The organism is Rhizobium sp. H4, from assembly GCF_003013335.1.
Classification (GTDB): domain Bacteria; phylum Pseudomonadota; class Alphaproteobacteria; order Rhizobiales; family Rhizobiaceae; genus Rhizobium; species Rhizobium sophoriradicis.
Genome location: NZ_PSOW01000013.1, coordinates 1 through 115,010 on the forward strand (window position 1 = coordinate 1; position 115,010 = coordinate 115,010).

The following is a 115,010-nucleotide window of genomic DNA, read 5'->3' on the forward strand; positions in this document are numbered from 1 at the left end:
CCATGGCGCCAATGATGCGCCGGTGCTGGCGGTGCAGACAGCGACCCAGAATGCCACGGTCGGCTCCGCCTTCTCCTTCACCCTGCCGACGACGACCTTCACCGATGTCGACAGCGGCGAGACGCTGACCTATTCGGCAACCGCCGCCGATGGCACGGCGCTGCCGTCATGGCTGAGCTTCAACGCCTCGACACGCACCTTCTCCGGCACGCCGACGACGTCAGGCACCTATGGCGTCAGGGTGACGGCGACCGATCTCGGCGGCCTTGCGGCCAACGAGACCTTCAACATCGCCGCATCGGCGGCGGCGACGACCTACAGCCTGTTCTCCGCCTCCAGCACGCCGGCCCAGACCAACCTCAACGATGGTCAGCAGCTCGAGCTCGGCGTCAAGTTCACGTCGAACGTTGCCGGGGATGTCACCGGCATCAGGTTCTATCGCAGCGCCAACGACAACGGTCAGAACGTCGTCGACCTGTGGACCTCCACAGGCACCAAACTTGCAACCGCCAACTTCACCAACACCACCGCAAGCGGCTGGCAGACGGTGAACTTCGCAACACCGGTCACAATCACCGCCAATACGACCTATGTCGCCTCCTATCACACGACGGGCGCATACGTCGCGACCAATAATTTCTTTACGACTGCCGTCACCAATGGTCCGCTGACGGCGCCGTCAAGTGCGGTCGCTGGCGGCAACGGCGTCTACGCTTATGGCGGGTCGGCGACCACGGGGCTCTTCCCGAATGCTACCTTCAATTCAGCCAATTACTATGCCGATGTGATCTTCCGCCCGCAGCTTGCCGCATGACGCATCGGGAAGAGGAGTATGAACGGAATCGATGAGGCTCATAGGACGCAAATGCCGACCGCTCCGAGTACGCACTTCATGGCATGCCGATGAACAGGATCGAACGGCTCCCGGTAACCGTGCTGGCCGGCTTCCTCGGGGCCGGCAAGACGACGCTCCTCAGCCACGTGCTGAATAACCGCCAGGGCCTGCGGGTCGCGGTCATTGTCAATGATATGAGCGAAGTGAATATAGACGCCAGTCTCATTCGCGACGGAGGCTGCAACCTGTCGCACACGACGGAGACATTGATCGAGCTCAGCAATGGCTGCATCTGCTGTACCTTGCGCAACGATCTTCTGAAGGAAGTGCGGCGGCTGGCCGAAGAGGGGCGATACGACTATCTGTTGATCGAAGGAACGGGCATTGCCGAGCCGCGCCCTATCGCGGCAACTTTTTCCTTCCGCGACGAGAACGGCGTTTCCCTCTCCGATTTTGCCAGACTCGACACGATGGTCACTGTGGTCGATGCTGCAAACCTGCTAGCCGACTACAATAGCGCCGATCTGCTTGCCGACCGTGGCCTGCAGCGGGACCCTGAGGATCGGCGCACACTGATCGACCTGCTGGTGGATCAGATCGAGTTTGCCGATGTCGTCGTGATTAACAAGATTTCGGACGCGACAGAAGAGATCCGCTCGGAAGTCCGCAAGACGGTGGCGGCACTCAACCCGGATGCTCACCAGATGGAGACGGATTTCGGCAGGATATCTCTCAATACCGTTCTCGATACGGGCCTCTTTGATGAAGCAAAAGCCGCCGCCCATCCCCTGTGGCACAAGGAATTGTACAGTCCAGGGGAGCATATTCCGGAGACGGAGGAATACGGCGTATCAAGTTTTGTCTATCGCACAAGGCGTCCCTTCGACCCGATGCGGTTTCGGGCATTCCTCGACGAGCCTTGGCCCGGAGTGTTGCGCGCCAAGGGCCATTTCTGGCTTGCCACGCGCCCACGTCATGTGGGTCTGATGTCGGCTGCCGGGATTCAGCGGCGCTGCGAGCCAATGGGACTCTGGTGGGCAGCCGTACCCCGGCAGGACTGGCCGGACCATCAGCAGTTTCATCGGCACCTGCAGAGCCGATGGGACAAGGCTTGGGGCGATCGCCGGCAGGAACTGGTCTTCATCGGCGTCGACATGGACGAGACGGGTGTGCGGACCGCACTTGACGGATGCCTCGCCAGCGCCGATCCGCGCGACTGGGCGACTCTCGAAGATCCGTTTCCGGCCTGGTAGCGCGGGCGGTGTAGTACAACTCGCGCGTTAACCGGCTCGACCAGCCGGAAAGCGGTTAAGATCATCATATCGACGTATGGGGGTACCACCCATCTACCCCGGATTGCTGTCGTCCGTTCCCTTACGAAAGCTGGCAGGATGCAATCTTGTAGTGTCGATCGACGGAATGGGGACGCCGCTGATGCGGAGAATTCATGTCAGTAATCGTGAGTATCTGAGTACAATTGGTGGAGCGTTGTGTATCAGTCGTGCGCCGCCTGCCTGGAGTGCAACCCTTGGATCCGCGACGGTCGTGTCCTCGACGAGCACAGACGGTTCCGCCAGCTTTGCCAGTCAGGGTAGCGCAACCGTCCAATCCTCCTTCACCGGCACGGTCACATCGTCCCTGATATCGCCAGGCGACATGCAACCCTCCCCGGCATCGTCGACGGCGATACCGGCGCCTGCGCCTGCGGCCGATGGCGGCGTTCTGGACACATCCACGAAGACGGCTTCGGCCGCGACGGTCTTCGACACGTCGTCCTCGACATCGCAGCGCACCGTGCTTGGCCCGGATCCGTACGAGGAGGCTGCGACGCTGCCCGCTGCTCCTGTGCTGACCGGTGTTGGCAGCGGTACCGATACCGGCAGCGGTGAAACGGTGGCGCCCGCTCCTTCGTCCAACAGTGTCGCCACGGCTTCGCTGCGCCTCCAGGCCTCGGTTGCATCCATCTCACTCGAGTCGAGCCAGGACTCTTCTGCTGAGACGACAGCGGCCCCGACAGCATTGTCGGGACCGGTGACGGTGCCTTTGCCAGTGGCGACGCCCAACAAGATCGCGCTCGAAAACCTGAAGCAGGGCAACCCCATCAGCGAATGGGGCCTGGAGGGCGATGGCAAGGGCACCATCCAGGGTTTTGCCACCGAAATCAGCACGAATATCGGCCAGACGGTCGATTTCAAGATCGCCACCGACTCCACGCACTACCGCATCGACATCTACCGCATGGGCTATTATGGCGGGCTCGGTGCACGCAAGGTCGACTCGATCGAGCAATCGCTGACTACGGCGCAGATCCAGCCGCATCCGATCGTCGACCTGTCGCTCGGTCTCATCGATTGCGGCAACTGGTCGGTTTCGGCCAGCTGGCAGATCCCCGACGATGCGGTATCCGGCGTCTATTTCGCCAAGCTGGTGCGCGAGGACGGCACCGAGGATGCCAGCATCATCCCCTTCGTCGTACGCGACGATGCGTCCACCAGCAATATCGTCTTCCAAACCTCGGATACGACATGGCAGGCCTATAATGCCTGGGGCGGCGCCAGCCTCTATTATGGCCAAGTGCCCGTCGATCCCGCCAACATGATCGGCTACCTGCCGCCGAACTGCAGCTGCGGCCTGACCGCGATCGGCCGCGCCTCGGCGGTCAGTTATAACCGCCCGATCATCACCAATACCAGCCCGATCGGCGGCTCGCATGATTATATCTTCGGCGTCGAATCCTCCGCCATCTCATGGTTGGAGCAGAATGGCTACGACGTGTCCTATATCTCGGGCGTCGACGCCACGCGTAATGGCGCGCTGCTGCTCAACCACGATGCCTATTTGTCCGTCGGGCACGACGAATACTGGTCAGCCGAACAGCGCGCCAACGTCGAAGCGGCACGCGACGCCGGCGTCAACCTCGCCTTCTGGAGCGGCAACGAATGCTATTGGAAGGTGCGCTGGGAAAGCAGCATCGACGGCAGCGGCCAGGCTTACCGCACCATGGTCTGTTACAAGGAGACCTGGGGCACGAGCACGGATCCGAGCAATGTCGGCACCGGCACCTGGCGCGATCCGCGTTATGCCGATCCGGGCCAGGAGCCGGAGAATTCGCTGACCGGCACGATGTTCCAGGTGGACAGCTACCGCCAGGATACGATCTCCATCCCCTACGACTACTCGAACCTGCGCTTCTGGCGCAACACCGACGTTTCCGAGCTTCAGGAGGGCGGGACCTATAATCTGGTGCAGAACCTGCTCGGCTACGAATGGGATTCCGATGTCGAGAACGGCTTCCGGCCGGATGGGCTTATCAATCTGTCGCTCTCCTCGGTTTCGGTGAGCACCTACCTGCGCGACTATGGCACGTCGATCGGTTCGGCCGTCGCCACCCACAGCCTCACCATGTATCGGGCCGAGAGCGGTGCGCTGGTCTTCGGCGCCGGCACGGTCTTCTGGTCCTGGGGTCTCAGCGACAACCATCAGGGCCCGACAACGCCGACCGACCGCAACGTGCAGCAGGCGATGGTCAATATGTTCGCGGACATGGGCATCCAGCCGACGACGCTTGATGCGAGCTTGATCCTCGCGACGAAATCGACCGACACGCTGAAGCCCACCTCGTCGGTCACGTCGCCGATCGTCGGCGCAAGCTTCCTCGAAGGCCAGCGTGTGACGATTACGGGCACGGCGCAGGATTTCGGCGGCGGCATCATTGCCGGCGTCGAAGTCTCTACCGATGGCGGCCAGCATTGGTTCAAGGCCACCGGCCGCGAGAGCTGGAGCTATAACTGGGTCGTGCAGGCGAGCGGCAACTATACCATCATGTCGCGCGCCGTCGACGACAGCGTCAATATGGAGGCGCCGTCGGTTGGCAAGCAGGTGACCGTCACCCTGCCGGCAACGCAGGGCCTTTGGACGCTGGCGGACAAGCCCGCTGTCGAAACGGCGATCGATCGCGATTCCATCGAGCTCGGCCTGCGCTTCCAGGCGACGACGGCGGGCTCGGTGCAGGGCATCCGCTTCTACAAGGGCTTCTACAATACCGGCGACCATGTCGTCAGCCTCTGGACCGCCGACGGGACGCTGCTGGCGACCGGCGTATCGACAGGTGAATCGCTCTCCGGCTGGCAGACGGTGATGTTCTCCAGCCCGATCCAGATCGCGGCCGGCACGACCTATGTGGCATCCTATCACAGCAATGGATTCTACTCCCTCACCGGAAATTATTTCAGCGATCCCTATGGCAGCGGTGCGCTGAAGGCCGTCGATGGCGGCGGCGTCTTCGCCTACGGCACTACTGTCGGCACGTTCCCCGGCCAAAGCCCAGGCACCGGCACGAATTACTGGGTTGACGTGGTCTTTGATGCCGGCCCGAACAGCGCGCCGGTCGCGACCGATGATACCGGGCTAGTCATCACCAGCAACAATACCGTCGTCATCTCGATCGCATCGCTTGTCGGAAACGATACGGATCCCAATGCCGACGCACTGGCGATTTCGGCCGTTGGCAACGCCGTCAACGGTACGGTGACGCTCAACAAGCAGAACCGCACCGTCATCTTCACGCCGACCAACAATTATTCGGGGCCGGCAAGCTTCACCTATACGCTGTCCGACGGGCGCGGCGGCACGGATCAAGGCAGCGTCAGCCTCACCGTGAACCCAGGCCCTGCCGGGGAAACGCTGTTTACATCAAGCGAAGGACCGACGAGCGCAAGCTTCAACGACGGGCAGCCGATGGAACTCGGCATGAAGTTCGTCGCTTCCTCCAGCGGATTGATTACCGGCATCCGCTATTACAAGGCGGCCGGTGATACCGGAGCCCATACCGGCTCTCTGTGGACGGCCGACGGAACGCGGATCGCGACCGTCACCTTCGCCGCTAGCGGACCGGTGAACGGCTGGCAGACCGCGACCTTCGCCAATGCGGTGCATATATCTGCCGGCACAACCTATGTCGCCTCCTACAGCACGACAGGCTCCTACGTGGCCACGGCGAACTATTTCACGTCAGCCCATACCAATGGCTCGCTGACGGCGCTTGCCGGCAGCAATGGCGTCTACACGGTTGGGAGCTCGGCATTCCCGACCTCCAGCTACCAGTCTTCGAATTACTGGGTGGATGTCGTCTACAACCAGTCGACGGGCAATACGGCGCCGGTCGCCGCCAACGACAATGGCTACACGACCTACTCCAACACGTCGCTGTCGATTGCTGCAGCGAGCCTGCTAGCAAACGACACCGATGGCGATGGGGACTCGCTCAGCATCACCGGCGTCAATGGTGCGGTCCACGGAACGGTGAGCTTCAACAGCCAGACCAAGACCGTCATTTTCACGCCGACGGCGGGTTATACGGGCGCGGCGAGCTTCTCCTATACTGTTTCGGACGGGTTTGGCGGCACGGCGTCGGCCACGGTCAGCCTCACTGTCAACGCGCCGCCGGCCGGGGGCGCGACGTCGAGCCTGTTCACCGGCGCCGACACGTCGGGAATTGCTGCCGCCAACGACGCCAACTCGGTCGAACTCGGCGTCAAGTTCATCGCTTCCGCCAACGGCCAGATTACCGGGCTCACTTATTACAGGAGCGCCCAGGATACCGGCACGCATGTGGGCTCGCTGTGGACGGCGAGCGGCCAGCTGCTGGCCCAGGCGACCTTCATCAATGAAACGGCGAGCGGCTGGCAGACGGTTTCCTTCGCCCAGCCGATCAATGTTTCGGCCGGCACCACCTATGTGGCGAGCTACCATTCGAACGGCTTCTATTCGGCAACGGCGAACTACTTCACGACGGATTATACGAGCGGCGCGCTGACGGCGCCGGCAAGTTCGCTCAGCGGCGGCAACGGCGTCTACGCCTATGGCACGGGCAGCCTGTTCCCATCCGCCTCCTACAATGCCACGAATTACTGGGTGGACGTTCTCTATCGGCAGGGCAGCGGGCAGAATACGGTTCCGGTCGCTGCCAACGACAGCGGCTTCTCGACCAACACAGGCACGCCGATCACCATCCAGGCTTCGGCGCTCATTTCAAACGATACCGATGGCGATGGCGATCCGCTCACGATCACCGGCGTCAGCGGCGCGGTCAACGGCTCGGTCGCCTGGAATGCCCAGGCCCAGACGGTGACCTTCACGCCGACGGCAGGCTATTCGGGACCGGCGAGCTTCAGCTACGCGATCTCGGACGGCAAGGGCGGCACGGCCTCGGCACAGGTGGCGCTCACCATCAGCAACGGGGCCGCGGGTCCGGAACAGAACCTCTTTGCCGCCAACGCGACGCCCTCGGTCGTCTCGGTCAACGACAACCAGCAGGTCAATCTCGGCATGAAGTTCCAGGCCGATGCCGCCGGCTGGATCACCGCCATCCGCTTCTACAAGGGCGCCGACAATACCGGCCCGCACAACGGCTATCTGTGGACCGCATCCGGCACCTTGCTCGGCAGCGTCACCTTCAACAACGAGACGGCAAGCGGCTGGCAGACCGCGCAACTCAGCCAGCAGATCGCCATCCAGGCAGATACGACCTACGTCGTCTCCTACTCGAGCAACGGCAATTATTCGGCGACCGGCAATTACTTCGGCAGCGATGTGACGAATGGGGACCTGAAGGCGCCTGCCGGCAATAACGGCGTCTATGCCTATGGATCGGGCGGGCTGTTCCCGACCGCCAGCTATAACAGCACCAACTACTACGTGGACGTGGCATTCAAACCGCAGCTCGCGGCCTGACGCCCACGCGGAAGCAAGACCAAGCATGCCATGAAGTGTGAGAGTATCGATGATGCGTACAGATATCAGATTGCCGGTTACGGTTCTCGCCGGGTTTCTCGGCGCCGGGAAGACGACTGTCCTCAATCATGTCCTGAGTAATCGGGAGGGTCGCCGGGTTGCTGTCATCGTCAATGATATGAGCGAGGTCAACATCGATGCGGATCTTGTGCGCGAGGGCGGGGCAGATCTATCGCGTACCGACGAGACGCTGGTAGAGCTCACCAACGGATGCATCTGCTGCACGCTGCGCGACGATCTCCTGAGCGAGGTGCGGCGATTGGCAGCCGCCGGCCGTTTCGACTATCTGTTGATCGAGGGCACCGGCATTGCCGAGCCGTTGCCGGTCGCAGCCACGTTCTCCTTCCGCGACGAAAGCGGGGCAGCCCTTTGCGACGTCGCCCGACTCGACACGATGGTCTGCGTCGTCGATGCGGTCAACCTGCTTGCCGATTACCAGAGTGCCGAATTCCTTGCCGATCGCGGCGAAAGGCGTGACGGGGACGATGAGCGCAAGCTCGTGGAACTGCTCGTCGAACAGATCGAATTTTCCGACGTCGTCATCATCAACAAGGCAGGCGACGTGCCGTGTGCCGATCTTGCCGAGGTTCGCCGGGTCGTCGCGGCGCTTAATCCGGATGCCCAGGTCGTCGAAGCAGTTTTCGGCCAGGTGCCACTGAGCACAATTCTGGACACCGGTCTCTTCAGCGAGGCGAAGGCTGCCCGCAATCCGCTCTGGCACAAGGAACTCTTCGGCTGGGGTGACCATGTGCCGGAGACCGAGGAATATGGCATCAAAAGCTTCGTCTATCGCAGCCGCCGGCCATTTGATCCCTCGAGGCTGCAGGATTTCCTCGGCAGGAAATGGCGGGGCCTCATTCGCGCAAAAGGGCATTTCTGGCTCGCGACAAGGCCTGACGAGATCGGTCTGCTGTCGATTGCTGGCACCCAGTGCCGCATCGATACCAGGGGTTTCTGGTGGGCCTCCGTTCCAAAGGTGCAGTGGCCACGCTTTCCGCAGTTCCGTCAGCTCATCGACCGGCATTGGGACGAGGTGTGGGGCGACCGCCGCCAGGAACTCGTCTTCATCGGCGCCGGCTTCGACGAAGGAGCAATCAGGGCGGCACTCGATGACTGCCTGACCGGTGAGGAGACAGGCTTCGATCCGCAGATCGCTATCGGGCTCCGGGACCCGTTTCCTGCGTGGCCGCACGGGCATGTGCATGCACATTCAAACAGTTAGAGCGTCCTCATGGACGTAAAGGCGCCCTAAGGTGAAGACGTTTTGATTATCAACCAGAGGAGAGAACAATGAGCAATGAACTTTACGCAGATGGCATCGGCGAAATCACCATTACCGGAACGATCGTGCGCATCGACCTGATGTCGCTTTCGGCCACCGATCGTGACGCCAACAACAACCCGAAGCCGGTCTTCCGCCAGCGCATCATCATGCCTGTCGATGCCTTCGCCAATGCGGTCGATCTCATGCAGAAGGCGCTTGGCGGGTTGGTCGAGGCGGGTGCGGTGCGTCGCGTTGGCGATATGTCAGCTGCGGCGGCTGCCGATATCCAATCGGGGCCGGCCGGCGCTTCGAACGCTTCGCCGAACTTCAACTGATAATACAAAGATCGCCTCAGTTTCGTAATGGGTTTCGGGTGGGCCATGAGTGGTTTTCTGCATACCAACCTGCACTGTCTGGCGCTCGTCGCGCGTCATCACGGCGTCGATCTGGCTCCTGAGCGCTTGCAGCACGATTATGCCGTCGGCAACGATCCCGTTGCCGTGCGGCAGCTGCTGCGCATGGCCAAGGATTCCGGCCTCAGAGCCCGGCATCTGACACTCGACTGGCGATCGCTGTTTCAGCTCGGCGAGGCCTTTCCGGTACTCGCGGAACTGACGAACGGCAATTGGGTGGTGATCGCCGACGCTGTCGGAAGCGGCGAGGAGGAGAGAATTCGCGTTCTCGACCCGCTCGCGTCACGCGCCGAAGCGATGATGCTCAGTGAAGAGCAATTCGCCAAGGCCTGGCTCGGATCGGTGGTTCTGCTGAAACGCAATTATCGCATGTCCGATGAGGACCGGCCTTTCGGCTTCCGCTGGTTCGTGCCTGAAATCATCAGGCAGCGCAGCTTCTTCCGTGATGTCGCGCTGGCAGCCTTCGTCCTCTACGGCCTCGGACTGACGACCCCGATGTTCTTTCAGCTCGTGATCGACAAGGTGCTCGTCCATCAGAGCTATGCGACACTTACGGTTCTGACGGTCGGTATCGCCGTGGCGCTCATCTTCGACGCGACCTTCAGTTTCCTGCGCCGCTATCTGCTGCTCTACGCCACCAACAGGATCGACATACGGGTGGCGACCCGCACCTTCGGCCATCTGCTCAATCTGCCGATCGCGCTCTTCGAGCAGGCTTCGGCCGGCGTTCTCGTCAAGCATATGCAGCAGACGGGGCGTATCCGCGAATTCCTGACCGGCCGGCTGTTCCTGACGCTTCTCGACGGCGTGTCCCTCTTCGTCTTCGTGCCGATCCTGCTTCTCTACAGCGTCAAGCTGACGCTCGTGGTCCTGGGCTTCGCAGCGCTTGTCGGCCTAGTGGTGATGCTGCTGGTCGGGCCGTTCCAGCGCCGTCTGCAGGCGCTCTACCAGGCGGAAGGCGACAGGCAGGCCCTGCTGGTGGAAACAGTGCACGGCATGCGCACCGTCAAATCGCTGGCGCTGGAACCGCGCCAGCGCAAGGTGTGGGACGATTATTCGGCCCAGTCGATCTCGGTGCGCTTCCGGGTCGAGAAGATTTCGACCATCGCCCAATCGATGACCGGCCTTCTGGAAAAGCTGATGAGCGTGGCGATCATCGGCCTCGGCGCGCTCGATGTCTTCAACGGCGCGATGACGATCGGCGCGCTTGTCGCCTTCAACATGCTCGCCGGCCGCGTCTCCGGCCCGCTGGTGCAGATCGTCACCATGGTGCATGAATATCAGGAAGTGGCGCTGTCCGTGCGCATGCTCGGCGAGATCATGAACCAGCGGCCGGAGCAGGCGGGCCGGGGGCGGGGTGTTCGCCCGCGTCTGCAGGGCCGCATCGAGTTCGACCGGGTCACCTTCCGCTACGCTGCCGACAGCGCGCCGGCGCTCGATAATGTCTCCTTCGCCATTCCGGCGGGCTCGGTGTTCGGCGTGGTCGGCAAGAGCGGTTCGGGCAAGACGACGATCACCCGGCTCATCCAGGGGCTCTATCAGAGCCAGGAAGGGCTGGTGCGCATGGATGGTTATGACAGCCGCGAGATCGACCTAGTGCACCTTCGAACCAGCATCGGCGTCGTGCTGCAGGACAATTTCCTGTTCCGCGGCTCGGTCCGCGACAATATCGCCGCCGCCAAACCCGATGCCAGCATCGAGGAGATCATGGAAGTCGCCCGCATCGCCGGCGCCGAGGAGTTCATCGAGCGCCTGCCGCGCGGCTTCGACACGCTGCTGGAGGAAAACGCCGCCAACCTGTCGGGCGGCCAGAAACAGCGGCTGGCGATTGCCCGCGCGCTGATCACCGATCCGAAGCTGTTGATTTTCGATGAGGCGACGAGCGCGCTCGACCCCGACAGCGAGGCGATCATCCGCGACAATCTCAGCCGCATCGCGGCCGGCCGCACCGTCATCATCGTCTCGCACCGGCTTTCGACGCTTGTCAACGCCGATGCCATTCTCGTTGTCGAGCGTGGCAAGGTCGCCGATATCGGCCGGCACGATCAGCTGGTGTCGCGCTGCATGACCTATCGCCACCTTTGGTCCCAGCAGATGAGGCAGGTCGCATGAGCGCGCACGCGAGAAAGCCCAACGAGAACCTGCCCGCCCCACTGGACGAAGGCCGCTCGGACGAGAAACCCTCAGGCAAGGGGAGGGAGCTCATCGCTCGCCCGCCGCTGCCGCCCGCAATTGCAGAATTCCAGTCCGATGCCGTCGAGCTCGAGGAACGGGCGCCGCCGCGGGTTGCCCGTATGACGCTCTACTGCGTGACGGCGCTGATTGCTTCGGCGATCATCTGGGCTTCGGTCTCGTCGGTCGACGAGGTGGTGATCGCCCCCGGCAAGCTCGTCACCACCCAGCCGACCATCGTCGTCCAGCCGCTCGAAACCTCGATCATCCGCACGATCGAGGTCAAGGCCGGGGAGGTGGTGCATGCCGGCCAGACGCTGGCGACGCTCGACGCCACCTTCAGCCAGGCCGATGTCGGGCAGCTGAGGGCGAAGCTTGCCGCTCTTGACGCCCAGGTGAAGCGGCTGGAGGCCGAGCTTACCGGCAAGGACTATTCGGAGATCGCCGGCAACACGCCGGATGAGCAACTGCAGCTGCAGCTGTTCGGCCAGCGGCGCGCCTTCTACATGGCGCAACTGCAGAATTTCGAGCAGCAGATCGCCGGCCAGTCTTCCGTTCTAAAGGCAAACCGCAATCAGGAGGCCGTGCTGAACGACCGGCGCGACAACCTTTCGCAGATCGAGGCGACGCGAAAGAAGCTCTATGACACTGAAAGCGGCTCGCTGCTTACCATGCTCGGCTCGCGCGACGCACGTCTCGATGTCGAGGCTGATATCACCGCCGTGCGCGGCAAGGCCGACGAGGCGGCTCATACCTATGCCAAGCTGCTCGCCGACCGCCAGGCTTTCATCGAGGATTTCCGCCGCGCCGCGATGGAGCAGCTGGTGGAGCTGCGCAGCCAGCGCGACATGGCGGGCGAAGAGCTGAAGAAACTGGAGCTGCGCCGCAACATGGTGGCGCTGACGGCACCGGCCGATGCCGTCGTGCTCGATCTGGCGCAACGTTCGGTCGGTTCGGTGGTGCGCGAGGCCGAACCGGTTGTCACGCTGGTGCCGATCAACGTGCCGCTCGAAGCGGAAGTGTCGATCAATACGCGCGATATCGGCCGGGTGGCCGTCGGCAAGGAAGCGCGTATCAAGCTCGATGCCTATCCCTTCCAGAAATATGGCACCGCCTCGGGTGAAGTGAGAACCATCAGCCAGGACACCTTTCTAACCGGCCAGCAAGAGCAGACAGCCACCCCCAGCCAGCCGGCCGCCCCCTTCTTCAAGGCGCGGATCTTGCTTGCCGATGCCCGGTTGAATGCTGCGGATGTGCCGGTGCGACTGCTTCCTGGCATGACCGTATCGACGGAAATCAAGGTCGGCAACCGCACGGTGATCTCTTATTTCCTGTATCCGTTGCTGCGCGGACTCGATAACGCAATACGTGAACCGTAGGCTGACGGATCGGTTGGGTGAAAACCAGTTCCGACTGAGCTTTGAGGCAGATGTCGCGTCTGATCGCCTGCATTTTAGGCCGCCTGGATGTTCGAAGTCGGTCGCCGCTTGACGCTATATGCGCCTAACCTCACACTCGCAGTGTCGGTTGGTCGCAAAGAGAATCGAGGTCGATGGGCTTCGAACTCGCACCGGCCCCTATTATGTTTGTGAGGCCGCGCCATGGATAAGGTGTTATCAGCCGTCGATCCTCCTGGCGGCGGCCCAGGTTCACACTGGAATTTCCCATGGCGGACCGTCCCCCGCTGGCTGCTTTGGCCGGTGCTTTTGATAGGCCTGTTGCTCGTAGCGGGCATCGTCGTTTTTTTCGGCGGAAGCGACCGCCTCGAAGACCCGGCTGCGCGCGTTGAAGATCGAGCTCTCAATAAGGCTGCCCCGTCGCCGGAAATCGCCGCCCGCCGTGATGATGAGGCTGCTTCTCCTCGCCGGCCGCTGTCGATATCGCCGCAACTGATCGAGGTCCCGAAGCCCGAGCTGGCAGGTCAGTTTCTGCGGATGTGGCGCGTCTCGGGGTCGAACATTTGCGCGGCTCTCCGAGAGGCCGGTATCGCGATGAGCGAGTGGAAAGCCGCATCGATGCGCAATCGCAATTATGAATGCTATTTTCAGCGCGTTTATCAACGGGACGAGGCGCGTCCCCTCAGTTCCACCTTCCTCAAGGTTCGTGGAAACGAAGCGGGCGAGATTGTCGAGATCCGCGCCAGGATCATCGGGCCGACGACAGATGCGCAGGGGCGTCTCGCCCCGGCCGTCCTGCGCATGTTCGAGATCATTGTGAAGCAGGCGTGTTGGAGTGATTTCGAGGATAGTCTCACGTCTATCCAGAACCTGCGAAATGTCGAATACGATCGATTCGGCGCCTATCTCAGTTTCACGCGCGAAGCGGACGGCGGAAGCAATTTTGATTTTGTTCTCGGTCTTAAGGCGACTTCAGCTTCGCAGGTGAGGACCAAGACGTATTTTTCGCCAGAGCGCTGGCTGACCGGAACCGATCGCCGCACCGTTTCGGGGAACGTGATCCTCACGGACCGCTCGGGCACCATGTCAGCCAATTGTGCAAGTTGACCGCGTAGCCGGAGGGGCGGCGCCAGGTGATGATAGCTGGGCGGGGCTAGGAACCACTGCAGACCGGGCAGGCTTGGTTTCCGACCATGTTGGTGAAGGAGCCACGCGTTATTAAGGCAGCCTCATAGTAATTGCAGCATTGTTGCAAATGCTGTATATAACAGCAAATACAGCAAGGGAGAACGCCATGCCGAGGTCAAGCGGTTCCTATTCTACCAGTGATCTCTCCCGGAAATCCGGAGACATCATCGCCGAAGCGCTTCGTCATCCGGTCACCATCACCCAGCGCAACAAGCCGCGTCTCGTTCTGCTCAACATTGACGACTATCAGCGGCTGATGAAACAGTCCGACCGCCGATCCGCCGGCACGATCGAAACCATGTCGGATGAACTCTTCGCTGAATTCGAGAACGCCGTCGAGACCTATGCCGGCGAGGATGAGGCAGGTCGGTAGTGAGCTACGACCTGATCCAGACCGCAAGCGTCATACGCTATCCTTACCTGTGGGCGCGGGAGGCTGAACGTGGAGAGACGGAAGGACGCAAGGAGCGGCCGGTCGCCGTGGGCGTGAGAATGCCGCGGCCGGACGGTGATCTGGTCCTGTTCTTTCCCATCACCACCAAACAGCCGGAGGCAGCGCGGTTTGCCGTGGAGGTGCCTGTGATTGAAAAGCGCCGCGCCGGCCTTGATGCCGATCGCCGGCTTTGGATCATCTTCGATGAGTTCAACACCGACACCGTCGGCAATTCATTCTATCTCGAGCCGGAGCCGCCGACAGGCCGCTTCAGCAAGGCCTTCTTTCTGCCGTTGCTGCGCGACTTCATCAGCCGCCGCAGGTCGGCGACGGAAGTCAGCCGGTTCCGCTGACCGCCACGGCGAGAGTACGGCGACGCATTGACCGTCATGAAGTGGATTTGACGAAGCAGTTTGCCTCCGCCGCCGCATCCATATCCTTGCGACGGAAGTAGATCGCCCGTCCGCAGCTGTGGCGCTGCACGATGATGATCTGTTCGTCCGTGGCATCGCTATCAATCCCATCTGCAATCTCCCACGTCAGCAAATGCGGGGAGTGTGACATTCCAACTTTGCAGAAACAGGACACTTCAACTTTGCGGCTACAGGCGAATCTGGCGTAATCAACATTATGGAACTCGCCATGGAGCGAACGCGAAACGGCAGGGGCAGTGCCGGTCGCGCTGAAGCCAATGCCACCGGGATATCAATGCCGAGCCACCCTGGCGGGCATCGAGCGACGCGACGGCCGGTTGGTTGCGCGGGAGATGGTCCTCTCTAATCGCCTTTGATGATGGCTTCCGCCGCCTTCTCAGCAATCATGATCACCGGCGAGTTCGTGTTGCCGGAGACGATCGCCGGCATGATGGAAGCGTCGACGACCCGAAGCTTCGCTACGCCGTGCACGTGCAGCTGCGCATCCACGACCGCCATGGGATCGCTGCCCATCTTGCAGGTGCCGACGGGGTGGAAGATCGTCGTGGCGATGTCGCCGGCGCGGCGGATCAGGTCCTCGTCGCTCTCATATTCCTGGCCCGGCAGCATTTCCTGCGGATTGAAGCGGGCGATGGCCCTTGTCCCCATCAGTCTACGGGCGTGGCGGATGGATTTTGCCGCGAGCAGCCGGTCGCCGACCGTCGACAGATAGTTCGGGCGGATTTCCGGCGGCTGGCTGGCGTCGCTTGTCGTGACATGCACGGTTCCACGGCTTTCCGGCCGGAGATTGCAGACGGAAACCGTGACTGCGGGATAGCGGTGCAACGGTTCGCCGAGTCGGTCCGTGCTGAGCGGCTGGACATGATATTCGAGGTCCGCCGTGGCGACGGCGGGATCGCTTTTGGCGAAGATACCGAGCTGACTCGGCGCCATGGAAAGAGGGCCCGACCGGTTGATGGCATATTGAAGGCCCATTCCGGCGCGGCTGAAGAGGTTGTGGTAAAGCTGATTGAGCGTGCGCGCGCCTTCGATCCTGAAGACCGTGCGGATCTGCAGGTGATCCTGGAGATTTTCGCCAACGCCCTTCAGGGGGTGGCGAACCTGAATATCAAGGGCCGAAAGAACCTCCGGCCGGCCGATGCCGGAGAGTTCCAAGACTTTGGGCGAGTTGATGGCACCCGCCGACAACACGACCTCGCGGGCGGCACGGGCGATGCAGGACCGGCCGCCAAGCCGGAAGCGCACTCCGGAAACCGCCTTGCCGTCGAACTCCAGCCGTTCCGTCTCCGCCCCCGTCAGAACGCGAAGATTCCCACGCTTCATCGCCGGCCGCAGGAAGGCTTTCGTCGTGTTCCAGCGCAGTCCGCCCTTCTGGTTCACTTCGAAATAGCCCGAGCCTTCATTGTCGCCATCGTTGAAATCATCAGTCTTCGGAATGCCGAGTTCTTCCGCCGCATCGCGGAAGGCATCGAGGATCGGCCAGGAAAGGCGCTGTCGCTCGACGCGCCATTCGCCACCGGCGCCATGCATGGCGGATTTGCCGCGGTAATTATCTTCCGACTTCAGGAAATAGGGCAGAACATCGTCCCAGCCCCAGCCGGCGTTGCCGGCCTGCCGCCATCCGTCATAATCGGCCGCCTGGCCGCGCATGTAGATCATGCCGTTGATCGACGAACAGCCGCCGAGAAGTTTTCCGCGCGGATAGTTCAGTGCGCGGCCATTGAGGCCGGCCTCGGCGGCCGTCTTCATCATCCAGTCGGTGCGCGGATTGCCCATACAGTAGAGATAGCCGATCGGCACATGGACCCAGTGATAACGGTCCGTGCCTCCGGCCTCGAGCAGCAGCACCCGGGTTTTCGGATCGGCCGAGAGTCTGTTTGCCAGAACACAGCCGGCGGAGCCGGCGCCGACGATGATGAAGTCGTAGCTTCCCTCGTCTACCGGCGGTTCATTGCCTTGCATCGTCACGCAGCAGCTCCCGTCGCCGTAGGTGCGGCTGCCGAAAGCCGCCGCCAGAGCGGAGCCATGGCTTCCGCTATGTCATTGTAGAGCGCGTAGCGCCGGTCGTAATGCCCGGCGAGCGCGGCATTCGGCCGATAGTGCCGGTCGATACGCACCATGGCATCCGCGCCTTCCGTGAAATCGGCAAACAACCCCACTCCGGTTCCCGCCGCAATCGCCGCACCGAGAGCCCCGGTTTCCCTGGAGATGGCGACCGAAACCGGCACGCCGAGCACATCGGCAAAGATCTGCGGCCAGAGGCGACTGCGCGATCCGCCGCCCGACAGCACCGCCTGGTCCAAGGTCGCCCCCGCTCCGCGGAGCGTCTCGACGTGTTGGCGGTGGCCGAAGGCAACACCTTCAAGCAGGGCGCGTATCATGTGTCCCTTGGTGTGCCAGCCGGCAATGCCATAGAAGCCGGCCCGTGCATGGCCGTCCTGCTGGGCGCCGTAGAGATAGGGATGATAGAGCGGATCGTCGGCAGCCGGCTGGATTTCCGCCGCCAGTGCGCAGCAGGCATCGAAGGGCGAGGCGCCCTCCGCGTGCTCGCCGTAAAAGAATTCCCGCACCAGCCATTCGAGATTGGCAGCCGAAGTGGCGCTGTTTTCCATCGCCATGTAGCGCCTGCGATCGAAGGTCGAGGACATGAAGACGGGTCCGCCGAGATCAGGCCCGTCGATGATGACCTGGTTGATGCTCCAGGTGCCGGCGATGATCGAGGCGCTGCCGGTGCGCGAGACGCCCGAGCCGAGGGCCGAGGCGACGACGTCGAAGAGACCTGCGACCACCGGCGTGCCGGCGGCAAGGCCGGTCTCCGCGGCAACCCCTTCCGTCACCTTGCCGGCAATGTCAGCGCTTTCGATCAGCTGCGGCAGCAGGTCCATGCAGTCCCCGAGGCCGTAAGCTTCCATCAGCGTGCGGTCGTAACGGCGGGCGGCGAGATCGAGCAGCCCTGCCCCCGACATATCCGACATTTCGCTGACCCGCTCGCCAGTCAGCCGGTTGACGACGAGATCCTTGGAGCAGAACACCGTGCCGATGCGCTGGAAAACCTCCGGCCGATACCGTTTCAGCCAGGCGAGCAGGGTTGGCGTCTGCGAGGGCCAGGGCCGTTGGCGGGCGATCGGATAGGTGCGATCGCCGACAGCCTCGGCCGCCCATTCCTCGACGAGCCCGGTCGCCCGCGTATCGAGCGACTGGATGCCGAGGATGGGTTCGCCATTTCGATCCAGCACATACAGCCCGTTGCCGTGACCGGCGCAGCCGATTGCGGCGATATCGACCGCAGCAATGCCTGCCCGGTCGAGGCAGGTGCGGATGACGCGTTTGGCGTTGGCCCAAAGCTCGCCGAGATCCCGCTCGACATGGCCCGGACATGGCATGCGGCTATGCCCCTCCTCTCCCGCATAGGCCACTTCCCGGCCGGCACGGTCGAAGATCACCGCCTTGATGACGGTGTTGCCAGCGTCGAGCCCCAACAGATATTCTCCCATTGCGAACCCCTCCCAAGGTTCTGTCATTGCCTGCGCAATTCCAAAGATAAACCGCTTCACGCTTTTCCGGGAATTGCTCCAGCGCCTCAGCCTTGGCGATAGATCGCAACGGCTTCTTCGCCGCTCGCATCCTGGTGGATGATCGCCATCAGGCCGCGCACGACGGCGCTCGGATTGGCATGCTGATAGATGTTGCGGCCATAAACCATGCCCATCGCACCCTGCCGCATCAAGGCCGCGGATTTGGCGAAGACGGCGCCGAGATCCTCCTTGCCGCCGCCGCGCACCAGCACCGGGCATCGCGCCGCCTCGACCACGCGGTGGAAATCCTCCGCATTCGTCGTCGGATCGGCCTTGACGATGTCGGCGCCCATTTCGCGGGCGAGCCGCGTCAAGGTGACGATCTTGTCGGCATCGCCGTCGACCATGTAGCCGCCGCGCTCGGTGACCGGCTGCATGACGAGCGGTTCGATCATCAGCGGCATGCCGTATTTCTCGCAGTCCGCCCGGACGCGCGAAATGTTCTTCACGCACTGGCGGAAGAGATCGGGCTCATCCGGCAGCATGAACAGGTTGACGACCACGCAGGCGGCATCCATCTGCAAGGCGCCGACCAGCGGCTCCGCTTCGTTCTGCAGCACTGCCCACATGTCGCGGTGGCGGATGCGGTTATAGGGATTGCCCAGGTCGATGCGCATGACGAGCGCCGGCTTGTCCTTGCCGGGCAGATCCTGCAAGAGATCGGCCTGGCCGTAATTCATCTGGATCGCATCCGGTTTCGCATCGACCAGCGCCTTGACGACGGCCGGCATGTTCTCCAGCCCGTCGAGAAAGGACGGCTCGTTGCAGACGCCGTGATCGATCGCCACATCCAGGCAACGGCCGTTGCCGAACAGCCGGTTCATCCGGACCTTGCGGTTGTCTCGCATAATTCACTCCTTCGTTCGTTCCTTGCGGAAAGGGTTGCTTCGGCGACGCCGTGGCGCTCGCGCATGATGGTGAGAAAGCGGATGCGCTCTTCGGCGGCGCGCTCAGCCGACCAGCCTCTTTCGGCAGCCAGCAGGGCGAGCACGGCGTCAGCCATGTCGAGCGAGAGCTCGCCGGAGATTGCTAAGGTCGTGCGGCGCAGCAGCAGATCGTCCAGATGCTCGACGGCTTCGGCGCCGATCAAATAGTTGACTTCGCGGAGGCTGTAGCCGGCATGCGGCAAAGGATGGTCGGGGCCTGCCGCGATGAAGCCGGCGACATCCTCCGCATCGGTGCCATAGCGCTCGAAAAGGATCGCAGCGCGATCGATGGAAATACCCGTCGACGCCGCAAGGTCACGAACCCAGCCGCCGCCGTCTTTCGGGAAGGCACGCCCGCCGCCAAATGCCCTTTCCGCCGTATCGACGCGCCGTGGCCGGCCGAACCGTTCCAGCGCCATGTCGGCCGCCAGCTCACCGAAGGAGCGGAACGTCGTCCACTTGCCGCCGATCATGCAGAGCACGGGCGGGCCGCCCTCTTGGCTTTCGATCACGGTGCAGAAATGATCGCGCGGGATGCGTCCGGTAAAACTGTCCTTGCTGGCCGGCAGCGGGCGCACGCCGGCGAACTGGAAAACGATCTCTTCCGGCCGGATGCGGATGCCGGGCAGCACGAAGGCAAGCGATTGCAGGATATAGTCGCGCTCGTCGCGCTCGCAGCGCACAGCGCCGGGGTCGTCGACGCGAATGTCCGTCGAGCCGACCAGCACCTTGCCGAGATAAGGAAAGAGGATGCAGATGCGCCCGTCCTCGTTCTCGTAATAGATCATGTGCCCGTCGAGCATGTCGCGGAGCGCGGGATTGTCGATGATGAGATGCGACCCCTTGGTGCCGCCCATCAGCGGGGCAGGCCGCGCGGCTTCGGGAAAGAGCGATCCGTTCGCGATGTCGATCCAGCCGCCGGTCGCGTTGACGACCAGCGTCGGCTGGATGCGAAGCGTCTCCCCCGTGATGCCGTCGCGCAGCAGGAACTCCCCCGCCCCGGCCTGCTCGATCGTCGCATAGTTCAAGGCCCGGGCTTTCGGGCCGGTCGACAGGCCGTCGCGCAGCAGCTCGATTCCGATCCGCTCCGGATGGCTCACCCAGGCGTCGTAATAGGTGGCGGAACTGCGGATCCCGGGATTGAGCGCCGGCCATTTTGCCAGTGTCGCCCGGCGTCCGCGGAACTGGTGGCGGGGCACCAGCGCGCGCTTGCGCGTCAGGAAATCGTAGATGGCAAGGCCGGTCTTGATGGCCACGGCGCCGCGGCGGCTCGGACGGCGGGTGAGACCGAGGAAGCGCACGATGCCGTTGGCAAGGCCAGAGAAGATGTCGAACACAGGAACTGTCGTCGGCAATGGCGCCACATAATGGGGAGCATTGCGCAGCAGCCGGTCTCGCTCGACGAGAGACTCCTGCACGAGGCTGAATTCGCCATTCTCCAGATAGCGCAGCCCGCCGTGGACCATGCGCGAGAGGGCGGCACTCGCGCCGGAGCAATAGTCGCCCTGCTCGACGAGCAGCACGTTCACGCCCTGCAGCGCCAGCTCGCGAAAGACGCTGAGCCCGTTGATGCCGCCGCCGAGGACGCAAACGTCCACCTTCGGGCTTTGGCGAAGCCCGTCCATTGTTTCCACACGGTTCATGATGGCGTCCGTTATCCGTCCATGGTGGCCAGCTGCGCCGATATGGCGGTGTCGATAGCCGCGAGATCGGCGGTTGAAAGGCGAAGCGTTCCGGCCCGCGCATTGTCGAGCGCCTGCGCCGGGTTTCTCGCGCCGCAGAGCGCGAAGGTTACGCCCGGCTGTGCCAGTGTCCAAGCGATGACCGTCTGCGCGATGCTGGCGCCGTGGCGTTCCGCCACAGGCCGGATCGCCACGGCAAAATCCTTGGCCTTGCGCCGGTTGGCGACGGAAAAGCGCGGATTGTCCTTGCGCTGGTCGTCGCCAGAAAACACGCGCTCAGGCCCGATGGCGCCGGAAAGCAGGCCGAGCGCCAGTGAGGAATAGCTGAGCGTCGATACGCCGTTGGCGATGGTGAGCGGCAGCAGGTCCGCCTCGATCTGGCGATCGATCATGCTGAACCGCTCCTGGATCGCATCGAGCGAACCGGTCGCGATATACTGCTCCAGCTCCGGCCGGTCGACATTGCTGGCGCCGATGGCGCGGATCTTTCCGGCCTGTTTCAGCTCTTCCAGCGCCGCGACGGTCTCCTCGATCGGCGTCGTCGGGTCCTGCCAGTGGGTGATGTAGAGGTCGATATAGTCCGTGCCGAGGCGGCGCAGACTTTCCTCCACCTCGTGAACGATCGAGTCCCGCCCGAGATGGCGGTGCACCGGCTTGCCGTCCTGGTCGAAGAAATGGTTGCCCTTCTGCGTATGCCACACCAGCCCGCATTTGGTGGCGATCACCGCCCTGTCGCGGCGTCCGGCGAGCGCCTTGCCGACGATTTCTTCAGATCGGCCCATGCCGTAGGCCGGCGCCGTGTCGATGAGGGTGACGCCGGCATCGAGCGAGGCCTGGATCGCGGCGATGGATTGCGCCTCGTCCGTGCCGCCCCACATCCAGCCGCCGATCGCCCAGGTGCCGAGGCCGACGGCCGAGGCTTTGACGCCGGAGCGGCCGATTTCGCGGGTCAACTGTTCGCCGCTCATGCGGAAAATCCTTCCTCGGATGCGAGTTCGAGAATGCGCGCGCCCGTCGCCTCGTCGGTGACGAGCGTATCGAGGTGCTTGCCGCGCAGGATGCTGAGGATCGGCCGGGCCTTGTTCGGGCCGCTGGCGACGCCGATCTTGGTCGGGATCGAGGCGAATTCCGGCAGCGTCAGCGAAACCAGCGACCGGTTCAGGCTGTAGTCGCAGACGCGGCCGTGATCGTCGAGCAGATGGGCGAGCAGTTCGCAGCTGGCGCCCGAACGCTCGATCGCCTCGCGATCGGTGCTGGAGGAAGGGTGCAGGTCGTAGTAGCTCGAATCATCGGTCAGGATCGAGCCGATGCCGACCACCGCGACTTTCGCTTCCCGCGCCCGCCGGAAGACGTCGGCGACGGAGCGCATATTGATCAGCATCGACCGCTGCTCGGCGTCATCGGCAAAGAGCGGCGCGTGGATCTGGTAGGAACGCCCGCCGAGCCGGTCGGCCATCAGCGTTGAGACGTGGTTGACGTCGGTATAGTGCTTGCCTTGCACGCAGCCGGTGGCCGGGATGACCTCGACATCGAAGCGGCGCGGCGCCTGGAGGCCGGCGACGACGGCGCTGACGCCCTTGCCGCCGGTGATGCAGATCGTATCGCCATCGGCGATTTCTTCGAGCAGCAAGCGGGCCGCCGCCTCGCCGACCGCCTGCAGCGCGGTCTGCGGATTGTCGGAGACTGTGGGGACCACGACCGCGCGGCTGATGCCGCCGAGCGCCAGAAGCCGCTCCTCCATATCAACAAGAGGTTCGATCGGCGATTTGATCTTGATCTCGACCAGGCCGAGCTGCCGGCCCCGCTTGATGAGGCGGTTGACGGTGGCGTGCGAGATCCCGAGCCGATCGGCGATCTGCGCCTGCGTCAGACCCTCCAGAAAATGCAGGACGAGCGACTGGTGCATCTGGCGGGCGATGACGATTTCTTCGCGCGGGGCTGTCGTCCTGGGTTTCAGTTTGGCGATCGGCATGTCAGGCGGCCTTCCGCTTGTGAAGGAAATGGTCGATGGATACGGCGGCAAGCAGGATGCATCCTTTGATCATGTCCTGCCAATAGACGGAAACGTTTAGCAGGATCAGCGACGAGGTGACGAGGGAAAGAAGCGCGATGCCGAGAATGGCCCCGAGGATGGTTCCCGAGCCGCCGTTCAGCGAGGCTCCGCCGATCACCGCGGCCGCGATGATGTTCAGCTCCATGCCGACGCCGAACGTCGGCGTCGCCGCGCCGAAGCGGGACATGTAGATGACACCGGCGACGCCGGCGAGCGTCGAGCACAGCACCGTCACCCAGAATTTCACCTGGTTCGTCTTGATGCCGGAATAGAGCGCCGCCTTTTCATTGCTGCCGGTGTAGAACACCTTGCGGAAGGCGGTCGCCCGGCGCAGCAGGAAATCGAACAGGATGACGACGGCGACGAAGATCAGGATGACATAGGGAATGCCGTAGAACGTGCCCTGCCCCACTGCCTTGAAGCCGGCCGGCAGCGTGAAGAGCGAGAGCGGCGTGCCCTTGGTGATGATGAGGCAGAGGCCACGCACGATCACCATGCCCGCCAGCGACGTGATGAAGTGGTTGAGACCGACGACGGTCACGAAGAAGCCCATGATGGCGCCAATGGCACTGCTGGCAAGAATGCCGGCAAGCGAGGCCGTCCACGGATCGAGGCCGGCGAGAAAGAGCGAGCCCGAAAGCACCATCGCGAAGCAGACGACGGAGCCCACTGCAAGGTCGATGCCGCCGACGATGAGCAGGATCGTCATGCCCACGACGACGATGCCCTCCACGGAAAAGCTCATCAGCATGGCGCGGAAATTGCCGAGTGTCAGGAAGTGCGGCGAGGCGAAGCTCATGATGATGCCGAGCGCCAGGATGATCGCGATCAGCCCTGCCTCGCGCATCGTGCCAATGCGTTTGAAGGACGACGTCCTGGGCAGGTCTGCCGCCATCGTGTCGATTGCCATTTCCCTCTCTCCCATGTTCTCTTCACGCGGCATGGTCTGCCGCCCTTGCGCTGCCCATGCCGGAAGCAAGGCGGATCACAGCCTCTTCCGACATCTCGTCGGCGCCCAGCTCTCCCGCGATGCGTCCCTCGCGCACGACCAGCAGACGGTCCGAAAGACCGAGCAACTCCGGCATTTCCGACGAGATGACGATGATGCCGATGCCCGAGCTGGCAAGCTCGCGCAGCAGCCGGTGGATCTCCGCCTTCGCGCCGACATCGATGCCGCGCGTCGGCTCGTCCATCAGAATGACTTTTGGCTTCACCGCGAGCTGCTTGGCGATCGCCACTTTCTGCTGGTTGCCGCCGGAAAGCGATTTCACCGGCGCCTCGATGCCGCTCATGCGCACGGCAAGCCTTCGAGCGAAATCATCTGCTAGCGCGGCCTCCGCGCGGCCGTTCAGCAGCCCGACCGAATTGGTGAGCGCCTTCAGGTCCAGCACCGATATGTTCTGCGCGATGGACATTTCGAGAAAGATGCCCGACCTCTTGCGGTCCTCGGACAGGTAGACGATGCCGGCTTTCACCGCATCCGAATAGGTGCGGATCGGTTGCGCCGTGCCGTGCAGGCGGACGGTTCCTGCCGTACGCGGCCGCAGTCCGCAGATGCCTTCGGCGATTTCGGTGCGGCCGGAGCCAATAAGGCCGCCGATGCCGAGGATCTCGCCCTTGCGCAGGCCGAAGCTGACGTCGTGAAAACGCACACCGTCACTGATGCCGTCGATCTCGAACATGATCTCGCCTGAGGTTTCGCCGGCGCCGAGCTTGTCTGGATAGAGCTGCGTGATCTCGCGGCCGACCATCCGGCGCACCACCTCATCCGGCGTCACGTCGGCAATGCGGTCGGTGCAGACGTAGCGGCCGTCGCGAAACACGGTGATCCGGTCGCAGAGGCTGAAGATTTCCGCCATGCGGTGGCTGATATAGATGATCGAAATGCCGTTCGCCTTGAGGTCGCGGACGATCGAGAACAGCTGTTGCGCCTCGGTCTCGGTCAGGGCAGCCGTCGGTTCGTCGAGGATGAGCACGCGGCAGTCGAGCGTCAGCGCCTTGGCGATCTCGACGAGCTGCTGGCTTGATATCGGCAGGTCGGCGACCTTGCGGCGGACATCGATTGCGGCAAGCCGGTTCATCACAGCCTGGGCGTCGCGCTCCAGCCCGCGGTAGTTCATGAGCGGCGCCCGGCGACGGTTGGTCGCCGCCATGAACATGTTTTCGGCAACCGTGGCATCGGGGCAGAGCGCGATTTCCTGGTGCACCAGGCCGATGCCCAGAGACTGGGCGGCGGCGGGAGAGGAAATGCGCACAGCCTTGCCGTCGACGCGGATTTCGCCTTCGGTCGGCTGCAGCACACCGGCGATGATGTTCATCAGCGTCGACTTGCCGGCGCCGTTCTCGCCGCAAAGCGCATGGACTTCACCGCGCTCGAGGGTGAAGTCGACATCCGTCAACGCCTTCACCGCCCCGAAATGCTTGGTGACACCATGAATGGTGAGCACGGGCTCCGCCATCATCTTCCTCCTCTCCATCTCGGCCATCCGCACCGAAAAGTGCGGATGGCCTGTCGGGATCTTATTCCTCGATGCCCTTCGTGCCGCGATGCTTCAGGTACTTGTCCCAATAGAAGTCGTCGGCATTTGCGGCGGTCACGATGGAGAGGCCGTTGTCGACGACCGGGATGCTCATCGGGTTGAAGCCCGAGCGCTTGGCGTCGTTCATCGGGTCGATCAGTTCCGGGTGCTTGGCGAGCCACAGCAGCATGAAGCCCATGTAACCCTGCATGCCCTGGTTGGGGTTGATCGAGCCGAAGACTTCGCCAGCCTTGATCATGTCGAGAATGTTGGCGTTGACGTCGGCGCACATGACGAGGACCTTGCCGCCGGTTTCCTTGTTGGCCTGCGCGGCGCCGATCGCCGAATTCGCTTCCGGCATGAAGACCGCCCCGAGGTTCGGATTGGCCTGGATGAGGCTGGAAAGCCCTTGATAGGCCTTGGTCGGATCCTGGTTGGATGCGGCGCGGCCGACGAGCTTCATATCAGGCCACTTCTCTTCCATGCGGGCGATGAAGGCAGCGATGCGCTTGTCGTGGTTGTCCTGACCGGGATTTTCCAGAACGGCATATTCGCCCTTGCCGCCCATCTTCTCGGCGATCGCATCGGCGGCATAGGTGCCTTCGCGGGTGTTGTCCGAGGTGATGAAGGAGACGCGCTTGGAGAGCGGCGAGTCGGCGGCGAAGGTGACAACCGCGGTGCCTTGGCCGATGGCGCGGTTGATCGGCTCGATGAACGGGTCGGAGTTCATCGGATGAACGAGAATGCCGGCCGGATTTTGCGCCAGCGCCTGATCGAAGGTGGCGATCTGCTTGTTGACGTCATATTCCGGTGTGCCGGTATATTCCGTTTCGCAGCCGAGTTGTTGCCCCGCCTGCTTGAACATCTCGTAGACGGGGAACCAATATTCGACACCCGAAACCATAACATTCATGACGTATTTTTCGCCCGGCTTGCAGCGGAACGGGTTTTCCGTTCCCGCGCTTGCGGCGCCGGCGATAAACGTTGCAGCAAGAACCGCCATTGCGGTCGTGGTGAGTAAAGTGCGCAAGAGTCCTCCTTGAGGCCGAAGCCTCTCCCAAAAGCCCGAGAGCGCCGAAAAGCGCCGCTGATCGTGTTGAAGTCCGGACTTCCTCCTCGACGTCCGGTATGGGCAGCTAAACGTAAAGCTCGAGGGCTGTCAATATAATTCACTATCTGAAATATATTTCAGAAGGATCAGGTGCGGCGTCTCAACCGACAGATCGCCAAGGCGCGGTCGCGGCCAGCCACTGTCGTGTGCGGGCCTCGGGATCCGGGTTGCGAGTGATATCGGTGACCACGGCAGCGCTATCGGCGCCGTTTTCCAACACCAGCGGCGCGCGTTCGGCGGTGATCCCGCCAATGGCAACGAGCGGCATTGGTCCGACGCGCCGTCGCCAGTCCGCAAGGCGTTCGACGCCTTGCGGCGCCCATTTCATTTCTTTGAGGATCGTGGGCCAGACCGGCCCAAGGGCAACATAGTCCGGCGCGGCGGCCAGCGCGGTTTCTAGTTCTGATGGATCGTGCGTGGAAAGGCCGAGCTTCAGGCCGGCGCGGCGAATGGCAGCCAGTTCGGCCGCCATCAGGTCTTCCTGCCCGAGATGAATGAAATCGCATCCCTCATCGATCGCCAGCCTCCAGTAATCGTTGATGATCAATTGGCAGGCCGCTGCCGTGCAGGCCGCTTTCGAACGCCGGATCTCCTCGCGAAGCACCGGCTCCGGCCGGTCCTTGATGCGCAGCTGGACGAGTTTGACGCCGAGCGGCACCAGACGCTCGATCCATTCGGCGCTGTCGACGATAAGATAGAAGGGGTCGAGCTTCATGAAAAGACGGCCTTTCCGATGACGGGAGTAGAAGGAACGGCCATGTCGCGCGGCTCCAGCGGCACGGCGTCATTCGTGAGGCGGCCGGCATCGATGGCAAGTGCGAAGGCCTCGGCCATGGCGGCAGGGTCGCCTGCGCCGGCAACGGCAGTATTGAGAAGAACGGCGTCGTAACCGTACTCCATGACGGCGGCGGCATGCGACGGGCGGCCGATGCCGGCATCGACAATGAGTGGCATGTCAGGAAAATGTGCTCGGAATGCCCGCAGCGCCATTGGGTTTACCGGTCCCATGGCGGAGCCGATCGGCGCGCACCAGGGCATAAGAACGCGGCAGCCGGCGTCCAGCAGCCTTTCGGCGACGACAAGATCGTCGGTCGTATAAGGGAAGACCTGAAAGCCCTCGCCGGTGAGGATGCCCGCCGCCTCGACGAGGCCGAAGACGTCGGGCTGCAGTGTATCGTGATGACCGATCACTTCAAGCTTGATCCAGTCGGTGCCGAAGACTTCGCGCGCCATCTTTGCCGTCAGCACCGCCTCCTGCACGCTGTGGCATCCGGCGGTATTCGGCAGCACGCGTACGCCGAGCTCGCGGATCAGCTCGAAGAAGGCGCCACCCGCCTTGCCGCCGGCGGCCTCGCGCCGAAGCGAGACGGTGACAATTTCGGCCTTCGAGCGTCTCACGGCTTCTGCAAGGACGGCGGGTGACGGGTAGCGGGCGGTGCCGAGCAGCAGGCGCGAGTGGACTTCAACATCATAAAGTTTCAGCATCTCAGCCTCCTTGCATCGGTGAGAGAATTTCGATGCGGTCGCCTTCGCCGAGCCTGAAATCGGCGCGGTCCTCGCGGTGCACCAGCTCGCCATTGACGGCAGTTGCCAGCCAGCCGCCTTCGTAGTCCAGAGCGAGAAGCAGGTCTGCGAGCGTCGCGGCCGCGACCTGCTGTTCCTCGCCATTGATGATGAAGGTCATGACGCCCTCCTTTCCGGTTGTCCTTGTTCTGTGAGAAGACGCCGCGCCACCTCGCCGGCCATCGCCGGCGCCAGCAGAAAGCCGTGGCGATAGAGGCCGTTGACATGGAGGGTGGATCCCTCCTGTGTCACACGCGGCAGATTGTCGGGATAAGCGGGGCGCACGCCTGCGCCGGTTTCCGTGACCCGTGCCTCGCCAAAGGCGGGATGCATCGCATAGGCGGCGTTCAGCAACTCCATCAGCGAACGCGCGGTAACCGGGCCGGCATCGTCGCTTTCGATCATCGTCGCGCCGACCATGAAGCGGTTTTTCTCGCGCGGCACGATGTAGATCGGGTGGCGGGGATGCAGCAGGCGGACGGGGCGGGAGAGACTGAGCTCGCTTGTTTCGAGGCAGAGCATCTCACCTCGAACACCGCGCAATCCGGGCAGCCGGCCGATCTGGGCGGCACCGGTGCAGTCGATCACCCAGTTATAATCGACATCCGCTTCGCCGGGCTCGCCGAACGTCAGGCGCATACGGGCATCCTCAAGTCCTGCTGCCAAGGCCGAGAGCGCCTGTCGCGGATCGAGATGCGCTTCCTGCCGGAAGAACAGCGCCCTGCGGAAGCGGCCGGCGAGATCAGGCTCCAGTGCTACGATCGCCGCCTCGTCCAGCCATTCCCATCCACTTGTCCGGCGGGAAAAGCGGTCGAGCTCGCTGGCATCGCGCCCGCCCGCCACGACAAGCGTTCCCCGGCGTTTGACATGACCCGGCAATGCCGCCTCCCACCAATCGGCGGCCAGCCGGCCGAGCGTCAGCACCGGCTCCTCCGCGCTCTCCCGTTCGCACCACGGGGCCAGCATGCCGCCGGCAAAGCCGGAAGCGCCGGCGCCGACCTCGCCCGCCTGATCAGCGACGCTGACCCTGAAACCGTGCCGATAGAGCTGCCACGCAACGGTGAGGCCGGCAACGCCGGCCCCCTTGACGAGAACGCGCATTGTCATTCTCCGGCGGGCGTTTTCGTCGCCTCTGCGACCGGCACGTAGAGATCGCCGCCATCGCGGTACTTGGCCGCCATCGCTTCCAATCCCTCTTTCTGAGCTTCGGCGCGAATGTCGTGGGAAATTCGCATGGAGCAGAATTTCGGGCCGCACATCGAGCAGAAATGCGCCACCTTGTGCGCCTCCTTCGGCAGGGTCTCGTCGTGGAAGGAACGCGCCGTATCCGGGTCGAGGGAGAGGTTGAACTGGTCCTCCCAGCGGAATTCGAAGCGCGCCCGCGACAGCGCATCGTCGCGGATGCGGGCGGCCGGATGCCCCTTGGCAAGATCGGCAGCATGCGCTGCGATCTTGTAGGTGATGACGCCGGTCTTGACGTCGCTGCGGTCGGGCAGCCCCAGATGCTCCTTCGGCGTGACGTAGCAGAGCATGGCTGTGCCGAACCAGCCGATCATGGCTGCGCCGATGCCGGAGGTGATGTGATCATAGCCCGGCGCGATGTCGGTCGTCAGCGGTCCGAGCGTATAGAAGGGCGCTTCGCCGCAGACCTTGAGCTGCTTGTCCATATTCTCTTTGATCTTGTGCATCGGCACATGGCCGGGGCCTTCGATCATCACCTGGCAGTCCTTCGCCCAGGCAATCCTTGTCAGCTCGCCAAGCGTTTCCAGCTCGGCAAATTGTGCTGGGTCATTGGCATCCGCGATCGACCCCGGACGCAAACCGTCGCCGAGCGAGAAGAAGACGTCATAGGCACGGCAGATGTCGCAGATTTCCTCAAAATGCTCGTAGAGGAAACTCTCCTTGTGGTGATGCAGACACCACTTGGCCATGATCGAGCCGCCGCGTGAGACGATGCCGGTGACGCGATTGACGGTGAGCGGGATATAGGCCAGCCGCACGCCGGCATGGATGGTGAAATAATCGACGCCCTGCTCGGCCTGTTCGATCAGCGTATCCCGATAGACTTCCCAGGTCAGATCTTCGGCAATGCCGTTGACCTTTTCGAGCGCCTGGTAAAGCGGAACAGTGCCGATCGGAACCGGCGAATTGCGAATGATCCACTCCCGGATGTTGTGAATGTTGCGGCCGGTGGAAAGGTCCATGACCGTGTCGGCGCCCCAGCGGATCGCCCAGACCATCTTCTCCACCTCTTCCGCCATTGACGAGGTGACCGCCGAATTGCCGATATTGGCGTTGATCTTCACGAGGAAGTTCCGGCCGATGATCATCGGTTCGGTCTCGGGGTGGTTGATATTGGCGGGGATGATCGCCCTGCCCTCGGCGACTTCCCGGCGCACGAATTCGGGCGTCACGAAATCCGGAACATGCGCGCCGAAGCTCTCGCCGTCGCGCGCGAGCGCCTCCTTCGCGGCCTGCCGGCCGAGGTTTTCGCGGATCGCGATGAACTCCATTTCCGGGGTGATAATGCCGGCACGCGCATAGGCGAGCTGGGTGACGGCGCGGCCGGCCTTTGCCTTAAGCGGCGTGTTGCGAATGGGAAATTCCGGCGTCAGCCGCTCGCCCGTGGCAAAACCATTGTCTTCAGGCTTCACCACACGGCCTTCATAGGCTTCGACGTCGCCGCGCGCCCTAACCCAGGCCTCGCGCAAACGCGGCAGCCCGGCGTCGATGGAGACCACATGGGCCGGATCGGTATAGGGGCCGGAGGAATCATAGACCGTAACCGGCGGCTCGCCGGAGGTCGGGTGAAGGCTGATTTCGCGCATCGGCACGCGCAGATCCGGATAGAGGGTTCCGGGTTTGACGATCTTGGTCGAGGCCGGAAGCGAGCCGGTGGTGACGACGGGGGTAAGCTGGGGTGCAACAATATTCATGGATGAGGCTCCAAGGTTTGACGTTTGGAGACCCAGTTCCAGTGTTGGAATGATGGAAGGACGCCTTGCGCGACAAAGCGAAAATCCGCCCAACAGCCGCAGCGTCCGCACCGTCCCTACGCCAGTATGAACTGGATCAGGTTCAACGGGTCACTGCGCCACAATCGGCAAAGCCGAATCGTCTAGCAGAATCTCAGCCCCTTGCCGGGACACCCCTGGTGAATGTTCGCCATCAAAGACCGCAGCGGCGCTTGTGTCAAGCCACGGCTGATGTGTTCTCGTCCAGCCCTTGAATTCTGGGCAACCCCGCGAAGCGATGAGTCGCAGGGAGGAACCGTTTCATCTTGGCTGGCGACTCGCCGCTTTTGAAGCCGGCACAAGATCGCTTACAATCCGCGGCTAGGCCGGTTCGAATTGCGATCGAATTTCAGAGCGAAGGCGGAGCGCCAGGTCGGGGCTGTCGGAGGTCAGGTGGCCGATTCCACGCTTCAGCCAGGCGCGGATCAGCGTTTCATCGTTCAGCGTCCAGGCGCAGAGCCGTTCCAATGGAAGCTTCTGCCTGATGAGCGGCCATTCCGCCGCCATCAGCTCGTGATGAATGGCGACGATATCGACGAGACCATCGACCCTTTCGAGAAAGGCCCGCAATCCGCCCTGCTTCGCAGCCCATTCAGCATTCACAGAGACGAGGCGGGCGATATTTGGCGCCGCACGGCGGCACTCCTCAAGAAGAGGAACGTCGAACGAGGTTAAATGGCAGCGTGCGGCAAGACCGAAGCCTTCAATTTCGGCGGCGACTTTTTCGACGATGCCGGGATAAGGCCGCCCCTTTTCATCTGATTTGATCTCCACATGGAGCTGCTTGTCGCCACCGGTGACGAGCACCGAGAGCACGTCCGCAAGCGTTGGCACAGTGTCATCGGAGCCTTCAAGATGGGTCTCGCCACGCAACTCCGGCGTCAGCGCACGAACCGGCCCGGTTTTGTCCGTCGTGCGATCCAGCGTCGCATCGTGGATGACGACCAGCTCGCCAGAATTGGTGAGGTGTACGTCGAATTCCACTGCATCGATCTCGAGCGCAAGAACGTTTCGGAAGCCCGTCAATGAGTTTTCGGGCCATAGGTTGCGGGCGCCGCGATGGCCGGTGATCTTGTTCATGGAGTTCTCCTCAAAAATGAGACGGATCAGCGAAGAGTGGGATCAAGCTTGTCGCGCAGCCAGTCGCCGACCAGCGAGATCGCAAGCGTGGTCATCATGATCACGAAGGCCGGCGCCAGCATGATCCAGGGTGCGCGCGTCAGGTACTCGCGGCCAAAGCCAACCATGTTGCCCAGGCTGGTCTCCGGCGGCTGCACGCCGAGACCGAGGAAGGAAAGCCCGCTTTCCATCAGAATGATCTCCGGGAAGGTGAGCGTCATCGAGACGATCAGCGTCGAGGCGACGTTCGGCAGGATATGGTTGATGTAGACGCGCGCCGGCCTCGCTCCGAGCTGGACGACGGCGGCAGCATAGCCCTGCGCGCTTGCCGAGATCGCGAGCCCGCGGGCGATGCGGGCATAACGTTCCCAGCCGTAAAAGCCCATCAGGCCGATCAGCAGCGGCATCGAAGAACCGAAGAACGCAAGAACCGCGAGCGACATGATGAGGAAGGGCAATGCCGCCTGGAAATCAGCGAGCACAAGCACAAGATGCTCGACCGCGCCGCGGAACTTCGCAGCAGCAAAGCCAAGCGCCGTGCCGAAGACGGCCGAGATGATCGTGGCGCCGAAGGCGATGGCAAGCGAGACCCGGATCGACTGAAGGAGCCGGGAGAGGACGTCGCGGCCAAGCTCGTCGGTTCCGAGCAGATGGGCGGGATTGCCCGGCTGCGACAGGCGGCTGCGCAAATCCATGGCGGTGATGCCGTAAGGGCGGATCATATCGGCGCAGAATGCTACGAACACCATGGCCGCAAGCCAGCCGATGGCGAATGCGACGGAGAAAGGCACGCGCCGCAACTGTCTGATGAAGCGGATGAGGATGGATACTTCGGACGATCGCGGGCGGGCGGTGTCGGTGACGCTCATGCCGGGCCTCCTGTCAATGGGCGCTTTGGCTGCGAAGCCGCGGATCGAGCCAGCCATAGAGCAGATCGACGATGAGGTTTGACGCGACCATGGCGGCGGCGACCATCAGCAGGATGCATTGGACGACAGCGAGATCGCGATTGGACACGGAGACGACCAGCAGGCGGCCGATGCCAGGCCATGAGAAGATCGATTCCACTACGACTGCACCGGCGATCAACGAACCGACCATGAATCCGACGATCGTGACGATCGGCACTGCCGCGTTCGGCAAAGCGTGGCGCCAGACGACGTCCGGCCACTTCATGCCTTTGGCGGATGCCGTGCGGATATAGGGCTGGCTCATCACTTCGATCATCGCGCTGCGCGAGAAGCGCGCGAGAATGCCGATTCCGCCGATGCTCAGCGTCAGTGTCGGCAGGATGCCGTGCTGCCAGGTGTCCTGCCCACCGGAGGGCAAAACGCCGAGGGTGATGGAGAAGATCAGCACCAACAGCAGCCCCATGACGAAGGAAGGGATAGTGAAACCGAAAATTGCCGCCAGGATGACGCCCCGGTCGACCGTGCTCTGGCGGTGAAGGGCGGCGTAGACGCCGGCCGGAATCCCGATCACCAGCTTGAGCAGAAGCGCCGGCACGGTGAGCTGCAATGTCGCCGGAATGCGTTCGATCACCAGCTGGATGGCGGAGGCCTTGTCGCGCATGGAGACGCCGAAATCGCCGGTGAAAATCGATTTTATATAGGCAATGTACTGGATCCACAGCGGCTGATCGAGACCCCAGGCTTTGCGGAAGGCATCGACCGATTCCTGCGGAACATCCGGGCCGAGCATGACCTGGGCCGGATCGCCGGACATGCGCAACACGACGAAAGCAAAGGTCAGCACCGCGAGAATTGTCACAAGGGCACGAAAAAGACGGATGAGAGCGAAACGCAGCATGGCTTTCCCCTTACGCGGCGACCGGCTGGCCTGCGCCGGCGACCATGTGGCAGGCCGCGCTCCGGCCTTGCGCAACCTCTCGAAGCAGCGGCGCGCTTGTGCGGCAGATATCAGCCACCAGGGGGCAACGCGGGTGGAAGGCGCAACCGGATGGGCGGTTGGCCGGGTTCGGTGGTTCGCTCTGCAGGATGACCCGGCCGATGAGCGGCTTGCCCGGTACCGGCACACTGGAGACCAGCGCATTGGTGTAGGGATGCATCGGCGTCTGAAAGATGACATCGGACGACGCCTCTTCGACGATCCGCCCGAGATACATGACCGCAACCCGGTCGGCGACGTTGCGCACCACCTTGAGGTCATGGCTGATGAAGATCATGGCGATACGATGCTGCTCCTGGAGGTCCCGGAGCATGTTGACGATCTGCGCCTGAATTGACACGTCGAGGGCCGAGACCGGCTCGTCGCAGATCAGAAGTTTGGGGCGCGAGGCGAGCGCGCGGGCAATGACGGCGCGCTGCCGCTGACCGCCGGAGAGTTCGTGGGGATAGCGCCCCGCCTGATCCGGCCGCAGCCCGACGGCAGCCATCAGCTCGGCGACACGCGTTGGCCGATGCTCCTTCGGTACCAGCCTGTGAATCGCAACCGGTTCGCCGATCTGATCGGCGATCGTCAACCGCCGGTCGAGGGCTGCCAGCGGATCCTGGTAGACGAGCTGCATCTTGGCGCGTAGCGCCCGCCATTCCGGTGTGCCGAGCCTGGGCATCGGCCTGCCCTCGAAGAAAGTCCCGCCTCCCTGCGGCGGATCGATCCCGAGCAGCAGGCGGCCGAGCGTCGATTTGCCGGAGCCTGACTCTCCCACCACACCGAGCGTTTCGCCGGCCATGACCTTGAGTGCAATTCCGTCGACGGCCCGAACCGGCGTCATCTTGCCGAACGTGCCCTGGCGCACCGCGTAGGTTCTGACCAGATCTTTGGCTTCGATCAGAGGTTCGCTCACGATGCGGTCTCCAGAGCGTGCATTGCAAGCCGGCGTGTCGTTCCGACCGGGTGATGGCAGGCAAGAACGCGACCATCGGCGGTCGAACGCAGGTCCGGCATGCGGATCCGGCAGTCCATGGCGACATTGAAACACCGGGGAGAAAAGGCGCATCCGTCCGGCATGTCTTGCGGATGCGGAACGATCCCGGGAATCGGAATAAGCCGATCGCGCGGGCCGTCGAGCCGCGGAATGGCGTCGAACAGGCCGCGCGTATAGGGGTGCTGCGGGCTCTCGAAGAGGGCTTCGATCGCACCCTGCTCCACGATGCGGCCGGCATACATGACGCAGGCGCGTTCGCAGACCTGGCTGACGGCGCCGAGATCGTGGCTGATGAAGATCGTCGCCATGCCGGTTTCGGCGCGAAGCTCGATCAAAAGATCGAGGATCTGCGCCTGAATGGTGGCGTCGAGGGCGGTGGTCGGTTCATCGGCGACGAGGAGATCCGGCTCACCGGCGAGCGCCATGGCGATCATCAGGCGCTGACACTGGCCACCGGAAAACTCATGCGGGAAGAGATCGAAACGGCGGCGCGCATCGGGAATGCCGACCATGTCCATCAGGCGCAAGGCCTCGCTCCCGGCCGCCGCGCCGAACAGACCGCGATGGATGGCCAGCGCCTCGGTAATCTGCCGGCCGATGCGGAGAACAGGATTGAGCGAACTCGACGGATCCTGAAAGATCATGGCGATGCGCTTGCCGCGCACACCCTCCAGCACGGGGCGCGCGCTGCCGAGGATTTCCTGTCCGTCCACGCGAACGGAGCCTGTGACCGTCGCCTTGCCCGGCAGGAGCCCGAGCGCCGCCAGCCAGGTGACCGACTTGCCGCAACCGGATTCGCCGACGAGACCGATCGCCTCGCCGCGGCGGACATCGAGATCGATGCCGTGCAGGACCTGGACGCCGTCGAATGCGACCTTCAAATCGCGCAGTTCCACAAGGTTGGAAACCATCGGAGCTCACCTCCATTTCAAATAGACGACGCCGGCCGCGAATAGGCGGCCGGCGCGGGAAAGCATTTGATCAGGCGTTCCAGTTCGATGCGCGGAAGTCCATGGCGAAGGCAGGCGCAGCCTTCCACTTGAGTGAGGACTTCATGCCGGTAAAGACGGCGTTCTGGTGCAGGACCTGGTAGACGGGATCTTCGCGCTCGCAGATTTCAAGCATGCGGGCGATCGCCTTCTGGCGCTGAGCCCTGTCGGTCGAAGTCTCGAGCACGACGGAGAGCTTGTTGACCTCATCGTTCGTCCAATCCTTCTTCTGCTGGACTTCGCCGTTCGGGCCGAACTGGACGACCAACGGGGTGATCGGGTCGTTGATCGTGTTGGAAGCCGACCAGTCGCGCACACCCTTGACGCCCTGCGGATCGTGGATCTGCGCCCAGTTTTCCTTCATCTGGATTTCGACGTTGAGGCCGACCTGCTTCCACATCTCGATCATGATCTGCGCATTGGCGGTCTGGTTCGTATAGTAGTTGTTCAGCAGGCGGTAGGGGATCGCGTCGCCCTTATAGCCGGCGTCCTTCAACAGCTTCTTGGCCAATTCCGGATCGAATTGCGGGGCTGCCCATCCATCAACGAACATGCCGGAGGTCTTGAAGGAGTCGAACTGCAGACCGGCGGGAACGACAGTCTTTCCAGCCCATAGCGCTTCGACGATCGCCTGGCGGTCGATCGCGTGGGTCATGGCACGACGCACGAGGGGATTGGCCAGGATCGGGTTCTCAGTGTTGAACACCGAGACGCGGTGATTCCAAATGGTCGAGCTCTGGACTTCAAGGCCCGAAACCGACTGGATTGCAGAGATCTGATCAGGCGGCAGATCGCAGGCGAAGTCGTATTCACCGGAAAGCAGGCCGTTGACGCGCGAGGCCACTTCCGGAACCTCGACGAAGCGGATCTGCTGGAGCGGCGGGCGACCGCCCCAATATTCGTCGAAAGCAACGAGCGTCAACGACACGTCCGGCTTGTATTCGCCCACCATGTAGGGCCCAGTCGTTACTGGCTTGCGGGCCCATTCGGCGTAGCTCTTGGCTTCATCCCAGGCGCGGCGGTTGGTTATCTGGCTGCCCATGGAATAGAGCCGGCCTTCGAGCGTCACGTCCGGCGTCGCATTGTGAAAGCGGACCGTGTACTTGTCGACGACTTCGACACCGGCGAGTGCGGGCCAAAGACGGCGGGCCACACCCGGGACGGTGGCCGGGAGTTCTTTGACGGTGGTCGGCTTGTTGTCGGCCTCGAAAATCGTCTTGCCGCCCTTCGGCTCGGTATTGCCGAAAATACGTTCCCTGGAGAAGGAGAAAGCCACGTCCTCGGCGGTCATTTCGTCGCCATTGTGGAACTTAACGCCTTGGCGCAGCTTCAACTCCAGCGTCTTGTCGTCGATGCGCTTCCATTCCGTGGCCAAGCCCGGTACCGGGCCCTGGTTGCCCATCCAGTCGCGCAGGATCAGACCCTCCCAGAAATTCGGGAAGAACACCCGCTCGCCGACATTCGACTGCTCGTTCCAGACATCCAGAGTATTGTTATTGGTGATCTTCTGAACGGCGATCGTTACCGACGGACGAACGGCCTGGCTGAACGACATACGGGGCAGGACGATGCTGCCGGCTGCTGCCGATAGCAATCCCAACGCATGGCGGCGGTTGATAGAAAGCATGGGTCTCTCCTGTTGAAACAATGGTCAAAACCGGCAAGCCGCGCCTTCGCCGGGCGGAAGGCCGCCGCTTGGGCGTGGCGTGAAATCGACAGACGAATTTTTTCGCCGGGCGGCTAGCGTATTGATGCCCCTTTACCGCGCCGCCGACTTCGCGTAGCTCTAGGTTACAAATGTTACGCTCATGTGACATTTGAGAGGATCGTAATTTGTCCAATCAACAGCTCATGGTGAGGGCTTCGTGGCTCTATCACGTCGAAGGCCTGACCCAGGCGCAGATTGCCGAGCGGATGCTTCTGACCCGGCGCCGCGTGAACGAACTGCTTGCCGCGGCGCTGGACCAAGGCATCGTCCGGATCAGTTTCAACTCGCCGCTGGCAGAGAATGTCGAACTGGAAGCCGAGTTGCGCAACCGATTTGGTCTTCGGGACGTGGTGATCGTCCCTACTCCCGTCGACAAGACCCAGATGCCGGTCGTGATCGGCCGCGCCGCCGCGATGTTTCTCGAGCGGCTGATCCAGGCGAGCGAGCCCTCCTCGCTCGGCGTCGGCTGGGGCGCGACCCTGCGGGAGACGGTACAGCACATGGCGCCCGCCAATGCGCCTGGCATCAAGGTTCGCTCGATGATGGGAGGGCTGACCCGTGGATCGGAGATCAACACATTCGAGATCGTTCGGCGCTTTGCCAAGGTGTTGAACGCTCAGTGCCATTATCTTGCGGCGCCGATTTATGCTGATGATCCGGGCTCCAGAGATACGATCGTTGCGCAGACGGTTTTCCAGAGCTTGCTCCGCGAGGCCACGGCAGTGGACATATCAATCCTGAGCGTCGGCGATGTATCGTCGGAATCGTTGCAGGTTCGATATGGGCTGCCGACGGGAACCGATATTAGTGAACTGACCGAGGCAGGCGCAGTCGGCGATCTGCTTGGGCGATATCTGGATGCTGAAGGCCGCGAGATAGATCATCGGCTAAACCGGCAGGTCATCTCCCCCGAGCTTATCGACTACCGCCGGGTTCCGAACCGCCTGCTCGCCTCCGGAGGCGATCACAAGCGGAAAATTTTGTCGGCCTGTCTTACGGCCGGCCTCGCCACGGCCATTATCACCGACGCCGATAGCGCAGTTTGGCTTCTCGGCAAGCAGGGACCAAAATCCGCGAGCGTTGCGAGGGATGACTAGACTTTGTGGCTGCGAGAAGGAAACCGGAAGGCCAGGAATCTGCAGCCAAGGGAAGTCCCGGCGCCAGGTAGTCGATGCGCCCTTCGCGCGCCGCACGAATAGGCGCGCAATCTCCGGTCATATCAACCAATGCCAACCATGCGGGCCATCGGGTGGGCGAACCCGTGCTGCGTAGGAGAGTGCACCGGCGGCCGTAGCGGCGCCGGTCGCCCAACATTGATTGTGGATGGGCCGGCTTTACCGGCCCATTTCGCTCGCGCCCCTTGGACGCGTGCTCCATATTCTCTCGCTCACGGCCAGGTGACAGCGACCGCGCGTTCATCGGTCCGACGGCACCGGCTCATCATCCTGTCGCAACGCGATTTCTGCATTCATGGCTTATCGTTTCGTCCACACTGCCGATCTCCATCTCGACTCTCCGCTTCGGTCGCTGGCGCTTCGCAACGCCGAGCTGGCCGATCTCGTGAGTGACGCCAGCCGGCAGGCGTTGATCGTGATCGTCGACCTTTGCATCGAGGAGCAGGTCGATGCACTCGTTATCGCCGGCGATCTCTATGACGGGGAGCAGACGTCGATGAAGACGGCGCGCTTCCTGGCTAGCCAGCTGGAGCGGCTGCACCGGGCGGGGATTGGTGTCTTCAAGATTCGCGGCAATCACGATGCGATGTCGAGGATCGCCAGGGAACTGGTGATGCCCGATACGGTGAAGATCTTCGGCGGCCACGCCGAGGCCGTGGAGGCGACGAAAGGCAGCCTGTCGATCGCAATCCACGGTCTGAGCTTTGCCAAGCCGCAAGCGCCGGACCCGCTTCTGCCGAAGTACAAGCCGCCGGTGGCGGGAGCGGTCAATATCGGCATCATGCATACGAGCCTTGCCGGATCTGCCGGCCATGACGTCTATGCGCCCTGCAACGTGCTCGACCTTCACGCCTCGGGATTCGACTACTGGGCGCTCGGGCATCTTCATCAGCGGAGCCAGTATCCCGGCACGGCGACGATCATCATGCCGGGCATGCCGCAGGGCCGCGACATCAACGAGTCGGGCGTCAAGACCGTGTCGCTGGTGACCGTGGCGGATGACCGGACGGTGACGGTCGAGGAGCGGCGCACCAGCATCGCGCAGTTCGAGCGCGTCGATGTCGACCTCACGGGTGTCGATGATTGGCGTGATGCGGCCATGGCGATCGAAGCGGCACTTGCGGGGCAGCGCGACCATACGGCCTCGCCACATCTCGTCACGCGCCTCAGGCTTTCCGGCCGCACGCCGCTCTCCTGGCAGCTTCGCCGCGATGTCGACCTCATGCAGGCGGAAGCCGAGCAGCGCAGTGACCGGATCGGCCGGACCTGGATCGAGAAGCTCGAACTCGCCTTCGAAGCGCCCTCGATCCTCGCAGCCGAGTCCGCCGCCGATCCCGTCATTGAACTCGGCGCGCTGATGCGGGACGAGGTCATCGCCCGCAGCGGCTTTCGCGACGATGTAAGGGAGATGGTCAGGGACCTGCTCGCCGACCTGCCGCCCGAGAGCCGGGCCTTTGCCGGCCATGACGAGGCGGGTTTCGAATGCTTCATCGACAGCCTTCTCGCCGACGGCGCCGAGGACATCACCGCCCGGATGAAGGCCGCGGAGCGGGGAGACAGCTGATGCGCCTGCGCCGTCTCGACCTCATCCGTTATGGCAAGTTCACCGACCACTCGATCGACTTCGGCCCGGTCCGACCGGATTCGCCCGATCTGCACATCGTCTATGGCCTCAACGAAGCGGGGAAGTCGACCACCTTCGCCGCCTACCTCGATCTGCTCTACGGCATAGGCGAGCGCAGTACCTACAATTTCCTGCATCCCTACAATACGATGAAGGTCGGTGCGCGGCTGGAATTCGGTGGCGCGGAGCACGAGCTGGCGCGGCTCAAATTGCGGACCGGCAGCCTCGTCGATGATCGGGGACAGGCTGTGAACGAGGCGCTGCTCGCCGGCGCGCTCGGCGGCGTCGGCCGCGAGGCCTATCGCACCATGTTCTCGCTCGACGACCAGTCGCTCAAGGAAGGCGGCAACGCCATCATCCAAAGCAAGGGCGAGCTCGGCGAGTTGCTGTTCTCGGCAAGCTCGGGCCTCGCGGGCCTCAGCCGTTCGCTGGTGACGGCCGTCGACGAAGCCAATGGAATCTACAGGAAGCGGTCGTCGAGCACGAAACTGGCGGAACTCAAACGCTCGCTCGAAGCGCTGAAGGCCGAGCGCAATGCCATCGACACGCTTGCCTCCACCTATTCGGGCCTGAAGTCGACCCACGAGCAGGCCGACGCCGCCTATGCCGCGACGACGCGGGAACTGGCCGAGGCCAAGGCCCGGCACCAGGAGCTGACGCGTCTTCTCAGCGCCCTGCCGGCGGCGCTGGAACTCCGGCGGCTGGACGCCGATGCAGCCGGCATGGGCGACCTGCCGCGGCCGCCGGCCGAATGGTTCACACTGCTGCCGCAGCTTTTCCGCGACGAGACGCGGCTGCAGGCGCTTGTCGAAACCGCCGACCGCATGCTGCGCCAGCTTGCCGACGAGATCGAGGCGATCACGATCGACGACAAGGCGCTGGCGATCGCTGCGCATATGGACATGCTGGATCAGGGTCGGGCGCGCTATCTCGCGGCTGAGAGCGACCTGCCGAAGCGCCGGCTGGCGCTGGCCGAACAGGAAGGCGAGCTGGTGCGGCTGCTGGCCGATCTCGAACAGCCTGGCCATACGACGCCCGAGGCGCTGCTGCTGCCCGCCTCGCTGATCGGCATCATCCGCGATCTCATCGAGCGACGTTCCGGCGTCGAGGCCAACCTGGCTGCCGCAGGCCGCGAACTGGTGCGAGCGCGCGAGAATTTCGAAAGGCTGAACAAGGAAGGCGGCTCGCAAAACGGAGCCGCGGTCGTCGATCCCGCGCGTCTCGGCCGCGTCGAGGCCGCCCTTGGCCGGCTGACGGGATCTGACCTTGCGGTGCGGCTCACCATGGAAGAACGCGCACTCGCCCAGGTGAAGCGAATACAGGAGAAGCAGTTCGCACAGCTTGCGCCCTGGACAGGTGATGCTGTCGCTCTGCAGCGGACGAGCGCGGCGGAGCCTCGGCAGGCCGAGGCCTGGCGTGGCCAGGCGATCTCCATCGACAAGCGGATTGCCGATCACGAGGCACGGCTGCGCGATCTCGGCACCGAACAGGCGCTGACCGAAGCCCGGATCGCGGCTTTCGTCGCCGGCGGTTCGATCGACGATGCCGAGGCCGCGAGGCTGCGCGACGAACGCGATGCCGCCTGGCAGGCGCATCTTGCCAGCTTGAATGCCGCCACCGCCCGGACATTCGAGGAGCGGATGCGCCAGGACGATGTCGTGTCCGCCGGCCGGCTGTCACGCGCGCAGGAACTTGCCGAGCTGCGTCAGCTCCGCCTGACCGAAGCGGCAACGGCGGCAGCGATCGAACGCCAAAGGGAATTGCTTAGAGAGGCGCGGGCCGAACATGATGCGCTTGCCGAGCGCATCCGTGGCCTCCTGCCCGAGGCAATCGAATATGACGCCGAAGCTGCGGCGCGCATTGCAGCACTCGAGGCATGGAGCACCAAGCGAGCCGCGGCGCTGGCCGCCTGGGACGATCTGCAGCGGGCCGAAGAGGCGGTAGACGTGCTTCGCTGCGAACTGGACAGCCATGCCGCAACGCTTGCGGCGAGCCTTGCAGATGCAGGCCATGGTGACGCCGAGGATCTGCCGGTCGCCGCGCTGATGCAGGCGGCGAGCGATATGCTAGCCGCCGGCAAAGCCGAACAGGCGGCGCGACAGGCGCACGAGAAGGCGATCGGCGATCTCGACCGCGATGTCAGGGAACGTGACCGCGACCGGCAGGAGGCGGAAGCCGCGGTCGCGGCCTGGGACCGGGAGTGGGCGGAGGCGCTGTCGCGAACCTGGTTTGCCGACAAGGCCGGTTCGTTGGCTGCCGTTCGCGCCGTGCTGGATGCGCTCGCCACACTGCCCGCCATCCTGAAGGAACGGGATGACCTCGCAAGCCGCGTTGCGGCGATGGAGCGCGACCAGGAGCAATTCCGCGGGGATATTGCCGCTCTTCTCGCAGAGTGCGGCCTCAGCCGGTTGGCATCCGATACACTCGCCGCCGTCAATGCGCTGGTGGAACGCCACGAGGCAGCCCGGCATGCGGCGCAGCTTCGGGCAGACCGGCAGACCGATCTCGACAAACATTTGGAGAAACGACGGGCGCTGGAGGAGGAACTGGCCGTTCACAATGCCCGCAAGAATGAACTGACGGGTTATTTCGGCACGGACTCGCTTGCCTCAGTCGAAGCATTCCTGAACCAGGCGCGGGAGCGGGACCGGCTGGAGGCACGCGCCGCCACCTTGCGCGGCCAGATCACCGAGGCATTGCGGGCGGCAAGTCTTTCCGAAGCCGAGCGCCGCCTTGCCGATATCGACGCCCATGCCGTCGAACGCGATGCGATCGAGCTTGGCGCCCGGATCGAGGATCTCACCGAGCGGGCGAAGCTTCTCTATTCCGACGTGTCGCTGGCGCGGCAGAAGCTCGAGGCCGTGGGCGGAGATGATGCGGTGGCGCGGATCGAAGCCAAGCGCCGAACCATCTTCCTCGAGATCGAGGAACTGGCCGTGCGGCATCTGACGCTGCGCGCCGGCACGCTGGCGGCCGAACAGGCGCTACGCATCTATCGCGAAAAACACCGCAGCTCGATGATGAACCGCGCATCGGAAGCCTTTCACCTGATCACCGGCGGCAACTATTCCGGCCTGACGACCCAGCCCGACCGGGACAAGGAAGTACTGATCGGCGTGTCACGCGACGGTGGCTCGAAGCTAGCGGACGCGATGTCGACCGGCACGCAGTTCCAGCTCTATCTCGCGCTTCGGCTGGCGGGTTACGAGGAATTCGCCGCGCTTCGCCCGCCCGTGCCCTTCATCGCCGACGACATTATGGAGAGCTTCGACAATCTCCGCTCCGAAGAGGTTTTCCGCCTGCTCGGCGCAATGGCAAAGGTCGGGCAGGTCATCTACCTCACCCATCACTGGCATCTCTGCGAGATCGCGCGGCACGTCGTTCCTGACGTCACCATACACCAGCTGCCATGACCGGACGCAAAGACATCAGCCCTGCCACGGATCCAGCACGACAACGCCCGCGCCTTCGAAATCCCTGATATTACGCGTAACCACGGTCAGGCCGAGAACCAGGGCGGTTGCGGCAATCAGAGCATCCACTTCATTGCGCCGATCCGGAATATGCAGATGCGCGCAGCGTGTGGCGATCGCGTCATCGACCGGCAGGATACGGCCGGCGAACGCCGGTCGTACCTGATTTTCCAGCCATGCACGCAGGCGAGCCCCCTGCGCCGCATCGCGGCGCTGCACGCCGAGTATCCCCCGTTCCAGCTCCAGGATCGTGATGGCGGAGATGCATAAGCTCGCGGTGTCTTGCGCCCCGGCCCATGCGATCACATTGGCATCTGCCTTGCCGTCTCCGACCTTACGCAATTCGGAAACAACATTGGTATCCAGCAAATATTTCAAGAGAGATCGACCCCGCGCGGGGCGATCTCAACACGAGGCGGGTCGAAGTCGATATCTGACAAACCCGGCATGAAGAGAGCATCGACCAGGCTGCGGCGCTTGCCGGTGAGGCGCTCGAATTCGTCATAGGTCATCAACACGTGGGATGGCTTGCCACGATCCGTAATGATGACAGGACCATTTTGCGCCGCCTTCTTTGCCCTGCTCACGTCGTGATTGAGTTCGCGGCTGGAAAGACTTGTCACGTTCATCACGCATCTCCATGTAGGTACATACCTACATATAGTATTTGAAGGATGCAAGGCAAGTCAGATCGCATGCCTCGGGCGTGTTGGCTTCCCAGGTAATCTCTGATCTAGTCTGGACTCTCCGCCGCGCAGACCAGCCGCGGCCCCCTGGCATTCGAAACGAGCGAGAGCTGTATTCTCATGACCACTCACCGCTTCATTCCGACGCGTTTTCACAATGTTCTCGGCTCACTTGCGCCGGCGCTGCATATCGCCGACGGCGATACGGTCGTCACCGAGACGCTCGACGCCGTCGGCTATGATAAGGACGGCATCCGGCGGACATCCGGTCCGAACCCGATGAACGGCCCGATCTTCGTGGATGGCGCCGAGCCCGGAGATGCGCTGAAGGTCGAGATCATCAGCATGGTTCCGACCAGGGGCACCGGCTTTACCCGGAGCATCGTCGCGGCCAATGTCATCGATCCCGAAACGGTTCGCGACCTGCCGTCGCGGGATATGGCGATCTGGGCCATCGACCGCGAAGCGCTGACCGTCCGGCTATCCGAGCCGGTCGCCGGCCTCGAAAACTTCGTTCTGCCGCTTGCCCCGATGATCGGCTGTTTCGGCGTGGCGCCCAGCCTCGGTCAGGCGATCTCGACGGCGACCAGCGGCGAATATGGGGGCAACATGGATTATCGCCTGTTCGGCCCCGGCACGAGCGTTCGTTTTCCGGTATCGACTCCAGGCGCGCTGTTCTTTCTCGGCGATTGCCATGCCGTGCAGGGCGATGGTGAGATCGTCGGCACCGGCGTCGAGACCACTTTCGAAGTCACGGTTCGGCTGACGGTGGAAAAGAAGGCCGGACTGGTCTGGCCGCGCGGAGAAACCGCCGAAGACATCTTCGCCATCGGCAATGCCCGGCCCCTCGATCAGGCGCTTCAGCATGCCACAAGCGAAATGCTGAATTGGCTCGCCTCGGATTACGGCCTCGATAGAACGGCGGCAAGCCATCTCTTGGGACAGGTGGTGCGTTACGACGTCGGCAACGTCTTCGATCCGGCCTATACGATGGCCTGCCGTGTCGCGAAGAAATGGCTGGTCCGCCGATCGTGACAAGCCGGCATCTGCTTCAGTCGTAGCGCGACAGAAAGCCGGAAACGGTCGCCAGGCAAAGCTGTTTTTCCTCGACATGAGGCATGTGGCTGGAATTTTCGAAGAGCACCCATTCGCAGCCGGGAACGCGTCCAAGGTAGGGCTTTACCACCAGGGGCGTCGCCTCGTCATATTTCCCCGAAATCAGCAGCGTCGGCGCCTCGATGCGGTCGAGCCGGTCTTCGATCGTCCAGTCCTTCATCGTGCCGATGACGTGAAACTCGGTCGGGCCGTTCATGTTGCGGTAGACGGTATTGTCCTCGTCCATGATCGCAAAGGTCCGCGCCACTTCCGGCGGCCACGGAACCACACGGCAGACATGGCGGTCATAGAAGACCCGTGAGGCGGCGATGTAGTCAGGATCGGTGAGGCTTCCCGCCAGTTCGTGTTTGAGCAATGTGTCCTGCACCTCTTTCGGCAGCTCCTTCCTCAGCCGGTTCGCTTCCGAAACCCAGGTGTGCATGTTGGCCGGCGAGTTGGCGATGACAAGCGCCTGCAGGCCTGGCGGCCGGCGTACCGCATGCTCGGCGCCGAGCATGCCGCCCCAGGACTGGCCGAGGAAGGCATAACGATGCTGGATGCCTATATGGGTAAGCAGCGCGTCCAGCTCTTCAAGAAACAGACCGACCGTCCAGAAATCCGGTCCCTTATCAGGAAGCCGGGTGGAATTGCCGTTGCCGAGCTGGTCGTAGTGGATGACCGGGCGGCCGTCGAGGGCGGCGATATCCTTGAAGGAATCGACATAATCATGTGTGCAGCCGGGTCCGCCATGAGCGACGACGAGGGGCAGCTTGCCGCTCTCCAGCGAGCCGGTGATGCGATACCAGGTGCGATAGTCGCGAAAGGGCAGATAAGCTTCATTCGTCGCGATTTCGGTCACCGGCGTCTCCATCTCTGGTCTGTTGAAGACCATAACGCGACGGTAGCGGCGACGGCAGCTATCACAAGTTATAGGGTGGCCAGGTCTGCGTCGGCCGTTCTTCGAGCAGGCGGTAATGGGTGGCGCGTACGACGGCCTGCGTGCGGTTGCGGGCGCCGAGTTTCTTTGCCGCGGCGTTGAGATGCATGACCACGGTCGGCACCGAACGGTCGATGATGCGGGAGATTTCCTTGGCCGAATAACCTTCTGCCGAATGGCGCAGGCATTCGCGTTCCCGCTCTGTCAGCCGAACCGTGCCGACGCTCCTCGCCTTCCGGTCGAAAAGCGAATAGGCGGTCTCGTGGAAGACATGGGCCAGCAGGTTGAAGTCGGCAATATAGCGGAGCGCATGCCGTTCGAAATCGTTGTTGCGGCCGAACCGGATGCCGGTGACGGTGGCATAGTCGCCGCGTGGCATGTGAACCGGGACGGTGACGCCGGTCGACATGTCGCGTTCGCTCAGATAGCGCGTCACCGGCGCGGTGTCCTCGCTCATGAAGCCCTTGATCAGCGTGTCGGCATCGGGATCGTAATTCCAGAAGAAGGGTGCGGAGGTGCGCAGCGCCACCTGCTGCACCGGATCGATGCGGAAATACCCGCGATCGAACCAGTAATCGTGCATGTCGTCCGAAATGTTCCTGAGCTTCAGTAGCGACGGTATCATGATCGCGCCGTCGAGATCGTAGGGCACCGGCGTATAGTCGTAGATCAGCGCCTCGAAGCCGATCTGCTTCATCGCCTCGAAGGCCTGGTCGATCCGGCCGTCCAGCGTTTCATGCGCTGTAAACTGCCGTCTGATCGTTCCAATGTCGTCAAGCATGGGCTGCTCCGGTTTCGACGTGGCGCCCTACCCTATCACTTCTTATAGCTGGCACGGAACGCGATTTCCGGTAAAAAATTAACCACGCCCAAATATTGAGCAAGTGAAAACCTTCTGCCGGAGCAGTCAATGTGGCGTGAAATACAGCCGGACGAGCGATTCGAGATCGATGTCGATGGCTATCGCGTCGTTGCCTACAGTTTCGGGACTGGCAGCGAGACGATTTTCTGCCTGAACGGCGGGCCGGGTCTGCCCTGCGATTATCTGCGCGAGGCGCATTCTTGTCTCGTCGACAATGGTTATCGTGTCATCGCTTTCGACCAGCTCGGCACCGGCGCTTCCGATCGGCCGGACGAACCCTCGCTCTGGACGATCGGCCGGTATGTCGAAGAGACGGAGACGGTGCGCAAGGCGCTGGGGCTCGGCAAGGTCCACATGCTCGGCCATTCCTGGGGCGGGTGGCTGGCGATCGAATATGCGCTGACTTACGCTCAGAACTTCAAGACCCTGATTCTCGAGGATACCGTCGCCGACATCCCGCATCTAATTTCGGAACTGGAACGGCTGCGCGCCGCACTCGGTCCCGAAACCGTCTCGATGATGCAGAAGCACGAGGCGCAGGGCACCTACAATCATCCCGAATATCTCGCCGCCGTCACCATCCTCAACTACCGCCATGTCTGCCGTCTGCCGGAATGGCCGGCGCCGGTCCGCCGCTCGCTCGACGACTGGAACATGGCGCCCTATGAGACGATGCAGGGGCCGAACGAGTTTCTCTATATCGGCAACCTCAAGGACTGGAACCGCATTGCCGATCTGCCGCGGCTGACGCTGCCTGTGCTGATCACTGCGGGAGAACATGACGAGCTGACACCGGCCTGCGCGCTGAGGATGAAGCTGGCGCTGCAGAATGCCGAGCTCAAGGTGTTTGCCAATGCCAGCCATATGCCATTCTATGAGAACCCGCAGGATTATTATCCGGCGCTTCTCGATTTCCTGGCCCGGCACGAGGCAGGCTGATGCAAGAGGGAGCGAACCGGAGCCGACGAAGACAAAGGGGCGATCGCCGTCATGCATCGCTATAAATTCGTTCTGACGCGACCGCTGCAGTTCCTGCCCGTCATTTTCGGCATCAGCGTCATCACTTTCATTCTGGTCCGCCTGATCCCCGGTGATCCCGCCCGCAACATCCTCGGCACGCGCGCGACGCCTGCAGCCCTTGCCAGCATCCGCGCCCAGTACGGCCTCGATCAGCCGATGTGGCTGCAATATCTCTATTTCCTCAAGAATCTCGCCAATGGCGAGATGGGCAAGTCGATCCTCTACAAGATCGACGTGCTGAAGCTGATCGTCACCCGCATCGAGCCGACGCTGGCGCTCGTCGCCTCCAGCGTCGTGCTGTCGGTGCTGATCGCGGTGCCGATGGCGGCGATCGCTGCGCGCAATGCCGGCCGTGCGCCGGATCATGCGGTGCGCATCGTCTCGACCTTCGGCATCGGTTTTCCGCCCTTCTGGCTGGGGCTGATGCTGATCATCCTCTTCAGCGTCGAACTCGGCGTGCTGCCGGTTTCCGGCTACGGCGCGACCATCGGCGACAAGCTTTCCCATCTTGTGCTGCCGAGCCTGACGGTGGCGCTGTCGCTCTCGACCGTTTTGACGCGAAGCCTGCGGGCGGCAATGATCGAAGCGCTGAAGTCGGATGTCGCGACGGCAGCGCGCGCCCGCGGCATGCCGGAAGGCATCGTCCTTTGGCGGCATGTGCTGCCGAATTCGCTGGTGCCGACGATCAACCTGCTTGCCGTCAATATCGGCTGGCTGATCGGCGGCACGGTGGTGGTCGAGAGCGTCTTTGCGCTGCCCGGCATGGGACAACTGCTTGTCAGGGCGATCTTTTCACGCGACTACATGGTGGTTCAGGGCGTCGCCATGGTCTTTGCCTGCGCCACCGTGCTCATCAATTTCATCGCCGACATCGTCACTGTCGCCGTCGATCCGAGGGTGAAGTTATGAGCGTCGAGGCGATCGTCCCTGCATCGCCCGGCTGGCGCAGGTTTTTCCGCAGGCGGCTGATGCTTGCCGTCGGTGCCGGCCTGTTGCTGCTTTTCGTCCTGCTGGCAGTCGGCGCGCCCGTCATCGCGCCCTACGATCCGATCATGCAGAATGCCGAGGTGCGGCTGCAGGCGCCTTCCTTGTTACATCCGTTCGGCACCGACAATTTCGGCCGCGATATCCTTTCCCGCGTCATCTGGGGCGCGCGCATCGACCTGCAGATGGCCCTGATCGGCGTCATCTTCCCCTTTCTGATCGGCACGACCGTCGGCACGGTCGCCGGCTTCTTCGGCGGCATCGTCGATGCGCTGTTCATGCGCCTCGTCGATATCATCCTCGCCTTCCCCTTTCTCGTGCTGATGCTGTCGATCATAGCGATCCTCGGCCCCGGCCTCGGCAGCTTCTACATATCGATGGCGCTGGTCGGCTGGGTGTCCTATGCGCGGCTGATCCGGGCACAGATGTTGGTGCTGAAAAGCAGCGACTATGCCGTTGCCGCCGTCAGCCTCGGCTTCAGCCGCCCGCGCATCATGTTCCGCCACCTGCTGCCGAATGCGATCGCGGGATCGATCGTCTTTTCGATGTCGGATGCGACGCTGGTGCTGCTCAGCGGCGCCGCCGTCAGCTATCTAGGTCTCGGCGTCCAGCCGCCGATCGCCGAATGGGGGGTGATGGTCGCGGAAGGACAGAGCTTCATCACCACCGCCTGGTGGATCACCCTGTTCCCCGGCCTCTCCATCGTCTGCCTCGCCTTCGGTTTCAGCATGCTGGGCGATGCGCTCGGCGAGTTGCTGGGGGTGCACGAATGAGCGGCTCCCTGCTGTCCGTGCGCGATCTCACAGTCAGCGCCCATCTCGATTCCGGCCCGCGCACGCTGCTCGACGCCGTCTCGCTCGACCTCGGCAAGGGCGAGGTCCTCGGTCTCGTCGGCGAGAGCGGCTCGGGCAAGAGCCTGTTCTGCCGTTCGCTGGTGCGGCTGCTGCCCTCTTCGCTCTTGAAGATCGACAGTGGCTCGGTGCTGCTCGAAGGGCGCGACCTCATGCGGGTCGACGACGGCGAGATGCTGAAGGTGCGCGGCGGTGAGATCGGCATGATCTTCCAGAACCCGACCAGCCATCTCGACCCAGTGATGCGGGTCGGCGAGCAGATCGCCGAGGGCATACGCTATCACGAGGGCCTCGGCGCCCGCGGGGCCCGCGCTGCTGCGACTGATATCCTGGCGCAGGTCGGTTTCCCCGATCCGAAGCGTCAGTACGACAGCTATCCGCACCAATTTTCCGGCGGCATGCGGCAGCGGGCGATGATCGGCGTGGCTCTCTCCTGCAATCCGAAGATCCTGATCGCCGACGAGCCGACGACGGCGCTCGATGTGACCATCCAGGCGCAGATCCTGCGGCTGTTGATCGACATTCGCGACCGGCGCGGCCTGTCGATCATTCTCATCACCCATGACCTCGGCATCGTCGCCCAGACCTGCGACCGCATTGCCGTGATGCGCGGCGGCAAGCTTCTTGAAGCGGGGCCGAAGCGGGCGATCCTGGCGCGGCCGCAGCATCCCTATACGATTAGCCTGATCGACAGCCACCCTTCGATATCGGGCGAGACTCCCGCGTCGTCGCCCGCGGTGGCGGACGCCGGCCGGCCGCCAGGACCATTGCTTGAAATCGACGATCTCCATGTGCGGTTCAGAGCCGGCGGCGGCCTGCTGAAGGGCGGCGCCAAGTCGATCAGCGCAGTTTCCGGCGTCAGCCTGCGGATCATGGCCGGGGAGACGGTCGGCATCGTCGGTGAGTCCGGCAGCGGCAAGAGCACACTTGCTCGCGCCGTGCTTGGCCTTACGCCGCTTTCCTCCGGCCATGTCACCTTCGACGGCGTCGATCTGGCGCTGCAGAAGGGTGCGGGCCTGGCAAAACTCAGGCGCGAGACGGCGATGGTCTTCCAGGACCCCTATAACGCGCTCAATCCGCGATTGACGATTGGCCAGATGCTTGCCGAGGTGCTGAAGGTGCAAGGCAAAGTGGCCAAGGCGGATATCCCGGCGCGGATCGACGCGCTGCTCGATCTCGTCGGCCTCGAACGCGAATTCGCCGGCCGCAAACCGCGCAGCATGAGCGGCGGCCAGTGTCAGCGCGCCGGCATCGCCCGGGCCCTCGCCGTCGACCCGAAGATGATCATCGCCGATGAATGCGTCGCCGCCCTCGACGTCACCATTCAGGCGCAGATCATCGAACTCTTCCGCGAGCTCACGGCGAAGATGAACCTGACGCTGATCTTCATTGCCCATGATCTCGCGATCGTCCGCAATCTCTGCGAACGCGTGGTCGTCATGTATCGCGGCGAGATCGTCGAGGAAGGCCGCTGCGAAGAGGTGTTCGCGCGGCCGAATCATGCCTATACGGCGGCGCTGATAGCCGCCATTCCCGACATCGATCCCGACAAGCCGCTGCTGCAGGGCGCCGGCGGCAAGGAGGATCTACAATCGATGCCGATCCAACCCGTCAAACGCATGCCATAACAACGAAGGGAACGAACTCATGACAAACAGGTGGAAATCAATCGGGCTCGCAGCCTTGCTCGCCGGCCTGACGCTCAGCACAAGCTATGCCGAAGCCGCCGGTGTGCTCACCATCGGCCGCCGCGAGGATTCGACGACGTTCGATCCGATCAAAACAGCCCAGAACATCGACAACTGGGTATTCTCAAACGTCTACGACGTGCTGATCCGCGTCGACAAGACAGGCACGAAGCTGGAGCCCGGTCTTGCCGAAAGCTGGACGGCCTCGGATGATGGCCTGACCTACACGTTCAAGATTCGCGACACGAAATTCTCGGACGGTTCGCCGCTGACGGCGGAAGACGCAGCCTACAGCCTGCTGCGCATTCGCGACGACCCCGCTTCGCTCTGGAGCGATTCCTACAAGGTGATCGATACGGCGGTGGCGACCGACGCGCATACGCTGACGATCAAGCTCAAGAACCCGTCAGCGCCGTTCCTGTCGACGCTGGCGCTGCCGAACGCCTCCGTCATCTCCAAGAAGGGCATGGAATCGCTGGGGGCCGACGCCTACGGTGAAAAGCCGATCGCATCCGGCGCCTTCGTGATCGAGGAATGGCGGCGCGGCGACCGGGTCATCCTGAAGAAGAACCCGAACTTCTGGCAGGCCGACCGCGTCAAGCTGGACGGCGTCGAATGGATCTCGGTGCCCGACGACAATACCCGCATGCTGAACGTCCAGGCCGGCGAGCTGGATGCGGCTATCTTCGTGCCCTTCTCCCGCGTCGAGGAACTGAAGAAGGATCCGAACCTCAATGTCGCTATCGATTCCTCGACGCGTGAGGATCATTTGCTGATCAACCATGCGCATGGCGCGCTCGGCAAGAAGGAAATCCGCCAGGCGCTGGATCTTGCGATCGACAAGAAGGCGATCGTCGATACCGTCACCTTCGGCCAGGGCACCGTCGCCAATTCCTACATTCCGAAGGGTGCGCTCTATTATTATGCCGACAATCTGCAGCGGCCTTATGATCCCGCCAAGGCCAAGGAGATGCTGGCGGCCGCCGGCGCCTCCGACCTGACGCTGAATTACGTGGTTCGCGCCGGCGACGAAGTCGACGAGCAGACGGCCGTCCTGGTTCAGCAGCAGCTGCAGAAGGCCGGCATCACCGCCAACCTGCAGAAGGTCGATCCGAGCCAGGAATGGGACATGCTCGTTGCCGGCGATTACGACATTTCGGTCAACTACTGGACCAATGACATTCTCGATCCGGACCAGAAGACCACCTTCGTCCTCGGCCACGATTCCAACAACAACTATTTGACCAACTATAAGAACGGGGCGGTGAAGGAACTGGTCGCCAAGGCGCGTCTCGAGCTCGACCCGAAGAAGCGTGAAGCGATGTATGTCGATCTGCAGAAGATGTCCAAGGACGACGTCAACTGGATCGACCTTTATTACAGCCCCTATATCAACGTCACGCGCAAGAATATCGAGAACTTCTACCAGAACCCGCTCGGCCGCTTCTTCCTGGAGGATACGGTCAAGAACTGAGTTCGGGCGGCATGCAAATGCTCCGTCGCCGTAAAGGCGGCGGAGCTTCATTTTTGCTGCGACACCTGGCTGGGGCGTGCTTACTCGGCGGCCGCCGCGAGCTTGTCCTGCGTCCTGGTGTCGAAGTCGCTGGCGTCGTGGCGTTCATGCAACTGGCCCGACGGTTCGCCGGAAGTCCGGTTGACCATGCGTCCGCGCTGCACGGCCGGGCGGCTGAAGATCGCATCGGCCCAGCGCTGGACGTTCTTATAGTCCTCGACCTGCAGGAATTCGGCCGCGCCGTAGGTCCAGCCCTTCACCAGCCCGCCATACCACGGCCAGATGGCAATATCGGCGATCGTATATTGGCTGCCGGCCAGATATTCGCTTTCCGCAAGGCGGCGATCGAGCACGTCGAGCTGACGCTTCACCTCCATGGCGAAGCGGTCGATCGCATATTCGATCTTCGTCGGCGCATAGGCGTAGAAGTGGCCGAAGCCGCCGCCGAGATAGGGCGCGCTTCCCATCTGCCAGAACAGCCACGACAGGCATTCTGCGCGCTCGCTTGGCTCAGTCGGCAGGAAAGCGCCGAATTTCTCGGCGAGATAAGTGAGGATGGCGCCGGATTCGAAGACGCGGATGGGCTTTTCGCCGCTGCGGTCCATCAGCGCCGGGATCTTGGAGTTGGGATTGACCTTGACGAAACCGCTGCCGAACTGGTCGCCATCGCCGATGCGGATCAACCAGGCGTCATATTCCGCGCCGCTATGGCCAAGCGCCAGCAGTTCCTCGAGCATGATCGTGACCTTCTGGCCGTTCGGCGTGCCGAGCGAATAAAGCTGCAGTGGATGACGGCCGATCGGGAGCGCCTTCTCATGCGTCGGCCCTGCGATCGGGCGATTGATGTTGGCGAACTGGCCGCCATTCGCCTTGTTCCAGGTCCACACCTTCGGGGGTACGTAATCGGAAGAACCGCTCATCTTTTCAAACTCCTGGCATTGGTCGGATAGAGCGCGGCGCCCGGTTGGACGGCCCGCATTTTCCTTGACATAGCAGAGGCGATGAGGGTTTGTCACAGGTCTCGGACCTGTTTCACGCAATCGTCAGAGTCTTGGCAAAGCTCAAGAATACGGCGGTTCAGGCGTCCGCTTCGGCAAGACGCCTGCCCGTTAAGGCCGAAAACAGACGTTCGCTGGCCGCCCACAAGGTGTCCCCTGGTCGGCGATGACAAACTGATCCGGCCTGGCCGTAGCTGACCCGCTCGCCGGGATCGGCCGTGCCGGGACGCAGCGTTCCGCTCAGGCCGCCCCGTCGCCTTCGTGATTGACCGCCGTCCTCGTGCCGGAGGAGAACATGATCAGGGCGAAGAGTGGTTCGGTGCCGAGGGCGCGCGCCCAATGGCGGACATTGCGGGGAATGCGGATCGCATCGCCTGCTTCGAGCTGGTAAAGGGCGTCGCCGAGCTTGTGCTCGCAAAGGCCGGAAACGACATACAGGATTTCCTCGCAGTCGGGATGCGAGTGCAGCTGGTTGCGCTCACCGGGATTGATGCGGCAGGTACCGAAGGTCATCTCGGCGCCGGGCGTGCCGTCGCCGGTGATCTTCCAGTTGAGTTCGCCCCATGTCGTCGGCATGAATTCGCCGCCGGCTTTCCTGAAAATGACATCTGTCTCGGTCAAGGCCGTCTTTCCCCTGTTCAGAAATTTGTGGTGACGCCGGCATCCGCGCGTCGATAGAATTCGAAGAGCTTCATGATCTCGCGGGCAATTTCGAGTGTGCCGCGGGTGATCGATGTGCCGGAAAGGATCGCATCCGTCAGATGCAGGATCTCCGGCACGTAGCCCAGATAGAAGAGGTTGTTGTTGTAGAGCTGGCCGAGCGAATGCTCCGGCTCGTAGAACAGGGCGGCATTCTCGTCCGGCTGGATGAAGCTTGCGGCGCGGCCATAGGACGGCAGGTCCGCCTTGCGGAAGTAAGTCAGCCGGCTGCCGTTTTCGACAATGGCGTTGGCGCCTTCGCCGATGACCTCGACCCGCTCGAATATACTGCCGCCCGATTGGCCGGCGGCCAGATGCAGCATGCCGATCGCGCCGGAGCGGAAACGCAGACTGGTGACGGTGGCCCCCGTCAGTGCTTCCCATTCATAGCTGGCGCGTTCAACCTCGCCGCCGAGGAAGTTGAGGATCGCGCCGGGATGATAGATGTGATCGAGGAAGCTCTGCATCCTGACGAGATCGGCGCGCTCTTCCGGCTTCGGCAGGCTCTGGGGATAACGGACATTGATCGAGGTCAGCCTGCCGAAACCGGGCGAGCCGATCAGGTCCCTGAGCTTCTCGATCGTCGGGAAGAAGGTTTTCTTGAGACCGGTCATCACCATGCGGCCGGCCGCAGCACTGGCCGCCTGCAGCCTTTCGATGTCTTCCAAAGTCGCGGCGGTCGGTTTTTCCATCCAGACATGCGCACCCGCGGCGAGCGCGTCGAGCGCCAGATCCGTTGCCTGCACCCGGCCGTCGGGATGATAGGCGGTAACGAGAAAGACAAGCTCCGGCCTTTCCTGCTCGAGCATATGGCGGTGATCGGTATAGGCTTTGCCGGCACCGAAAAGCTTGGCGAATTTTTCGGCGCGGGAAAGATCGAGATCGCAGACGCCGGCGAGCTCGACCGGCGTATAACGCAGCGCCGGGTAGATATTGCGGTAGGCATGGCCGCCGGCGCCGATAAAGCAGGCTTTGATGCGGTGGTCGAATTCGAAATTGTAACGGATTTCCCGCTGGACGTGATGCGACATGGTCAGCCCTTGATTGCTCCCTGCGTCAGCCCCTCGGTGAAGCGGCGCTGCATCAGGATGTAGAGAAGAATGATCGGCAGGAATGAAATGACCGTCCCGGAGAAGACCAGGCGGTAATCGGACGCATAGGTGCTGGCGAAACGGACTAGCCCGAGCGGCAGCGTCTGCACCTCCGGACTTATCAGCACGATCAGCGGCAGGAAGAAGTCGTTCCAGGTGGAGAGCGCGCTAATGATGACGAGCGCCTGCACCGCCGGCGTCGAGATCGGCAGGAAAACCTTGGTGAGGATCTGGACATGCGAGGCGCCGTCGATCTTGGCGGCCTCGATCAGGTCATCCGGCATGCCGATGAAGAAGCTCCGCATCAGGAAGATGCCGAAGGGAATGCCGTTGCTCACCTGCACCAGCACGATTCCAGCAAGCGTGTTGACGAGGTCGAGCCCGAAGAGCACCTGGTAGAGCGGAATAACGATGGCCTGGACCGGTACGGTGAGGCCGAGGATGAAGGCGTAGAACAGCCATTCCCGGCCGGGAAAGCGGATCTTGGCCAGTGCGTAGCCGGCAGGTGCGCATGTCAGCAGCGACAGGATGACGACGCCGATGAGATTGATGAGGCTGTTGCCGACGAGGTCGCCGAATCCGCCGATCTGCCAGGCATCCAGATAGTTCCGCCACATCAGATCGGCGGGCCAGGTGAAGGGATCGGCCTGGCCGATTTCGGCCTCGGTCTTGAAACTCGAGATCACCAGCCAGATGAAGGGAGCAAGGATCAGGATCAGCGCTGGGGTCAGCGCCAGCGCCACCGGCCATTCGCGATTGCGGGCACTCATTGGGACAGCCTCGCGCGCCAGCGGTTGAAGACGATGGTGATGACAATGGCCAGCAGGCTGAGCAGGATGCAGAGCACCGCTGCCAGTCCGTGATCCTGGGATTGGAAGGCGAGCCGGTAAATATAGGTGGTGATCAGTTCGCTTTGGTAGAAGGGGCCGCCATTGGTCATGACGAAGACCGTGGCGAAGCCCTTCAGGCCGTTGATCATCGCCAGCGAGACAACGAAGGTCATCACCTCGCGAAGCCCCGGCAGCGTCACATGGATCAGCTGCTGGAAGGCGTTGGCGCCGTCCACCTCAGCCGCGTCGTAGAGCGAGCGGTCGATATTCTGCAGGCCGGCGATAAAGAGCAGCATGTAGAGGCCGAAGCCCTGCCACGAGCTTGCGACATTGACGGAAAAGAGCACCAGGGCGGGATCGGAAAGCCAGCCTTGCGTGAAGGAACCAAGCCCGATCCGCGTCAGCGTCGTGTTCAGGAGGCCGAAGAAGGGATCGTAGATATTGGCCCAGATGACGCCGACCACCGCCAGCGACACCAGATGCGGCAGGAAAAAGGCGGTGCGGAAGAAGACCTGGGTGATCCTGAGCCGGCTGACGGCGAGCGCCAGCAGCAGGCCGAGCCCGCCTGCCATCACCACATGGTATGCGAGCCAAACGAACGTATGGACGAGGCTCTTCCAGACGATCGGATCATGCGCCGCCTTCGCGTAATTGCCGAAGCCGACGAAGCTCGCGGACGTGTTGAAGCCGGCCGAACTGTTGAAACTCAGCCAGAAGGTAGCGGCGATCGGCAGCAGGGTGAAGACGGCGTAAAGGCCGAGCGCCGGTGCCATCAGCCAGAATGCGGTGCCGGCATCGCCATCGGCTGAGCCGGACCCGGCCGCCCGGCGTTTGGACATACGGACGAATGTGCCGCCCGTATGTCCCGCCGCGGCAGGTCCGGTGCTGAGAGGAGCCACGACCTTGCTGCCTGATGTTTCGGGGATGGCCACTATTTCGCCTCTGCCATCTTCGCCTGGATCTGCTTCATGCCTTCCTCGCCGCCGATCTGGCCGGAGATCAAGCCCTGGATGACTTGGAAATAGGTGTCGAGCACGGTGCCGGGCAGATAGACGCTCGGATTGTAGCCGACGCCGCCTGCGGCTGCGGCGAAGATATCCTTGAGTACCGGGGTCGGCGGCTCGACGCCGGGGATTTCCCGCGGATAGATCATCGTGCTTGCCGGATCCTGCGCGCGTTTCTTCATCACCGCATCCGACAGCATGAAGTCGATCCATTTCATCGCCAGTTCCGGCTGCCTCGAATTCACGGGCACCAGCCAGCTCCAGCCGACGCCGCCGGTCGGCATCGCCGCGCCCTTGATGTCGGAGGGCATCGGCGCATAACCGGCATTCGACAGGTCATAACCGGCCTTGCGGGCATTGGCGGTGAACCAGGGGCCGGCAACGAACATGGCGGCGCGCTTGTTGAACCAGAGCCGCGAGGCACCATCGAGATCGAGCCCGGCCATCTCCTTCTTGATGTCGCCCGCCTCGACCAGCTTCTGCAGCCGGATGGCGCCGGCGGCGACGGACGGGTCGTCCCAGGCGATCTCGCGGCGCAAGGCCTTGCCGATCACCTCCTTGCCGCTCGCCGACTGCAGCAGGTTGCCGAAGAGATGACCGGCGCTGCCTGTTGTACGCGGGCCGATGGCGATCGGCTGCAGGCCGGCCTCCTCGATCGATTTCATCAGCGTTTCGAATTCGCTCCAGGTCGACGGGATCTTCCAGCCGGCCTGCTCGAAAATGTCCTTGTGATACCAGATGCCCAGCGCATCGAGCCCATCGGGAACCTCATAGATCTCGCCGCCGAACTGGCCCTTCAGCTCGGTGTACAGCCAGGGATAGATCTTGTCCTTCCAGCCGCGCTTTTCGTATTGCTCAGTGAGCGGGATCACCTGCTTGGCGTTTTTGACGACGCTGATACGGCCGATACCTGAATTGGTAAGGATCACGTCGGGACCGGCGTCCGACTGGATGGCGGCCTGCACCGCGCCGTTGCTGATCGTGCCGGTCGGCGGCATGAATTCGACGGTCACACCGGGATTGGCCTTTTCGAAATCGGCCTTGATGCCGTTCCAGAGCTGCGCGACCAACGGTTCGGTGATCTGTTCGGGACCCCACATTTTCAGGGTTTCGGCGTGCGCCGGCGAGCTTACGGCGATCATCGCCGCCAGTGCCGAGCCGCGGGTAAGAAATTTCAGCATTGTTCCCTCCTCCGGACCGCTCCCCGGCCCAAGTTTTTAGATTGTCGAAGGAGACCTCCCTCTCCTTCGTTTTCCCCGGCTAACCCTTCTGAAACCGCGCCATGACGGCCTGCTGGACATCGCTGATATGCGCGTGCATCAGCGCCTTGGCGCGGGCAATGTCGCGGGCCTTGAAAGCCTGCAGGATCTGATCGCGCTCCTCGGCGGCTCTTTCGGCTAGATCGCGGCTTTCATTGGCTATCGAGCGGCAGATCTGTATCTGCAGCGCGAGCCGCGCCAGCGTCTCGATCAGCGGCAGGCTCCCGGAAAGCTCGGCAATCGTCTCGTGAAATTCCTTGTCGCGCGTGCCGTAAGTCTCCATGTCGCCGCGGCGCAGCGCGGCCACTGCCTCATCCAGGATGCGTTCGAAGTCGGCAATATGCCGGTCGCTCATCTGCGGAACGGCGAGCTCGACGGCAAAACATTCGAGCGTCTTGCGCAGATTGTAGAGGTCGTCGATCTCCTTCGGCGTGAAGCTGCGCACGAAGAAGCCGCGATAGGGCTTGATCTCGATCAGCCCCTCCTTAGCCAGCGTGCCGATCGCCTCGCGGAACGGCGTGCGGCTGACCTGCAGCCGTTCCGTCAGTTCCTTTTCATCGATCGACACGCCGCTCGGCAATTCGCCGGAGACGATCAGGCGAACGATTTCCTCGTAGATCCGCTCTCGAAGGGTGAGGTGGCGCGGTGCGTTCATGGTCTCCATTTCCGTCTGGCATTCGAGGATTAAGTATGCAATATACGAAAGAATATACAATATGGAAAATACAAAATCGGGAATTTTATCGAAAACACACAGGCAAAGTTCAAAAAAGGGGAGGAAAGCAATGGGAAAGGTCTATGTCATCGGCACTTGCGACACCAAGCGAGCGGAACTGCGCTACGCCCAGGAGGTGATTAATGCGGCCGGCGCCGATGCCGTGCTGGTCGATGTCGGCACGCTTGGGGAGGATGCCGGCGCCGATATCCGGGCGCGCGAGGTCGCCCAATTTCATCCCGAGGGTGCGGCGGCTGTGCTCGGGCAGACCGATCGAGGGACGGCGGTTTCGGCCATGGCCAAGGCGCTGACGACCTTCCTGACATCACGCGGCGATATCGGCGCCGTCCTCGGCCTCGGCGGAACCGGCAATACCGCGCTCGTCACGGAAGCAATGCGCGCACTTCCGATCGGTCTGCCGAAACTGATGGTCTCAACGGTCGCCTCCGGCAATGTCGCGCCCTATGTCGGGCCGAACGATATCACCATGATGTATTCGGTCGTCGATGTCGCCGGCCTGAATGCCATTTCGCGCAAGGTGATCGGCAATGCGGCGAACGCGGCGGCCGGCATGGCCCGCAATCCTATCCCCGCCTCGAGCAATGATCGGCCGGGTATCGGCATGACCATGTTCGGCGTCACCACGGCCTGTGTCACGCAGGTGCGCGAGACACTCGGCAAGACGCACGAAATCTACGTCTTCCACGCCACCGGCGTCGGCGGCCAGTCAATGGAGAAGCTTGCCGATTCCGGCCTGCTGCAGGGCGTAATTGATGTGACGACGACGGAGGTTCCGGATCTCCTTGTCGGCGGCGTCTTTCCGGCGACCATGGATCGCTTCGGCGCCATCATCCGCACCGGCCTGCCCTATATCGGCTCGGTCGGCGCCGTCGATATGGTGAATTTCGGCGCGCGGGAAACCGTGCCTGTGCCTTTCCAAGATCGGAGGTTGCACGTCCACAATGCGCAGGTGACGCTGATGCGCACCACGCCGGAAGAAAATCGCCGGATCGGCGCTTTCATCGTCGAACGGCTGAACCGCATGCAGGGGCCGGTCCGTTTCCTGCTGCCACTGCAAGGCGTGTCGGCGATCGACGCCGCCGGCCAGCCCTTCCACGATCCGGACGCCGATGCGGCGCTGTTTACGGCCATCCGCGATGGCTGGCGCGATGCGGAAAACAGGCGTCTCGTCGAGGTCGACGCCCATATCAACAGCCCGGAATTCGCCGCGGCACTCGTCGCCAACTTCCATGACATCCATGACTGAGGAGACAGTTTTGACCCGCATCGACAGAAAAGGCATTCTGAACACGCTTCGCCGCAAGATCGCCGAGGGCCGGCCGATCATCGGCGGTGGAGCCGGCACCGGCCTTTCGGCCAAGAGCGAGGAAGCCGGCGGCATCGACCTGATCGTGATCTACAATTCCGGGCGCTACCGCATGGCCGGGCGCGGCTCGCTGGCGGGCCTGCTCGCCTATGGCAATGCCAATGAGATCGTCAAGGAGATGGGCCGCGAGGTTCTGCCGGTCGTGCGTCATACGCCGGTGCTGGCCGGCGTCAACGGCACCGATCCCTTCATGCTGCCCCATCACTTCCTCGACGAGTTGAAGGCGATGGGTTTTGCCGGCATCCAGAATTTCCCCACAGTCGGACTGATCGACGGCACCTTCCGCGCCAATCTCGAAGAAACCGGCATGGGCTTCGATCTCGAGATCGACATCATCGCCCGCGCCCACGCCAAGGACATGCTGACGACCCCTTATGTCTTCAGCCGCGAGGACGCCGTCGCCATGACCAAAGCCGGCGCCGATATCGTGGTCTGCCACCTCGGCCTGACCACGGGCGGCGCGATCGGCGCCGAAACGGCGCTGACGCTCGACGGATGCGTGGAGAAGATCAATGCATGGGCCGATGCCGCGCGGTCGGTGCGCGACGACGTCATCGTGCTCTGCCATGGCGGCCCGATCTCCATGCCGGCGGATGCCGCCTATGTGCTCGCCCGCTGCAAGGGCTGCAACGGCTTCTACGGCGCAAGTTCGATGGAGCGGCTGCCGACCGAGATCGCGATCCGCGCGCAGGTCGAGGACTTCACCAAGATATAGGCGTGGCTTGGACCGGCCGAGTGCCAGCTGCCGGCGCCTCCCTCGCGGGGCGCCGGCAGCGGAAGAGCTAGGGCATGACCATCGCGCCGGTTTCCGACGGGCCGAGGACTTCGTCCAGCTGCCTGACGAGGGCGCGGTCGCCGTCCACATCCGCCGCCAGCCGGGAGAAAAGATCGGCCATACCCCGAAAAATCGTTGCCGCCGGATCGTCCTCTCCGAGGAAATCGGCGATCTCCTGCATTTCGGCAACCCAACGATAGGCCTTCGGATACATATCGGGAATGGATTTCGACAGCTTGCGCTCGATATCGGGAAGGCTTTCCGCGAGTTCGGCCGTCAGGCTTTCGGCAGCACCCGAACGCGATGCGGCAAGCAGCATTGCGGCACCAAGCCCGGCAAATCCCTTGTTAATGCCGGCATAACACATCTTCAGCGCAGATGCCGCGCCGAGCGGTCCATCGAGCCTGCGGACCTTCAGGCCATGTTTTTCAAGCAGCCGGCTCCGCTCCGCGCTATCGCCGCTGATATAGAGTGTCGGACCTGATTTGCCGGCAACCGGCGGACCTCCGATGATGGCGCCATCAAGGACTTCTACCCAGCTGCCTTCAAACCGCGCCGCCAGTGCCTGCATCGTTTTCGGCGCAATCGCATTGAGGTCGATGAAGGGCGGCGGCGCGGGATTCTCCAGTGATATTTCGGCGATGAGGCCGGCGACGCTCATTGCCTCCGCCGGCGGAACGATCGATAGGACCAGCTCTGTCTTCGTCAACTCCTCGAGCGCGACCGGAATCATCCCGGCTGCTTGCGCTCGTGCGATCGTCGGCTCGCTCCGGCCGTCGAGATAGGTCAGCACCGTGGCGCCATGGTCGATCAGACGTTTGGCGACGGCGCTTCCCATCGCGCCCGATCCGATGATTGCGATATTGCCCATGTGAACCTCGATGATTGACGATATCGCGGTAAAGCTATTGCCGACGGCCGTGCCGTCAACTGCGACGATCCGCCCCGAGCCCCTCCAGATGGCCGCTTCCTGCGTTGCGATGTTGCGGCATTTCTGCTTGATATCGGTCAAAGCAGAGGTGGCCGGCGCCGGTATGATCAGTGCGCCTACTCGTATTCGGGAAGATTGAACTCAATGTATCGGACGATCATCTGCGGCATCGGCATGGGTTCCCGGGAAACGGCAATCCGCCTCCTGCGCCGGGCGGCGGCGCTGTTGGACCACGGCGGCAGCATCGTCGTCCTGCACGTCGTCGAGAATATTCCGCACCGCCACCTCATGGATCTTCCGGAGGAATTCGAGACGACGGCGATGGCCGACGCCGAAAGGAAGCTCGTATCGCTCTGTCGGGAATTGGGTGTTCCGGCAACGGTCGAGGTTCGCATCGGCGTTGCGGCCTCCATGCTCGTGTCGGCCGCCAAGGAGAGATCGGCCGATCTCATCCTGCTGTCATCGCATGTCCCCGATATCACCGACTACGTCTTTTCCTCGATCGTCGAGAAGGTCTTGCGCCACGCGGGCTGCTCGGTGCTCATCGATCGCCGTCCCGATCAGTTGCAGGAAGACGGGGCGCTGTTGTAGCTCTCCACAGCCTCCCCTCCCCTCCGGCGCTCTGACCACCTATATTTCAGGCAAATCAACGGCAGAATTGGCTGCCTGAGCGGAGACATGCATGAGCCAGGATCCCTATGAGCTTCTGGGCGTGAAGCGGGATGCGTCGCAAAAGGATATTCAAAGCGCGTTCCGTAAGCTTGCCAAGAAACTGCACCCCGACCTGAACCCCGGCGACCGGAAGGCCGAGGAGCGTTTCAAGGAAATTTCGACCGCCTACGAGATTTTGAGCGACGAAGAGAAGCGCGGACGCTTCGACCGCGGCGAGATCGATATGACGGGCGCTGAGCGGGCGCAGCGCAGCTATTATCGCGACTATGCCTCGGCCGGCGGCACCGATAATCCCTATCGCAGCAACGCCGGCTTCGCAGACTTCGGCGATGCCGACGACATCTTTGCGAGCTTCTTTTCACGCCGCACCGGCGGCGGCCGGGCGCGCAGCCAAGGCCAGGACCGGCGCTTTTCGATGGAGGTCGATTTTCTCGAGGCCATCAACGGCACCAGGACCGAGGTCAAGCTTCCGGATGGCCCCGCGCTAGAGGTGGGGATCCCGCCGGGAACGCGCGACGGCCAAACCTTGCGGTTGCGCGGCAAGGGGGAGCCGGGTGCTGGCGGCGGGCCGGCAGGCGATGCGCTCATCGAAATCCGTGTGCGTCCACACCGCTTCTTCACGCGCGACGGCGACGACATCCGCCTGGAGCTGCCGATTTCGCTCGGCGAAGCGGTGCTAGGGGGCAAGGTTCGCGTCCCCACGCCTTCAGGCCCTGTCAATCTGACGCTGCCGCCTCATTCCAACACCGGAAAAGTCCTGCGCCTCAAGGGCAAGGGCGTTCCGAAGCGCGGCGGCGGGCACGGCGACGTCTATGTCTCCCTGAAGATCGTCTTGCCCGATCAGCCTGATGAACGGCTGACGTCCCTGGTGAAGGAATGGGCGGCGGCACATCCACACGATCCGAGGAAGAACATGGAGGCCTGATCATGGATGATCATGAGTTCCGTCTTTACTTGCAAATCGATGTGGTCCAGCTCGATTTCTGGATCGAACAGGGCTGGCTTATCCCGGAGATCTCAGGCGAAAAGCGACAGTTTCGCGATGCCGATATCGCCCGCGCGCGGCTGATCCTGGATCTCATGGACGATATGGGTGTCAACGAGGCCGGCGTCGATGTCGTCATGGATCTGGTCGATCAGCTTCATGGTATCAGGGGAACGATGGGCAGGCTGATGACGGCCATTTCCAGGCAGGAGCGCGATGTCCAGCAGCGGCTGGTCGAAAGTCTCGAGGATTTGGAACGGTTTTGACGAGGCCGCGGCTCGTGCCTATGTCGTGAACCAGTAGCGGACGATATGGAAGAACAGCGGCGCCGCGAAGGTGATGGAGTCGAGACGATCCAGCACGCCGCCATGGCCCTCGATCACATAGCCCCAGTCCTTGGCGTTGAGATCGCGCTTGATGGCTGAGAGCACGAAGCCGCCGAAGAAGCCGGCTACCACGATGACGGTGCTGATGGCGGCCGCCTGCAGGGGTGAGAACGGCGTCAGACGATAGAGCAGCGTTCCCACCAGGATCGCCGAGGCGCCGCCGCCGATCAGGCCTTCGAGGGTCTTCGATGGACTGATGTTCGGCGAGAAACGATGTTTTCCCAGAAGCTTGCCCCACACATACTGGAAGACGTCGCTGAGCTGCACGACGATCACGAGATAGACGAGAAGAAGTGCCGACGGCGTGCCGGTCTCAAGCATCAGCAGTGCGGGCGCGTGGCTGATCGAATAGACCGTCAGCATCAATCCCCATTGCACCCTGGCAGTCCGCGCCAGGAACTCGTTGACGTCACCGGTCAGCGTCGCCACCGCCGGCAGGATCAGGAAGGCATAGACCGGAATAAAGATCGCAAAGAGGCCGTACCACAATGTTCCGAGCAGCACATATTGCAGCGGTAGGACGACGAAGAAGGATAGGAACAGCGCCTGGTGGTCGCCGCGCCGTGACGGCGTCAGCGTCCAGAATTCGCGAAGCGCCATGAAGGACAGGAATGCGAAGAGGATGACCACCGCCGTGTCGCCGAGCAGAATCGCGCCGCCGAAGACCGCGACCATGATCCACCAGGAGCGGATGCGGGCATTGAGGTTCTGGACAGTGGCGACGGAGCCGGGTTCGGTCGCGCGCCGCTGCAGGATGAAACCGATGGCGGAGGCGACGGCGAGCAGGCCGAGGATCGCGGCAAGGACGATGGAGAAAAAGCTAGTCATGCGACGCGCCCCCCGTCTGCCAACTCAATGATCGCGGCGCGGGCGCGGGCGAGGAATGCATCCTTGCCTTCGCCCGGTTCGACGCGCAGCGGCTTGCCGAAACGCGCCGTGCAGGTGATCGGCACGATCAGTATGCTTCCCTTCGGCAGGATGCGCTGCAGATTGTCGAGATGGATCGGCACGAGATCGACATCGGGGAAACGGCAGGCAAGGCGATAGATGCCGCTGCGGAACGGGGCAATCTCTTCGGTGGCGCTTCTCGTGCCTTCCGGAAAAATCAGGATCGAACGCCCCTCTTCGAGCAGCCGCTCGAGCGGCTCCAGCGGGTTGCTATCAGGCAGAGGCTTGCGGTCTATCAGAACGGCGCGCAGGCCCTTCTCCGCAATGAAACGGCGAAAGGCGCTGGTTCCCCAATAGTCGCGCGCCGCAACCGGATGGGTCAGCCGCCGCACCTGATACGGCAGGGCGGCCATGACGGCGACCGTATCGACATGGCTGTTGTGGTTGGCGAAATAGATGCGGCGGCGCGTGTCGGGCGTGCAGCCCCGCCACTCGCTGCGGGCGCCGACCATGATACGGACGAACAGCACAAGGAGGCGACGGACGAACGCGGTCATGATCTCTCCAGCGAACGGGCAAGCGTTGTCGTGCGGGTGATGCAGGTGACGAGGCTTCCGGCCGCGATCATGGCCGAGGTCAGGATCAGGGAGCAATGACTGGCTAAGCTGGTCGGCGTGACGCCGATGCGCGTCAGCCACACGCTCAGGGCGGACGATGACCGGCTCGCGATCGGTCGCCGCGAGGCGTCCTGTTCTTCACCCATTCCCTTGTTCCCCAACCCAACAGTTCTCCTGCATATCCTGCAAATATCGTCGCGCCAAGCCCTGCAGATCCGGTCCGAGCTATCATCTTGTCAAACGACGGAGGCGCTCGTTGGAAGGGAAATTCTCAACCGGGAAGCGCGACCGCATCGGGGTGCAGCCTGCCGCGCCGCGTTCTTTCCGCCAAGTCGCGGCGCCATGCAGGCATCCAAAAAAATCGGCGGCCGACGAAAGAGCCCAAGCAGTCGATCAGCCTGATTTTTAAGCCTGTTCTCTCCTTGACACCTTTTTAGGCGCTACTATGATTTTTGAACCAGATGGTAAAAAAGGGGAGCAATTGATGACCAAAGACATGCTGATTTCGCGCCGGGCAGTGATCGCATCGGGCATTGCGCTCGGAGTGAGCAGCCTGGCCCCGCTCGCAAGGGCTGCCGCCCCGCTGAAAGTTGCCGGCATTCATGCATCGCCGGTTGAAAACGCCTGGAATTCCTGTCTTCACAAGGCCCTTCAGGACGCTGCCAAGGAAGGGGTCATCGAATATGTCTTTTCCGAAGGTGTCTCAGGCACTGATTATCCGCGCGCCATGCGCGAATATGCCGAACAGGGCAACAAGCTGATCATCGGCGAGGCCTATGCGGTGGAGAAGGAGGCACGGCAGGTCGCGGCCGACTATCCGGAGACCGCCTTCGTGCTGGGTTCGAGCGGCGAGCAGGCCGGCGACAATTTCGGCGTCTTCGGCACGTGGAATCATGACGGCGCCTATCTGGCCGGCATGCTTGCGGGCAAGATGACCAAGTCGAACGTCGTCGGTTCGGTCGGCGCCATTCCGATCCCCGAGGTCAACATGCTGATCAACGCCTTTGCCGCAGGCGTCAAGGCTGTCAATCCAGACGCAAAGCACCTGGTCTCGTTCATCGGCACCTTCTTCGATCCGCCGAAGGCCCGCGAGGCCGGTCTTGCGCAGATCGACGCCGGCGCCGATATCCTGTTCGGCGAGCGCATCGGCACGGCCGATGCCGCCAAGGAACGCGGCATCAAGTCGGTCGGTTCGCTGGTCGATTACACGCCGCGTTATCCCGATACGGTGTTTGCCAATGCCATGTGGTATTTCCGCCCGATCCTCAATGCAGCGATTGCCGATGTCGCCGCCGGCAAACCTGTCGGTAGGAACTACACGTCCTACGGCCTGATGAAGGAAGGCGGCAGCGACATCGTCTTCGTCAAGGGTGTTGCGCCTGCCGAGGCTGAGGCGGCGATGGAAGCCAAGCGGGCGGAGATCAAGGCCGGCACCTTCGAAGTCCCGAAGATGATGGAAGAGCCGAAGTAGTTCGGCTGATGCAGGGCGACGCGACGGAACTGGCGGCAGCGATCAGGCATGGCAGCCTGAGCGCTGTTGAAGCGATGCAGATCTGCCTCCAGGCAGCCGCGCGGCATGCGCCGCTCGGCGCGATCGCCTATCTCGACGGCGCCATGGGTCTTGCCGCGGCGCAGGCCTGCGACCGGGAGCGGCAGCGCGCGCCCGAGCATTTTTCGGCGCGGCCCTTTGCCGGCGTACCGGCCTTGGCGAAGGATCTTGGCGGTCCCTTCCGCGGACTGCCGGTAACCGCCGGTTCCCGCCTCTTCGAGAGAAAGGGCGGCGCAGCCGATTCCGATCTCGCTTCGCGGTTCCGCGAGGCCGGCTTCTGTCTGTTCGGCCTGACGACGAGCCCCGAATTCGGCCTTTCGCTTGCCAGCGAACCGGCGATCGGACCTGTCTGTCGCAACCCGCTCGATCCCACGCGCACCGCTGGCGGCTCGTCCGGCGGTGCGGCGGCAGCGGTTGCCGCCGGGATCGTCGCGATTGCCCATGCCACCGATGCCGGTGGCTCGATCCGCGTGCCCGCCGCCTGTTGCGGCCTTGTCGGAATGAAGCCGACCCGCGGCGCTATCCCCGGCGGACCCTCTTTCGGCAACCAGCTTGCCGGCATCGCGAGTGAACTGGCAGTCTGCCGCTCGGTGCGGGATACGGCGCTGATTTTCGACCGGCTGAGCGGCAATGCACGCGGACCCGTTCCGGATCCCTCTCCCGCCGATGTCGACACCGGCCGTCTGCGGATCGGCCTGCTGACCGACACCGGATCGGCCTATCCGACCGAGGGTCATCGCCTTGCAGCCGTCTTGGATGCTGCGCGTGTGCTCGAAACGGACGGACACGTCATCGTTCCCTTGGCCTGGGCCGACTTCGAATGGAGTGTTGCCGCCAGCAGCCGTGCCTTCGCCGATATCGTTTCCGTCAACCTCGCCGCGCTGATCAAGGCGGCAGCCCTTGAGGAAAGCAGGGCCGAGCCCCTCACGCAGGCTTTCGCCATACGCGGACGAGCGCTCTCGGCAACCGGACTCTGGAAAACGCTGAACGATGCTGTCCTGGTGAGCCACGCTCTCTGGGCGCTGTTCGACAAAGTCGACTGCATCCTGATGCCGATGCTCGCCTGCGCGCCTCTTGCGATCGGCTCGTTTCCGTCCGATCATGCCGACACCGATCTGCATCTGGAGCGAATGACCGCGTTTGCACCGCTTGCCTGCCTTGCCAATGTATCAGGTTTTCCTGCTTTGACGCTGCCTTTCGGACAGGATGAGCATGCCATGCCGCTGCCGGTGCAGCTGATGATGCCGATGAGGCACGAGCCGCGGCTTCTGTCGCTTGCGGCACGCCTGGAGACAGAGGGGCGATGGCAGCACCGTTTCCCGGTGGCGGGGTTACCGTCATGACCGGGCCCGTTCTGGAAATTGTCGGCGTCAGCAAACGTTTCGGCGCCAATCTTGCCAATGACGATATTTCCATGACGCTTGCCAGGGGCGAGGTCGTCGCCCTGCTCGGCGAGAACGGCGCGGGCAAGACCACGCTGATGAGCATCCTTTTCGGCCACTATGTGCCGGATACCGGCCGAATTCTGATCGACGGCGCCGAGGTGCCGCAGGGCAAGCCGCGCGCGGCGATCCGCGCCGGGGTCGGCATGGTGCACCAGCATTTTTCGCTGGCGCCCAATCTGACCGTTCTCGAAAACGTCATGACCGGCACGGAGGGGCTGTGGTCCTGGCGATCGGCGACATCGGCGGCGCGCAAGAAACTCCTGGCGATTTCAGAGCGCTTCGGCCTGCAGGTCGATCCGGATGCCCGTCTTGGCGACCTTTCGGTCGGCGAGCAGCAGCGGGTGGAAATCCTCAAGGCGCTCTATAACGACGCCCGCATCCTGATCCTCGACGAGCCGACGGCGGTGCTGACCAATATCGAAGCCGAGCGGCTGTTTGCGACCCTGAAGGAAATGGCCCGCCAGGGCCTGTCGCTGATCTTCATCTCGCATAAGCTCGACGAGGTGATGGCGGCGGCCGACCGCATCGTCGTGCTGCGCGCAGGCAAGATGGTCGCCGAGCGCCGGGCGTTGGAAACCAGCAAGGCGGAACTCGCCGAGCTGATGGTCGGGCACCGCGTGACGCGGCCCGTACGGGAACCGTCGACACCCGGCGCCGTTGCCCTCGAGGCTTCAGGAGTGACCGTGCGAACCGGCGGCATCGACCGCCTCAAATCGATCAGCTTCCGGCTGCATCAGGGCGAGATCCTCGGCATTATCGGCGTTTCTGGCAACGGCCAGGCGGCATTGGCGCATCTTCTGTCCGGCACGCTGGCGCGCAGCGGCGGCGACCTCAGGCTGTTCGGGGAGCTGGTCGGCGATCTTGGCGTCGCCGATGTCGTCGAAGCCGGCATCGGCCGCATTCCCGAGGACCGCAACCATGAGGGCGTGATCGGGGAAATGGCGATCTGGGAAAACGCCGTGCTGGAGCGGATCGCCTCGCCGGCCTTTTCGCGCCACGGCCTTGTCAACCGCAAGGCCGGCATGGCCTTCGCGCGCGAGATCATCGACGGCTTCGACGTTCGCGGCGGCGGCCCGGCGGTCCGCACGCGGCTGCTCTCCGGCGGCAATATGCAAAAGCTCATCCTCGGGCGCAGCCTCTATCGGCGGCCGCGCATTCTGATTGCCGCCCAGCCTGCCCGCGGCCTCGACGAAGGCGCCGTGGCCGCCGTGCATGCGCGCCTGCTCGACGCCCGCCGGCAGGGGACTGCGGTACTGCTTATCTCGGAGGATCTTGACGAGGTAATCGCGCTCGCAGACCGCATACAGGCGATCGTCGGCGGCCAGCTGTCGCCGCCCGTCGACGCCGATGGCGCCGACGCCCGCAGGCTGGGGCTGATGATGGCCGGGGAATGGCAAGAGACCCGCGAGGCCGGCCATGCGATTTGAGCGCCGTGAGCACCGCCCGCTTTACCTGCTGATCGTCACGCCCGTTATCGCCGTCATCGCGGCGCTGGCGCTGGCGGGCGTCCTGATCTCGATCGCCGGCGCGCCTGTTCTCGATGCCTATTGGCGCATCCTGACCGGCGCCTTCGGCTCGCGGCTTTCGGCGACCGAAACCCTGACGCGGGCAACGCCGCTGATGCTGACCGGACTTGCCGCCGCCGTTGCCTTCCGGGCGCGGCTCTGGAATATCGGTGCCGAGGGCCAGTTCTATCTCGGCGCCATCGCCGTTGCGGCGGCAAGCTCGAAACTGCTGGGCAATCTTCCCGCACCCATTCTCATTCCACTGCTGCTGCTGATTGGTGCGGTCGCCGGCATGGTGCTGATTTTGCTCCCGCTGTGGCTGAGACTGCGGTTTTCCGTCGATGAGGTGGTCACCAGCCTGCTGATGAATTTCATCGCCGTGCTTTTCGTCTCGATGCTGATCGATGGCGTCCTCAAGGATCCGCTCGCCTTCGGCTGGCCGCAGTCGCAATCCGTCAGCGATCATGCCATGCTGCCGAAGCTGATCGCCCGTTCGCGCCTGCATATCGGATTTGCGATCGCGATCGTGCTGGCGATCATCGTTCACTTCGTCCAGTCCCGCACCGTATTTGGCATGAAGTCGCGCGCCGCCGGCCTTAACCCTGCCGGTGCGGTTTTTGCTGGTGTGCCGCTCGGAAGAACACTGGTGAAGGTTGCCTGTCTCTCCGGTGGGCTTGCAGGGCTTGCGGGAGCAATTGAAGTGATGGGCGTCAAGGGTTACGTGACGACCGACCTGTCGCCCGGTTTCGGCTATGCCGGTATCGTCGTCGCGATGCTCGCCAACCTCAATCCACTTGGTGTTGTCTTCGCCGCCATTTTCACGGCCACGATGTTCGTTGGCGCCGACGGCATGAGCCGAGGTCTCGGCATCCCGACCTATATTGCCGACGTCACGGTGGCGCTGTCGCTCCTGACGATGCTGATTGCATTGTTCTTCACCCAATACAGGATAAGGCGATGACGCAATTGTTCGATATCATCGCCTCCGCCGGCCTTTGGGCGGCAATCCTGCGGATCGCCACGCCGCTGATTTTCGGCACGCTCGGCGCTTTGCTGTGCGAACGGGCCGGCGTGCTCAACCTCGGCATCGAAGGCATCATGACATTCGGCGCGATGATCGGCTGGCTTTCCGTCTATCATGGTGCCGATCTCTGGACCGGCCTGTTGATCGCGGCGGTCGCCGGCGGCTTCTTCGGCCTGCTGCATGCGTCGCTGACGGTGACGCTCGGGCTCTCCCAGCATGTCTCCGGTCTCGGCGTCACGCTCTTTGCCTCCAGCTTCAGCTATTATGTCTTCCGGCTGATCGTGCCGCTTGCCAATACGCCGCCCACCATTGTGCCGTTCCAGCCGATCGCCATCCCCGGTCTCTCCACGCTGCCATTCATCGGTCCGGCCTTCTTTACGCAGACGACGCCGACCTATCTTGCGATCGTGATTGCTCTGCTGATGGCCTACATCATCTTCCGAACTCCTGTAGGGCTCGCGATCCGCATGACCGGTGAAAATCCGCATGCAGCGGAAGCCCAGGGCGTCAATCCGATGAAGGTGCGATACGGTGCAGTCATCATCGGCAGCGCGCTGATGGGAATGGGCGGCGCCTTCCTGACCTTGTCGGCGTTCAACAGCTTCTTTCCGACCATGGTGCAGGGCCGCGGCTGGATCTGCATCGCGCTTGTCGTGTTCGCCTCCTGGCGGCCGGGCCGCGCGCTGTTCGGGGCTCTGCTCTTCGCCTTCTTCGATGCCTTTCAGCTTCGGCTGCAAACGGCGCTAAGCGGGCTTGTACCCTATCAGCTCTTCCTGATGACGCCCTATATCCTTTCCATCGCCGCTCTTGCCGTCATGGCCCGCCGCGCGCGCGTGCCGCAGGCGCTGATGCAGCCCTATCGTCGCGGCGAGCGCTGAAGCCGCCTTTTCCAGCGAGGTTCCGATGTTTGATCTAATCGTCAGAAACGCAAATTTGCCCGATGGCCGAACCGGCATCGACATCGGCATTGAGGGCGACAGGATCATTGCCGTCGAGCGCAATCTGCAGGCGCAGGCGCCGGAGGAAATCGACGCAACCGGCAGGCTGGTCAGCCCGCCTTTCGTCGATCCGCACTTTCACATGGACGCCACGCTATCGCTCGGGCTGCCGCGGATGAACGTGTCAGGTACGCTGCTGGAGGGCATCGCGCTCTGGGGAGAACTGCGCCCGATCGTGACGAAGGAGGAATTGGTCGACCGCGCGCTGCGCTATTGCGATCTCGCGGTGACGCAAGGCCTGCTTTTCATCCGCAGCCATGTCGATACCAGTGACCCCAGACTGGTGACCGTCGAGGCGATGATAGAGGTCCGCGAAAGGGTCGCGCCCTATATCGATCTGCAATTGGTCGCCTTTCCCCAGGACGGCTATTACCGCTCGCCGGGGGCGATCGACGCGCTCAACCGCGCGCTCGACATGGGCGTCGATATCGTCGGCGGCATTCCTCACTTCGAACGGACAATAGGCGACGGCACGGCATCGGTCGAGGCGCTCTGCCGCATTGCCGCCGACCGCGGCCTGCCGGTCGATATGCATTGCGATGAAACCGACGATCCGCTCTCGCGCCATGTCGAGACGCTGGCTGCGCAAACCATCCGCTTCGGCCTGCAGGGACGTGTCGCCGGCTCGCATCTGACCTCGATGCACTCGATGGATAATTATTATGTTTCCAAGCTCATCCCGCTGATGGCCGAGGCGGAGATCAATGTGATCCCCAACCCGCTGATCAACATCATGCTGCAGGGCCGGCACGATACCTATCCGAAACGCCGCGGCATGACCCGGGTCCGCGAGTTGATGGATGCCGGGCTGAACGTCTCCTTCGGGCACGATTGCGTCATGGATCCCTGGTATTCAATGGGGTCCGGCGACATGCTGGAGGTCGGCCACATGGCGATCCATGTCGCGCAGATGGCGGGCATCGACGACAAGAGGAAGATTTTCGACGCGCTGACCGTCAATTCGGCGAAGACGATGGGGCTCGCAGGCTACGGACTGGAGAAAGGTTGCAAAGCGGACCTCGTCATCCTCCAGGCGAGCGACACGCTGGAGGCGCTGCGGCTGAAGCCCAACCGGCTGGCGGTGATCCGCCGCGGCAAGGTCGTCGCCCGCACGGCGGCGCGCATCGGCGAGCTTTCTCTGAACGGGCGTCCGGCCCGGATCGACCCCGGCCTGGACTACATACCTCGCTATTGAGAAGTGACGGCGCTGACCATCGCTGAAGTGCGAAGCCCTGCCCGGCTCTCGCTATTCCGCAGTTCGGCGAGCGGTGATGATCCACGCCTGCGAGTCGAACAACACGCCTTCCGATGTCATATGCGCCTCCAATAGATCACGCAGCCGCTGTAGCGGTTTGTCTGAAGGTTCATCGGTTTGTGCGAACGCGTCCTTCACAAGATAGAGGTTGATGAGCCCCTCAAACGCCGCATCGACGTCCGATCCGTAAAAGACCGGCTCCCGCACCTCGGCAAAGTCGATCGAGGCGAAGCCTGCTGCGCTGAGAAGCTCTGTTGCGACGGTTGGATCGCCCAGCGAAAACGGATTGGGAGCACCCGGGGAAATGGCAGTTTCAAGCGCCAGCGCCTGCCGGATGGCGCCGGACCACGCGTTGCGCACCCGGCTCTGCCATACCATCCATACGAGGCGCCCGCCCGGCCGCATCGCCCGGCCGATATTGGCAAATGCCGCCGCCGGGTCGGCAAAAAACATCACGCCGAACCGGCTGATGCAGAGGTCGAAACTGGCCGTCGGAAAGGCGTGGGATTGTGCGTCTGCCTGCTCGAATACCACATTTCGCAGACCCTCAGCGGCACTCCGTCGCCTTGCGACCTCCAGCATCTCAGCCGAAACGTCCACGCCAACCGCTTCCCCCTGCGGTGCGGCGCGGGCGGCCTGGCGCGTCGTTTGCCCTGCACCGCAGCCGATATCGAGCACTCGATCACCCGCGCCGACGCCGGCAGCAATCCTGAGGTGCCGATTGTGTCTCGCCAGTTCCGCATCGTAAAAGTCGGCACGATCCAACGTCATAATGCTTCCCTCTGCTGTGTTGGATGGGGCAGTCCAAGCGGCCGTCACGCGTGTCATGTGACGCGAAAACAGATTGCATATTAGGATCAGTTATGCAAGGTGGAGAGTAATTGCTGGCTGCAACCAGGAGGATGAGGCCGTGGAAACGACCGGATCAACGCTCGTCACCGAAAAGATCGTCGAACTCAAAGGTGCGAAACTGCAGAGCCAGGCCTTCGGCGACCCTGCCGGCGCACCGGTCCTGCTCATCATGGGAGTGATGTCGTCGATGCTATGGTGGCCGGAAAGGTTCTGCGAGGAACTTGCCGCCCAAGGACGCTACGTCATCCGCTACGACCAGCGCGACACCGGCCTTTCCACGCACTATGAGCCGGGTGAGCCGGGATATTCGTTTGGCGATTTGTCCGAAGACGCCATCGCCGTTCTCGATGGCTATGGGATTGAAGCCGCGCATATGGTCGGGATGTCGATGGGCGGTTTCGTCGCCCAAGAGGCCGCATTGCGCCACCCCCGGCGCGCGCTGACCCTCACTCTGATCAGCACGTCCCCGATCGGGATCGATGGCCTGCCTTCCTCCACCGAGGCTTACAAAGAACATTCTGCCGCTGCCGAGCACATCGACTGGTCGAACCTTGAAGCCATTGCCGATTTCATGCGTCGCGATTCAGCCATGCTGGCCGGCACCAGGCATCCGCACGATGCCGAGGCGGCGAGCAACCTGATCGCACGCGACATGGACCGCGCCACGTCCTTTGTCAGCGCAACCAATCATTTCATGCTGTTGAGCGGGGACAAGGCCGCCACCCTGAATGCGTCCAACATCGTGGCGCCGCTGCTCGCAATCCATGGCACATCAGATCCGCTGTTTCCGATCGAGCACGGAGAGGCCTTCACCCAAGTCGCGCCGAATGCGCAACTGCACCGGATTGCCGGCGGAGGACACGAAATCCACGATCGCGACATTGACGAGATGGTGCGCGCCATTGCCGATCATACCAGGCTCTCACCCAGCGGCTGAGTGGCTGGACGCGCCAGCCATGCCGCTGTCGCTTCCAGCATGCCTGATGCATCAGGCGATCTTCTGACGGACCGGCAGCTTCCAGCCGGGTCGGACGAAGTGGCAGGTATAGCCGTTCGGAATGCGCTCCAGATAGTCCTGGTGCTCCGGTTCGGCCTCCCAGAAATCACCGGCCGGCACGACTTCGGTGACGACCTTGCCGGGCCACAGGCCGGATGCATCGACGTCGGCAATCGTGTCCCTGGCGACGCGCTCCTGCTCGGGGCTGGTATAGAAGATCGCCGAGCGATAGCTCATGCCGACGTCGTTGCCCTGGCGGTTGCGCGTGCTCGGGTCGTGGATCTGGAAAAAGAATTCGAGGATTTCGCGATAGCTGATCTTGGCGGGATCGAAGATGATTTCGATCGCCTCGGCGTGGGTTCCGTGGTTGCGGTAGGTGGCGTTCGGTACGTCGCCGCCGGTATAGCCGACGCGGGTCGAAATCACGCCCTTGTAGCGGCGGATGAGGTCCTGCATGCCCCAGAAGCAGCCGCCGGCGAGCACTGCACGTTCTTCGGTCATTGGGTGTCTCCTTGTTTGCCCAGAGATAGTGTCTCGCGCCGCCGATTTCCATAAGGCGCAACGAGCGCAGCGTCGCTATCGCCGCCAAGGAAGATGATGAGGTCTATAGTCGCTGCCGGCTCAAGAAAATCAGGCCTTGATACGGAATCCTTCCTGGAGCCAGGGATGCAGCGCCTGGCTGGCCGCAAGGATATCGCCCTTCCCGTTGACTTCAGCACCTGAAAACCGGGTGACGATGCCGCCAGCCTCCTCGACCATCAGCGCCGAGGCGGCGAAGTCATGGATCGAAAGCCCATCCTCGAAAAAACCATCAAGCCTGCCGCAGGCGACATAGGCGATCGACAGCGCCGCCGAGCCGAGGCGGCGCACACCGGCCGTATTGGCCATCAGACGCTTGATGGCGTCAAATAGGTTTCTTCGGCGACCGCCTTGACCTGGCCGGGGATCGGCAGGCCGGCGCCGATAAGCACGTTCTCGATGTCGGCGACATCGGCGCAGCGGATAGGCTCGCCGTTGAGATAGGCGCCGCCGCCGGTCTCGGCGCTGAACAATTCGTCCTGCATGGCGTCATAGACGACGCCGGCAACCAGCCTGCCGCCTTCGGCGATGGCGATCGTCATGCCGAAATGCGGAACACCCCAGGCGTAATTGGTGGTGCCGTCGATCGGGTCGATGTAGATGATCGGCGTGTCCGGCCCGGCCGTGCGGTTGCCGACGGCTTCCTCGCCCTGGATGGCATAATCCGGAAAGGCCTTGGTCATTTTGTCGACGATGATCTGCTCGACGGCGACATCGATCTCGGTCTGATAGTCGCGCGGCGCCTTGGCGAGCATTTCCCGAGAGGTTCGCCGCCGCAGCGAGACGCGGGCGGTTTCGCCCGCCTTCACCACTGCTTCGGCAAGCACGACAAGGCGGGATGACGCGGTCGGCGAAAGACGCGCCGATATGGGAGAAGATGCCATGAAAAATCCGGATGCTGCAGATGTGACGGTGTGCCTCGTGCGGAGCCACTCCCTTGGCAGAGGCCGATGATGGTTTTATGAACCCGCCGAGGCCTAGCGATGATATTATATCAGGCGGTCCGTCGATGCATCGAAGAGATGGATCTGAGCCGGGTCGACCGAAAGGCCGATCATATCTCCTGTTTTGACCCTGTCGCGGCGCGTCTCGACGATCGTCAGTTCCGGCTCGGTCGCCGCAACTATGAAGGTCGAGGAGCCGGTCGATTCGACGAAGGCAATCGGCACGTCGAAACTGCCCTGCCCGGGAGCGACAACCTCGATATGTTCAGGCCGGACACCTGCGATGAGCTTGCGGCCGGGCTCGATGGCGCGGTTGATGGCAAGTGTCTGCTTCACGGCGCCGAAATCCAGGATCAGGCTTTTGCCGTCTTCCGCGACGATCGCCGGAATGAAATTCATAGCGGGAGATCCGATGAAACCGGCAACGAACCGGTTTGCCGGCCGGTCGTAGAGATCGAGCGGTGCGCCCTGCTGTTCGATGATGCCGTCGCGCATCACCACCACATGGTCGGCCATCGTCATCGCTTCGACCTGGTCGTGGGTGACGTAAACGAAGGTTGCGTTCAGCCGGTCGTGCAGCGACCGGATTTCCTTGCGCATATGGACACGCAGCGCCGCATCGAGGTTGGACAGCGGCTCGTCGAACAGGAACGCTTTGGGATGGCGGATGATGGCGCGGCTCATGGCGACGCGCTGGCGCTGGCCGCCGGACAGTTCGCGCGGATAACGCTTGAGGAGATGCGAAAGACCGGTTGTCGCCGCCACCTCCTCTGCCGCCTTCTTGGCTTCCGCTTTGGCGATGCCGCGGATGCGCAGGCTGTAGGTCAGGTTTTCCTCGACCGTCATGTGCGGATAGAGCGCATAAGACTGGAACACCATGGCGACGTCGCGCTTGCGCGGCGGCACGCCGTTCATCAGCTCGCCGGCGATCCGGAGGTCGCCGGTCGAGATGCTTTCAAGACCGGCAAGCGAGCGCAGCAAAGTGGACTTGCCGCAGCCCGAAGGGCCGACGAGCGCGACGAAAGTACCCTTGGCGATCGACAGGTCGATGTTCTTCAGGGCGTGGAAGGCGCCGTAATATTTGTTGACGCCTCTGAGCTCGATCTGTGTGGTCATTTGAGGGCTCCAGAGGTGAGGCCGGATACGATGCGGCGCTGCAAGAGAACGAAGATGGCGAGGATCGGCGTCACATACATCGTCGCGTAGGCCATGATGTTGTTCCACTCGTTGGTGTTCGGCCCCATGAAGGAGTTGAGACCGACGCTTGCCGGCTGAAGATCGACCGCCTGGATCATCGACTTCGAATAGACGAATTCGCCGAAGGCCTGCATGAAGATCAGGATGGCGCTGACGAGAATGCCGTTGCGAGCGAGCGGCAGCACGATGTTGAAGAAGGCGCCGACGCGCGAATTGCCGTCGACGAGGGCCGCCTCCTCCAGCTCCTGGGGAACGCTCATGAAGGTGGCGCGCACCAGGATGACGAAGAAGGGCATGCTCTTGGCCGCGACCGCGATGATGACGGCAAGCCTGGGATAAGAGAGCATGCCGATCTGCGAGAATCCGACGAAGATCGGCGTGATCATCAGCGAGGCTGGCAGGACCTGCAGCATCAGGATCAGGAACAGGCCGATATCCACCCAGACGTTACGGTATCTGGCGAGCACATAGGCGCAGCCGACGCCGAGCAGCGTGATCAGCGCCACCGAGCCCAGCGCGATGACCAGCGAATTCCAGAGATAGCGGCCCATGCCGCGGCTTTCCCACACGTAGGTGTAGGTGCCCCATTGGGGTGCTGCCGGCCAGAAACTCGGCGGCGTGGCGAACATCTCCGAGCCGCTTTTCAGCGCAGTGATGTACATCCAATAGAGCGGGAAGAGATAGATCGCCGCCATGACGATCGATATTGCCAGCATCAGCCGGTCGCGGTTCGTGGTCGTGCTCATCCGCGCACCTCATGACGTGTGGAGCGGACATAGACGACGGAGGCGAACATGACAAAGACGATCATGATGACGGAGATCGTCGCCCCCTTGGCGAAATCATATTGGCGGAAGGAAAGGTCCCAGGCCCAATATTGTGTTACGTTCGACGAATTGTTCGGTCCGCCCGAGGTGATCGCGGCGAAAAGATCGAACTGCTGCAGGGTGAAGATCAGCCCGAGCGCGATGATCGCGCCGATCGTCGAGCGCATCATCGGCAGCGTGATCGTCCAGAAGCGCTGCCAGACATTGGCGCCGTCGAGTTCGGCCGCTTCGTAGAGATCGGCGGGAATGCCGGCAAGGCCGACGGAAAGCAGGATCATGTTGAACGAGGTGCCGAGCCAGATATTGGCGATGATCACGGCATAAAGCGAATAATGCGGGTCCGAGCGCCAGAAGATATTGCCGGAGATGATGCCGCTTTCCTTGAGGATGAAGTTCAGCACGCCGAAATCGCCTGACAGAATCCAGTTCCAGATGGCGCCGACGACGAGGCCGGGCATGACCCAGGAGACGAGGAACAGGCCGCGCATCCATGAGGCGCCGGGAAAATTGACCCAGAAGAACAGCGCCAGGCCGAAGCCGATCAGGAACTGGCCGGCGATCGAGCCGGTGACGAAGAGGACAGTGTTCGCGAGGATCGGCAGCGTTTCCGGCTGTGCGAAGAGGTCGGTATAATTCTTGAAACCGACGAAAGGACGCGAGAAGGTCCCGAGGCTGAACATGTCGACCTCCTGGAAACTCATCACCACATTGTAGATGAGCGGCAGTCCCGCCATCAGGAACAGAAAGCCGAGCGGGAAAGCGACGAGCACGATATCGAAACCGCGGCCGTCCCTGACGCTCATCAGGATCCTTTTCATGCGTCCTCCGATGCTCCGATCGGGGCCGCCTGGCGCATCATGCGGAAGACGGCCCCTGCCGGGAGGAAATGGTTGAGTTATCCCTTCTTCCCAGCGGGGGTCCGAAGGGGGAGCAAGCCTCAGCCTAACACCGCTTTGATCTTATCCGCGGCCTGGTCGAGCGCGTCCTTCGGGCTCATCTGGCCGGTCAGCGCCGCCTGGATGGCGTCCTGGATCGCCTTGGAGATCTTCGGCCATTGCGGGTGCGGGCCGCGCGGCTTGGCGTATTTCAGCTGTTCGAGGAAGACCTTGAGGGCGGCGTCCTTCAGCGGCTGGCCGCTTTCGGGGATGGAGATGTCGGAACGGGCCGGAAGCTGGCCGAAATTCTTGAACATCTTGTCGTCCTGCGAGGCGAAAAATTCGAGCGCCTTGAAGGCTTCGGCCGGATGTTTGCTGCTGGCGAAGATCGCCCAGTTGAAATCGCCCATGGCCGAGGACCGTTCAGCCCCTTCCTTGGGAACTGGAAGCAGGGTGACGCCCCAGTCGAATTTCGCTTCCTGCGTCATGCGGTCGAGTTCCCACGGACCGGAGATCGCCATGGCCGCGTTGCCGGAGTTGAACGTGCCGGTCGAATCCCACTGGCCGCGCGTCAGCGTGTCGGGAGAAGCGAGCTTCTCGTCCATGATCGTCTTCCAGATCCCGAGCGCCTTCACTGCGCCGTCGGCATTGATATGCTCATAGCTGCCGCCGCCCATCTGAGCCCAGGGGAGGAATTGGAAGGTGCCCTCCTCATTAGCCTTGGCCGAGAAAGCGAGACCGTAGATGTTCTTGGCGGGGTCGGTCAGCTTGCGCGCATCTTCGACCAGCTCGTCCCAGGTCTGCGGCGGCTTCGCCGGATCGAGGCCCTTCGCCTTGAACATATCCTTGTTGTAGTAGAGCGCGATCGTGTTCGTCGCCTTCGGCACACCGTAATATTTGCCGTCCCATTCGACCGATTTCAGCGGGCCGGGGAAATAATTATCCGGCTTGATGACGGTCGACTTGGCGATCATGTCGGTGAGATCGAGGAAGGCGCCGCGCGACGAGAACATCGCATGTTCCGGATTGTCAACCGCGATGATGTCGGGGGCTTGGCCGGTGGCATAGGCGCGCATCGCCTCGGTGACGACGTCGTCGAACTGGATCAGCCGGTATTCGATCTTAATGCCGTTGTTCTGGGCGTTGAACTCTTTGACGAGGTTCGGCGCCGGCTGGGTGTCTTTATCGAGCGACCAGAGTGTCAGCGTGACGTCCTCGGCCTTGGCCGAGAGGCCGAACAGTGAAACGCCTGCCAGCGCCAGAGCGCCGAGAATTGCATATTTGCGGATAGCCATGGTTCTCCTCCTTTGTGGTTATCCCCGTTTCCGGCAATTCCTCCTTGCCGGCCACGATATCATCAGACCGGATCGACGACGAATTCGCCGCCCCGGGCATGCTTGAGGTGGTTGAGCGCATAGACCTGGCCGGTCATTTCCAGTTCGTCGCGGTAGACCGGGTCGTGCCAGCCTTCGATGTCGATCGAGCCTGACCAGCCAGCAAGCCGCAGCTCGGAAATGATGTCGGTCCAGTTGCTGTCGCCGAAGCCCGGCGTGCGCATGAAGACGAATTTTTCCTTGCCGAAAATGCCGTGTTCCTTGATGACTTCCCAACGAATGGTCGCGTCCTTGCCGTGGACGTGGAAGATTTTATGCGCCCACTTGCGGATCTGCGGCATGGGGTCGATCAGATAGACCATCTGATGGCATGGTTCCCATTCCAGCCCGATATGATCATCCGGCGTCTCGTTGAAGATCAGCTCCCAGGCATCCGGATTATGGGCGATATTCCAGTCGCCGCTTTCCCAGTTGCCGTCCATCGCGCAGTTTTCGAAGGCGATCTTGATGCCCTTGTCGGCGGCACGCTTGGCAAGCTCGCTCCAGATCTGCTTGTAGCGCGGCAAGCTGTCGGTCAGCGGCTTGCCGCGGATGCGGCCGGTGAAGCCGGCAACGCAGGTCGCACCGAAATGATGGGCATTGTCGATGCAATCCTTCCAGCCCTGCAGGGTCTCGAGGTCGATTGCGCTCTCTTCCAGCGGATTGCCGAACATGCCGAGCGTCGAGATGGTGATGTCGCGATCGCCGATCGCGTCGAGGCAGCGTTTGCCGAGTTCCGCGAGATCCTGGCCCTTGGTCGTCTGCCAGAAGAAGGGCTCGAAGCTCTCGAAGCCCAGATCGGCAATCTGGCCGATGCGAGAGGCGGCATCGCCCTTGTTGCCGCTGACCATGGTGCCGATGCGAATGGATTTTGCAGGGTTGCTCACGTCACGTCTTCCTATGCTGAAATTTCGATGCGCCGGCCGGTCTTGGCGCTTTCGATCGCGCCGAAGACCATGGCGAGGCTTCTGATATTGTCGGAATTGACCGTTTCGGGCTGTTTGCCGGTACGGATCGCTGCAATGAAATCGGCGATGACGCTGGCATGGCCGTGCGTTTCGGCATCGTGTTCCGGACCGGGAACGTTTACGGCAGCAGAGCCGCGCAAAAGGCCGGGCTCCGCGCCGGCAACAGTCGCCTTGAAACTCTCCTCGCCATCCCAGGTCAACATGCCCTTCGAGCCGAGGAGACGCCACTGGCTTTCCCAGCTGGTGCGCTCGCCTTCGGCGCACCAGGAGCCGCGATAGGTGAAGACGATATCGTCGGAAAATTCGAAGATGGCATTGGCCGAGGCGCCGTGCCGGTACCACGAGCCCTTCGGATTGCGCTCGACGCAATAGACGGCGAGCGGCTTCCTGTCGGCCACGTAACGCGCGGCATCGAAAGTGTGGATCGCCATGTCGAGAAGCAGCACATTGTCCATCTCCTCGCGGAAACCGCCGAAATGCGGCGCGAGGAAGAAGTCGCAATGAATGCCGGTGAGATCGCCGATCGCGCCACTGTCGACGAAACGGCGCAGGCGCCTGATGCCGGAGATGAAGCGGCGGTTCTGGATGACGGCGTGGATGCGGCCGGTCTCTGCGGCGAGATCGATCAGCGCGGCCCCCTCGGCGAGCGAGGCAGCCATCGGCTTTTCGCTCAGCACATGGCAGCCGGCCTTGAGTGCCGTCGACACGACCTCGTAACGGGCGGACGGGATGACGATGTCGAAGACCAGGTCTGCCTTCGTCGCCGCGATGACGTCGGAGAGATCCGAACCGATGACGGCGCTGTCGAGGCCGAACTCGGCGGCGAGCTGTTCCGCCGTCTCGCGGTTGAGGTCGACGAGGCCGACGATGGTGATGGAGTCGGCGAGATCGGGGTTGGAAGCGATGGCACGCAACCAACCTTTGGACATAGCTCCGCACCCGCACAGAATGGCACTGAATTTCACGATTTCCTCCAGGGAATGGTGCCAACTCTCCTCGTGACACGCACTCCGTAAACGTTTACGACTGTAGGCGAAAACATTTTGTGGTGTCAATAGAGGCCAACTGCGAAATTACGGCCCAGGAGGGAATCGCAGCCGATGAAGGGAATCCGCCAGCTTGCCGAACACCTGGCTATTTCGATCGGCACGGTGTCCCGCGCCCTGAACGGTAGGCCGGATGTCAACGAGGAAACCCGCCGTCGGGTGCTGGCGGCGGCCGAGGCGCTCGGCTATGTCGCCAATCAGTCGGGGCGCAGCCTGAGACAAGGAGAGACGAAGGTTATCGGCCTGATGATCGAATCCAGTGCGGAGGCGGTCGAAAACGCTGACAACTTCTTCCTCGGCGTCACCAGCGGCCTGCAGCATGTCTTTACCCGCCACAAGCTTGATCTTCTTATGCTGCCCTGCCCGAGCGATGAAGACCCGTGCGAATATCTGAAACGCATGGTCGCGCGGCGTGTCGTCGATGCGATGATCATCTCCAATATGCAGCGCGTCGATCGCCGTGTCGATCTTCTGTCGCGGGCAAGGATCCCGTTCATCGCCGTCGGGCGCAGCCTTTCGGCCGGCAACTTCCCCTGGATCGACCTCGACTTCGAAGGCGTCGCCGAGCGCGCCGTCGAACGGCTGGTCGCGCGCGGCCACCGCCGGATCGCGATCACGGCGCCCTCCAGCGAGGTCAACCTCGGCTACGTCTTTGTCGAGAGCTATCGCCGTGCACTCGAGCAGCACGGTCTTCCCTTCGACCCGTCGCTCGTCATCCGCGTCAAATCGAGCGAACAGGGCGGCTATCAGGCGGCCCATGAACTGCTGCTGCTTGAGGACCGGCCGACGGCGGTGATCCTGATCTACGAGCTGATGGCGATCGGCCTCTACCGCCGCCTGATGGAATCGGGCGTCCTGCCCGGCCGCGACCTTGCGGTGATCGGCTTCCGCGATGCCCCGCGCGCCCGATTTCTGCAGCCCTCGCTCAGCTGCTTCCGCATGTCGCTCTACGATCTCGGCGTTGCGCTCGGCCAAATGCTGCTCGCCCGCATGCCGGCCTATCGAGAATTCTATTCCGAGGCCGGTGGCAACATGATCTGGCCACTCGAACTGGTGGCAGGAGAAAGCGACGCGTTCCAGCTGACGGAGGCCTGAAGGTGACCGGCTTCGGCCTCCCCTGCGGGCACGGCAGAGGATATAATGGCTGGGTGACAAAAAATGTCTCGCGAAGCCCGATCATTCGAATTTAATCTCTATGCCAACCGGTATTTCGGGCCGAATATGGTTGCCGGTTTCGATCGATCAGGAGGGTTCATGACGGTATCATCCATCTCGCGGCGCACGCTGATGAAGGGCGCTGCTCTGCTGCTTGCCTCGACGGCGCTCGCCCGCCAGACGCTGGCGCAGACCGCGCCGAGCGGCGGGAGACTGGTCGTTGCGGCCGATTCCGAGCCCAAGAACCTCAACCCCGCCATCGTGGCTTCGAACGGTGTCTTTTTCATCGCCAGCAAGGTGATCGAACCGCTGGCCGAAGCCTCGTTCGACGGCAACGACGGGCTTGCGCCGCGGCTTGCCACCTCCTGGGAAGGCTCGGCCGACGGCCTTTCCGTCACCTTCAAGCTGCGCGACGGCGTCACCTGGCATGACGGCAAGCCGTTCACTTCGGTCGATGTTGCCTTCTCCGCCCTCAACATCTGGAAGCCGCTGCAGAATCTCGGGCGCCTGGTCTTCGCCAATCTCGAAGCCGTCGATACGCCCGACGACTACACTGCCATCTTCCGCTTCTCCAAGCCGACGCCATTCCAGCTCATTCGCAATGCCCTGCCCGTCGTCACCAGCGTCGTCGCCAAACATATCTTCGACGGCAGCGATATCGCCGCCAATCCGGCCAACAACAAGCTCATCGGCACCGGCCCGTTCAAGTTTGCCGAACACAAGCCCGGCGAATACTACCGGCTGACGCGTAATGAGACTTATTGGGACAACGATCAGCCGAAACTGGACGAGATCGTCTTCCGCGTGCTGCCCGACCGCGCCTCGGCGGGTGCGGCGCTCGAGGCTGAGGAAATCCAGCTCGCCGCCTTCTCGGCCGTGCCGCTGGCCGATCTCGACCGTATCTCCAGGGTCGATGGCATCAAGGTGATCTCGAAAGGTTACGAAGCCTTGACCTATCAGCTCGTCGTCGAGATCAATCACCGCCGCAAGGAGCTCGCCGACCTCAGGGTCCGCCAGGCGATCACGCACGCCATCGACAAGAAATTCGTGGTCGACACGATCTTCCTCGGTTATGCCGCCGCCTCCACCGGCCCGGTTCCGCAGAATGCGCCGGAATTCTATACTTCCGATGTCGCGGCCTATGATTTCAATCCGGCGGCCGCCAACGATATTCTCGACAAGGCGGGGTATGCCAAGGGAGCGGACGGCAACCGCTTCAAGCTGAAGCTCCGTCCCGCGCCCTATTTCAACGAGACCCGCCAGTTCGGCGATTACCTTCGCCAGGCGCTTGCCGCGATCGGCATCGATGCCGAGATCGTCAATGCCGATGCGGCCGCGCACCAGAAGGCTGTTTACACCGACCACGATTTCGACCTCGCCGTCGCCCCGCCGGTCTTCCGCGGCGATCCGGCGATCTCCACCACCATTCTCGTTCAGTCCGGCACGCCTGACGGCGTTCCCTTCTCCAACCAGGGCGGCTATGCCAATCCCGAGCTCGACAAGATCATCAAGCAGGCCTCCGAAACCGTCGACACAGCGGCGCGCACCGATCTCTACCGCAAGTTCCAGCAGCTCGTCGTCGCCGACCTGCCGCTGATCAACGTTGCGGAATGGGGCTTCATCACCGTCGCCCGCGACACCATCCTCAACGTCGCGGACAATCCCCGCTGGGCCGTCTCGAACTGGGGCGATACCGCGCTGCAATCGTGATAGAGCAATTCCAGCAAAAGTGTGCCGCGGTTTTGCGTTCGGAATTGCGTAAAAACAAAGATAGATCGGCGGCGATTCTCTTCCGGAGGCCTTAGCCGGCGTGAAACGCGCAATCCTCCTCCTGCGGCGTAGGGCGATCAGCAGCCTTCCAGTGCTGCTGATCGTGGTGATCTTCACCTTTTTGCTGCTCGAATCCGCCTCGGGCGATGCCGTCGACGCCTATCTCGGCGCGATTGGCGGCGGCGATGCGGCACTCAAGCAGGCGCTGCGCGAGAGCTACGGCCTTGACCGGTCCGTGCTGGCACGGCTCTGGCTCTATCTTTCCTCGTTGGCGCGGCTCGATCTCGGCTGGTCGGTCGCCTTCGACCGGCCGGTCGGCGCGCTGATCGCCGAGCGCCTGCCCAATACGCTGCTGTTGATGGGCAGCGCGACGGCTCTTTCTTTCGGCCTAGGTTCCGCGCTCGGCATCCTCGCCGGGGCGCGGCCGGGAACCTTGCGCGACCGGCTGCTGTCGATCGGCTCGCTGATCGTCTATGCCATTCCGAGCTTCTGGCTCGGCCTGGTCCTGAGCATTATCTTTTCGGTGAAGCTGCGCTGGTTTCCCATCGCCGGCATCGAGACGATCGCTTCGGGAAAAACCGGGTTTTCCCGTGCCCTCGACATATCAGAGCATCTGGTCCTGCCGGTCGGCGCACTTGCCCTGATCTATCTCGCCTTGTTCCTGCGGGTGATGCGGGCCGGCATGGCTGAGGCCTGGAAATTGGATTTCGTCCTTTTCGCCCGCGCCAAGGGCCTGTCGCGCAGCCGCATCGTGCTGCGCCATGTGGCGCGCAATGCGCTGCTGCCGCTCGTCACCATGCTTGGGCTGCAATCGGCGGCCATGCTCGGCGGCAGCGTGGTCATCGAGAGCGTCTTTGCGATCCCCGGTTTTGGGCGCCTAGCACAGGAGGCGGTCAACGGCCGCGACGCGCCGCTGTTGATGGGCATCGTCGTCATCAGTGCCGTTCTCGTCATATCGGTCAATTTCCTCGTCGATCTTATCTATGCCGCGCTCGACCCGCGCATCGGCGCTTCGGAGGGTGACGCATGAGCCGTCTTCAGCGTCTGCTCGGCACGTGGGAAGGCATGGCCGGATTTGCGATCCTGGTCATCCTGCTTCTGTTCGGGCTGCTTGCCCCCGTCATTTCGCCCGGCGATCCGCTGAGGATCGCCGGGCGGGCGCTGCTTGCGCCCTTCACAGACCCCGCCTTTCCATTTGGCACGGATCGCCTTGGACGTGATGTGCTCGCCGGCCTGCTCTATGGCGCGCGAACCTCGCTTGCCGTCGGCCTCGCGGCAGCCTTTTCGGCCATGGTCTTCGGCGTCTGCGTCGGCATGGCGGCCGGATTTTCCGGTGGGTTCGTCGACGAGGCGTTGATGCGCGTGGTCGACGCCTTCCAGATCGTGCCGAGCTTCCTGCTTGCCCTTGCCTTCGTCAGCACCATCGGGGTGTCGACCCCGATCGTCGTGCTTGCCATCGCGCTTGGCGCCTGGGCCGATCCGGCGCGGCTGACGCGAGCCCAGGTGCTGGCCATTCGCGAGCAGGATTACGTCGCCTCGGCAAGGGTGATCGGCATGCATCCCGCGGAAATCGCCTTTCGGGAGATACTGCCGAACGCGCTGCCGCCGGTGCTGGCGCTTTCCGCTACCATCGTCGCCGGCGCGATCCTCACCGAGGCGGCGCTTTCCTTTCTCGGCCTCGGCAATCCGAATATCGCCACCTGGGGTTCGATGATCGCCGAGGGCCGCAGCGTGCTGCGCTCGGCCGCCTATCTCTCCGTCATACCGGGCGCCGCACTTGCCGTCACCGTGCTCGGCGTTCATCTCTTCAGCGAGGGTCTCGGCAAGGCGCTTGGCGATGACGGCGGGAGGGCGGCATGAGCGACATCCTCTGCAGCCTTCGGCAGCTTTCAGTCACCTATGGGCGCGGCCGGAACAATACGACCGCGCTCGATCGTGTCGATCTCGATATTGCCACCGGCGAAAGGCTGGCGATCATCGGCGAAAGCGGCTCCGGCAAGAGCACGCTCGCCCGCGCGCTTGCCGGTCTGCTGCCTGACGGAGCGAAGGTCAGCGGCGAGATGCTCTGGCCTGCGCTCGGCCACCCGCCCCGCCCCGGCCGCGATTTCGGCTTCGTCTTCCAGGATCCCGGCACGAGCCTCAATCCCGTCCTGACCCTCGGCGAGCAGATCGCCGAGGGCGCCAGGCGCCATCTCGGGCTCAGCTGGAAACAGGCCTCTATCCGAGCCGAGGAACTGCTCGGGCGGGTGCGGATGCCGCAGCCCGACAAGGCGATGCGGGCCTTTCCGCACCAGCTTTCCGGCGGCCAGCGCCAGCGCGTGGCGATCGCAGCGGCGATCGCTGCAAGACCCGCGCTGCTGATCGCCGACGAGGCGACGAGCGCCCTCGACGTCGTGGTCCAGGCCGAGATCGTCCGCCTGCTCGACGGGCTGGTGCGCGAGGACGGCATGACGCTGCTTTTCATCACCCATGACATCGCACTCGCCTCCGGCTTCGTCGACCGGATCGCCGTTTTCCGCGATGCGCGCCTCGTGGAGGCAGGTTCCGTGCGTTCGGTGCTTTCGGCGCCCGTGAGCAACTATACCGCCGCTCTCATCGCCAGCCATCGCGACCTCGCGACGCCACCCCTGATCGAAGAGCTGGCGCCATGAATCCTCTGCTGTCCATTGAAAACATCTCGAAGGGCTTTTCCTCCGCGGGCCGCCGGGTCGCCGCGCTCGACAATGTTTCGCTGACGATCGCAGCCGGGGAAACGCTCGGTCTGGTCGGCGCCTCCGGCAGCGGAAAATCGACGCTGTCGCGTATCCTGCTGCGGCTTCTCTCTTGTGATGCCGGTGCCATCCGTTTTGAGGGAGAGGATTGGCTGACGCTGAGAGGTGCTGCCCTGCGCCGCAGGCGGGCGCGCATGCAGATGGTGTTCCAGGATCCGTTGGCCGCCTTCAACCCGCTGGCGACGGTCGCTTCGGTACTCGACGACCCCTTGCGCATCCACGGCGTCGTGTCGAAAAACCGGCGTCCCGGCGAGATCGCCATGCTCCTCGAACGTCTCGGCTTGCCTGCCGATTATGCCCGCCGGCCGGTCCGCGCGCTCTCCGGCGGCCAGCGCCAGCGTGTGGCGATTGCCCGGGCGATCGCCACACGGCCGTCGCTGCTGGTGCTCGATGAGGCGGTCTCGGCGCTTGACGTCACCGTGCGCGGCAGGATCCTCGAACTTCTAGTCGAGCTGCAGAAGGAGCACGGCATTGCCTGTCTGTTCATTTCGCACGATCTTGCCGTGGTGCGCGCCGTTTCCCACCGCATCGCCGTCATGGACGGCGGCCGGATCGTCGAGACCGGTCCGGCCGCGGCGGTTGTCGCCGCACCGCAATCGGCTGCCGGCCGCGCGCTCGTGGCAGCCGTTCCCAGTCTTGTGACCGAACCATTGTGAAGGAGGCGTCCATGTTCGATCTCGGTTGGAATCCCCTGCTCGGCGCGCCTTTGTACCCCGCGGAGCGCTACGCCATGCTCGCTGACAGGATCGGCCGTATTCTGCGCTGCCGGGGTGACGTCGTGCTGGTACAGGCGGAGGCGGTGGTGGCGCTGGAAGCGGTGGCGGTCAGTCTCACGCGTCCCGGCCTTTCAGCCCTCAACCTCGTCACCAGTCCCTATGGCGGCTGGTTCGGGCAATGGCTGCGGCGAGGCGGCGCAAGCGTTCGGAATCTCGTCGCCGAACCGGGCTTGCCGATCGAGATCGACGCTGTCGCCAAAGCGCTCGATGCCGGCCCTCATATCGATGTGCTCGCCGTGGTTCACGCGGAATCTGCGAGCGGCATTCTCAACCCGCTGCCGGAGATACTCGCGCTTGCGCACGCCCGCGGCATCGTCACCGTCGTCGATGCGGTCGCCTCGGTCGGCGGGCATCGGCTCGAGGTCGACGATCTCGGCATCGACATCGCGGTGATCGGCCCGCAAAAGGCGCTCGGCGGTCCGGCGGGTGTTTCTGCGGTCTCCGTCAGTCAGCGTGCCTGGGATCTCGTTCTCAAGGCCGGCGCGCCGCGCGACTCGATCCTGTCGCTGGCCGATCTGAAGCGCTGGATCGACGACGGTCGGCGCATCCTGCCCGGAACCCCGGCGCCGCTGGAATTCTTTGCGCTGGAGGCCGCGCTCGACCGAATCGAGGCCGAGGGCCTGGAGAATGTCATTGCCCGCCATGCGCTGGCGGCATCGGCGACGTGGGCCGGACTTGCCGCACTCGGTGCCCCGGCCTGGGTGCCGGCGGCAAAAGCGTCGAACCTGGTGACGGCGGTGGCGTTGCCGGAGGCACTGGAACCGGCTTCGGTGATCGCGGCCGCGGGGCGGCTGGGGGTCGAGCTGACGGAAGCCGTGGGAACCGCGCCCGCCCGCCTCGTGCGGCTGAACCACACAGGCCCGCGCGCCGCATTCCAGACAGTGCTCTCGAATGTCGTGGGCTACGGCGCGGCCCTCAGGCAGACCGGCCATCGGGCGGATATATCGGCGGCTGCGGAGGCGATATCTGCGGCCTACAGCCGCTGAGACCGCATCTGACCTTGATAATCACGGCTGGCCAAGGCAGGAGAGTGGCGTCGCGGAGATTGGTGCAGATGACGAGATTGCTGGATGCGCAGGGCCTGGAGATTTTGAACGAGGGGCATCGCACCCGCCTGAAATGGCATCGGCTACGCAAACGGTTTGCCGATCCGCTGTTCTCAGCTGAAGTGATGGCTGAGGGATTTGCCGCAGGCGCATCGATGGAACTCGATCTGCGCGTGCGCGCCGACGGCGGTTTCGTCGTGCTGCACGATGAGGACCTCGAAGGGGAAACGACCGGTCATGGACCGATCGCCGAAAAGCGCCTCAGCGACCTCAGTAATATCAGGATGCAGGGGGGCGACCGGCCGCTGATCCTCAGCGAGGATCTTGCCGCCATGCTGCAAGCGGCCCACCCGGCCGCACTGCTGCAGTTCGACATGAAGGACGATTACGAGGCGGTCGGCGCGCAGGGCATTGCGCATCTTGCCGCGCATTTCCAGAAGATTTCCGCATCGGTGATCGTCAGCGCCGGCAGTCTCGATCTCATCGTCGCGGTCAAGGAGAAGCTTCCGCATCTCCTGCGCGGCATCGATCCCACGGACAAGCTTTACGGGATCAGGAAAGCCGGCGGCTGGAAGGCTGTCGAGATCGAATTGCGCGCCGACCTCCGCGGCCCGACCGAACCGGACACGGTCTATCTCCACTGGCCGCTGATCCTTGATGCCGCGAAGGATGGATTGGATATGATCGCGCTCTGCCAGGGCGAAGGCAAACGCGTCGATGCCTGGACCTTTACCCTGAAGCATCCCGAGGTCGGTTTCAGCGAATCGGAATGGCGGAACTTCCAGGCGCTGATGGCGCTGAAGCCGGATCAGATCACCACCGACGAGGCGCCGGCGACCGAACGCGCCTGGAGCAGCCGCATGGCGAGTTGATCGCGCTCGTCGACGCATGGCGCCGAAGGTGTACGCGTCTCGCGGCACCTATTCCCCGGCTGACCAGATGTTTTGTACAATTTGCATCATCTTAAACTTCTGAGTTTATTCATACCCAACAGTCAATGTTGGTGTTCGATATGCAGGCTGTTGATACTGTAGCAATTACTCAACAAGCGAATTCCGGCCTACAGGAAGCATGGCGCCTCGGGTGTACAGGCCGTTCGATTGAGGCACTCACGCTGGCCGGCGAAATACTTGCTGAAGCCGGTGCACGGGGCGACAGCCGGCTTGCCGCACAATGCGACACGGATATTGCCTGGTACTGTTTTCAAACCGGCAAGGCCGAACTTGGCCTGACGCATGTCCGGCGGGCGGTCGACTTCTGGAAATCGAACGGAGATCCCAGAGAAGAAGCCTATGCCCGGGCCTATTTCGGATGGCTGCTCCTGGAATTGGGCTTGCCGGAGGAAGCAATCGAAGAAGCGACCCGCGCGTTGGATCTGGCCGACAAGACCGCGGACCCGCAAGCCCAAAGCCTCGCCACCAACGTCATCGGCATTATCTTCTGGTACAACAAGCAGCCTGACCGGGCCATTCTGATGAGCGAGCGGTCCGTCGAACTTGCCCGGATGATCGGCGCAGGCTCATGAAGCGCTGGGGCAGTTCGATCTGGCGCTGGAGGCACACAAGAAATACCATCATGCCTATTTGCAGAACAGCGCCGAGAGAACCCAGCAGCGTGCGCGCCTGGCCGAAATCTACTACGAAACCAAGCGGCTCAAGGAAGTTGCCGACACCCAGTCGAAGCGTGCCGAAACGCTGGAAGCCTCCTATCAAAAGCTGCAGGAGGAGGCCGATATTCTCGCCAGCGCCGTTTAACTGGATGCGCTCACCGGGCTCTATAACCGCAAATATCTCGACAGCCGTTTTAAGGAACTGACCGCCGAGAAGCGTCCATATTCGATCGCGATGCTGGATGTCGATCACTTCAAGGCGATCAACGACAACTTCTCTCACATGATCGGCGACCAGGTTCTCAGCGCCATTGGAAGCATATTGCGGAGCCAGCTGCGGGTTACCGATCAGGCAATTCGCTTTGGCGGCGAGGAATTCGTCGTCCTGCTCTCAGGCGCTCCCCGAGGGGCCGCCGATGTCTGCGAGAGGCTGCGTTCGGCCGTTGAAAACTGGAATTGGTCGGAGATTTGCAACGGGCTGCACGTGACGATCAGCATAGGCGTCGCCGGTACCTCGTCTGCCAAATCTCCGAGCAAGATTCTCGAGATCGCCGATCAAAATCTTTATGCGGCGAAAAAGAGCGGCCGCAATCGTGTTGTTTCGTAACAGGTGTTCCGCAGCCTTCGGGGCAAAGCCGCAATCAGGCGGTTAATCCCGCGATGTCGAGGATGAAGGCGAATTCGCCGGCAAGCCCCGGCGCATGGGCGATGACCGGCCCGCCATCGGCAAGCAGCTTGTCGGTTGCCGGCATCACCACGGTCGCGCCAGCCTCTTTGGCAATCAAGGCGCCGGCAAGCATGTCCCAGGCATTGAGATGGCGTTCGTAATAGAGATCGACGGCACCCTCGGCGACACGAACCAGGTCGATGGCGGCCGCGCCCGTGCGGCGATAGTCCATGCCGCGCTCGTGCAGCCGTCTGGAGACTGCGAGATAGTCGTCGAAATTCGTTTTGCGGGAATGGCCTAGGATGACCAGCGCATTGGCTGGTTCGACGGTCGCGGCGGCATGAATGGCAAGCCCGTCCTTGAAGGCGCCATCGCCGCGCACGGCATGGTAAACCTTGTCCTCGGCGCCGTCGTAAACCACGCCGATCTCGATCCTGCCGCCGGCGACGAAGGCGATCGAGACGCCCCAATGCCGGAAGCCCCTGATGTAGTTGGTCGTGCCGTCGATCGGATCGACGACCCAGGTGCCGGCCGCGCCCGATCGGCCGCCGCTCTCCTCCCCCATGAACGTATCATCGGGAAAGCGCGAGATGAGCCCGTCGCGGATCGCTTGTTCGGCCTTCCTATCGGCGACAGTGACGAAATCCTGCAATCCCTTGTTTTCGACGGCGAGCGTGCCGGGATTGACGTCGCGCCGAAACCGGGCCGCTTCCCGTCCGGTCTCGAGGGCGACGGCGATCGCGACCTCCGCCCGTGCCCGAATGGCGGCGCTATCGAATGCGGAACTCATCAGGCGGTCCTTCTTCTTATCAGTGTCACCGGCGTAAACTCGACGCGCGCCGTCAGGTCCGGCTCGGCTATCCGGCTCATCAGCAGGTCGACGGTCTGTTCAGCCTGGACATCGCAAGGCTGGCGGATGGTGGTTAGCTCATAGGCGGTCCAGCTCGCCTGTGGAATATCGTCGTGGCCGATGATGGAGAGCGGCGGCGCGTCGTCTCGACCGCGGCCCTGCATGATGCGGTCGAGGACACCGCAGGCCATGTGGTCGTTGGCGCAGAACAAGCCGTCAATGCCGGATGCGGCAAGTTCGCCGGCCGCATCATATCCGCTCCGGTAATCGTTAATCCTGATCTGTAGAAACTGCGGCTCGGCGCCGAGTTGCCTGCAGCGGTCAATGAAGGCCTCGCTGCGCCGCCGCGCCGTGTAGGATATGGCGGGAGCGGCCATCACGGCGGGCTTTTGCACGCCGCTTTCGATCAAGCAGGTGGCGGCGAGATGGCCAGCCATGCGGTCGTCCGAGATGATGCGATCGACGAAGGGAATGTCGTTGCCCTTGTTGATCAGCACGATCGGGACCCCCTCGGCCGCACATTGCTCGCAGATCGCTGTCGGCGGTGCGTCCGAGGTGACGATGACGCCGGACACAGCGTAATGTAGCAGCTGGCCGATAACAGTCGATGTATCCGCCTCCTGCGAGGTCGGCAGCAGGATCGGGCGGAAATTGCGGGCAAGCAGCACCCTCGCCAAATGCTCGATCTGCATTGTGCGGAACGGATTGTCGAGGCCGGCGGCGACGACGCCGACGAGATCGGACCGTTTGTTGGTGAGGCTTCGCGCAAGATAATTCACCCGATAGCCGAGCTCCTTGGCGGCCTGATAGACCTTTTCGCGGGTCTTCGGCGAGACGCTGGCATCTGGTGTGAAGGCACGTGAGACGGCCGCGCGTGAGACGCCGGCCACCCGCGCCACGTCGAAGGAGGTTACCTTGCGCGGTCCCTTATCCCTGTCTGGCAACTGCTTTTTCCCTCTCTGCCGACAGCCGCATCAGATCGGGCAGATCCGTGCAGATCCCGAGAACCGCAAGCTTCATGATATCCTCGAGAACCGCCGGCCGCTCCTCGTGCCAGAGCACGATCTCGCGGCCCGCCTCGAAGGCACGGCGCATCAGCGCGTCGCTTACCAGATCCTGCGGCCGCTCGCCTGCCCTCTCCCAGCAGAGGTGCAGGATATCGGCGCCGGCCTCGTCACCCAGCGCATGCGGATCATGGCCGACACGGACCAGTACCGAAAGCGGGAAATCACAGCCCGCGTCTCTGAGTTCGCGCACCTGCGCCGTATCAAAGGAGCCGAGGCAGGCGAAACGCTGGTTCATCTCGGCAAGATGGCGCCAGCAGCGCAGTCCCGTCCCGGCCGCCTTGAGCTCGACATAGAGACCCGCGCCGGTCTCGCGGCCGAGTGCGGCGACCTCCGCAAAACTCGGCACGTCGACGCCGTCAAGAGCGGCGAGCTCGGAGGCCGTCATTTCGGAAATACGGCGGTCGACGCCGAAGACGCGCTCGAGATGGTCGTCATGCGAGACGACAACCACGCCGTCGCGGGTCAACTGCGTATCGAGCTCCCACATCTCGGCGCCGAGTTCGGCAGCGCGGCGGAAGGCGGCGAGCGTGTTCTCGCGTTCATGGCCGCTGGCGCCGCGATGGCCGATGCAGAAGGGAAGCCGGCCCTTGGCCGCCGGCCAGCCGTATCGCTCGAAAAATGCCTGGAAATCGCGGGTCATCAGAGCCTCCTGCCGTTTTCGTCGAAGACGAACACACCGCGGCTGTCGATCGCCCACCGGACATCGTCGCCGACATGGATATCGTTGCGCACCGGCTGGATCGAACGCAGCAGCGGCCCGCCGGCAAGATGAACGTCATAGAGGTTCTCGCGGCCCTGCGTTTCGGCGAAGGTGACCTTGCCGGAAACGGGCGTGTCGCCTGCCGGGGTGAAGTGCTCCGGCCGGACTCCGAGCATCAGCTTGGTGCCCTCGGCGGCGCCGACGCTATCGGGCAGCGGCACGCGGATCTCGCTTTCCGGGATCCTAAAGGCGCCCTTGTCGACGACCCCGCGCAGGAAAGTGATCGGCGGATTGCCGAGGAAGCCGGCGACGAAGGCGGTCTTCGGATCATTGTACATTTCGGCCGGCGTGGCGATCTGGACGATCTCGCCTTCCTTCATGATGGCGATGCGGTCGCACATGCTCATCGCCTCCACCTGGTCATGGGTGACGAGAATGGCGGTGATGCCGGTCTCGCGCTGCAGGCGACGAATTTCCGAGCGCATTTCCAGACGCAGCTTGGCGTCGAGATTGGCGAGCGGCTCGTCGAGCAGCAGCACATCCGGCTTGCGGATCAACGCGCGGGCCAGCGCCACGCGCTGCTGCTGGCCGCCGGAAAGCTGCGCCGGTCGGCGTTCCATGAGATTATCGATATGGACAAGCCCGGAAATACGATTGACCTCCTTGCGGATGTCGGCAGCGTCGACGCCCTTCACCTTCAGGGGAAAACTGATATTTTCGGCAACCGTCATATGCGGATAGAGCGCATAGGACTGGAAGACGACGCCGACATTGCGGGCCTGGCTTGGCAGGTCGGTGACGTCGCGGTCGCCGAAGAGGATGCGCCCGCTGGTCGGCCGGTGAATGCCGCAGACCGCAAAAAGCGTTGTCGATTTGCCGCAGCCGGAAGGCCCGAGCAGCGCCAGCATCTCGCCGTCGCGGACTTCGAGCTGCATGTTCTCGATGACCTTGGTGGAGCCGAAGCTCTTTGAGAAATTGTCGAGGAGGATGCGCATCAGCCTTTGCTCCCGCCGCCGTAGATGTTCATGAGATATTTGTTGAAGAGCGCGTAAGCGATCAGCACCGGAATAAGGTAGAAGAGCCCGACCGCCTTGAACATATTGAAATCGTAATTGTTATCGTCGGCGAGGAAGCCCGCAAGATAGACCGACAACACCTGCACATCATTGCCCGGCGCCAGCACCTGCGGCAGGATGAATTCGCCCCAGCCGGCGAGGAAGGAGAACAGGCCAAGCGCCATGATGCCGGGCTTGACCTGCGGCAGCACGAGGCTGCGCCAGACCCGGAAGCGCGAGGCGCCGTCGACGACGCCGGCCATTTCGATTTCCCAGGGCACGGTGTCGTAGAAGCCTTTCATCAGCCAGATGCCGAGCGGCAGGTCGATCGCCGCCTTCACCAGAATGACGCCGATCAGCGAATTGTAGAGGCCGATCATCTGCAGCACGATGAAGATGGCGATGATCAGCGTCACCGACGGAAAAGCATGCAGCACCATGACGCCGGCGAGGAAGAAGCCGCGTGCCGGCACGTTGAGGCGCGACAGCACATAGCCGGCCATCGACGAGACGATCAGCACGAGGCTGGTGGTGCAGGCCGAAAACAGCAGCGTATTCACCGTCACCTGCCAGATATTCGCCTTGCCCGGCGTCGTCTGCCACAGGAAACGCCAGTGATTAAGCGTCAGGCCGGAGGGCAGCAGCGCATCCGGCTGCTTCACCGTCACGGTGTCGAGGAAGAGATAGACATACATCAGCAGCAGCGGCAGGCTGACAATGGTGAGCGCCGTTATGACGGGCCAGCTGCGGTAATTTGCCGAGGGCTGCGATTGTTCGGCCATGGTCAGTCCTCGATCAGGGGCTTGGCGACAAGCGTGCCGTAGTTGAAGACGCGCAGATAAAGGAGCGACAGCATCACGCCGATGACGACGAGCACCAGCGCCATGGCCGCGCCCAGCCCGTATTCGAGATTGCCGGCATAATTCCTGAGCGCGGTGTGATAGGCGGAGAGCGCCCAGACCTCGGTCGTGTTGCCCGGCCCGCCATTGGTGGCGAGCAGGATTTCATTGAAGGAGGCGAGCAGCGACAGCGTCTGGTAGCAGGTGACGAAGAGGATCGGCCAGCGCATCTGCGGCAGGATGATGTAGCGGATCTGCTGCCAGCGCGAGGCGCCGTCGACCTCGCTGGCATAAAACTGGCTCTTCGGAATGGCCTTCATCGCCGAGGAGAACACGAGCATGCCCATCGAGGCGCCGATAAAGCCGTTGATCAGCACGACGAAGAACCAGGCATTATAAGCGTTGTCGAGCAGATAGTTCTTCGGCGGATAGCCGAACTTGCCCATCAGGATCGAAATGAAACCGGTATCCCAGGCGAGCCATTTCCACAGCATGACATAGATGACGACGGGGGTGATGCGCGGCAGAAGCCAGATGCCGCGAAAGATCGAGGCCGGCGTCGGCGGCATATAATGCGTCCAGATGGCGAGCAGCAGGGCATAGCCGACATTGAAGAGCGTCAGCACCAGCGCGACGTAGAGCGCGGTGTTGAAGAGCACGCGGGCCATGTCGGGCGAGGTGGCGATGCGCGAGAAATTGTCGGTCGTCCACGTCCAGCCGGTATAGGTGGCCTCGGCCACCCTTTCCTTCTGTTCCGGCGTCAGCTGCAGACCGACGGTGTCCAGCGCAGAAAACAGCTGCTCCTTGCTGTCGAACCGGGTGTTGACGACCGAGCGGTTAAACTGTTCGGAAATCTGCTTGACCTCGCGCGTCGAAGGCCGGTCGGCGAGGTCCTTGATCATGCGCTCGGCTTCGCGGCGCGTCGGGAAGACCTCGCCGGCATGTTTGGCGCGCAGCTCCGCGGCGATACCAGGCGCAAGGCCGAGACCCTCGACGGCCTTTAGGCCCGCCTCGTCGATCGCGTAGCGCGGTTCGGTCATCTCGGCGGCAATGTCGGGCATGGCCGACTTCAGTGCGATCAAGGAATTGGGTGCGATCTGATAGACGCCGCCGGAAATGCCGGTTGCGGTCGTCATATTGGTCATCGAGAAGACCGCCGTCAGAACGACCGGCATCAGGAAGAACAGGACGATCATGATCGCGGCAGGCGCGATCATCACCAGTCCAAGCCTTCTGGACGATTTCATGGAAGCCTCCTCGCGGGACGGACCGGGCAGCGGGGTCGCCGCTGCCCGGAAGAGTGCTTCGACTTTAGCGGATGACGATCTTGTCGCCGAGCGTGCTCTTCAGCTCGCTCTCGGCATCGCCGATGGCGGCGTCGACGGTCTTGGCGCCGGTCCAGGATGCCTCGAGGTTCTTCCACATAATGTTCCAATATTTTCCGAAATCGGAATTGTTCGGCATCGCATTGGCATGCGGCAGCAGGCGCTCGGTGGCTTCGCGAGCCCAGCGGTCGTCCGCATAGAAGTCCACTTCGGCTTCGGCTTTGGAGATGCCGAGATGGGCCGATTTGATCGCATGCAGCGCGTTGATGCGCGGTTCGGAGGCGATCGTGATCAGCTGAGCGGCGATCTGCGTATCTTCATCGCTGTGTCCTGCGGTCAGCATGTAGACGAGCGGATGCGTCAGCGTGTTGGCCTTGCCGCCCTCGCCGGCCGGGATCAGCGTGAAGACGATGTTATCGAAGAAATCCTTCAGGCCTTCCTGGTTGACGAGGCGGGCATAATGCCAGGTGCCGGCGTCCCAGATGCCGGCCTTGCCGGTGGCGACTTCCTTCCACCACTGATCACCCGGCATGCCGATATGGTTCTTCTTGGTGACGCCCGTTTTCACGGCATCGGAGATGAACTGATAGGTGCGGGTCATGGCCGCCTTGTCGAAAACGAGCTTGCCGTTTTCTTCCATCGTGCCGCCGAAGCTCGTGTAGAACTGCCAGTAGTCAGGGCCGTTGCTGGGGCGCGGATAAAAGCCGTAACCGGGCTGGACGAGACCCTTGTCCTGCATCTTCTTGGCATCTTCGAGCAGGTTCTTCATGGTGTACTTGCCGTCCTGAACATTCTGCGGCAGCGCATCGAGATCGGCGTCGCTATAGCCGATCGCCTTCATGTAAGGCTTCCAGAAGAACATCGGGCGGGATTCGGCATCCTGCGGAATGCCGTATACGGTGCCGTTGTACGAGGCGATCTGCATCAGGTTTTCGTAGATGCCGTTGAGCGGCCAGGCGTCGAGATCAACGTGATCCTCGATCGGAACGATAAGGCCGGCCTGTGACCAGGGCGCGATGTCTTCATGACCGCTGGCGACGATGTTCGGGGCGGTCTTGGCTTCCGCGGCAAGCGTCAGCGCCTGCTTGAAATCGTCCCAGCCGGAATAGGCCTTCTTCTCGATGGTGATCTTCAGGTCTTCACCCTTGAGCGCTGCTTCGCGCTGCAGCTGCTGGGCTGCGATCTCGATGGCGTCGAGTCGATAGGTGTCGTTCGGGCCGGTGCCGCCCGCCCAGACGCTGATGGTAACGTCTTTGGCAAGCGCAAAGGCGGAGGTCGAGGCCAGGATGGCGGCCGCAATCGTGAGGGATTTCAGTGTCGGCAAAATGGTCATTTTCTTCGTCTCCCTGGAAGAGCAGTGTGAGGCCTCTTGACGGGTCAGCACTGTCGCTTGACGGCCGTTCCGAAACCCCACGAAAACGTGACAAGTCCCGCTCTATGGGGTCGATGTAACGGCCGAATGACAAAATTGAGCACGTGTGCAAAATTATTATGACGATGTCCTAAAGACTTGCAAGCGCCGGTTTCCGGCGGAGATGTTTTGCGCTTCAAATTGCGCTTTTGCTGGTCTAGCATTGCCCCCATGAGCCTAGAATCCGTCCGCGCCTTCCTCCGTGCGCATGCACCCGATATCGACATCATCGAAACCACCGAGAGCTCCTCGACGGTGGCGCTTGCCGCCGAAGCCCACGGCGTCGAGCCCGCGCAGATTGCCAAGACGATCTGCCTGCGCGTCGGCGAGCAGATGATGCTCGTCGTCGCCTGTGGCACGGCGCGACTCGACAATCGCAAGTTCAAGGACACGTTCGGAGCAAAGGGGCGCATGCTCGACGCAGAAGAGGTCGTGGCGGTCACCAGCCATCCGGTCGGCGGTGTCTGCCCGTTCGGCCTGCCTTCGCCGCTGCCCATTTACTGCGACGTTTCGCTGAAGCGCTTCGACGAAGTCGTGCCTGCGGCCGGCTCGACCAATTCGGCCGTGCGCATCGGCACCGGACGGCTGGCGGAGCTTACCGGCGCGAGCTGGGTCGATGTCTGCCAGTAAAGCGGCAAAAGAACTTCAAACCTGGCAAAGAGTCCCTATATTAGCTCTCGATATGCCGTGGAGCATGGACAGGAGATCAGGAATGCCGGGTACCGTTTCGCGTTTTGCCAAGTTTGCGGCGATTGCCGTACTAACGAGCGCTACCGTTTTTGCTTCGCTTGGTGATGCCGAGGCGCGCCGCGCCGGCGGTTCCGGTTTCGGCAGCCGCGGCACGCGTACATTCCAGGCCCCGCCGGTCACCCAAACCGCGCCGAACACTGCTGCGCCGATCGAACGGTCGATGACGCCGCGCACAACTGCGCCCGCTACGGCCCAGCAGCCGCTCGGCGCGCAGCGGCCCGGCTTCTTCAACGGCTTCGGGCGTTCGATGATCGGCGGCCTGATTGCCGGCGGCCTGCTCGGCATGCTGCTCGGCCACGGTTTCGGCGGCGGCTTCGGCTTCCTCGGCATGCTGCTGCAGATCGCTCTGATTGGCGGCGCCATCATGCTCGCCATGCGTTATTTCGCCAACCGCCGGCAGCCTTCCTATGGGGTTGGCGGCCAGAGTCGGTCCTACGGCCAGTCTTTCAATATGTCGCCGTCGAACAATTCATCCTTCCAGATCCCGGCGATCGGCTCGGGCGCTGGTTACGGTGGACAGGCGCGCGGCAATCGGCCGAAGGATGAGATCGGGCTGGCACAGGCCGACCTCGATCAGTTCGAAGAATTGCTGACGAGCGTGCAGACCGCCTATGGCGCCGAAGACTATGGCACGTTGCGCCGGCTGACGACACCGGAAGCGATGTCCTATCTAGCCGAGGAGCTCGGCGAAAACGCCACCAACGGCGTGCGCAACCGCGTCTCCGACGTCAAGCTGCTGCAGGGTGATATCGCCGAGGCCTGGCGCGAAGACGGCCAGGAATATGCGACGCTCGCCATGCGTTACTCCTCGATCGATGCCATGGTCGAACGTGACAGCGGTCGTGTCGTTTCCGGGGATGACGGCCGACCGAGCGAAAGCACCGAGATTTGGACCTTCGTGCGCAGGCCCGGAGCGGACTGGAAGCTCGCTGCTATCCAGGGCACCGGCCAGCGCGCCGCTTAAAACACTGTTTGTGCCGCCCAAGCTGCCGGTCAGCTTGGGTGGCATTTTAGTTGACCGCGACCGGTTTGGAGCGCATGCGGGAGACCGTCTCGCGTTCCGCCCGTTTGCAGCGCATCGGCGGCAAGCCACGATCCATCAGGTCCATATCTTCCAGCACCATGTCGCCCATCTTCTTGAAGGCGCTGTCGAGGGCGCCGGCCCGGTGCGCCGAGCGGATGAAGCCTTTCAGGCCGCGCACCGGATGATCGGGCGGCAGCGGCTCCTCAGGGTAGACATCGCTCGCCGCGACGATATGGCCTGACGAGACGGCCGCCATCAGCGCATCGAAATCGACGACATCGGCGCGGCTGAGCAGGATGAAGGCCGCGCCCTTGCGCATGCTGGCGAAGGCTTCGGCGCCAAGGAATCCCCTGTTCTCGCTGGTGACGGCTGCGACGACGAAGACGAAATCGCTCTTGGTCAGCACATCCTCCAGGCTTGCCGGTTCGACGCCGTTTTCCTCGAGGATCGAGCGGGGCAGCCAGGGATCGAAGACCCTGATGCGCGCCCTGAAGCCGGACAGCACGCGACGCAGCGCCTTGCCGAGATCGCCGAAGCCAACAATGCCGATCTCGGAGCCTGCGATCAGTCGAGCGCTCGCATTGCCCTCCCCTCCCCAGAGTTCGCTGCCGTGGCGAAAGTCGACATCGGCATCGACGATGCCGCGCGCCAAGGCCAGCGCGAAGCCGAGACCGATTTCGGCGACCGGTTCGGCGAAGACCTGGCCCGTCGTCACGACATGGATGCCGCGCTGGAAGAGCACGTCATAGGGCATGTTGTTCAGGAGATTGCTTTCGACGTTGAGGATCGCGCGCAGGACCGGCATTCTGGCCAACGTTTCCGCCGAAAGCGGCGGCTGGCCGATGATGTAGCGCGCTCTGCCGAGGATCTCGTCGCCAAGCCCGGCGATATTCTCCGGATCGGCTTCGACCACCTCGTATTTCGCATGCAATTCGGCGCGCGCCCGATCGCTGAAGATCAGATCGAGCGTGCGCGGTTCGGGCGCACTGATCGCCAGCGGCCGTTCGGCATTCGTCATGGGTGTGTCCTCCATCGCGGGCGGCTTGCATCGCCTCGCCTCTGAAGGGTTCATAGCCCCTGCCTGCAGCTGTTTCCAGTTCGCCAAAGAGGAATGCAGAGCGCGATCCGTAAAATCGGCGTCGCTCCTGAGCGGCCGGCGCGGCGAGAAGCAATGGAAAGCGGCAATTGCCTATCAGATAAGCAGTTGAATTGACTTGTTATTTAATGACTTTTCCATTGACGCTGCGAATCCCTTGAATTAGCTTCAGGGGCGCGAGCCAGCCCTGGTCTTCGGCAGCCGCAGGATTTTCGAAAACGCGAGGGAATCGACAATGAAATCAGCACTGAAGAGCGGCCTGCTTGCCTTGGCTGCTGTAGCGCTTCCGGCAGTCGCTTCCGCCCATCCTGCCGTTGGCGAAGCCGCCGGGTTCAGCCATGGCTTTGCTCATCCGCTGTCCGGACTCGATCATGTCCTCGCCATGGTGATGGTCGGCGTTTTGGCTTTCCAGCTCGGCGGCCGTGCTCTCTGGCTGCTGCCGGCAACCTTCATCATGGTGATGGCGATTGGCGGGGCTCTCGGTGTTGCCGGCGTCAATGTTCCCTTTGTTGAAATCGGCATCGCGTTTTCCGTCATCGTTCTCGGCACCGTCGTTGCCCTCAATGTCAGGGCGCCGCTTGCCGCAGCGCTCGGCGTGGTCGGATTCTTCGCCATCTTTCATGGCCATGCGCATGGCGCCGAAATGCCGGAAGATGCGGCCGGCGCTGCCTATGCCGCTGGGTTCATGATTGCCACTGCACTGCTTCACGTCGCCGGCCTCTCCCTTGGTTACGTCATCAGCCGGGCCGGCGAACGGCAGGGCGTCTTCGTAACTCGCGCGGCCGGCGGTATTGCTACCATCGCGGGCGTCGGCATCCTGGCCGGCTTGATCTGAACCTGAAGGCATTGCAGCCGCCCCGGCGGCAAACGCGTCCAAAACATCACGGTGCAACGAGAACGCCCGGTTTGCGTGGCATAACCGGGCGTTTCTGCGTCATCGCGGCAAAGTGCGGCGGACTTGACCTAAATCAAATCCCCTCCTGTCGCGTCGGGCTATAGCTGACGCACGATCAACGAACGGACATCCAAATTGACGCAGGGCCGCCTTGCCGGTTGTCGGTGGGGTGCGAGAGTCAGTATAGTGATTTCAGAAATTTCTGAAATCACAGTTGGAACGGAAACCGCTATGAACCTTCCGCCTCTCGTCCAGTCCTTCGTTCTCCACTTCGGCGAAATGGGATCTCGCTGGGGAATCAACCGCACGGTCGGCCAGATCTATGCGCTGCTTTTCGTCTCGCCGGCGCCGCTCTGCGCCGAGGAGATTGCCGACTCGCTCGGCATCTCGCGCTCCAATGTTTCGATGAGCCTGCGCGAACTTCAGGCATGGAACCTCTTCCTGCTCAAACACAAGCCGGACGACCGCCGCGATTTCTTCACGACGCCCGATGATGTCTGGCTGATTTTGCGGACGCTTGCCGAGGAACGAAAGAAGCGGGAAGTCGATCCGACGCTGTCGGTTCTGCGCGAGATCCTGATGCAGCGCCCTGCCAGCGAGGCCGAACGGCACGCGCAGCAGCGCATGAGCGAAATGCACACGCTGATCGAGCAGCTGACCCATTGGTACGAGGACGTTAAACAGCTTGAAACCGAAAGGCTCGCGACGCTCCTCTCGCTGGGCGCGAAAGTGACGAAGCTTCTGGAGGCCAAGGACCGGGTGGTTTCGCTCGGCCGCAGCCGGCGGCCGAATCCTGCGAACAAGAGTTAGCGCCATGGGCACTGCTTTTTTCGACGCGAAGGACAGGAGGGAGACTGAGCCGGCACTGAACGGCGATACCGTCTCGCCCCTCACCGGTCCGAATAATGCGAAAAGCGGCCTGCGCCGAGCGGCGATGCTGCAGGCACTCGCCGCCGCGATCTGGATTCCGCAGGCCGGGTTACTGGCCGTCTCGGTCGGCCGCATCGCCGATGGCGGCGGATTGCAGGCCGTTGTCTGGCCGGCCCTCGGCATTCTTCTTCTCGGACTGGCAAGAGGCTGTCTCGACACGGCCGGCGGCCGCCTGGCCTTTCATATCGCGCGCGCCGAGCTCAGCCGCAGGCGGCGGACCGCCGTTGCGGCGCTCTCCACGTCGTCGCCGATCGATCGAGGCCGACCGGGCTCCGGCAAAGCCGCAAGTGTGCTGGGCGAGCAGGCTGAACTCATCGTGCCCTATCTCGCCCGTTTCCAGCCGGCGCGAGTGAAGGCGAGCCTTGTGCCGCTCGTCATCCTTGCCGTCATCCTTCCGGTCTCCTGGATTGCCGCGCTGGTGCTGCTGTTTGCCGCGCCGCTGATCCCGATCTTCATGGCGCTGATCGGCTGGCGTGCCCAGGCGGCCAGCGGAAAACAGCTTGTTGCCACCGGCGGCCTCAACAGCTTCCTGCTCGATCGGCTGCGCGGACTGGCGACGATCCGTGCGCTCGAGGCGGTGGATGCCACCGCGCTCAGGCTGCGCCGCGAGGCGGAGTCGCTGCGTGCGCGCACCATGGCGGTGCTGAAGATCGCATTCCTCTCCTCGGCCGTACTCGAACTTTTCGCAGCACTCGGCGTGGCGATGATTGCCGTCTATGTCGGTTTCAGCCTGCTCGGCGAGATCCGCTTCGGCACCTGGGCAGGCCGGCTCGACCTGATCGAGGGATTGTTCATACTGCTGCTGGCGCCGGCCTTCTTCGAGCCGCTGCGCGAGCTTTCGGCGGTCTGGCACGATCGGGCCGCCGGCGAAGCGGCGCTGAAAGCTATGGACGCCTTGGCTGCCGGCGGTCTGTCCATTCGAGGATCGGCCGGAGCCGCGGCAGCGCCTTCTCCCGAAGCGCCGGACATCCGTCTTGAGAATGTCGATTTTCGTTATACCGCCGATGAGCCGCTGGTCCTCGGCGGCTTCGATCTCGATATTGCCGCCGGTGAACATCTGGCGCTTCTCGGCGCCAGCGGCTCCGGCAAATCGACGCTTCTTTCACTAATGGCGGGGCTGGCGCCCTGCACTGGCGGCCGCATCGTCATCGGCGGCGTCGAACTTGCGGACGACACCGCCGCGCTCTTGCGCGGCGCCATGGCATGGCTCGGCCAGAAGCCGCATATCTTTGCCAGCACCATTACGGGCAACATCACGCTCGGCAGGTCCGGCATCCCACGCGGCGATGTGACGGGTGCGCTTGATGCGGCGAGACTGGAAAAAGTAGCCGCCGCCTATGGCGGCCGACCGCTCGGCGAAGGCGGCATCGGGCTTTCCGGCGGCGAGGCGCTGCGGCTGGCGATCGCCCGCGCCGCCTGCAATCCGCATCTGAGGATCATCCTCGCAGACGAGCCGACCGCGCATCTCGACGCCGCCACTGCCGCCGAAGTCACCGAGAGCCTGCTGTCGCTTTCCCGTGGCCGCACTTTGATCGTTGCCACCCATGATCCATTGCTGGCCGCGCGCATGCACCGCACCGTGCGCATGGACGCCGAGTTTATTGTGAGGGAGGCCGCGGAGTGAGCACATTCACTGCAGATCTCAAGCCGATCCTGAGTCTGTTCTTTGCCGAGCGCAGGCGCGCTCTGCTGCTCGGCGCAGCACTTTCGGCAGCGACGGTTACGGCGGGCATCGCCCTGCTCGGCCTGTCCGGCTGGTTCATCACCGCCACCTCGCTTGCCGGCCTTTCGGCCGCTGCCGCCGTCACCTTCGACGTCTTCGCACCGTCAGCCGGCATCCGCCTGCTCGCCATCATCAGGACGGCGGCACGGTATGGTGAAAGGCTGGCGACCCATGACGCGACGCTCGGCGTGCTGGCCGCTCTTCGCGAAAGACTGTTTCGCGGCTTCGCCGAACCGGGTGCCGCACGCACGCTCCTGCATCGTCCAACAAGGCTGCTCTTCCGGCTGACGGCCGATATCGATGCGCTCGACTCTCTTTATCTCAGGATCCTTGTGCCGGCCGCGGTGGCGATCGGCGCTGCCCTTGCGGCAAGCCTCGTGCTGGGGCTCATGCATCCGCTGTTCGGCCTGTTATTCGGCGTCTTTCTCGCCGGCACCGGCCTGGGCCTGCCTTTGATCGCTGCTCGGGCGGCGCGCAAACATGCCCGCAGGCGCGCCCATGGCATCGAGGCACTGCGGTCGCGGACGATCGATCTCGTCGCCGGTCACACCGACTTGTTGATGGCCGGCCGACTTGCTGCGCAGAGGAGCGCGATCGCTGCCGCCGACCACTATGCCGGCCGCGCCGACGACCGGCTGAACCGCGTCGAAACCGGCCTGACATTCGGCTTCGGCCTCGTCTCCACCCTTTTATTGACGGTATCGCTGCTTGCCGTCGCCGCCCTTGCGGAAACCAACGCGATTACCACGCCGGTGGCAGCCCTCGGCCTGCTCGTCGCCTTTGCGGCCGCCGAACCCTTTACAGCTCTGCGCCGTGGTGCCCTGGAACTTGGCCGAACCCTGCTTGCGGCAAAGCGCGTCGCGCCGCGGCTTGCCGCCGCCGCAACGCCAGAACCTATGGGGCTGCCGCTGCCGGGATTTGCTTTTTCGCTGGCCGCTGTGTCCGCATTCCATGAAAATTCCGCCGTGCCGGCACTCCTGGTCAGCGAACTCACACTTCAGCAGGGCGAACGCCTCGCGGTGATCGGCAGCAGCGGCGCCGGCAAGTCGAGCCTGCTCGCTCTGCTTTCCGGAGAACTGCCGGCAAGAACGGGAAGTGTTGCGGCGGTAACGGCGTCCTTGCTGACGCAGCGGACGGAACTCTTCGAGGACAGTCTGCGCGGCAATCTCGCTCTTGCCGACCCGGATGCGAGCGAGACCCGTCTTCGGGAGGTGCTTGCTGCCGCCGGCCTGCTTGCCGATGTCGAGACCATGCCGCGGGGGATCGATACGCTTCTCGGCGAAGGCGGCCTCGGCCTTTCAGGCGGCCAGTCGCGCCGGCTGGCGCTTGCCCGGCTCTTCCTGCGCGACACGCCGCTCTGGCTGCTCGACGAGCCCACCGAGGGTCTCGACGGCGCCACCGCCCGCGACGTGCTCAGCCGTCTGACGGCAATGGCGGCGGGCCGCTCGCTGGTGATCGCCACCCATATCCGCCGCGAGGCTGCGATCGCCGACCGTATCGCCGTCATCGAAGGCGGCCGCATTTCAGAAGTTTCACGCCGCGGGGAGGCGGCGTTCGAAAAGGCGCTCGACCGGCTTCGGCCGGATTGAGCCACATCGCATGCCCTCAGCGCCAGCCGGCGCTGAGGAACGCTCCGTACCCCGTGGGACCGTGGGAGAAAGACAATGGAACTAGATATCGTCGCGTTATCGCGCTTCCAATTCGCGCTGACGGCGCTTTACCACTTCCTGTTCGTGCCGCTGACGCTCGGCCTGTCCGTGCTCTTGGCGATCATGGAAACCGTCTATGTCATGACCGGCCGCCAGATCTGGCGGCAGATGACGAAATTCTGGGGCACGCTGTTCGGCATCAATTTCGTGCTCGGCGTCGCCACCGGCATCGTCATGGAATTCCAGTTCGGCATGAACTGGAGCTATTACAGCTATTATGTCGGCGACATCTTCGGCGCGCCGCTGGCGATCGAAGGCCTGATGGCCTTCTTCCTCGAGGCGACCTTCGTTGGTCTGTTCTTCTTCGGCTGGGACAAGCTGTCGAAGGTCGGCCATCTCGTCGCCACCTGGGCGGTGGCGCTCGGTTCGAATTTCTCCGCGCTCTGGATCCTCATCGCCAATGGCTGGATGCAGAATCCGGTGGGATCGGCCCTCAATCCGCAGACGATGCGCATGGAGATCACCAGCTTCTTCGACGTGGTCTTCAATCCGGTCGCCCAGGCGAAATTCGTCCACACGGTGTCGGCGGGTTATGTCTGCGCCTCGATCTTCGTGCTCGGCGTCTCGGCCTGGTATGTGCTGAAGGGCCGGCATATCGAGCTTGCCAAGCGCTCGATGACGGTCGCCGCCTCCTTCGGCCTCGCCTCGGCTCTTTCGGTGGTCGTGCTCGGCGACGAGAGCGGTTATCTCGCGACCGAAAACCAGAAGATGAAGCTCGCCGCTATCGAAGGCATGTGGAAGACGGAGCCGGCTCCTGCCGCCTTCACCGCCTTCGGTTTCCCCGATCAGGAAGCGCGCGAGACGCATTTCGCCGTGCATATCCCCTGGGTGATGGGACTGATCGGCACACGGTCGCTGACGACCGAAATCCCCGGCATCGACAAGCTCGAACAGCAGGCCGAGGTGCGAATCCGCGACGGCATCAAGGCTTACGACGCGCTGATGCAGATCCGTGCGGCGCCGGCGCAGGACCAGGTCGCGCAGGAAGTGCGTAGCTCCTTCGAGGATCTCGGCCATGATCTCGGCTACGCGCTTCTTCTGAAGCGCTACGTCGACGATCCGCGGCAAGCGACCGACGCGCAGATCGTGCAGGCTGCGCGTGACACGATCCCGCATGTACCGACTCTCTTCTGGTCCTTCCGCATCATGGTCGGCCTCGGCATGTTCTTCATCCTCTTGACCGCCACTTTCTTCTGGCTGTCGGCCCGCCGCCATCTCGATAAATATCCGCTGCTGCTGAAGATTGCCGTGCTGGCAATCCCCCTGCCCTGGGTCGCCATCGAGCTCGGCTGGGTCGTCGCCGAATTCGGCCGCCAGCCCTGGGTGATCGAAGGCGTGCTGCCGACGGCGGCCGCCGTCTCCAGCCTCGGTGCCGGCACGGTGCTGCTGACGATCATCGGTTTTGCCGCGCTCTACACGGTGCTGATCGTCATCGAAATGAGCCTGATGATCAAGGCGATTAGACAGGGGCCGGAGCCGGACGACGAACCGGAAGCCGTCTTAATTTCCGAAACCCTCGTCCCGGCTGCGGAGTGACTGCCATGATCCTTCACGAACTCATCGGCTACGAAACCCTGCGCCTCATCTGGTGGCTGCTGCTCGGCGTGATATTGATCGCTTTTGCAACGACTGGCGGCTTCGATCTCGGAGTCGGCACGCTTCTGCCCTTTGTTGCCAGGACCGATGCGGAGCGGCGCGTGGCGATCAACACGATCGGCGCCACCTGGGAAGGCAACCAGGTCTGGCTGATCCTCGGCGGCGGCGCCATCTTCGCCGCCTGGCCGCCGCTTTATGCGGTCTCCTTCTCGGGCTTCTATCTCGCCATGTTCGCGATCCTTTTCGCGCTCATCCTGCGCCCGGTCGGCTTCAAATACCGGTCGAAACGGGATAGTGCGCGCTGGCGCAACGCCTGGGACTGGGCGCTTTTCATCGGCGGGTTCGTGCCGGCGCTGATCTTCGGCGTTGCCGTCGGCAACGTGCTGCAGGGCGTGCCGTTCCGCTTTGCCGACGACATGCGGATCTTCTACGAAGGCTCGTTCTTCGCTTTGCTCAACCCCTATGCGCTGCTCTGCGGGCTGTTGTCCGTCGCCATGTTGACGATGCACGGCGCCGCCTGGCTGGTCTTGAAGGCGAGCGGGCCGGTGGCGGAGCGGGCCAGAAGCTATGGCAGTATCGCCGCCCTTGCCGCCATCGTGCTCTTTGCCCTCGGCGGCCTCTTCCTATGGATCGGCGTTGGCGGCTATCGCATCGCCAGCGACATCAGCCCGATCGGACCGTCAAACCCGCTGCTGAAGAGCGTGGTGATCGAGAATGGCGCATGGCTTGCCAATTACAACGCCCATCCGTGGATGATCCTGGCGCCTGTCCTCGGCTTTGCAGGTGCGGCACTGGCCTTACTCGCAATGCGGGCAGGACGCGAGGTGACGACGCTCATCTTCAGCAAGATGGCGATACTGGGCATCATCTCCACGGTCGGTCTGGCGATGTTCCCGTTCATTCTGCCCTCCTCGCTCGATCCGCGATCGAGCCTGACGGTGTGGGATGCATCCTCCAGCCATATGACGCTGTTCATCATGCTGGTCGTGACGGTGATCTTCCTGCCGATCATCGTTGCCTACACCGTCTGGGTCTACAAGGTTTTGTGGGGCAAGGTCGACGAGAAGTCGGTCACCGACAAGAACAGTCACGCCTACTGAGGGAGACGAAACGATGTGGTATTTCGCATGGATCCTCGGCCTGCCGCTGGCCGCCGCCTTCGCCGTCCTCAACGCCATGTGGTATGAGCTGATGGACGACGCCGCCAAGAAGAAGGCGTCCGAAACGTCGAAGTAGTGATGAAAAGGGCGCGGCTTCAAGCCGCGCCCTTCTATTGAGTCAGCCTTCCAGCCACTTTACCTGTTCGGGCGTCAGCCGGATGTCGAGTGCCGAGAGACTGTCTTCCAGTTCGGCGACGGTTCGCGGCCCGATTAGCGGGATGACCGGGAAGGGCTGTGCGATCACATAGGCGAGCGCGATGTGGATCGGATTGCGGCCGAGCTTGTTGGCAAGCTCGATGGCGCGGTCGCGGCGTCCGAAGTTTCGCTCGGAATACCAGACGCGCACGATCTCCTCATCGTCCCGCTTGTCGCGGCCGGCGCGGTCGGTAAAGAAACCGCGACCCTGGCTCGACCAGGCAAAGTTCGGGATCTGCTTCTCGTTCAGCCATTTCTTCCAATCGTCATCGGAAGCGGCAACACAGCCGGCCCAGATCGGATCGAGCATTTCGGCAAGCGAGAAGTTGTTGGAGAGTGCCGCGGGTGCCGCCTTGCCGGTCCTTTCGGCATAGGCGATCGCTTCGTCGAAACGCGCTCGCGTCCAGTTCGAGCCGCCGAAGATGCCGCGTATGCGGCCGCGTTTGACCTCGGCATCCATGGCGTCGACGAACTCGCCGACCGGCACGTCGGTATTGTCGCGATGCATGAAATAGACGTCGACAAAGTCGGTCTTCAGCCGGGCGAGAGACTGGTCGAGCTGCTTGGCGATCATATCGGGGTAGCAGAGCGGCGAATGGGCGCCCTTGCCGATCAGCACGATCTCCTCGCGCGGCACTTTGCGGCTGGTGTGCCAGTCGCCGAAGATCGCTTCCGTCTTGCCGGCGCCATAGACATAGGCCGTGTCGAAGGCATTGCCGCCGGCCTCGTAGAAGGCGTCGAGCGTCAGCGAGGCGGAGGCGAAGTTCGGGAAGAATTCGAAGCCGAGTGTCACGACCGAGGCCGGCTTGGAAATGCCGGGAATCTGCCGCTGCGGAATGCTGTTGCCTCGTGTCACCGCGCCGCCGGCAATATTGTTCGTGCGCTTCACCGCCTTCTCGACGCCATATTCGAGAGCGACCGAGGCGCGCCACTGGTCGAGCACACGCAGGTTTCCGATCGAATCCGCCCAGCTCATGCCGGGGGAGGTGAATTCCGTCCTGCCGGCGCGGATAGCATCGCCCGCCGCATCGGCCTCGAACGAATAGAGCCAGCGATCTTCCTTGACCTCGATCGTCTCCTGCTTGCCGCCCTTGAAGATCTCGATCTTGCCGACGCCGCCTTTGTGGCCGGAGGCGAACCAGAAGTCGGCGACCTCGATCCGGCCCTCGGAGCCGATGATACGCAGGACGTTGTCCTGCTGCGCCATGATCGAGCAGGAGACTTCGGCGATGATCTCGTTCGGGAACTTGAGCACGGCCGACGCCCATTCATCGACGCCGCTCTCTCCGAGATGGGCAACGCCCGAAACTTTTTCCGGTTCGAGGAAGGCTTTGCCTTCCGCAGCGCCGGCGATCAGCCTCGCCATCGAGACGGGATAGCCGCCGACATCGAGAATGCCGCCGCCAGCTGTATCGTTGGCGAACAGCCGGTGCTCCGGCTTGTAGCCGCCCATATTGAAGCCGAAGCTCGAGCGGATGATGCGCAGCGTGCCGATGACGCCGCTCTTGACGAGTTCGACCAGCTTCTCCGTCTGCGGATGCACGCGGTACATGAAGGCCTCGCCGGCAAAGACGCCAGCCTTCTTGGCTTCGTAGTAAACGGCCTCGGCATCATAGGCCGACAGTGCGATCGGCTTTTCCACCAGGATATGTTTTCCGGCGCGGGCAGCCTTGATCGCCCATTCGGCATGGCCGGTATGGGGCACGGAAATATAAACCGCATCAATCTCGGGGTCGGAAAGCAGCGCCTCATAGCCGTTGACGATGCGGGCGCCGGGGAAAGCTTCGGCAAGGCCTGGCTTTGCAGGATTGCGGGTGGCGATCGCCACCAATTTGCCGGTACGCGAATGGGCGACGCCATCGGCAAAGGTGCGGGCGATGGTGCCGGGGCCGATGATGCCCCAGCGGATCGGTTGATCGGACGTCATGGAAACCTCTTTCGTCTTTCTGCCTTGGGAGGGGTTTAGCGAAGCCGTTTGCCGGCGCCGTCGAAAAGGAATGTGTGGCGTGCGGGAAGGCCGACGGTCAGCGTCTCGCGATTGCCGGCGACACGCGATTCCGGCCGCTCGATGATCAACTGCTCGCTGCCGATGGCGGCGTAGATATAGCTGGTGTTGCCGAGATGTTCGGCGACGTCGATGGCGACGGTGAGATCGGCATCGCCCATGCCGGCATCGACGAAATGTTCGGGACGGATGCCGAGCGTCACTTTCGCGCCGGCTTCGATGGGATCGGCGAC

101 protein-coding genes, 3 pseudogenes and 1 riboswitch (1 of these 105 running past the window's edge) are annotated in these 115,010 nt (G+C 62.9%); of the genes and pseudogenes, 49 read left to right on the top strand and 55 right to left on the bottom strand.

What is annotated here, in order from left to right:
- From C4N04_RS20170 to C4N04_RS20215, 10 genes are all read left to right on the top strand, one after another.
- A partial coding sequence (locus C4N04_RS20170; protein WP_158775572.1) for a DUF4082 domain-containing protein occupies positions 1–814 on the top strand: 814 nt, incomplete at its 5' end.
- Between the two features lie 89 nt (positions 815–903).
- Complete coding sequence (locus tag C4N04_RS20175) at positions 904–2,088, top strand: GTP-binding protein (RefSeq protein WP_106796944.1); 1,185 nt, start codon at positions 904–906, stop codon at positions 2,086–2,088.
- A gap of 166 nt (positions 2,089–2,254) precedes the next feature.
- Complete coding sequence (locus C4N04_RS20180; RefSeq protein ID WP_245425635.1) at positions 2,255–7,567, top strand: DUF4082 domain-containing protein; 5,313 nt, start codon at positions 2,255–2,257, stop codon at positions 7,565–7,567.
- Between the two features lie 49 nt (positions 7,568–7,616).
- Positions 7,617–8,849 carry a GTP-binding protein gene (locus C4N04_RS20185; RefSeq protein WP_096765094.1) on the top strand — a complete coding sequence of 411 codons (1,233 nt, stop codon included), beginning with the start codon at positions 7,617–7,619 and terminating at the stop codon, positions 8,847–8,849.
- Positions 8,850–8,917: 68 nt separating this feature from the next.
- Entirely contained in the window at positions 8,918–9,226 is a 309-nt protein-coding gene (locus tag C4N04_RS20190; protein ID WP_040112893.1) for a hypothetical protein, read from the top strand.
- 45 nt (positions 9,227–9,271) lie between these two features.
- Complete coding sequence (locus C4N04_RS20195) at positions 9,272–11,416, top strand: peptidase domain-containing ABC transporter (protein ID WP_106796946.1); 2,145 nt, start codon at positions 9,272–9,274, stop codon at positions 11,414–11,416.
- Positions 11,413–12,855: an HlyD family type I secretion periplasmic adaptor subunit gene (locus C4N04_RS20200; protein ID WP_106796853.1), complete on the top strand. Its 1,443-nt coding sequence runs from the start codon at positions 11,413–11,415 to the stop codon at positions 12,853–12,855. Before C4N04_RS20195 ends, C4N04_RS20200 begins: the two co-directional genes overlap by 4 nt.
- Positions 12,856–13,176: 321 nt before the next feature.
- Positions 13,177–13,980 carry a DUF6030 family protein gene (locus C4N04_RS20205; protein ID WP_106796854.1) on the top strand — a complete coding sequence of 268 codons (804 nt, stop codon included), beginning with the start codon at positions 13,177–13,179 and terminating at the stop codon, positions 13,978–13,980.
- Between the two features lie 187 nt (positions 13,981–14,167).
- Positions 14,168–14,434: a type II toxin-antitoxin system prevent-host-death family antitoxin gene (locus C4N04_RS20210; protein WP_106796855.1), complete on the top strand. Its 267-nt coding sequence runs from the start codon at positions 14,168–14,170 to the stop codon at positions 14,432–14,434.
- Complete coding sequence (locus C4N04_RS20215) at positions 14,434–14,847, top strand: hypothetical protein (RefSeq protein ID WP_106796856.1); 414 nt, start codon at positions 14,434–14,436, stop codon at positions 14,845–14,847. Before C4N04_RS20210 ends, C4N04_RS20215 begins: the two co-directional genes overlap by 1 nt.
- Before the next feature lie 34 nt (positions 14,848–14,881).
- On the opposite strand, the gene C4N04_RS31610 is transcribed toward C4N04_RS20215, so the two are convergent.
- The 21 genes from C4N04_RS31610 to C4N04_RS20315 all read right to left on the bottom strand — a co-directional run bounded on the left by C4N04_RS31610 (position 14,882) and on the right by C4N04_RS20315 (position 37,993).
- Entirely contained in the window at positions 14,882–15,058 is a 177-nt protein-coding gene (locus C4N04_RS31610; protein ID WP_158775574.1) for a hypothetical protein, read from the bottom strand.
- Between the two features lie 212 nt (positions 15,059–15,270).
- Positions 15,271–16,890 carry a GMC family oxidoreductase gene (locus C4N04_RS20220; protein ID WP_106796857.1) on the bottom strand — a complete coding sequence of 540 codons (1,620 nt, stop codon included), beginning with the start codon at positions 16,888–16,890 and terminating at the stop codon, positions 15,271–15,273.
- Between the two features lie 2 nt (positions 16,891–16,892).
- A complete protein-coding gene (locus C4N04_RS20225) occupies positions 16,893–18,422 on the bottom strand; it encodes an FGGY-family carbohydrate kinase (protein ID WP_106796858.1) in 1,530 nt (509 codons plus the stop codon).
- An 86-nt stretch (positions 18,423–18,508) separates the two neighbouring features.
- Complete coding sequence (locus tag C4N04_RS20230) at positions 18,509–19,351, bottom strand: class I fructose-bisphosphate aldolase (RefSeq protein ID WP_106796859.1); 843 nt, start codon at positions 19,349–19,351, stop codon at positions 18,509–18,511.
- A complete protein-coding gene (locus C4N04_RS20235) occupies positions 19,324–21,072 on the bottom strand; it encodes a glycerol-3-phosphate dehydrogenase/oxidase (protein WP_199852490.1) in 1,749 nt (582 codons plus the stop codon). Before C4N04_RS20235 ends, C4N04_RS20230 begins: the two co-directional genes overlap by 28 nt.
- 11 nt (positions 21,073–21,083) lie before the next feature.
- Positions 21,084–22,079 (bottom strand): aldo/keto reductase, encoded by a 996-nt coding sequence (locus tag C4N04_RS20240; RefSeq protein WP_096765118.1) that lies wholly within the window; start codon positions 22,077–22,079, stop codon positions 21,084–21,086.
- A complete protein-coding gene (locus tag C4N04_RS20245; protein ID WP_096765114.1) occupies positions 22,076–23,083 on the bottom strand; it encodes a sugar-binding transcriptional regulator in 1,008 nt (335 codons plus the stop codon). Before C4N04_RS20245 ends, C4N04_RS20240 begins: the two co-directional genes overlap by 4 nt.
- A 1-nt stretch (position 23,084) precedes the next feature.
- Complete coding sequence (locus C4N04_RS20250) at positions 23,085–24,074, bottom strand: ABC transporter permease (protein ID WP_179363951.1); 990 nt, start codon at positions 24,072–24,074, stop codon at positions 23,085–23,087.
- Between the two features lie 22 nt (positions 24,075–24,096).
- Positions 24,097–25,623 carry a sugar ABC transporter ATP-binding protein gene (locus C4N04_RS20255; protein WP_106796860.1) on the bottom strand — a complete coding sequence of 509 codons (1,527 nt, stop codon included), beginning with the start codon at positions 25,621–25,623 and terminating at the stop codon, positions 24,097–24,099.
- 61 nt (positions 25,624–25,684) lie between these two features.
- Positions 25,685–26,713: a substrate-binding domain-containing protein gene (locus tag C4N04_RS20260; protein WP_096765111.1), complete on the bottom strand. Its 1,029-nt coding sequence runs from the start codon at positions 26,711–26,713 to the stop codon at positions 25,685–25,687.
- Positions 26,714–26,894: 181 nt separating this feature from the next.
- Positions 26,895–27,509: a thiamine phosphate synthase gene (locus tag C4N04_RS20265; RefSeq protein ID WP_096765110.1), complete on the bottom strand. Its 615-nt coding sequence runs from the start codon at positions 27,507–27,509 to the stop codon at positions 26,895–26,897.
- Positions 27,506–28,279 (bottom strand): thiazole synthase, encoded by a 774-nt coding sequence (locus tag C4N04_RS20270; protein WP_096765109.1) that lies wholly within the window; start codon positions 28,277–28,279, stop codon positions 27,506–27,508. Before C4N04_RS20270 ends, C4N04_RS20265 begins: the two co-directional genes overlap by 4 nt.
- A 1-nt stretch (position 28,280) precedes the next feature.
- The gene (gene thiS, locus C4N04_RS20275) at positions 28,281–28,478 is read right to left on the bottom strand and encodes a sulfur carrier protein ThiS (protein ID WP_040112909.1); all 198 of its coding nucleotides are present in this window, start codon (positions 28,476–28,478) and stop codon (positions 28,281–28,283) included.
- On the bottom strand, positions 28,475–29,458 hold the full coding sequence (thiO, locus tag C4N04_RS20280) for a glycine oxidase ThiO (RefSeq protein WP_183595870.1): 984 nt from the start codon (positions 29,456–29,458) through the stop codon (positions 28,475–28,477). The genes thiS and thiO overlap by 4 nt, the downstream gene beginning before the upstream one ends.
- 2 nt (positions 29,459–29,460) lie before the next feature.
- Positions 29,461–31,293 carry a phosphomethylpyrimidine synthase ThiC gene (gene thiC / locus C4N04_RS20285; protein ID WP_106796862.1) on the bottom strand — a complete coding sequence of 611 codons (1,833 nt, stop codon included), beginning with the start codon at positions 31,291–31,293 and terminating at the stop codon, positions 29,461–29,463.
- 95 nt (positions 31,294–31,388) lie between these two features.
- Positions 31,389–31,520, bottom strand: a riboswitch (TPP riboswitch).
- A 172-nt stretch (positions 31,521–31,692) separates the two neighbouring features.
- Entirely contained in the window at positions 31,693–32,451 is a 759-nt protein-coding gene (locus tag C4N04_RS20290; protein ID WP_040142925.1) for a glycerophosphodiester phosphodiesterase family protein, read from the bottom strand.
- A gap of 26 nt (positions 32,452–32,477) precedes the next feature.
- Positions 32,478–33,359 (bottom strand): ABC transporter permease, encoded by an 882-nt coding sequence (locus C4N04_RS20295; protein ID WP_106796863.1) that lies wholly within the window; start codon positions 33,357–33,359, stop codon positions 32,478–32,480.
- A gap of 13 nt (positions 33,360–33,372) precedes the next feature.
- A complete protein-coding gene (locus C4N04_RS20300; protein ID WP_040142929.1) occupies positions 33,373–34,299 on the bottom strand; it encodes an ABC transporter permease in 927 nt (308 codons plus the stop codon).
- 10 nt (positions 34,300–34,309) lie between these two features.
- On the bottom strand, positions 34,310–35,296 hold the full coding sequence (locus C4N04_RS20305; protein WP_199852493.1) for an ABC transporter ATP-binding protein: 987 nt from the start codon (positions 35,294–35,296) through the stop codon (positions 34,310–34,312).
- Positions 35,293–36,288, bottom strand: a complete 996-nt coding sequence (locus C4N04_RS20310) for an ABC transporter ATP-binding protein (protein WP_077994141.1) — start codon at positions 36,286–36,288, stop codon at positions 35,293–35,295. The genes C4N04_RS20305 and C4N04_RS20310 overlap by 4 nt, the downstream gene beginning before the upstream one ends.
- Positions 36,289–36,358: 70 nt before the next feature.
- Positions 36,359–37,993: an ABC transporter substrate-binding protein gene (locus tag C4N04_RS20315; RefSeq protein WP_096763199.1), complete on the bottom strand. Its 1,635-nt coding sequence runs from the start codon at positions 37,991–37,993 to the stop codon at positions 36,359–36,361.
- Positions 37,994–38,199: 206 nt separating this feature from the next.
- Here C4N04_RS20315 and C4N04_RS20320 point away from each other — a divergent pair, with 206 nt between their 5' ends.
- The 3 genes from C4N04_RS20320 (at position 38,200) to C4N04_RS20330 (ending at position 44,286) form a co-directional block, all read left to right on the top strand.
- Positions 38,200–39,171: a sugar-binding transcriptional regulator gene (locus C4N04_RS20320; protein WP_106796864.1), complete on the top strand. Its 972-nt coding sequence runs from the start codon at positions 38,200–38,202 to the stop codon at positions 39,169–39,171.
- A gap of 373 nt (positions 39,172–39,544) precedes the next feature.
- Positions 39,545–40,813 carry a DNA repair exonuclease gene (locus C4N04_RS20325; RefSeq protein ID WP_106796865.1) on the top strand — a complete coding sequence of 423 codons (1,269 nt, stop codon included), beginning with the start codon at positions 39,545–39,547 and terminating at the stop codon, positions 40,811–40,813.
- On the top strand, positions 40,813–44,286 hold the full coding sequence (locus C4N04_RS20330; RefSeq protein ID WP_096763202.1) for an AAA family ATPase: 3,474 nt from the start codon (positions 40,813–40,815) through the stop codon (positions 44,284–44,286). The genes C4N04_RS20325 and C4N04_RS20330 overlap by 1 nt, the downstream gene beginning before the upstream one ends.
- Before the next feature lie 15 nt (positions 44,287–44,301).
- Here the strand turns inward: C4N04_RS20330 and C4N04_RS20335 are convergent, their stop codons facing one another.
- The gene (locus C4N04_RS20335; protein WP_096763203.1) at positions 44,302–44,724 is read right to left on the bottom strand and encodes a type II toxin-antitoxin system VapC family toxin; all 423 of its coding nucleotides are present in this window, start codon (positions 44,722–44,724) and stop codon (positions 44,302–44,304) included.
- Positions 44,721–44,975: a type II toxin-antitoxin system Phd/YefM family antitoxin gene (locus C4N04_RS20340; protein ID WP_004677292.1), complete on the bottom strand. Its 255-nt coding sequence runs from the start codon at positions 44,973–44,975 to the stop codon at positions 44,721–44,723. The genes C4N04_RS20335 and C4N04_RS20340 overlap by 4 nt, the downstream gene beginning before the upstream one ends.
- A 177-nt stretch (positions 44,976–45,152) precedes the next feature.
- Here C4N04_RS20340 and C4N04_RS20345 point away from each other — a divergent pair, with 177 nt between their 5' ends.
- A complete protein-coding gene (locus C4N04_RS20345) occupies positions 45,153–46,067 on the top strand; it encodes an acetamidase/formamidase family protein (protein WP_096763204.1) in 915 nt (304 codons plus the stop codon).
- Positions 46,068–46,083: 16 nt separating this feature from the next.
- Here C4N04_RS20345 and C4N04_RS20350 read toward each other — a convergent pair whose 3' ends face one another.
- A complete protein-coding gene (locus C4N04_RS20350) occupies positions 46,084–46,986 on the bottom strand; it encodes a proline iminopeptidase-family hydrolase (RefSeq protein WP_106796949.1) in 903 nt (300 codons plus the stop codon).
- A 61-nt stretch (positions 46,987–47,047) separates the two neighbouring features.
- Entirely contained in the window at positions 47,048–47,845 is a 798-nt protein-coding gene (locus C4N04_RS20355) for a LuxR family transcriptional regulator (RefSeq protein WP_037146061.1), read from the bottom strand.
- A 129-nt stretch (positions 47,846–47,974) separates the two neighbouring features.
- Here C4N04_RS20355 and C4N04_RS20360 point away from each other — a divergent pair, with 129 nt between their 5' ends.
- The 5 genes from C4N04_RS20360 to C4N04_RS20380 are packed head-to-tail and all read left to right on the top strand — an operon-like array spanning position 47,975 to position 53,943.
- Positions 47,975–48,865 carry a proline iminopeptidase-family hydrolase gene (locus tag C4N04_RS20360; RefSeq protein ID WP_106796866.1) on the top strand — a complete coding sequence of 297 codons (891 nt, stop codon included), beginning with the start codon at positions 47,975–47,977 and terminating at the stop codon, positions 48,863–48,865.
- Positions 48,866–48,916: 51 nt separating this feature from the next.
- Positions 48,917–49,855, top strand: a complete 939-nt coding sequence (locus C4N04_RS20365) for an ABC transporter permease (RefSeq protein ID WP_106796867.1) — start codon at positions 48,917–48,919, stop codon at positions 49,853–49,855.
- The gene (locus C4N04_RS20370; protein ID WP_077994156.1) at positions 49,852–50,703 is read left to right on the top strand and encodes an ABC transporter permease; all 852 of its coding nucleotides are present in this window, start codon (positions 49,852–49,854) and stop codon (positions 50,701–50,703) included. Before C4N04_RS20365 ends, C4N04_RS20370 begins: the two co-directional genes overlap by 4 nt.
- Positions 50,700–52,409, top strand: a complete 1,710-nt coding sequence (locus C4N04_RS20375; protein WP_106796868.1) for an ABC transporter ATP-binding protein — start codon at positions 50,700–50,702, stop codon at positions 52,407–52,409. Before C4N04_RS20370 ends, C4N04_RS20375 begins: the two co-directional genes overlap by 4 nt.
- A 19-nt stretch (positions 52,410–52,428) precedes the next feature.
- Entirely contained in the window at positions 52,429–53,943 is a 1,515-nt protein-coding gene (locus C4N04_RS20380) for an ABC transporter substrate-binding protein (protein ID WP_096763209.1), read from the top strand.
- Positions 53,944–54,023: 80 nt separating this feature from the next.
- On the opposite strand, the gene yghU is transcribed toward C4N04_RS20380, so the two are convergent.
- The 7 genes from yghU to C4N04_RS20415 form a co-directional block, all read right to left on the bottom strand.
- Positions 54,024–54,902, bottom strand: coding sequence for a glutathione-dependent disulfide-bond oxidoreductase (gene yghU / locus C4N04_RS20385; RefSeq protein ID WP_106796869.1), 879 nt, complete (start codon positions 54,900–54,902; stop codon positions 54,024–54,026).
- A gap of 318 nt (positions 54,903–55,220) precedes the next feature.
- Entirely contained in the window at positions 55,221–55,601 is a 381-nt protein-coding gene (locus C4N04_RS20390; RefSeq protein WP_096763211.1) for a cupin domain-containing protein, read from the bottom strand.
- A 17-nt stretch (positions 55,602–55,618) separates the two neighbouring features.
- Complete coding sequence (locus tag C4N04_RS20395) at positions 55,619–56,710, bottom strand: Gfo/Idh/MocA family oxidoreductase (protein WP_096763212.1); 1,092 nt, start codon at positions 56,708–56,710, stop codon at positions 55,619–55,621.
- 2 nt (positions 56,711–56,712) lie between these two features.
- The gene (locus C4N04_RS20400) at positions 56,713–57,540 is read right to left on the bottom strand and encodes a carbohydrate ABC transporter permease (RefSeq protein WP_106796870.1); all 828 of its coding nucleotides are present in this window, start codon (positions 57,538–57,540) and stop codon (positions 56,713–56,715) included.
- The gene (locus C4N04_RS20405) at positions 57,537–58,532 is read right to left on the bottom strand and encodes a sugar ABC transporter permease (RefSeq protein ID WP_096763214.1); all 996 of its coding nucleotides are present in this window, start codon (positions 58,530–58,532) and stop codon (positions 57,537–57,539) included. Before C4N04_RS20405 ends, C4N04_RS20400 begins: the two co-directional genes overlap by 4 nt.
- The gene (locus C4N04_RS20410; RefSeq protein WP_106796871.1) at positions 58,532–59,785 is read right to left on the bottom strand and encodes an extracellular solute-binding protein; all 1,254 of its coding nucleotides are present in this window, start codon (positions 59,783–59,785) and stop codon (positions 58,532–58,534) included. Before C4N04_RS20410 ends, C4N04_RS20405 begins: the two co-directional genes overlap by 1 nt.
- Positions 59,786–59,864: 79 nt before the next feature.
- A complete protein-coding gene (locus C4N04_RS20415) occupies positions 59,865–60,518 on the bottom strand; it encodes a GntR family transcriptional regulator (protein WP_040112929.1) in 654 nt (217 codons plus the stop codon).
- 130 nt (positions 60,519–60,648) lie between these two features.
- Between C4N04_RS20415 and C4N04_RS20420 the strand changes: the two genes are divergently transcribed.
- Both C4N04_RS20420 and C4N04_RS20425 read left to right on the top strand, forming a co-directional pair.
- Positions 60,649–61,845, top strand: a complete 1,197-nt coding sequence (locus C4N04_RS20420; protein ID WP_106796872.1) for a Tm-1-like ATP-binding domain-containing protein — start codon at positions 60,649–60,651, stop codon at positions 61,843–61,845.
- A gap of 10 nt (positions 61,846–61,855) precedes the next feature.
- Positions 61,856–62,680 (top strand): phosphoenolpyruvate hydrolase family protein, encoded by an 825-nt coding sequence (locus C4N04_RS20425; protein ID WP_106796873.1) that lies wholly within the window; start codon positions 61,856–61,858, stop codon positions 62,678–62,680.
- Positions 62,681–62,747: 67 nt separating this feature from the next.
- Here C4N04_RS20425 and C4N04_RS20430 read toward each other — a convergent pair whose 3' ends face one another.
- Entirely contained in the window at positions 62,748–63,611 is an 864-nt protein-coding gene (locus tag C4N04_RS20430) for an NAD(P)-dependent oxidoreductase (RefSeq protein WP_106796950.1), read from the bottom strand.
- 204 nt (positions 63,612–63,815) lie between these two features.
- On the opposite strand from C4N04_RS20430, the gene C4N04_RS20435 reads away from it, so the two are divergent.
- The 3 genes from C4N04_RS20435 to C4N04_RS20445 all read left to right on the top strand — a co-directional run bounded on the left by C4N04_RS20435 (position 63,816) and on the right by C4N04_RS20445 (position 65,594).
- A complete protein-coding gene (locus C4N04_RS20435; RefSeq protein ID WP_096763218.1) occupies positions 63,816–64,262 on the top strand; it encodes a universal stress protein in 447 nt (148 codons plus the stop codon).
- A 91-nt stretch (positions 64,263–64,353) separates the two neighbouring features.
- Complete coding sequence (locus C4N04_RS20440; RefSeq protein ID WP_040142969.1) at positions 64,354–65,268, top strand: DnaJ C-terminal domain-containing protein; 915 nt, start codon at positions 64,354–64,356, stop codon at positions 65,266–65,268.
- A gap of 2 nt (positions 65,269–65,270) precedes the next feature.
- On the top strand, positions 65,271–65,594 hold the full coding sequence (locus C4N04_RS20445) for a chaperone modulator CbpM (protein ID WP_096763219.1): 324 nt from the start codon (positions 65,271–65,273) through the stop codon (positions 65,592–65,594).
- A gap of 18 nt (positions 65,595–65,612) precedes the next feature.
- Here C4N04_RS20445 and C4N04_RS20450 read toward each other — a convergent pair whose 3' ends face one another.
- The 3 genes and pseudogenes from C4N04_RS20450 to C4N04_RS20460 form a co-directional block, all read right to left on the bottom strand.
- Positions 65,613–66,542: a phosphatidate cytidylyltransferase gene (locus C4N04_RS20450; RefSeq protein ID WP_040112934.1), complete on the bottom strand. Its 930-nt coding sequence runs from the start codon at positions 66,540–66,542 to the stop codon at positions 65,613–65,615.
- Complete coding sequence (locus C4N04_RS20455) at positions 66,539–67,159, bottom strand: lysophospholipid acyltransferase family protein (protein ID WP_040112935.1); 621 nt, start codon at positions 67,157–67,159, stop codon at positions 66,539–66,541. Before C4N04_RS20455 ends, C4N04_RS20450 begins: the two co-directional genes overlap by 4 nt.
- Positions 67,156–67,260, bottom strand: a pseudogene (locus tag C4N04_RS20460) (CDP-alcohol phosphatidyltransferase family protein); the annotation flags it as partial. The pseudogene C4N04_RS20460 and the gene C4N04_RS20455, both read right to left, overlap by 4 nt.
- 443 nt (positions 67,261–67,703) lie before the next feature.
- Here C4N04_RS20460 and C4N04_RS20465 point away from each other — a divergent pair.
- From C4N04_RS20465 to C4N04_RS20490, 6 genes are read left to right on the top strand one after another with little or no spacing between them, the layout of a single operon-like run.
- Positions 67,704–68,690, top strand: a complete 987-nt coding sequence (locus C4N04_RS20465; RefSeq protein WP_040112937.1) for a BMP family protein — start codon at positions 67,704–67,706, stop codon at positions 68,688–68,690.
- A gap of 8 nt (positions 68,691–68,698) precedes the next feature.
- Positions 68,699–70,111, top strand: a complete 1,413-nt coding sequence (locus C4N04_RS20470) for an amidase (protein ID WP_096763220.1) — start codon at positions 68,699–68,701, stop codon at positions 70,109–70,111.
- The gene (locus C4N04_RS20475) at positions 70,108–71,640 is read left to right on the top strand and encodes an ABC transporter ATP-binding protein (RefSeq protein ID WP_096763221.1); all 1,533 of its coding nucleotides are present in this window, start codon (positions 70,108–70,110) and stop codon (positions 71,638–71,640) included. The genes C4N04_RS20470 and C4N04_RS20475 overlap by 4 nt, the downstream gene beginning before the upstream one ends.
- Positions 71,630–72,679 (top strand): ABC transporter permease, encoded by a 1,050-nt coding sequence (locus C4N04_RS20480; RefSeq protein ID WP_106796874.1) that lies wholly within the window; start codon positions 71,630–71,632, stop codon positions 72,677–72,679. The genes C4N04_RS20475 and C4N04_RS20480 overlap by 11 nt, the downstream gene beginning before the upstream one ends.
- On the top strand, positions 72,676–73,620 hold the full coding sequence (locus C4N04_RS20485; protein WP_096763223.1) for an ABC transporter permease: 945 nt from the start codon (positions 72,676–72,678) through the stop codon (positions 73,618–73,620). Before C4N04_RS20480 ends, C4N04_RS20485 begins: the two co-directional genes overlap by 4 nt.
- A gap of 25 nt (positions 73,621–73,645) precedes the next feature.
- Positions 73,646–74,935, top strand: coding sequence for an amidohydrolase family protein (locus tag C4N04_RS20490; RefSeq protein ID WP_106796875.1), 1,290 nt, complete (start codon positions 73,646–73,648; stop codon positions 74,933–74,935).
- A 51-nt stretch (positions 74,936–74,986) separates the two neighbouring features.
- Here C4N04_RS20490 and C4N04_RS20495 read toward each other — a convergent pair whose 3' ends face one another.
- Positions 74,987–75,766 (bottom strand): class I SAM-dependent methyltransferase, encoded by a 780-nt coding sequence (locus C4N04_RS20495; RefSeq protein WP_106796876.1) that lies wholly within the window; start codon positions 75,764–75,766, stop codon positions 74,987–74,989.
- Between the two features lie 199 nt (positions 75,767–75,965).
- Between C4N04_RS20495 and C4N04_RS20500 the strand changes: the two genes are divergently transcribed.
- Complete coding sequence (locus C4N04_RS20500; RefSeq protein WP_280954350.1) at positions 75,966–76,784, top strand: alpha/beta hydrolase; 819 nt, start codon at positions 75,966–75,968, stop codon at positions 76,782–76,784.
- A 51-nt stretch (positions 76,785–76,835) separates the two neighbouring features.
- Here C4N04_RS20500 and msrA read toward each other — a convergent pair whose 3' ends face one another.
- The 8 genes and pseudogenes from msrA to C4N04_RS20540 all read right to left on the bottom strand — a co-directional run bounded on the left by msrA (position 76,836) and on the right by C4N04_RS20540 (position 84,572).
- A complete protein-coding gene (gene msrA / locus C4N04_RS20505; RefSeq protein ID WP_010051614.1) occupies positions 76,836–77,345 on the bottom strand; it encodes a peptide-methionine (S)-S-oxide reductase MsrA in 510 nt (169 codons plus the stop codon).
- A 129-nt stretch (positions 77,346–77,474) separates the two neighbouring features.
- Positions 77,475–78,307, bottom strand: a pseudogene (locus C4N04_RS20510) (inositol monophosphatase family protein).
- Positions 78,308–78,412: 105 nt separating this feature from the next.
- Complete coding sequence (locus C4N04_RS20515) at positions 78,413–79,483, bottom strand: ABC transporter ATP-binding protein (RefSeq protein WP_040142984.1); 1,071 nt, start codon at positions 79,481–79,483, stop codon at positions 78,413–78,415.
- Positions 79,480–80,310, bottom strand: coding sequence for a carbohydrate ABC transporter permease (locus C4N04_RS20520; protein WP_040112945.1), 831 nt, complete (start codon positions 80,308–80,310; stop codon positions 79,480–79,482). Before C4N04_RS20520 ends, C4N04_RS20515 begins: the two co-directional genes overlap by 4 nt.
- Positions 80,307–81,209: a sugar ABC transporter permease gene (locus C4N04_RS20525; RefSeq protein ID WP_040112946.1), complete on the bottom strand. Its 903-nt coding sequence runs from the start codon at positions 81,207–81,209 to the stop codon at positions 80,307–80,309. Before C4N04_RS20525 ends, C4N04_RS20520 begins: the two co-directional genes overlap by 4 nt.
- Before the next feature lie 119 nt (positions 81,210–81,328).
- Entirely contained in the window at positions 81,329–82,561 is a 1,233-nt protein-coding gene (locus C4N04_RS20530) for a sugar ABC transporter substrate-binding protein (RefSeq protein WP_040112947.1), read from the bottom strand.
- 62 nt (positions 82,562–82,623) lie between these two features.
- Positions 82,624–83,526, bottom strand: a complete 903-nt coding sequence (locus tag C4N04_RS20535; RefSeq protein WP_096763227.1) for a sugar phosphate isomerase/epimerase — start codon at positions 83,524–83,526, stop codon at positions 82,624–82,626.
- A gap of 11 nt (positions 83,527–83,537) precedes the next feature.
- The gene (locus C4N04_RS20540) at positions 83,538–84,572 is read right to left on the bottom strand and encodes a Gfo/Idh/MocA family oxidoreductase (protein ID WP_096763228.1); all 1,035 of its coding nucleotides are present in this window, start codon (positions 84,570–84,572) and stop codon (positions 83,538–83,540) included.
- Between the two features lie 135 nt (positions 84,573–84,707).
- Here C4N04_RS20540 and C4N04_RS20545 point away from each other — a divergent pair, with 135 nt between their 5' ends.
- The 9 genes and pseudogenes from C4N04_RS20545 to C4N04_RS32605 all read left to right on the top strand — a co-directional run bounded on the left by C4N04_RS20545 (position 84,708) and on the right by C4N04_RS32605 (position 94,387).
- A complete protein-coding gene (locus C4N04_RS20545; RefSeq protein WP_096763229.1) occupies positions 84,708–85,748 on the top strand; it encodes a substrate-binding domain-containing protein in 1,041 nt (346 codons plus the stop codon).
- Between the two features lie 159 nt (positions 85,749–85,907).
- Complete coding sequence (locus C4N04_RS20550; RefSeq protein WP_106796952.1) at positions 85,908–87,518, top strand: ABC transporter substrate-binding protein; 1,611 nt, start codon at positions 85,908–85,910, stop codon at positions 87,516–87,518.
- Positions 87,519–87,618: 100 nt separating this feature from the next.
- The gene (locus C4N04_RS20555) at positions 87,619–88,608 is read left to right on the top strand and encodes an ABC transporter permease (RefSeq protein ID WP_106796877.1); all 990 of its coding nucleotides are present in this window, start codon (positions 87,619–87,621) and stop codon (positions 88,606–88,608) included.
- Positions 88,605–89,438, top strand: a complete 834-nt coding sequence (locus tag C4N04_RS20560) for an ABC transporter permease (protein WP_106796878.1) — start codon at positions 88,605–88,607, stop codon at positions 89,436–89,438. Before C4N04_RS20555 ends, C4N04_RS20560 begins: the two co-directional genes overlap by 4 nt.
- Complete coding sequence (locus tag C4N04_RS20565; protein WP_106796879.1) at positions 89,435–90,229, top strand: ABC transporter ATP-binding protein; 795 nt, start codon at positions 89,435–89,437, stop codon at positions 90,227–90,229. The genes C4N04_RS20560 and C4N04_RS20565 overlap by 4 nt, the downstream gene beginning before the upstream one ends.
- A complete protein-coding gene (locus C4N04_RS20570) occupies positions 90,226–91,005 on the top strand; it encodes a dipeptide/oligopeptide/nickel ABC transporter ATP-binding protein (protein WP_106796880.1) in 780 nt (259 codons plus the stop codon). The genes C4N04_RS20565 and C4N04_RS20570 overlap by 4 nt, the downstream gene beginning before the upstream one ends.
- A gap of 11 nt (positions 91,006–91,016) precedes the next feature.
- Complete coding sequence (locus C4N04_RS20575; RefSeq protein ID WP_106796881.1) at positions 91,017–92,111, top strand: aminotransferase class V-fold PLP-dependent enzyme; 1,095 nt, start codon at positions 91,017–91,019, stop codon at positions 92,109–92,111.
- A 68-nt stretch (positions 92,112–92,179) separates the two neighbouring features.
- Positions 92,180–93,043 carry a glycerophosphodiester phosphodiesterase family protein gene (locus tag C4N04_RS20580; RefSeq protein WP_199852491.1) on the top strand — a complete coding sequence of 288 codons (864 nt, stop codon included), beginning with the start codon at positions 92,180–92,182 and terminating at the stop codon, positions 93,041–93,043.
- 125 nt (positions 93,044–93,168) lie between these two features.
- Positions 93,169–94,387, top strand: a pseudogene (locus C4N04_RS32605) (GGDEF domain-containing protein).
- A 34-nt stretch (positions 94,388–94,421) separates the two neighbouring features.
- On the opposite strand, the gene C4N04_RS20590 reads toward C4N04_RS32605, so the two are convergent.
- The 7 genes from C4N04_RS20590 to C4N04_RS20620 form a co-directional block, all read right to left on the bottom strand.
- Positions 94,422–95,237, bottom strand: a complete 816-nt coding sequence (locus C4N04_RS20590; RefSeq protein WP_106796883.1) for an inositol monophosphatase family protein — start codon at positions 95,235–95,237, stop codon at positions 94,422–94,424.
- Positions 95,237–96,241, bottom strand: coding sequence for a LacI family DNA-binding transcriptional regulator (locus tag C4N04_RS20595; protein WP_106796884.1), 1,005 nt, complete (start codon positions 96,239–96,241; stop codon positions 95,237–95,239). The genes C4N04_RS20590 and C4N04_RS20595 overlap by 1 nt, the downstream gene beginning before the upstream one ends.
- Entirely contained in the window at positions 96,225–97,004 is a 780-nt protein-coding gene (locus tag C4N04_RS20600; protein WP_106796885.1) for a glycerophosphodiester phosphodiesterase, read from the bottom strand. The genes C4N04_RS20595 and C4N04_RS20600 overlap by 17 nt, the downstream gene beginning before the upstream one ends.
- A complete protein-coding gene (locus tag C4N04_RS20605; protein ID WP_106796886.1) occupies positions 97,004–98,059 on the bottom strand; it encodes an ABC transporter ATP-binding protein in 1,056 nt (351 codons plus the stop codon). Before C4N04_RS20605 ends, C4N04_RS20600 begins: the two co-directional genes overlap by 1 nt.
- Positions 98,059–98,901 (bottom strand): carbohydrate ABC transporter permease, encoded by an 843-nt coding sequence (locus tag C4N04_RS20610; protein WP_009992530.1) that lies wholly within the window; start codon positions 98,899–98,901, stop codon positions 98,059–98,061. The genes C4N04_RS20605 and C4N04_RS20610 overlap by 1 nt, the downstream gene beginning before the upstream one ends.
- A gap of 2 nt (positions 98,902–98,903) precedes the next feature.
- Positions 98,904–100,205 carry a sugar ABC transporter permease gene (locus C4N04_RS20615; protein WP_096763239.1) on the bottom strand — a complete coding sequence of 434 codons (1,302 nt, stop codon included), beginning with the start codon at positions 100,203–100,205 and terminating at the stop codon, positions 98,904–98,906.
- Positions 100,206–100,269: 64 nt separating this feature from the next.
- Positions 100,270–101,616, bottom strand: a complete 1,347-nt coding sequence (locus C4N04_RS20620; protein WP_040112962.1) for an extracellular solute-binding protein — start codon at positions 101,614–101,616, stop codon at positions 100,270–100,272.
- Positions 101,617–101,865: 249 nt separating this feature from the next.
- On the opposite strand from C4N04_RS20620, the gene C4N04_RS20625 reads away from it, so the two are divergent.
- Together C4N04_RS20625 and C4N04_RS20630 are read left to right on the top strand one after the other, a co-directional pair.
- A complete protein-coding gene (locus C4N04_RS20625) occupies positions 101,866–102,324 on the top strand; it encodes a YbaK/EbsC family protein (protein ID WP_040112963.1) in 459 nt (152 codons plus the stop codon).
- An 82-nt stretch (positions 102,325–102,406) separates the two neighbouring features.
- Complete coding sequence (locus C4N04_RS20630; RefSeq protein ID WP_040112964.1) at positions 102,407–103,408, top strand: Tim44 domain-containing protein; 1,002 nt, start codon at positions 102,407–102,409, stop codon at positions 103,406–103,408.
- Between the two features lie 46 nt (positions 103,409–103,454).
- Here C4N04_RS20630 and C4N04_RS20635 read toward each other — a convergent pair whose 3' ends face one another.
- Entirely contained in the window at positions 103,455–104,486 is a 1,032-nt protein-coding gene (locus C4N04_RS20635) for a hydroxyacid dehydrogenase (RefSeq protein ID WP_106796887.1), read from the bottom strand.
- A 313-nt stretch (positions 104,487–104,799) separates the two neighbouring features.
- Here C4N04_RS20635 and C4N04_RS20640 point away from each other — a divergent pair, with 313 nt between their 5' ends.
- The 7 genes from C4N04_RS20640 (at position 104,800) to cydX (ending at position 112,653) form a co-directional block, all read left to right on the top strand.
- Positions 104,800–105,399 carry a HupE/UreJ family protein gene (locus C4N04_RS20640; RefSeq protein WP_106796888.1) on the top strand — a complete coding sequence of 200 codons (600 nt, stop codon included), beginning with the start codon at positions 104,800–104,802 and terminating at the stop codon, positions 105,397–105,399.
- 291 nt (positions 105,400–105,690) lie between these two features.
- Positions 105,691–106,269, top strand: coding sequence for a GbsR/MarR family transcriptional regulator (locus C4N04_RS20645; protein ID WP_106796889.1), 579 nt, complete (start codon positions 105,691–105,693; stop codon positions 106,267–106,269).
- Between the two features lie 4 nt (positions 106,270–106,273).
- Positions 106,274–108,013, top strand: a complete 1,740-nt coding sequence (gene cydD / locus C4N04_RS20650; protein WP_106796890.1) for a thiol reductant ABC exporter subunit CydD — start codon at positions 106,274–106,276, stop codon at positions 108,011–108,013.
- A complete protein-coding gene (locus C4N04_RS20655; protein ID WP_106796891.1) occupies positions 108,010–109,701 on the top strand; it encodes an ATP-binding cassette domain-containing protein in 1,692 nt (563 codons plus the stop codon). The genes cydD and C4N04_RS20655 overlap by 4 nt, the downstream gene beginning before the upstream one ends.
- Before the next feature lie 75 nt (positions 109,702–109,776).
- Positions 109,777–111,357: a cytochrome ubiquinol oxidase subunit I gene (locus C4N04_RS20660; RefSeq protein WP_106796892.1), complete on the top strand. Its 1,581-nt coding sequence runs from the start codon at positions 109,777–109,779 to the stop codon at positions 111,355–111,357.
- A 5-nt stretch (positions 111,358–111,362) separates the two neighbouring features.
- On the top strand, positions 111,363–112,517 hold the full coding sequence (cydB, locus tag C4N04_RS20665; protein WP_106796893.1) for a cytochrome d ubiquinol oxidase subunit II: 1,155 nt from the start codon (positions 111,363–111,365) through the stop codon (positions 112,515–112,517).
- Between the two features lie 13 nt (positions 112,518–112,530).
- Complete coding sequence (gene cydX, locus C4N04_RS20670) at positions 112,531–112,653, top strand: cytochrome bd-I oxidase subunit CydX (RefSeq protein WP_106796894.1); 123 nt, start codon at positions 112,531–112,533, stop codon at positions 112,651–112,653.
- Positions 112,654–112,695: 42 nt separating this feature from the next.
- On the opposite strand, the gene C4N04_RS20675 is transcribed toward cydX, so the two are convergent.
- Positions 112,696–114,699 carry an aldo/keto reductase gene (locus C4N04_RS20675; RefSeq protein ID WP_106796895.1) on the bottom strand — a complete coding sequence of 668 codons (2,004 nt, stop codon included), beginning with the start codon at positions 114,697–114,699 and terminating at the stop codon, positions 112,696–112,698.
- A 35-nt stretch (positions 114,700–114,734) separates the two neighbouring features.
- On the bottom strand, positions 114,735–115,010 hold the final stretch of the coding sequence (gene ugpC / locus C4N04_RS20680; protein ID WP_096763248.1) for a sn-glycerol-3-phosphate ABC transporter ATP-binding protein UgpC. 807 nt of this gene lie beyond the right edge of the window; 276 of the gene's 1,083 nt are visible here — the last part of the coding sequence; the start codon falls outside the window, past its right edge — the gene reads right to left on this strand; its stop codon occupies positions 114,735–114,737.

What these genes read in the sequence shown, in the direction of transcription:
- C4N04_RS20175 (WP_106796944.1), top strand. Translation starts at nt 904, where the DNA reads ATGAACAGGATCGAACGGCTCCCGGTAACCGTGCTGGCCGGCTTCCTC.
- C4N04_RS20180 (WP_245425635.1), top strand. Translation starts at nt 2,255, where the DNA reads ATGGGGACGCCGCTGATGCGGAGAATTCATGTCAGTAATCGTGAGTAT.
- C4N04_RS20185 (WP_096765094.1), top strand. Translation starts at nt 7,617, where the DNA reads ATGATGCGTACAGATATCAGATTGCCGGTTACGGTTCTCGCCGGGTTT.
- C4N04_RS20190 (WP_040112893.1), top strand. Translation starts at nt 8,918, where the DNA reads ATGAGCAATGAACTTTACGCAGATGGCATCGGCGAAATCACCATTACC.
- C4N04_RS20195 (WP_106796946.1), top strand. Translation starts at nt 9,272, where the DNA reads ATGAGTGGTTTTCTGCATACCAACCTGCACTGTCTGGCGCTCGTCGCG.
- C4N04_RS20200 (WP_106796853.1), top strand. Translation starts at nt 11,413, where the DNA reads ATGAGCGCGCACGCGAGAAAGCCCAACGAGAACCTGCCCGCCCCACTG.
- C4N04_RS20210 (WP_106796855.1), top strand. Translation starts at nt 14,168, where the DNA reads ATGCCGAGGTCAAGCGGTTCCTATTCTACCAGTGATCTCTCCCGGAAA.
- C4N04_RS31610 (WP_158775574.1), bottom strand. Translation starts at nt 15,058, where the DNA reads ATGTCACACTCCCCGCATTTGCTGACGTGGGAGATTGCAGATGGGATT.
- C4N04_RS20220 (WP_106796857.1), bottom strand. Translation starts at nt 16,890, where the DNA reads ATGCAAGGCAATGAACCGCCGGTAGACGAGGGAAGCTACGACTTCATC.
- C4N04_RS20225 (WP_106796858.1), bottom strand. Translation starts at nt 18,422, where the DNA reads ATGGGAGAATATCTGTTGGGGCTCGACGCTGGCAACACCGTCATCAAG.
- C4N04_RS20230 (WP_106796859.1), bottom strand. Translation starts at nt 19,351, where the DNA reads ATGCGAGACAACCGCAAGGTCCGGATGAACCGGCTGTTCGGCAACGGC.
- C4N04_RS20235 (WP_199852490.1), bottom strand. Translation starts at nt 21,072, where the DNA reads ATGAACCGTGTGGAAACAATGGACGGGCTTCGCCAAAGCCCGAAGGTG.
- C4N04_RS20240 (WP_096765118.1), bottom strand. Translation starts at nt 22,079, where the DNA reads ATGAGCGGCGAACAGTTGACCCGCGAAATCGGCCGCTCCGGCGTCAAA.
- C4N04_RS20245 (WP_096765114.1), bottom strand. Translation starts at nt 23,083, where the DNA reads ATGCCGATCGCCAAACTGAAACCCAGGACGACAGCCCCGCGCGAAGAA.
- C4N04_RS20250 (WP_179363951.1), bottom strand. Translation starts at nt 24,074, where the DNA reads ATGGCAATCGACACGATGGCGGCAGACCTGCCCAGGACGTCGTCCTTC.
- C4N04_RS20255 (WP_106796860.1), bottom strand. Translation starts at nt 25,623, where the DNA reads ATGGCGGAGCCCGTGCTCACCATTCATGGTGTCACCAAGCATTTCGGG.
- C4N04_RS20265 (WP_096765110.1), bottom strand. Translation starts at nt 27,509, where the DNA reads ATGAAGCTCGACCCCTTCTATCTTATCGTCGACAGCGCCGAATGGATC.
- C4N04_RS20270 (WP_096765109.1), bottom strand. Translation starts at nt 28,279, where the DNA reads ATGCTGAAACTTTATGATGTTGAAGTCCACTCGCGCCTGCTGCTCGGC.
- thiS (WP_040112909.1), bottom strand. Translation starts at nt 28,478, where the DNA reads ATGACCTTCATCATCAATGGCGAGGAACAGCAGGTCGCGGCCGCGACG.
- thiO (WP_183595870.1), bottom strand. Translation starts at nt 29,458, where the DNA reads ATGCGCGTTCTCGTCAAGGGGGCCGGCGTTGCCGGCCTCACCGTTGCG.
- thiC (WP_106796862.1), bottom strand. Translation starts at nt 31,293, where the DNA reads ATGAATATTGTTGCACCCCAGCTTACCCCCGTCGTCACCACCGGCTCG.
- C4N04_RS20290 (WP_040142925.1), bottom strand. Translation starts at nt 32,451, where the DNA reads ATGAACAAGATCACCGGCCATCGCGGCGCCCGCAACCTATGGCCCGAA.
- C4N04_RS20295 (WP_106796863.1), bottom strand. Translation starts at nt 33,359, where the DNA reads ATGAGCGTCACCGACACCGCCCGCCCGCGATCGTCCGAAGTATCCATC.
- C4N04_RS20300 (WP_040142929.1), bottom strand. Translation starts at nt 34,299, where the DNA reads ATGCTGCGTTTCGCTCTCATCCGTCTTTTTCGTGCCCTTGTGACAATT.
- C4N04_RS20310 (WP_077994141.1), bottom strand. Translation starts at nt 36,288, where the DNA reads ATGGTTTCCAACCTTGTGGAACTGCGCGATTTGAAGGTCGCATTCGAC.
- C4N04_RS20315 (WP_096763199.1), bottom strand. Translation starts at nt 37,993, where the DNA reads ATGCTTTCTATCAACCGCCGCCATGCGTTGGGATTGCTATCGGCAGCA.
- C4N04_RS20325 (WP_106796865.1), top strand. Translation starts at nt 39,545, where the DNA reads ATGGCTTATCGTTTCGTCCACACTGCCGATCTCCATCTCGACTCTCCG.
- C4N04_RS20330 (WP_096763202.1), top strand. Translation starts at nt 40,813, where the DNA reads ATGCGCCTGCGCCGTCTCGACCTCATCCGTTATGGCAAGTTCACCGAC.
- C4N04_RS20340 (WP_004677292.1), bottom strand. Translation starts at nt 44,975, where the DNA reads ATGAACGTGACAAGTCTTTCCAGCCGCGAACTCAATCACGACGTGAGC.
- C4N04_RS20345 (WP_096763204.1), top strand. Translation starts at nt 45,153, where the DNA reads ATGACCACTCACCGCTTCATTCCGACGCGTTTTCACAATGTTCTCGGC.
- C4N04_RS20355 (WP_037146061.1), bottom strand. Translation starts at nt 47,845, where the DNA reads ATGCTTGACGACATTGGAACGATCAGACGGCAGTTTACAGCGCATGAA.
- C4N04_RS20360 (WP_106796866.1), top strand. Translation starts at nt 47,975, where the DNA reads ATGTGGCGTGAAATACAGCCGGACGAGCGATTCGAGATCGATGTCGAT.
- C4N04_RS20365 (WP_106796867.1), top strand. Translation starts at nt 48,917, where the DNA reads ATGCATCGCTATAAATTCGTTCTGACGCGACCGCTGCAGTTCCTGCCC.
- C4N04_RS20370 (WP_077994156.1), top strand. Translation starts at nt 49,852, where the DNA reads ATGAGCGTCGAGGCGATCGTCCCTGCATCGCCCGGCTGGCGCAGGTTT.
- C4N04_RS20375 (WP_106796868.1), top strand. Translation starts at nt 50,700, where the DNA reads ATGAGCGGCTCCCTGCTGTCCGTGCGCGATCTCACAGTCAGCGCCCAT.
- C4N04_RS20380 (WP_096763209.1), top strand. Translation starts at nt 52,429, where the DNA reads ATGACAAACAGGTGGAAATCAATCGGGCTCGCAGCCTTGCTCGCCGGC.
- yghU (WP_106796869.1), bottom strand. Translation starts at nt 54,902, where the DNA reads ATGAGCGGTTCTTCCGATTACGTACCCCCGAAGGTGTGGACCTGGAAC.
- C4N04_RS20395 (WP_096763212.1), bottom strand. Translation starts at nt 56,710, where the DNA reads ATGTCGCATCACGTCCAGCGGGAAATCCGTTACAATTTCGAATTCGAC.
- C4N04_RS20400 (WP_106796870.1), bottom strand. Translation starts at nt 57,540, where the DNA reads ATGAGTGCCCGCAATCGCGAATGGCCGGTGGCGCTGGCGCTGACCCCA.
- C4N04_RS20410 (WP_106796871.1), bottom strand. Translation starts at nt 59,785, where the DNA reads ATGCTGAAATTTCTTACCCGCGGCTCGGCACTGGCGGCGATGATCGCC.
- C4N04_RS20415 (WP_040112929.1), bottom strand. Translation starts at nt 60,518, where the DNA reads ATGAACGCACCGCGCCACCTCACCCTTCGAGAGCGGATCTACGAGGAA.
- C4N04_RS20420 (WP_106796872.1), top strand. Translation starts at nt 60,649, where the DNA reads ATGGGAAAGGTCTATGTCATCGGCACTTGCGACACCAAGCGAGCGGAA.
- C4N04_RS20430 (WP_106796950.1), bottom strand. Translation starts at nt 63,611, where the DNA reads ATGGGCAATATCGCAATCATCGGATCGGGCGCGATGGGAAGCGCCGTC.
- C4N04_RS20435 (WP_096763218.1), top strand. Translation starts at nt 63,816, where the DNA reads ATGTATCGGACGATCATCTGCGGCATCGGCATGGGTTCCCGGGAAACG.
- C4N04_RS20440 (WP_040142969.1), top strand. Translation starts at nt 64,354, where the DNA reads ATGAGCCAGGATCCCTATGAGCTTCTGGGCGTGAAGCGGGATGCGTCG.
- C4N04_RS20445 (WP_096763219.1), top strand. Translation starts at nt 65,271, where the DNA reads ATGGATGATCATGAGTTCCGTCTTTACTTGCAAATCGATGTGGTCCAG.
- C4N04_RS20450 (WP_040112934.1), bottom strand. Translation starts at nt 66,542, where the DNA reads ATGACTAGCTTTTTCTCCATCGTCCTTGCCGCGATCCTCGGCCTGCTC.
- C4N04_RS20455 (WP_040112935.1), bottom strand. Translation starts at nt 67,159, where the DNA reads ATGACCGCGTTCGTCCGTCGCCTCCTTGTGCTGTTCGTCCGTATCATG.
- C4N04_RS20465 (WP_040112937.1), top strand. Translation starts at nt 67,704, where the DNA reads ATGACCAAAGACATGCTGATTTCGCGCCGGGCAGTGATCGCATCGGGC.
- C4N04_RS20470 (WP_096763220.1), top strand. Translation starts at nt 68,699, where the DNA reads ATGCAGGGCGACGCGACGGAACTGGCGGCAGCGATCAGGCATGGCAGC.
- C4N04_RS20475 (WP_096763221.1), top strand. Translation starts at nt 70,108, where the DNA reads ATGACCGGGCCCGTTCTGGAAATTGTCGGCGTCAGCAAACGTTTCGGC.
- C4N04_RS20480 (WP_106796874.1), top strand. Translation starts at nt 71,630, where the DNA reads ATGCGATTTGAGCGCCGTGAGCACCGCCCGCTTTACCTGCTGATCGTC.
- C4N04_RS20485 (WP_096763223.1), top strand. Translation starts at nt 72,676, where the DNA reads ATGACGCAATTGTTCGATATCATCGCCTCCGCCGGCCTTTGGGCGGCA.
- C4N04_RS20490 (WP_106796875.1), top strand. Translation starts at nt 73,646, where the DNA reads ATGTTTGATCTAATCGTCAGAAACGCAAATTTGCCCGATGGCCGAACC.
- C4N04_RS20495 (WP_106796876.1), bottom strand. Translation starts at nt 75,766, where the DNA reads ATGACGTTGGATCGTGCCGACTTTTACGATGCGGAACTGGCGAGACAC.
- msrA (WP_010051614.1), bottom strand. Translation starts at nt 77,345, where the DNA reads ATGACCGAAGAACGTGCAGTGCTCGCCGGCGGCTGCTTCTGGGGCATG.
- C4N04_RS20515 (WP_040142984.1), bottom strand. Translation starts at nt 79,483, where the DNA reads ATGACCACACAGATCGAGCTCAGAGGCGTCAACAAATATTACGGCGCC.
- C4N04_RS20520 (WP_040112945.1), bottom strand. Translation starts at nt 80,310, where the DNA reads ATGAGCACGACCACGAACCGCGACCGGCTGATGCTGGCAATATCGATC.
- C4N04_RS20525 (WP_040112946.1), bottom strand. Translation starts at nt 81,209, where the DNA reads ATGAAAAGGATCCTGATGAGCGTCAGGGACGGCCGCGGTTTCGATATC.
- C4N04_RS20530 (WP_040112947.1), bottom strand. Translation starts at nt 82,561, where the DNA reads ATGGCTATCCGCAAATATGCAATTCTCGGCGCTCTGGCGCTGGCAGGC.
- C4N04_RS20545 (WP_096763229.1), top strand. Translation starts at nt 84,708, where the DNA reads ATGAAGGGAATCCGCCAGCTTGCCGAACACCTGGCTATTTCGATCGGC.
- C4N04_RS20550 (WP_106796952.1), top strand. Translation starts at nt 85,908, where the DNA reads ATGACGGTATCATCCATCTCGCGGCGCACGCTGATGAAGGGCGCTGCT.
- C4N04_RS20560 (WP_106796878.1), top strand. Translation starts at nt 88,605, where the DNA reads ATGAGCCGTCTTCAGCGTCTGCTCGGCACGTGGGAAGGCATGGCCGGA.
- C4N04_RS20565 (WP_106796879.1), top strand. Translation starts at nt 89,435, where the DNA reads ATGAGCGACATCCTCTGCAGCCTTCGGCAGCTTTCAGTCACCTATGGG.
- C4N04_RS20570 (WP_106796880.1), top strand. Translation starts at nt 90,226, where the DNA reads ATGAATCCTCTGCTGTCCATTGAAAACATCTCGAAGGGCTTTTCCTCC.
- C4N04_RS20575 (WP_106796881.1), top strand. Translation starts at nt 91,017, where the DNA reads ATGTTCGATCTCGGTTGGAATCCCCTGCTCGGCGCGCCTTTGTACCCC.
- C4N04_RS20580 (WP_199852491.1), top strand. Translation starts at nt 92,180, where the DNA reads ATGACGAGATTGCTGGATGCGCAGGGCCTGGAGATTTTGAACGAGGGG.
- C4N04_RS20590 (WP_106796883.1), bottom strand. Translation starts at nt 95,237, where the DNA reads ATGAGTTCCGCATTCGATAGCGCCGCCATTCGGGCACGGGCGGAGGTC.
- C4N04_RS20600 (WP_106796885.1), bottom strand. Translation starts at nt 97,004, where the DNA reads ATGACCCGCGATTTCCAGGCATTTTTCGAGCGATACGGCTGGCCGGCG.
- C4N04_RS20605 (WP_106796886.1), bottom strand. Translation starts at nt 98,059, where the DNA reads ATGCGCATCCTCCTCGACAATTTCTCAAAGAGCTTCGGCTCCACCAAG.
- C4N04_RS20610 (WP_009992530.1), bottom strand. Translation starts at nt 98,901, where the DNA reads ATGGCCGAACAATCGCAGCCCTCGGCAAATTACCGCAGCTGGCCCGTC.
- C4N04_RS20615 (WP_096763239.1), bottom strand. Translation starts at nt 100,205, where the DNA reads ATGAAATCGTCCAGAAGGCTTGGACTGGTGATGATCGCGCCTGCCGCG.
- C4N04_RS20620 (WP_040112962.1), bottom strand. Translation starts at nt 101,616, where the DNA reads ATGACCATTTTGCCGACACTGAAATCCCTCACGATTGCGGCCGCCATC.
- C4N04_RS20625 (WP_040112963.1), top strand. Translation starts at nt 101,866, where the DNA reads ATGAGCCTAGAATCCGTCCGCGCCTTCCTCCGTGCGCATGCACCCGAT.
- C4N04_RS20630 (WP_040112964.1), top strand. Translation starts at nt 102,407, where the DNA reads ATGCCGGGTACCGTTTCGCGTTTTGCCAAGTTTGCGGCGATTGCCGTA.
- C4N04_RS20635 (WP_106796887.1), bottom strand. Translation starts at nt 104,486, where the DNA reads ATGACGAATGCCGAACGGCCGCTGGCGATCAGTGCGCCCGAACCGCGC.
- C4N04_RS20640 (WP_106796888.1), top strand. Translation starts at nt 104,800, where the DNA reads ATGAAATCAGCACTGAAGAGCGGCCTGCTTGCCTTGGCTGCTGTAGCG.
- C4N04_RS20645 (WP_106796889.1), top strand. Translation starts at nt 105,691, where the DNA reads ATGAACCTTCCGCCTCTCGTCCAGTCCTTCGTTCTCCACTTCGGCGAA.
- cydD (WP_106796890.1), top strand. Translation starts at nt 106,274, where the DNA reads ATGGGCACTGCTTTTTTCGACGCGAAGGACAGGAGGGAGACTGAGCCG.
- C4N04_RS20660 (WP_106796892.1), top strand. Translation starts at nt 109,777, where the DNA reads ATGGAACTAGATATCGTCGCGTTATCGCGCTTCCAATTCGCGCTGACG.
- cydB (WP_106796893.1), top strand. Translation starts at nt 111,363, where the DNA reads ATGATCCTTCACGAACTCATCGGCTACGAAACCCTGCGCCTCATCTGG.
- cydX (WP_106796894.1), top strand. Translation starts at nt 112,531, where the DNA reads ATGTGGTATTTCGCATGGATCCTCGGCCTGCCGCTGGCCGCCGCCTTC.
- C4N04_RS20675 (WP_106796895.1), bottom strand. Translation starts at nt 114,699, where the DNA reads ATGACGTCCGATCAACCGATCCGCTGGGGCATCATCGGCCCCGGCACC.